Raw genomic sequence first — 115,343 nt, 5'->3', positions numbered from 1 at the left:
AGAATGCACAAAAATTTTTACTGTATGAAGGAGTGAAAATCCGAAAGCAGCAAAGCGGTGTCGGTGAGTTTGCCAAAATTCGATCGTATGTCGTAGGGGATGATCCACGCAATATCAACTGGAGACAAACAGCAAAGCTCAGGGAAGTGATGACGAATGAATATGAACCCGAGCATGGAAAGCATATGACGATCTTAATTGATTGCGGCAGAATGATGGGAGCAGAACTGAAAAAAGGGAACCGTTTAGAAAAATCATTAGAGGCTGCCATCACTGTTGCAGCAGCAGCTCTCCAAAAAGGGGATTATGTATCTGTACTTGCTTTTTCAAAGGATGTAAAAGTGTTCGTTCCCGCAGCAAAAGGGATGGCACACTTGCAAACCATTCTCCAAGCGATATACAACATCGAGGTGGATGCAGCGGAATCGAATTACGCTGCAGTATTGCATTATTTAGAAACGATGCAGAAGAAGCGCAGTTTTATCCTATTATTCAGTGATGTCCGTACATTCCTGCATGAAGAAAGTGCTTTAACCTATTTAAAAAGGATGAGACAGCGACATTTGTTTCTCATGATAGGGATTGAAGATATGACGATCCAGAAGAGAATACAGATGCAGCCAGAAAATGTACAAATGGCCATGATAAAAAGTATCGCTCAGCAGCAAATGCTCTTTAAGAAAAAGGAAAAGATCAAATGGGAAAAACAAGGCCTCCAAATGATAGAGGCCCGGGAAGAAAGATTAGCAACCGCAGCTGTATCTTCTTATATTGATATTATGAATCGAAATCTGCTGTAGGTCTATTTTTCAAAAGTAAAAGCTTTCCAATCATCACATAGAGGAACAGACCAATGACGGTTATAAAGGCAACGATATATTTAGCTTCTAGCGAAATGGCTGCTGGGGTAATAAAGCCTTCAATGATTCCAGCAATGACAAAGAGCGGGATTGTACCGAGTAGCAGCTGAACTGACCGTTTCGCTTGTTGCTTTAATTGGTACCCTCTTGAAAACTTACCAGGGACGAAGAGCTTATAGCCCATTAATAAACCTGCTCCGCCTGCAATAAAGATGGCTGTAAGCTCAATCATCCCATGAGGAACGATGTAAGCCCAAAAATCATACGATTTTCCATGATGCCAAAATAGAGCAGCAAGCGCACCTACAAGGATGCCATTATAAATTAGTAAATAAACGGTCAAAAGACCAAAGGTAACGCCACCTGCAAAAGCCAGTATGGCCACTTGAATGTTATTTGTCATTATGCTCGCAGACATAAATGAAGAATCGACCTCTCCATCACTTGATCCTAATGCACTAGGATCGACTCCTTGTGCTATCTCTGGCGGTAGGATGGCGTACATATGCAATGGATCATTAACAACAGAAATGAAGCTTCCTGCAGCACCGAGGGTAAATAAAATCATCGCAGCAAGGACAAACTTCCATTGCTCTACTAATAAACCTATAAATTTCGTACTAAAAAAGTAACGAATCTGCTTCAAGCTTGAAACTTGGTCTTTATATAATAGATTATGTGATTTCGAAACGAGGCCATTTAAGTATGGTGTGACTTCTTCGGCCGGGAAGTATGTTTGGCAGTATGACAAGTTCTGTGCTGCCTTTTGATAGAGCCGATGAAACTGATCGATATCTGCTCCAGCTATCCGATTTCTCCTTTTGTGGAGGTTGGTCACGAGCTGTTCAAGCTGTTTCCATTCCTCCCGGTGCTGTTTAACAAATTGTTTTACATTCATATTAACACCTTCTTTAGGTTTGACTTTTAAATAATGGGAATATGTTTCTTTTCTCCTTATTATAGTAATTTTGTAGAAAAATAGAAACCGCTTTAGCGAAATTCAACAACAGAAGAGAGGGAAACTAAATGAATCAAGAGAATGTGGGGATTAAAACACCTGAATTTGTCTCCCTTCAATTTCAGCTTGCAGGATTAGGCAGTCGAACGGCTGCATTTATTATCGACCAATTGCTCTTAATGGTTGTAAATATTCTAATCATCGTTGCTTTTTTCTTATTTATGTATGGAACAGCAGATATAATGCTTTTGGAGATGACTTCACTACCATTAGCGATTACCATTATCGTCATCTTTCTCATTAACTGGGGCTATTTCTTTGTCTTTGAATTTTTTTCAGGTGGAAAAACGATTGGAAAGAAAATGATTGGGATTCGGGTCATTCAAGATAACGGACATAGTTTAACATTGCTTTCAAGCTTTATCCGGAATCTGCTCCGAATAATTGACTCCTTGCCAGCTAATTATTTTCTTGGGCTGATTATGATCTTTTTCCATTCAAAACATAAGCGGATTGGCGATCTTGTCGCAGGGACAATCGTTGTCCACGAGCGAAAAGCAAAGAAGAAAAAGAAGCTGACTGCTATTGATCGCGAAATTGAAAAAAGAGGACTTGCAAAAGAAGATCTGCTTATTGAAGAATGGACCCTGAAAACATTAAGCTCGAAGGAATGGAATCTAGTTAAAACATATTGCAGCCGGTTTCCGCAATTGCCATTAGAAGAAAGAAATGAACTTACCCTACAAGTAGCTGAAATCCTCTTCAAAAAGAGTGGCATCCCACTAGAAGGAAAAAGCGGTCGTGAAATTGAAGATACATTACTAATCCTTTACATGATTTTGAAAGACGAATGGGAATTTGAGTTGTAGAGTGGGGATAAATAAGCTTAGCAGCTAATTACAAAGAAAAAAGGGTACAAAACCGTAATGGTTTTCGTGCCCTTTTTTTGACTTTGGACTAGTTTTTTAAGTTAAAGGGCATTTGTATCTGAACCTGTTGCTGCTTCAGACAGGTTTAGTAATTTCATAAACTTGGATGTCCGAATTTATGGTTACTTCGGACAGGTGAGGTGAAATCAAGCGCATTCGGGTCCGAACCTGATCTACCTTTGGACAAGTATAGTGAACTCATTGACTAGGATGTCCGAACTCGGGGCCACTTCGGACAGGTTTAGTGAAATCAAGTAAATTCGTGTCCGTACCTGACTCCAAATTATTTCATAGCTTATATAGTTTTTCTCCCCCTGCATAATAAAGGAGTAAAGTGTCTTGATTACTTGATTTCCTTCATTTCTTCAGAGATAGCTGCTGTCAAACTATAAGCATCCTTTGCATCTAGTCCCACTTCCCACATCATCATGCCCCCAAAACCATGATCAAGTGCGAGTTTCGTTTTCCTTTGAATCGTTTTTTCTCCATTATAATGATAGGTTGTCCCATTCAAGCTTACAGAATCTCTTCCTGCATTGTCAGGATTATTATTAATAAGAGCCTCATAGGAAACTTGTTTACTATTTGGATCCTCTGGCTGTGCATAAAAAGGAACTCCAAGGACAAGCTTTTCCTTCGATAGATTGTGTCTATCAAAAAGAGCAGTCCAATAGTTTACGATATTCTCTGTAAACGGATAGGGGGATAAATTAGCTGCATTATATCCGCCATCCCATTGGCCGTCATATGCCATAATGTTTACATGATCAACATACTGAAACATAGTGGGCTCATAAACGACAAATCCAAGCTCAGTTCCAGTTACACTATGAATCTTTGAGTGTACTGCAATGGAAAGTTCCTTTCCTTGAGGGTGAAGCTTTGAGCTTAATTCTTGGGTAAAAGCATTGAGGTCCTCTGCATCTTTCTTTGAACGCGGATGTTCAAAATCGATATCAATGCCATCTAAATTCTCAGTCGCTACCAGATTCATCAGTTCATTAACGAGCTTTGTCCGTGCATCAGGGCTCGCAATCGCAGATTTAAAATAATCATATGACTCACCGCCATTTATATGGAACCAGCCCCCGATGGCAAGTATTGCCTTTGTTTTGTTTTGATGGGCTTTTGTAACCATTGCGCGTAAATTGTTAAGAGCGGTATCTCCGTTAAATAAAAGCCTTCCATCTTTCGTCGGATGGGCAAATGAAAAGATCACATGTGTTAATTGACTGTAGTTCACTACAGACGGATCCCGAAAATCCTGAACATAGCCAATCAGCAATTTTGATGCTATCTGCTCTAGTTTTGGTGCTGCCTTTTGTTCTAATTCTTTCGAAGACGGAGGGTTTAGACTGATAGTTTTTGGTATTGATGAGCTGTTTTTCATAGAAAAAAAAGAGCCAGCTATAAATCCTCCTGAAAAAATTAGAATGATCGCAAGCAGCAGATATAATTTTTTCATCCATTCATCCCTCCAAATTCCTTCAACTTTAAAAGTGTAACAAAAAAGGGAAGAGGGAAGGGGTGGTAATTTTAAGCAAAAAAGCTAAATGAACGTGACCACGTTCATTTAGCTTTTTTTTAACTTGGAAGGGTTATTGATCTTGTATAAAACTGGGTTTGTAACAATAAAATCTTCTTCGACATCTTTTCCATTAGGCAATTTTTTCTTCACGATTTTCCCATCGAATTCAAGTTTTTCACCAGGTGCAAGTTCAAATTTCTTCAATGTTTTAGAGTGGGCACACCAGGCAAGTCCAATTTTAATTGGATTTTCCTGTTCGATCACAATATTTTCGAAAACGACGACTTCATCATTTTCTTCATTGAAATGATTCCAGCTTAAAGCAAACTGCTTAACCGTCGCTGTAAAATGGACCTTTTCTTCAGGCAATTCAATTTTAGTTTGTTTTTCTTTCTTTGTTGCCGTCTCTTTTTTTACAGCCTTTGGTTTGGCGGCATTAGGCTGCTCGCTTTTTTTCGACGGTGCTGGGGATGGTTCAGCAACGTCAGAGAATGACACCTTCCCAAAGCTTGATGCCTGCATTTCCTTTAGATAAGCTGGATGAATGCAGCTCAGGTTTCCATCTTGAAATTCAACTATGACCGTATTAAATTCTTCAGCTTGCCCATATGTCTCAAATCCTTTAATCTTAACAATGCGCTGATGATCTCTTTCCTTGTACCAGAATTCCTTCTTCACTTCTTTTGTAGTTGATAATCCCCATTCACGAACCTTTTCAATATAGTGGGATTCATCTGTAAAACGTTCAAACTCTCCCTTTGGCGGAAGATATGTAGTCCGGTTTGCATCTTCAATATGCGGTAATGTAATCGCCATCCTTACACATCCTTTCATGCTTATTGTACCATTTTAGATTTTAATAAAAGAAATATCCACCCCTTTAGGCTCGAATTGGGTACAAAACTTTTTAAATTTCATGTTAAAATTATATTTACTTTAAATAACCTTTTACCGCGAAAAAAAAGATGTTATACTTATAATTAACCAATGGTCAATAAAGGAGTTGAAAAGATGTCTCCTCGTAAAACCACTTCTCAAGAACTGACAAGAGAGATCATCTTACAGAAAGCACGAACTCAGTTTGTCAAACAAGGTTTTCAGCAAGTTTCCATGCGAAGCATTGCAAAACTGCTAGACTGCAGTCATGGTGCGATTTATTACCACTTTAAAAATAAAGCTGAACTGTTTTATGCAATTGTAGAAGATGACTTTTCTAAACTAAACAATTTATTGGAAGAATCCATTCAAGGTCCTGAAGATAACACAACAAAGCTCTATAACGTTTTTATTCGCTTTATTGAGTTTGGTTTAAACCACCAAAGCCAGTATGAAATCATGTTTATGGTAAGAAATACGGAGGTAGATAGTTTATCTCAAACAGCAGCCAACCTTAGTTATCAAAAGTTTGCCCAAACAGTCCAATCCTTGTCCACGAAAAAACATGAATTAATAGATATATGGTCTGCATTTATAGCACTTCATGGTTTTGTTTCTCATTACCGCGGATATGTTAAAAATTTTGACGAAGCGAAGCTGGCGGCTAAGTCACATGTTATTTTTATAATAAAAGGATTAAATGGATAGAACTACTCTAAATCATTTTCTGGTTTAGAGTTTGCATATATATTTTTTTGTATTATTTGACCAGTGGTTAATAATTAGGAAAGGAAGTTATTAATGGAGAAAGCATTAGTACTAGGTGCGTCAGGTGGAATAGGCTATGCATTAGTTCGTGAATTGAATAATCGTGGGGTGGATGTAGTTGCTTTTGCTAGAGGAAAGGAAAAATTACATGATCTTTATCAGCATGAATCAAGGGTAACTATTTTTTCAGGGGATGTATTAGTGGAAAAGGAGGTACTCGAGGCAGCAAATGGTGTGGATGTAATCTTTCATGCAGTGAGCTTTCCTTATCAAGATTGGGATAAGAAGCATCCATTGTGCATGGAAATTTTGGTTCGGGTTGCGAAGATACAGCAAGCAAAAATTGCTCTAGTGGATAATATTTATGCTTATGGGAGGCAATCCAAAGCAGAAGTAAATGAAGATGCAAAGAAAGAACCACATACTAAAAAGGGAAAAATCAGGCTTGCAATGGAACAAACATTGAAGAGAAATAACGTTCCTTATTTAATTGTCCATCTGCCAGATTTGTACGGACCTAACGCAGAAAGTACCCTCCTACATGAAACTCTCAAAAATGTGATTCAAAACAAAGCTGCAAATTTTGTTGGTGATCTCAAAGTAGCTCGAGAGTTCATTTATACGTTTGACGGTGCACAGGCGGTGGTGGAGCTAGCTTCTAGAAAGGATACTTACAATCAATGCTGGAATATCCCATCAGCACATCCGATAACGGGAGAAGAAATTATTGAGATTTTGCGTAAGGAACTAGGATATAAAAAGTCGATTAGAATCGTGTCAAAAAAAATGATTTTCTTCCTAGGAATGTTTCAGCCATTTATGAGGGAGATGGTAGAGATGATGTACTTAACAGAGGATCCCGTAATTTTAAGCGGTAAGAAGTATGAAGCAAAAATAGGGCACTTACCGCGGACAACGTATAGAGAAGGAATTATGAAAACAATAAATTGGATGAATAAGGAAGTATAATGGAAAATTTTAACATATGATGTTGAAGGAATTAATTTGTTTTATATATTAAAAAATAGGGTGAATTTCTAATACAAGGAATTTTACCCTTTTTAAATTCCCTCTGATACGGGTATTGCTTCTTTAGACCATGATGTACAACGGCGATTAATGATAAAGGGACAAAGAAAATACTTTCCTTATCCCTTTGAAGTAATTCAATAATCCAGTCAAACTTCTTTTCTAAAGCGGTTATTTTTAAGATACATAAGTTAAATATTGTGACAGATTCATTTCATTAGGAGTTAATTCGTAGGAGCTTCCATTCCAGCATCTGCCCATTCTTCCCGAGAAGGACCATACATCCCAGGAACTCTGAGCCCTGCTAGACGCATTAAAACGGTTAATTGACCTCTGTGATGAATTTGGTGTGAGTTCAGAACTGATAATGTAAGACTTTTTGGCCATTTTTCTCCATACATATCGTCCATTTCATTTAAAGATTGATCTGTCCATTGTTTTTTCATTGCTGCAATCATATTTTCACTTGCCATCAAGTAGCTGTCTGCTATTTCCTTAGCATTCGATGGAACTAATGCCTCATGCTCGGCACCAACAAAATCAAGTCCTGTCCGGGAAAGCATCTCATGAAGGGATGTTACAAGATGCCACGCAAGACTGCCTAGCGAACGATACTCAGGGGTAGCTCTCAATGATAAAGATTCATCTGTTAGATGCTCTAAAACCGTTTGCGTCAAATTCGCCTCATGAGTCCATTCATTCAAAAATTCTTCAATTGTATGATACAATGTTTATTCCTCCTTAAATTAAATACTATTCCATATTCTTCTTTTACATATTAAATCCTTCTTATTCACGAGATTTTTACATTTTTCACAAGAAAAAAGCATTTGTTATAATAGAATTGAAAGATTTCAAAGCAGAGAGGACACAAAATGAACAAAACGATTGGAATACTGGCACATGTAGATGCCGGAAAAACAACATTTTCCGAACAGTTGCTTTATCATACGAAGAGTATTAAACAAAGAGGAAGAGTCGATCATAAGGATGCCTTTCTTGATAGCCATGAAATCGAACGTCAGCGTGGGATCACCGTTTTTGCAGATCAAGCTATGTTCAGCTATCGGAATTCCAATTATTATCTAATCGATACACCTGGCCACGTCGACTTTTCTACTGAAATGGAGCGAGCCATTCAAGTGATGGATTACGCCATCATTATCATTAGTGCGGTGGAAGGAATTGAAGGGCACACAGAAACCGTTTGGGCGCTTTTAAGAAAATACCAAGTGCCTACATTTTTCTTTATCAACAAGACAGATCGCGTAGGAGCAGATGTTGAAGCCGTGCTTGAGGAGATTAGATTAAACTTAACAAAGGATATTTTTGAGATAACAGACTCCTTTAATGATGGTGAGATGGATGAGAAGTTCATTGAATTTGTGGCAGAGCGTAATGAGAATCTTTTAGAACTGTACATGGAAACCGGCTATCAAAAGGATATATGGCTAAAAACACTACAAAAAATGATATATCAAAACCAAGCTTTCGTTTGTTCAAGCGGATCAGCGCTTCAGGATATTGGCATTGAACAATTTCTAGCTGCGATTGATCAATTGACAGTTACTAATTATAGAACTGAGCAAGCCTTCTCAGGCCGTGTTTATAAAATTCGTCATGATGAGAACGGAGCAAGAATCTCTTTTATCAAAGCGTTAAGTGGCGGTTTAAAAGTAAGGGATGAGGTAAGATACTGGAATGGTCAGAATGAGATTTCAGAAAAAATTACTCAAATACGAGTATATGGCGGGAATAAATATAATAAAGTCGATCATGTTAAGGCTGGCGAACTTTTCGCTGTCACTGGGTTATCAATGACAACTGTTGGGAGGTGCATGGGTGAAAAGACAGAGACCGTTGATTTTGAAATGATGCCAGCCTTAAAATCAAAAGTCCTTTTTGAACCATCTGTAAATATAAAAGAAGCATTGCGTTTCTTCAAAATTTTAGATGCAGAAGACCCATCATTAAATGTCATTTGGGAAGAGAATCTGCAGCAAATACATATCCATGTCATGGGGACGATTCAGCTAGAGGTATTAGAGCAAGTAGTTTTGGAACGATTTCAGTTAAACATTTCATTTGAGGAACCGGAGATTCTATACAGAGAAACAATCGTTTCGACCGTTATCGGATACGGTCATTTTGAACCTTTAGGGCATTATGCTGAAGTTCATCTCAAATTAGAGCCCGGCGAAAGAAATAGCGGAATTACCTTCTGTAATGCTTGTCATGCGGACGATTTGACTATTGGAAATCAAAATTTAATTGAACAGCATTTATTTGAAAGGGAACACAATGGTCTTTTAACTGGATCTCCTCTCACTGATGTGAAAGTGACTTTGCTAACCGGGCTAGCCCATAATAAACATACATCTGGCGGTGATTTTCGCGAGGCAACATTTCGGGCATTACGGCATGGCCTAGAAAAAGCTTCAAACAATTTACTAGAACCTATATATGAGTTTAAGATCAAAGTAACTATCGATCAGATGGGCCGCGTATTAGCCGATATTCAAACTGCATTTGGCAAATTCAATCCGCCTATAACGGAAGGAAATAAAGCAATATTAACAGGAACAGTACCAGTAGCAACCTTTATGACATACAGTACTCAGCTTGCTTCTTTCACACAGGGAAAAGCAACGATAAATCTTGTATTTGCAGGTTATGATCGCTGTCATAATGAAAAAGAGATAATAGAAAGAATTGCTTACAATAAAAATGCCGATCCAGCATACACTTCTTCCTCCATTTTTTGTTCAAAGGGACAAGGTTATTCAGTCCCATGGGACGAAGCGGAAAAGGAAATGCATTGTTTGTAAAAGGTCAAAAAAGAGCTTCACCAATTGGTGGAGCTCGCTTATAAACCTAATTCTTTCAATTGATTTAATAATGTAGTAATCTCATTGATCGTTGTAAATATCTCTGTGGATTCAATTTTATCTAATAAAATTTCACCATCGGCCATCACTTGATTCATTTCCTCAATAATTATCTCATTCTTTTCAACAAGCTGTTGGTGGATATCTTCAGCAATGGATGGAGGATCAATAGCATTAAATTTTTCCATTTTTTCTATGAGAGTTTTTAATTGATTCTCTAGTTCCTCTTTCGCTTCTCCATTTGTAGCAGCATCTTGTATCATCTGCGGTGCAGTTTCAGCAAAATTACTTAATGTATTTATATGATCTGTCGCCTTATTGGCATAATCTAAGGAATCATTGACTTCTCCTAAGAACGAACAGCCACTTAACATTAAGGATACGAGTACAGCAATTAATAAATTAAGTTTTTTCATAATGATTCTCCTCGTAATTATTTTCGTTCTTCTACAATTACATTACGAAACTACACTAATAAAGTTTCATTCTTACGCTTACTTATAGGCAAACAATAGCAGATATTTTTGCTTCACCATGATTTGAATCACAATCATTCATTTAGATTAATGGTATTTTATTCATGAGAAACATTATCACTTGTATTTATTATGCCATGAAGCGAAGGAGAATCTTAATGAGTGAATTCATTAATAATCGTGAACTACAATCCACTAACCATACAGATCGTCTGGCTATCTTAAGACAAATATTTAAAGATCTTTACAATGGAAAAAATATTAAGGAAGTGAAAGCACACTTCGATGCCTTTATCGGTAAGGTGACTGTCGAAGAAATCTCTCAGCTTAAACATGAAGAAATGCTTGACAATGATCTGCCAGTAGAAGAAATTCAGCGGTTATATTCCTTGCATACAGAGATTTTTAGAGATTCAATTGAAGAGACTCCACGAACCAAGCATCCAGAAGATGAACCTGGTCATCCAGTTCATACATTTATTTTGGAAAACAAAGAAATTGATAAGCTGATAAAAACGAAGGTTCAAGCCCATTTTGAGCAATTTATTCAGGATGATTCTGAAGAAAATGTCTACCAATTACTAGAGGATTGCAATCTTTTACTTGATATTGATAAGCACTACAGCCGAAAAGAAAATCTAATATTCCCTTATTTAGAAAAGTACGGTATTTATGGGCCGACCAACAATATGTGGAGAATTGATGATTTTATCCGAGATTCCATTAAAGAGGCAAAGCAAAAATTAACAAATTATGATGGGGATAAGCAGGCTGTTGCAGGAGTCGTCAGCTTTATAATTCAAGAAGTCGTTAATATGATTTATCGGGAAGAAAATATCCTGTTCCCAATGGCCCTGCAAAACTTAACAGAGGATGAATGGGTAAAGATTGCCCGTGAAAGTGATGAAATTGGCTTTTGTTTAACTGGCCCTGCTGGAGAGTGGAAGCCTGAAAGAAATGAAATAAGTGAGAAATCCATTTCTGATGGATATATAAAAATGGAAACAGGTTTATTATCCTTAAAACAACTGGAGCTGCTTTTAAATCATCTGCCTGTTGATATTACATTCATTGATCAGGATGATGTCGTTCGCTACTTCTCACATGGAAAAGAACGAATCTTTGCAAGAACAAAAGCAGTCATTGGACGTACCGTACAAAACTGCCATCCGCCTAGAAGTGTTCATGTAGTAGAGGAGCTATTAGCAGACTTTAAAGCCGGCAGAAAGGAACATGAAGATTTCTATATAAAGTTCCGAGATAAATATGTATACATTCGCTACTTCGCTGTCAGGGATGAAAGCGGGGAATATGTGGGTACACTCGAATTCACTCAAAATATTGACCCGATTCAGGCAATCAACGGGGAAAAACGAATCTTATCTTAGTAAAATCACCTAGTACAGTTTTTGTACTAGGTGATTTTTTGCTGTTAAAAAATCACAAAAGAGCTAAATAGTTGTATACCTGTTATTTAGTTTGCAAAACCTATAGTAAGTATAATGAATATGGAGGTTGTAAGCAAAATGACTAGCATGATTTTCATAAAAGAAGCAGGTATGGCTATGTATTTTTTTACCATTTATTCACTTTTTGGATGGCTGTTGGAGAATTGTTATAACCTCATTACCAACCGCAAATTTTTCAAACCCAACTTTCTCATTGGTCCTTTTAAACCGATGTATGGCTTTGCACCTTTGTTATTGGTTTATTTCGTCACACCTGAAACAAATTGGATGATTGCCATTCTTCTATGCTTCCTAATCCCAACTATTGTTGAATATGCAAGTGGGATGCTGCTGCAAAAGATTTTTAATCGGCAATGGTGGGATTATTCAAACCTCCCACTTCAGCTGCACGGCCATATTTGTCTTCCTTTTTCAGTCTGCTGGGTTGTGTTGTCCTTATTCTGTTTAAAGATAATCCATCCTGTCGTTCTTACCTCCTACGAAGGTATTGGTCTGATATGGAATTTCCTTTGGCCAATCACGTTATTTTACTTTTTTGTAGAATTCGTTGCTGCCATTCGCAGGCATACTACGCTCGCTCATTCAATTAGTCACTAATACACGGGGACGGCTCTCTCGTTTTCTTGTAAACAAAAGAACCGTCCCATATTGTGCTCGCAGATAAAAACAAAAATCATGGAAATACTAAAGCAAATTGATATTAGGAGGAATTCAAATGGGGATAAAAGGGAATGTAATATCTGTTTTTTCCCTTGGCGGCTTAAATGAAATCGGAAAAAATATGTATGTCATTGAATATGGAAATGATATTATAATTATCGATTGTGGAAATAAGTTTCCTGATGAAAGTTTGTTAGGGATTGATTTAATTATCCCCGATTTTTCTTACATTATCGAAAATAAAGATCGAGTGCGTGGCTTAATTGTTACACATGGCCATGAAGATCATATTGGGGGAGTCCCTTTCTTCTTAAAAGAAGTAAATGTGCCAGTATATGCGACACGATTCACATTGGGACTAATTGAACTCAAATTAAGGGAACATCGTTTTTTACGAGAAAGTGAACTGATTGAAATTAATTCAGATTCGGTCGTCCAAATCGGTGAAATGAATATTAACTTTTTCAAAGTAAATCATAGTATTCCCGATTGTTTAGGGATTGTATTCAATACTCCTGAAGGAACGATTGTACATACTGGGGACTTCAAGTTTGATTGGACCCCTGCGAATAATGAGCGTCCAGAAATTCACAAAATGGCTGAATTCGGGAATAAAGGTTTACTCCTCCTTTTATCGGAAAGTACCAATGCTGAGCGAACTGGCTATACTCCTTCCGAACAAATGGTAGGTGAAAATTTAGATCAGATTTTTATTAGGGCGAGACGAAAGGTGATTGTATCTACTTTCGCTTCAAATGTTAGCCGTATTCAACAGGTTGTCAATGCTGCGGAGAAAACGGAGCGAAAAATAGCATTACTTGGTCGGTCGATGGTGAATGTAGTAGGTGTGGCGATGGAACGTGGCTACTTAACCATTCCTAATGGTATGTTAATTGAAGCTCGTGAAATTAATGGCTTGCCTCCAGAAATGGTGACTATTTTATGCACTGGGAGTCAAGGAGAGTCCATGGCAGCCCTTAGTCGTCTGTCCACTGGAAACTTTCGTGATGTAGAGATTTTATCCGAAGATACGGTTATCATTGCAGCAGGTCCAATCCCTGGGAACGAAAGGAATGTAAGTAGTATTGTCGACAACTTATATAAACTTGGAGCTCATGTTATTTATGGATCTGGAAGTAGTTCAGGAATACATGTTTCAGGTCATGGGTATCAAGAAGATTTAAGGCTCATGCTAACTCTTATGAAGCCGAAATACTTTATTCCTATTCATGGGGAATATCGAATGCTGCATCATCACCGGATGCTTGCAGAATCAGTAGGTGTAGAAAAAGGCCATACTTTTATCTTAAGAAATGGTGATGTTGTAGATATAGAAAATGCTATTGCCCGTAGTACGAGAAACATCCCGAGTGGGAACACATATGTTGACGGAGTGGATATAGGGAAAATGGAATTTGTATTACGGGACCGTAAACAAATTTCAGAGGAAGGAATGCTCATAATTATTATACCGATGAATAAACAGGAAGGAAAACTACTATCCGAACCTGAAATTATTTCTCGAGGATTTGTCGATCAGAATTTCTCTGAACTCCGAAAAGGAATGAAACAAATGACGATTGAAACAATCAATGAGCTACATGAAGCAAATAGATATTCATGGAATGTCATAAAAAAACAATTAAAAAGGTCTGTTGCACAATATGTAAAAGAAGGTACGAGAAAGGAGCCAATGATTGTTCCTATCTTGATGGATATTTAAATTTGAAAAACCAATAATTTTCCCGTAAATAGTTAAATACGATAAAATAAGGCACAACGAGCGGTAAAAACCTGCTTGCTGTGCCTTATTTCGCGAATAATAATCTGGAGGAATTCTAATGGACATTAAAAATATACTTGTGGCCGGAGAATATGAAGAACTTTTTCAAAAACAATTAACAAATGAAGAATCTCAACATTTCCGATTTATTCCTGTTGATGAAATCACATTAGAAGATTTATCGTGGGCAGAAGCATATATTGGGTCTAAACCGTGTCCTGGCTTCAATCCATCAAATTTGAAATGGGTTCATTCCTTTAATGCAGGTGTAAATAACTTTTTAGAGATTGATGGATGGAAGGAAAATACCCTACTTACTCGTACCTTTTGTTCTTTTGGTGAAAGAATTAGTGAGTATTGCCTAAGCTATGTGTTAAGAGACCTCCAATTTCATAAGTATTTTAAGGAAAAACAGAGTCAAAAGGAGTGGGCTCCAAAGACGCCAAAAATGGTGAAGGATCTAACAATTGTTATTTTTGGATCGGGAGAAATTGGACAAGAAGTTGCAAAGACATTTGATCAGTTTGGTGCAAAGGTTTACGGCGTATCTCAAAGTGGAAAGCAAAAAGATTTTTTTAAAGAAGTCACGAAAACTACTTCTTCGGGTCCATTGCTAACACTTGCAGATTGGATAATAAGCACACTGCCTTTGACAAAGGAAACAAATAAACTTTTTGATAACGAGTTATTTAGCAACTTTAATGGGGCTGCTTTTATCAATGTCGGCAGGGGTGCAACAGTTGATGAAAAAGCACTGATTGAAGGTTTGAATGCAGGTAAAATAAGGTACGCAGTATTAGACGTACTTACTACTGAACCCCTTCCAGATGACTCAACATTATGGTTAAGAGACGATATTATTATCACCCCACATATTTCAGCAGTTACGGATCTGAATGAAGCGATTTCATACTTTTTTGACACATTACGTAAAATTGAAAAAAACGAAAAATTGCTTAATCAAGTTGATTTTTCAAAGGGGTATTAATTTACTAGTTTGTGATATATTGTAAGCAGAAAGATAAAATATTCGAGTTTAATATTGGAGGTGCTTCAGTGAAAATAGTCATCGCACCTGATTCTTTTAAAGGAGCCATCTCCGCACGAGATATTTGTACATCTGTGAAAGCTGGTGTGCATCGTGTTTTCCCAAAGGCAGAAGTAATAGAAGTTCCTTTAGCTGACGGCGGAGAAGGGACAATGGAGAATCTCGTCTATTCTTCTGGAGGTTCCTTCATAGAATTTGAAGTTAAGGGACCAATAGGAACACCCGTATTGGCAACAATCGGTTTATTAGGGGATCAAGAAACTGCGGTTATTGAAATGGCTCAAGCTTCTGGTCTTACACTCTTATCGAGAGAGGAAAGAAATCCATTGCTGGCAACAAGTTATGGAACTGGTGAGCTAATCAAGCACGCACTCGATAGAAACTATCGCAAGTTTATTATTGGTCTCGGTGGAAGTGCAACAAATGATGGAGGCACCGGGTTGTTGAAAGCATTAGGGGTAAGATTTTACTCAAATGATGGGCTTGAACTAGCTGAAGGCGGAGCAGCTTTAATAAACTTGGCATTTATAGATGATTCAGGTATAGATTCGCGAATTAAAGAGTCATCCATTTTAATTGCAAGTGATGTAACGAATCCTTTATGTGGTCCGAATGGGGCTTCAACAATTTTTGGTCCGCAAAAGGGCGCTTCTGCAAGTGACGTAATGAAATTGGATCAAGCATTATTTCATTATAGTAAAATTGTTCAGAAGCAAAAAAATATGAATCTCTGCAAGATTGTTGGCGGAGGAGCAGCTGGAGGAACTGGTGCAGCCTTAACAGCCTTTTTCCGTTCTTCGATACGATCTGGAATAGAAGTTGTAATGGGGGCTATTCAATTTGAAGAGAAAATAAAAGGGGCAGACCTCATCATTACAGGTGAGGGAAAACTAGATAGCCAGACACTCTCTGGAAAAGTAATCACAGGGGTTAGTAAAATAGCAAAAAAGCATCATATTCCAGTAATTGCACTATGTGGCAGCTTACTTCTAGATGAATATCAAATGAACGAACTGGGCATTAGCAGTGCATTTTCAATTGTACCTGGTCCTTGTTCACTTGAAACTGCCATGGCGAATTCATCAAAGTGGACGATAGAACGAACGGAGCAAATTATGCGTTTTCTTAGCGCTCTCACATAAAAATTTCATGGAGGAAATCATGTTGAAGCCGAAAATATTTATAACTAGAAAAATACCTATCCCAATCATAAATCAACTAGAGAAAAGCTTCGATGTATCTATTTGGGAGCATGAAGATATACCAGTTCCACAGAAAGTATTAGAAGAAAAAATTGCTGAGATAGATGGATTATTTTGCTTATTAACTGAAACAATTAATAAAGAATTACTAATTAACGCCACAAAGCTAAAAGTAATAAGCAATATGGCAGTAGGATATAACAATATTGATATTGAAGCAGCCTCCAAGAAAGGGATTATCGTTACTAATACACCAGGTGTGTTAACAGAAACTACCGCTGACCTGACATTTGCTCTTTTAATGGCTACTGCAAGAAGGATTCCAGAAGCGTCATCCTATATGCGGGAGGGAAAATGGGAGACTTGGTCTCCAATGCAGCTTACTGGTCAAGATATATTTAATTCCACAATTGGGATTATTGGCTTAGGGAGAATTGGAGAAGCACTAGCAAGGAGAGCAAAGGGATTCAATATGAATATCCTTTATCATAATCGAAACAGAAAGCTTCAGGCTGAGAAGGAATTAGGATTACAGTATACAACATTAGAGGACTTATTAAAAAAATCTGATTTTGTTTGTATCATGACTCCTTATACACCCGAAACACATTACATGATTCAGAAGGAGCAGTTTCTATTAATGAAGGATACAGCCATTTTGATAAACACTGCACGCGGAGGAATTGTGAACGAAAACGACCTATATCAAGCGCTTGCTGATGGAGAAATTTGGGCTGCAGGTCTTGACGTTTTTGAAATGGAGCCTGTCTCATTAGATCACCCATTGCTTACATTACCAAACGTAGTGACACTTCCCCACATAGGAAGTGCCAGCATCGCTACGCGAATGAAAATGGCAGAAGTTGCTGCAGATAATCTTCTCCTTGTGTTAAATGGAGATATTCCAAAGAATGTTGTGAATAAGTAACAGCTGCTATTTATAAGAAGATTGTCTTCTATTCACTTTAATTGTTCTCTGCCATCCTGCCCAGCGGACCATTTTCATCAATGATATCCTGCAGATCATAGACGGAAATTGGGAACATTGGGAAGCCAAATACATAAGGCGTTATTTCATAAAGCTGAAAATAGATGACAAGTGCTTTATCTGCAATGTAAAAGTCTTGATTTGGCTTAATTTCAGTTAATGGATTAAGAAGCTCGATATCTCGTTGTTTAATTTGCTTTTCTATCAAATCAGTTAGCCTTTTTGCATAATTGCTGCCCGGCTTAAATAAATCCTTAAGTGTACAAAGCTTTCCTTCATTTAAATCAAATGTTAATGATTTAATAATCGTCATGCCATGTGCTGCATGATAATGGTACGTATAATTTGAAAGTGATAGGCTAAGAACTTCCCGCTGGTTATTTTTTATTTCATAAGAACCGATTATTTCAACGACGGATGATGGATCTCCACCAACTAATTCATTAACAAGTAGTTGGGTCTGATGAACAATCTTTTGGTTAATATTTTGTTCTAATTGTACATTCTTCATTTTAAACACTTGAGGGTAATAAATATTTTTATCTTTACCACCACTTATCTTTTCTGTTCTAATACTTACAGGGAACGAAATCGGCATACTACTCCATCCTTTAAACATTTTTAACTATCTTATTCCAAATGAATAAATGGGTGAATGTAGAAAAATCTAGTAAGCAGTGAAGGGAATAGAATGAGAATCATAGGAATTTCTATTCTCAATTCCTCTATTAATTTATTGACAAATACTTTTTAAGCAATTAAAATTCAATTAAAGTTACCTATGCTATGCAAATGTATAGAAGGTAAGATTTTTTTCATACTATTTGAAAGCGATTACCTATTAGTTAATATTAAACATTCAGAAATTAGCAAATACTAAGTTTTTCTTTATCTTTTATAGAAACTATTTTTTTATTTTGATGTGTAACCGGTTACATGTTAGAAAGAGGGTATGATGTGAGCACAATTAAAGATGTAGCAAACGAAGCAAATGTATCTGTTGCTACTGTTTCAAGAGTGTTAAATAATAATGGCTATGTAAATGAGGATACGCGAAAAAAAGTTTTAAAGGCCATAGAGAAATTGGACTATAAACCGAATGCGGTTGCTAGGAGCCTTTTTAAAAAACAATCTAAAACAATTGCTCTCATCGTACCTGATATTAAAAACCCGTTTTTTCCAGAAATCGCTAGAGCAATTGAAGATGTTTTAAATAACAATGATTATACATTAATCCTTTGCAATTCAGACGAACATGAGGATAAGGAAAAAAAATATTTTGATGTCATGAAGCAAAAATATGTAGACGGTGTCATTATTGTTACGAGTACACTTGCACCGAACTATATTGAGAAAAATAATATCCCAATCGTTTCGCTTGACCGTCCCATTCATCAAAGTATTCCATCTGTTTCGGTCAACAATTATGAAGGAGCAAAGGAAGCGGTACAATACCTAAAAGCGATTGGATGCAAAAAAATTGCCCATGTTCGAGGTCCAGTAAGTGTTATTAACGCTGACGAACGTTATAAAGGCTATTTAAGTGAAGTATGTAATGAGCCTTGGTTTAGTGAGGAATTTATTATAAATGGAAATTATAACGTACTAGAAACTGCAAAGGCGACGATGGTACTATTATCCAAGCACCGTGATATTGATGGAATCTTTTCAGGGAATGATTATATGGCTTTAGGTGTATTGAAAGCCGCAACACAAATGGGAATAAGAATTCCACAAGATCTTTCATTGATTGGTTTTGATGGCATTCAGCTTTGTGAACTAACAAGTCCAGAAATTACAACGATGGCACAGCCTATATATGAATTAGGGGAGTCAGCAGCTAAACTTTTACTAAATATGATTGAAGGAAAAGCTGTAAATCCTGCACAGCAAGAATTTAAAGTATCTTTAAAAATAGGTCAATCAACTAAGGTCTTGAGGTGAAAATGATGACAAAAAAGAAAATCACTGTCATCGGCAGTATTAATATGGATATTGTAACAAGTACAAATATCCTTCCAAAAATGGGTGAAACGGTTTTAGGAAAAGCGTTTCACACCATCCCCGGTGGCAAAGGGGCAAATCAGGCAGTTGCTGCTGCAAGATTAGGCGCAGATGTAAGCATAATCGGGTGTGTCGGAAGAGATACATTTGGCAAAGAGTTAAAACAGCATTTGAATAACCAAGGAATAGATGTGCAAAATGTGGAACCGGTTACAGAAACTTCAACCGGCACAGCTACTATAACCGTTTTTGATGGAGATAACAGTATCATCGTCGTTCCGGGAGCCAACTATCATGTCACACCTGTTTATATCGAAAGATTAGAAAAAATCATTGCAGAAAGTGATGTTGTTTTACTTCAGCTGGAAATACCAATAGAAACAGTTGAGAAAGCGGTCGAAATTGCCAGCAAGCATAATGCAACAATCATTTTAAATCCAGCACCGATTCAGCTTTTATCAAAAGAACTTCTATCTAAAATTGACTATATTACACCAAATGAGCATGAACAAGAAATGCTGCTGACTTCTTCTGATTGGACAGACGAAGAAAGAAAAGAAATTATTAAAAAGTGCATTGTTACAAAAGGTTCAAAAGGTGTTTCCATTTTGAAGCGGAATGAACTCCAAATTCCTAGTTTCAACGTGGATGTCGTGGACACAACAGGTGCAGGTGATACGTTTAATGGCGCACTTGCTTATTGCTTAAGCATCGGTTATGAGCTAGAAGAAGCCTGCCATTTCGCTAACGCTGCCGCTGCCTTATCCGTAACAAAATTTGGTGCTCAAGGCGGAATGCCTACCCTCCAGGAGGTAGAGGAATTCCTGCAGCTAAGAGGGGAAAAGAGAAAATGAAAAAATTAGGGATATTAAATAGTCATATATCTGAAGTGCTTTCGCGACTTGGCCATACCGATACGATCGTTATTGCAGATTGTGGACTTCCTATTCCAGATGAAACGATTCGAATCGATTTAGCATTAAAACAGGGAGACCCTAGTTTCATTGATACGCTAGAAACATTGCTTGAAGATATGGCAGTTGAAAAAGCAACACTTGCTGTTGAAATTAAGGAGCAAAACAAACAAATCGATGAGAAGGTTACCTCTATTCTTAAAGATGTATCAATAGATTATATTTCCCACGAAGAATTTAAAGCACAAACAAAAAAGGCAAAAGCAGTCATCCGAACGGGTGAAGTAACTCCATATGCAAACATTATTTTACATGCAGGAGTGATTTTCTAATATGAATAGCCAACCAATTATTCAAATGAAAGGCATTTCAAAAGCATTCTCCGGAAATATCGTTTTGGAAAAAGTAGACTTTGAAATTATGCCTGGGGAAGTACATGCCCTCATGGGAGAAAATGGGGCTGGTAAATCAACTTTAATGAAAATTTTAACAGGTATATATGAAAGGGATGCCGGAACTGTTTCTGTTCGTGGGAGTGAGGTACATTTCAAAAATGCGAAAGAAGCAGAAATGGCAGGAATAGCCGTTATTCATCAAGAGCTAAATATTATACCTTATTTAACAGTCACTGAAAATATGTTCTTAGGAAAAGAGCTGACATTCGGGAAATTCGGAATGACAAAAGATAAAGAAATGAAGCAAAAGACGAAAGAATACTTAAACCGTCTTGGGATCGATATAGATCCTGCCATTGAGGCTGGCAATTTATCAGTCGGTCAGCAGCAAATGATTGAGATTGCTCGAGCGGTTGCTGCAAATACAGAAGTATTAATTATGGACGAGCCTACTGCGGCATTAACGGATCGAGAAATTGAAGCCTTGTTTAAAGTGATCCATTCCCTTAAAGAACAAGGGGTTGGAATTGTATATATTTCTCATCGAATGGAGGAAATATTTCAAATTTGCGATCGAATATCTGTTTTACGGGATGGACAATTCATCGGAGTGAAAGCGATTCCAGAAACAAACTTTGATGAAATTGTCAAAATGATGGTTGGCAGGCAGCTAGGTGACCGCTTCCCGGAACGAGATACAACCATAGGTTCTGAAAGGTTAAAAGTAGCTAATTTCTCAAGTAAGGGATCCTTTGAAAATGTCCATTTTACTATTCATCAAGGAGAAATTCTGGGTGTAGCCGGTTTAATGGGTGCTGGCCGGACGGAAATTATGGAAGCTATTTTTGGCTATCGGAAGGTACAGGAAGGAAAGCTCTTTATTGATGGAAAAGAGACAAAAATCAAATCACCATATGATGCGATAAAAGCTGGAATCGGCTTTATTACGGAAGACCGTAAAAGTGAGGGGCTAGTACTCGATTTATCCGTACGAGAAAACTTCTCATTGACCAACCTTAACAAAATTTCAAAAAAGAATATCATTTCTACAAAAGAGGAAGCAAGCTTTGTAGATGAGATGATTCAAAAACTACATGTAAAAACATCAAGCAGTGAACAATTAGTAAAATCACTCAGTGGCGGAAATCAACAGAAGATCGTAATTGGGAAATGGCTGGGAATTAACCCAAAAATCTTAATATTAGATGAGCCAACCCGTGGTGTGGATGTAGGAGCAAAAAAAGAAATTTATCAAATCATGAATGAATTAACAAAACTAGGTGTTTCTATTATTATGGTTTCTTCTGAGCTTCCAGAAATCTTAGGAATGAGCGACCGAATACTTGTTATTCATGAAGGGAAAGTATCCGCAATATTAAATAAGTCCGAGGCTGACCAAGAAATGATCATGCAAGCCGCGACAGGGGGAAATAAAAAATGAAGTCCTCAGCATTATTTTCGAAACAGTTACAAAAATTAGGACCTTTATTAGGATTAGTCATCATCACCGTCATCCTGGCAATTGTAAGTCCAAGCTTTTTAACAATGGACAATATCTTTAATGTACTACGTCAAGTATCAATCAATGCTTTAATCGCATTCGGAATGACATTTGTTATTTTAACAGGAGGAATTGATCTCTCGGTCGGTTCAATACTTGCTCTTTCATCAGCTGTTACTGCTGGTTTGTTAGCTAGTGGAATGGACCCGATCTTAGCCATTCTTATTGGCCTACTAGCAGGTGCTGTAATGGGGGCAATAAATGGATTCATAATTACAAAAGGGAAAGTCGCTCCTTTCATTGCCACATTAGCAACAATGACAATTTTTCGCGGATTAACTCTCGTATATACAGAAGGACGTCCGATTACAGGCTTATCAGATAGTCAGGTCTTTGAATTAATGGGGCGTGGATACCTAGGCTGGATACCGGTTCCTGTTATTTGGATGCTCATTTCCTATTGTATCCTTTACTTTATTTTAAAGAAGACTACATTCGGACGTAAAGTTTACGCAATTGGCGGGAATGAAGAAGCATCTATTTTATCTGGAATTCGCGTTGACAAAGTGAAAATTTGGATTTATTCCATAACAGGAACATTATCTGCACTTGCAGGAATAATTTTAACATCTCGTTTGAATTCTGCTCAGCCTACTGCAGGTGCATCCTATGAATTAGATGCAATTGCTGCAGTTGTATTAGGCGGTACAAGCTTATCTGGCGGAAAAGGCTGGATTTTCGGAACATTGATTGGAGCACTCATTATAGGGGTTTTAAATAATGGATTAAATTTGATGAATGTAAGTTCCTTTTATCAACAAGTAGTTAAAGGAGGTGTCATTCTTCTAGCAGTCTTATTAGATAGAAAGAAAGCGGCATAGTTTAATGCTCTAGTAATTTGTCCGCAGGAACATCTTATTTAATTTAAAACATTTTAGGAGGTCAATTACGTGAAAAAAGCATTTAAAGGATTATTGTTTATTACATTAATGATGGTTTTATTAGCTGGCTGTTCAACAGAGGCTCCCGGATCATCAGATAAGAGCGAAAAAGAAACTAGTGGTAAAAAGGACGATAGTGTAAAAATTGGTCTTTCTGTTTCTACTTTGAACAATCCATTCTTCGTTTCGTTAAAACAAGGTGCAGAAGATGAAGCAAAAGCTCAAGGTGCGGAAATTGTGACAGTTGATGCACAAAACGATTCTGCTAAACAAGTAAGTGATATCGAAGATTTAATTCAGCAAGGTGTTGATGTATTACTCGTTAATCCAACAGATTCTGCTGCCGTAGCAGTTGCAATTGAGTCAGCAAACAGTGCAAATATTCCTGTAATCACGGTAGACCGTAGTGCTGAAGGCGGAGAATTAGTGGCACATATTGCTTCTGATAACGTTGCTGGCGGCCAAATGGCTGGAGAATTTATTTTAGAAAAGTTAGGAAATAAAGGGAAAGTCGTTGAATTAGAAGGGATTCCTGGATCATCCGCTGCTCGTGAACGTGGAGAGGGTTTCCATAAAGCGGTTGACGCTGTTGCAGATGTTGAAGTAGTTGCAAAACAAGCGGCAGATTTTGACCGTGCAAAAGGCTTATCTGTAATGGAAAACATTTTACAAGGAAATAAAGATATTCAAGCAGTCTTTGCTCATAACGATGAAATGGCTTTAGGTGCATTAGAAGCTCTTCAAGCAGCTGGCTTAACTGATGTGATTGTTGTTGGTTTTGATGCAACTGACGATGCAGTCAAAGCTGTTGAAAGTGGAAATATGGCAGCAACTGTTGCTCAAAAGCCTGTTATTATTGGTCAGCAAGGGGTAACAACAGCTTTAAAAGTTGCTGGCGGCGAAACAGTTGATGAATTTATTCCGGTTGAGTTAGAGTTAGTAAAATAAGTATAGAGTATAAAAAAACTGCCGTTCATTTGAACGGCAGTTTTTATGTTAATAATCTGTAATAATGATATCCCTATCTAAAATCGTTTCGACAACTTCACTTACTTGAAATGAAACTTGCGGGGAATCATAATTTTCAAATGCATATTCGCATTTTGCCTTATAGCCCATGTTTTCAGTATAGTGAGCCATATGCCGATTAATATCTTCCTCTTTATCCTGTCTTGCTTTATGCCTTTCAATAACCGTGTCTCTATCAGCATATATAAAAAATCGAATGACACGATCCCCATACATCTTTTTTAATTTTTCAGTTCCTTCAGGATTTAAAGTCAAATAAACGAGGGCATGTGATTCAAAAGCTTTTATAATATCTTCTTCACGTATACCATAATAGAATCCATCAATTTTTACACATTCTAGAAATTCATTATTCGCCTCCAATTTTTTAAAAGTTTCTTTTTCAACAAAATGATAGTCTTCACCATCTTGTTCATAATGACGAGGGGGTCTAGTTGTATAGGAAAGGATTGTTTCCATATCAAACATTGTCGCGACCATTTTGGCAATCGTTTTTCTGCCAGATCCATCTGGACCTGTGTAAATAAATAATTTTTCTTTTTCTTTAATTTCGTACATAGATTTACCTCCTTAAATAGTTGATTTGATAGTGACGGTAAATGACAAAGCAGCAGCTTAGTAAAGAAAAAACTTCTGAGGGGGATAACTACGTGATAGTAGAGGAAAATCATTTAAATCAACTTTTTAGAAAGTTGATTTAAACAGCCTAATTATATCAGTTTTTTCTAAAAATTGGGGTTAATTGAACGTTTTGTAAAAATATTTTAAAACTTGTAACTAATTAAAATAAAGGAATACAATAGTTATTGTCGAAATGTGTTCATATAAAATTGTAAATGTTAAGTTTATTCATCGATGATAGGAGAGATCTATATGTCAGTTAAGGAAGGATACATAAAAGTTACAGGAGGGAACGTGTGGTATCAGATTCACGATACGTATACAGATAAAACACCTGTTATTATTCTACACGGCGGCCCAGGTTCATCCCATTATTCGCTCCAAGGCTTAAATGTTCTTTCTGAGGATCGTCCCGTTATCTTTTATGATCAATTAGGCTGTGGAAAATCGGATCGACCAGCAGACCCCTCTTTATGGAAGATTGAGAGATTTGTAGAAGAATTAGTGAAAATTAGAACTGCTCTTTCTTTAGACAAAGTCCATATCCTAGGACATTCCTGGGGAACAACACTAGCAGCAGCTTATATTTTATCAAAACCAGAAGGTGTAGAAAGTGTTATTTTTTCAAGCCCATGTTTAAGTGCCCCACTTTGGGCAGAAGACCAGGCGAGAAACCGGCAACAATTACCAGTGGAGGTACAAGCAGTATTAAAAGCATGTGAAGATAATGGAACAACTGATTCAGAAGAATATAAGGCTGCCACCGCTGAATTCAATAAACGCTTTGTCTGCCGTCTTGACCCAATGCCTGCTTTCTTAAAACAAGGTGCACAATACAAAAATCCAGATGTCTATAATATTATGTGGGGGCCATCAGAATTTCATGTAACTGGAAATTTAAAAAACTTCGATTGCACTTCACAATTAAAGGATATGGGTATCCCAACATTATATACGTGTGGCCGATATGATGAAGCTACCCCAGAATCAACGAAATATTTCAGCAGCCTTACACCCGGAGCGAAATTCCATGTTTTTGAAAACAGTGCACACATGCCTTATTTAGAGGAAACGGATGAGTATATGATGGTAGTAAGGGAATTTTTAAGCAGTGTAGATCATAACAGTTAATATGCACGAATAAGTAGGTGAGATATTTGTTTTTCATGTCAAGGTGTAAAGGAATTTCGGCAGGGTATCTCTTCTTTCCGATCTTATTCTTTATAGACATACATATTTCCATCTTGCTTGGACTATTTCTAAATATTCCAATGATCATTGACGGATTGACCCAGAAGTTGAAGTTTAGAATGAGCAATAATGGATTACGATTCCTGACAGGGGTCATTTGCGGACTGGGGCAAAGTATTTTAATTGTCAGTATAAGTGATTACATTGTTTCTCTGATCCAATAAAATAAGACGACAGAAATTATATATATTTATACCCGGGAGTGGAAAATCAATTGAGCAGAGAAAAAATCGCACTAAACTATGCACTAATGATTGAAATGATAAGAAGAAGCGGAACAACAGATCTCAAAATGATTCATTTGCTAAAAAATGGTATTAGCAAGGATTTTACTCCTTACGGAGAAGGGATTCCTGACTGGCAAACGTTTATTGATTTTTATAGAACCCATTCCGAAAGATTAGAAAAAGCCATTTTAAATGGGTATAAAATTACTTTTCTCACAAAAAATGCACTAAAAAGACTATTAAAAATTAAATATGGTTTAGAAGAAAATATTGATTATCAGGTCTTTGAGGACTACTTAGATGGACTGGTCTTTACAAAAAGTCAGTTTGATGACTTACAAAATACTATTTCTATAAACTGGAAAGTAATAGATAAGAATTCTATTAACGAAAAACATCATATTAAAATCGAGTTACACTATAGGAAGTATTGAAAACGAGTATGTTATGATATAACTATACTTATAAATTCATATCTTTTGAAAAGAGGGAATTTTATGCACAAGGATTTTTTCATTACTAATCGCAATCATTTATATGAGGAATTAAAGGATCAATTTCTTCTAGTTTTATTTGCTGGGAAAGCGCCGCAAAAATCAGCAGATGAGGCATATAAGTTTGTTCCTAATCGTAATTTTTATTACAATACAGGGATCGACGAACCAAATATTATATTTATGGCTCGAAAAAAAGGAAGTAAAGTTGAGGAATTCCTTTTTATTGAAAAATCTGATCCCATTTTAGAAAAATGGGTAGGAAAGTCTATTTCCATCAGCGAGGCAATTGACACATCTGGAATCGACAACATTCTATATCTTGACCAATTCGAATCTACAGTGTCTCAAACGCTTATTTCAGAATCAGTTTTTCACGTTTATTTAGATCTAGAACGCAGAGAATTAGATTCTTCGACAACAAAGGCACAGCAATTTGCTAGTAAAATCCAAGCAAATTATCCATATGTTCAAATAAATAATGTTTATCCAGCTATTAGCGAACTTCGCGTTTACAAAACACCGGAAGAGATTGAAAAAATCAAAAAAGCGATTGAAATTACCCAAAATGGCATTAGAAATGTAATGAAGCATGCTAAGCCAGGTATGAAGGAATATCAGCTTGAAGCCCATTTTGACTTTATTTTAAATACTGAAGGTGTTAGAGAGCACGCGTTTCCAACAATTGTTGCGAGTGGAAAAAATGGCACTGTCCTTCATTATGAGAAAAATAATGCTCTTGTTGAAGACGATCGTCTCGTTCTTCTTGATTTAGGGGCACAATTTGAATACTATAATGCCGATATTAGCTACACCTTTCCAGTAAACGGGAAATTTACAGAAAAGCAAAAAGTGTATTACAATATCGTCTTAAAAGCTTTGAGAGAAACAACCGCTCTTATTAAACCAGGAGTGCCATTTGCAAACCTAAATGAAATGACAAAGAAAATACTTGCAGAAGAATGTATGAAAGTTGGATTAATTAAAGAGGAAAATGAGATTAGTGAATACTATTATCACGGTGTCAGCCATTTTCTTGGTTTAGATACACATGATGTAGGAAGTTATAAAGATTTAGTTTTACAGCCTGGAATGGTACTTACTGTGGAGCCAGGTCTTTATATTGCAGATGAAGAAATCGGCATTCGAATTGAAGATGATGTATTAGTAACAGAAGAAGGGCATGAAGTGCTTACGAAAGACATCATTCGTTCGATAGAAGATATAGAAGCGTTTATGCAAAAATAAGTTGCAAAGCCATTATTACTTAACGTAATAATGGCTTTTTTTATTAATTACTAGCATAAGATTTACTTGACATAAAGTTAAGGCTATTCATATAATAGTAATTGATAACAATTATCATTATCAATAAGTGGAAGGAAGTGATTTTTTGACTTCAATTATACAAACAGATTTTTCAAAAATGCCAGGTCATTGGGTACTCGCTAAAATGGGAAAACGTGTCCTGCGCCCTGGTGGGATTGAACTAACAAAAAAGATGCTCGATCACTTACATATAACAGAAGATGATGATGTAGCTGAATTTGCTCCTGGTCTGGGGATTACAGCAAAAAGCGTCCTAGAGAAGAAGCCTAAATCTTATATTGCTATTGAACAAAATGATGTTGCTGCTAAACAGGTTATTAAATACCTGCCTCCAAACAATGCTATTTGTATAATTGGTGATGCTCAAAATACAAAACTACCGAGTCAATCGGTTGATGTCTTATACGGAGAAGCAATGCTGACAATGCAATCACCGCAGCAAAAAGAAGAGATTATTGAAGAAGCTTATCGAATCTTACGTAAGGGTGGAAGGTATGGGATTCATGAGCTCTGTTTAAATCCAAATAACATCGATGAAGAATTGAAATCGACGATTCGTCGTGATTTAGCAAATGTCATTCGTGTAAATGCTAAACCGCTGACTGTATTTGAATGGAAATCTCTTTTTGAAAATAAAGGTTTTAATGTTGTAATCATTGAGATGCGGCCCATGCATTTATTAGAAAAGAAGAGGATGATTCAGGACGAAGGAGTAAAGGGATTTGCAACAATCGTAAAAAATATTGCGGTGAATCCTGATGCAAGAAAACGAATAGAAGATATGCATGGTACTTTTAAGAAATATGAAAAGTATTTAGGAGCGATTAGTATTGTCATGGAGAAACAATAATCAGCAGATATAAACAGGGAGAGTAAATTAGATATTTACTCTCCTTTTTCCATTTATTAATTAAATAAAGAATTACATTTATTTACATGGAGAAGCTAAATTTGAATACTTAAGAAAGGGGAATAAGACATTATGCAAACGTTGACACAAACAGAAGTGGAAAATTTGCGAAGAATCATTGGCGAACATGGAATGATCGCTAACAAATTAGAAGCTTATGCTCAAACAGCCATGGATCCTGAATTAAAAACGATGCTGCAAAGGGATGCTCAAGCAGCAAAAACAGCGCAGCAGCAGCTTTTGACATTCTTACAATAAGGAGGAACTCTTTGTGCTACAGGATAAAGATATTGTTAATGATTATTTAAATGGATTAAATGCAAGTTTAAAAAGCTATGCAGGTTACATTAGCGATACAAATAATGCCGAGTTAAGACAAACCTTAATTCAATTAAGAAATGCTGATGAGTCTCGGCAGCGGACTGTTTATAATTATGCTCTTCAAAAAGGAGATTATAAGCCTGCACAATCAGCCACACAAGAGGAAATTCAACAAGTACGAACAGAGTTAACATCTGGACAATAATAAAGTTTAAACAGCAAAAATCCACTTGTTTCCCATTATAAGCAAGTGAATTTTTGCTGTTTAGGGGCAGTAAAATTTCATTGATTTATTATTATGGTAAAATAACTCTATTCAAAAAACAACATTCATGCAATGTTTGATAAGGGGTAAAGTAATGACAAAAGTAGGGTTAGTAATGAGGAAAATTCAATTTACGGAAGCACAAGGTCCACGGATCTTCGCTGAACGTCTCAAAACGATTGGAGAAGAACTTGGCATTGAAATTGTTTTCATATCGCCGGAACGGCATGTGAGCGGATATGACTGGCTTCCAGGATATGAGCATGAAAAAGGAGATCTCGTTAACTATGACATTGTACTAGATCAAATAAATACGCAAAAAATTGAACATGTTATCTACACTGTTTCCGGTTTTACTTATTTAAAAATGTTTTTGAAAAATAGTGTGCTTTTTCCACATAGTTTTCCTGATCCGGCTTTGACAGGATATGAGATGATGAAGCCTTTCTATCAAATCGTAGATAAAGCAATTGTCCAAACCGAATTTTTAAAAAGGGAAATGGCACGTCATTTTGGTGTTCGCGATGTAACTGTTATTCCGATCGGATTCAATGAAACTCTTGCGAATAAATACTATGATCCTTCTCAAGTTGTAGAAAATCGGATCCTTTGGATTGGCAGAGATGAAGAAAACAGAAGACCTGATATAGTGATCGAGTATGCTCGGAGAAACTCAGATAAAGAAGTATATATGGTCTTCGGAGGTGAGCGGTATCGAGAAAGTATGAAAAAATATCAAATTCCTAGCAATGTTAAACTACAGTTTGCACTATCACAAGATGAAATCTTCACCTTGATGAATTCTGCAAAGGTGTATTGGAGCTGTTCTAAGTTTGACACTTTTGCAATGCCTTTAACAGAAGCTTTAGCAATGGGGAAAATTATCGTTAAACCAGAGCATCCATGCTATGATCATATCAGTGCAAAGCATTCCTTCTCCGGTAACGAAAAGAACTGGTTTGAACTTGTTAATATGGCTGCTTCCGTTCCAATTAAAGCATCAAAGGAGAATCGTAATTATGCATTTGATGCCTTTTCGAACACGGTGATGAGAGAAGGCTATCGTACATTCTTTAATGAGTGGATAAAGTAGGATTAAACTTTAAAAGCAATTAGCCGATTGGTAGACAATTCACCGATCGGCCATTTTTATCCAATAGCGCATTCATGATTAAATATTATTAAGGTTCAAACTTTTTGTGAGTAAACAAGAAAGTATGACAAAGAATAATCGTAATACTTAAAAAAATGGAGATGGATCCCATGTCAAACACGAATCAAATACCTCGCGAAGATGGAATAGATCATAGCTTGAGCCTTTTGAGAGAAGGATATATGTATATTTTAAATAGACGCCGGAGCTTTCAATCTGATATCTTTGAGACCCGCTTACTTGGAAATAAAGTAATTTGTATGGGTGGAAAGGAAGCAGCTGAGGTTTTTTATGACACTGAAAAGTTCAAAAGAAAAAATGCAGCACCTAATCGGGCGGTGCAAACATTGTTTGGAAAAAATGGTGTACAAAGTTTAGATGATAAGGAGCATAAACAGCGAAAGGAAATGTTTATGTCCGTTATGTCCCCTGACGAATTAAAAAAACTGATTAACATGACAAAAGAACAATGGCAGGTTGCAGTAAATAAATGGAGGGATATGGATGAAGTTATCCTTTATGATGAAGTACAGGAACTTTTGTGCAGAACCGCCTGCCAATGGGCAGGTGTGCCGCTTCCAGAAGAGAAAGTTAATGAGCTGTCAAAAGATTTAGGAGCAATGTTCGAGTCTGCTGCTAAAGTAGGTCCAAGTCATTGGAAAGGGAGAAACGCAAGAAATCAAGTAGAAAAGTGGGTTGGAGATCTCATTGATAAGGTTCGTGCCGGAAACGTACAGCCTCCGAAAAATTCTGTATTAGATCAATTTGTCTGGCACCGTAATCCTGATGGAAATCTACATGACACTAAGACTGTTGCTGTAGAGATCATCAACATTTTACGGCCGATTGTGGCGATCGCCATATATATCAACTTTCTAGCATTGGCCGTGTATCATCATCCAGAAGAAACTAAAAAGCTCAAAACTAATGATAAAAATTATCCTGAACTGTTTATACAAGAAGTCCACCGTTTCTATCCTTTTTTTCCTTTTGTAGCGGCTTTGGTAAAAAAGGATTTTACTTGGAAGGGCTATACATTTAAAAAAGACACATTGACATTGCTGGATATCTACGGTACAAATCATGACACAAATATTTGGGATAATCCTGATCGATTTAATCCCAAACGATTTGAAAACCGTGAAGAAAATCTATATGATTTTATCCCTCAGGGTGGTGGTGATTATTTTTTTGGCCATCGCTGCGCTGGGGAGTGGTTAACCCTTGAAGTATTAAAAGTAAGCCTTGACTTTTTAGTAAACCAAATAAATTATGAAATCCCTGACCAAGATTTAAGTTTTAGCATGGTTAGTATGCCAAGTATTCCTCATAGCAGAATAGTGATTAAAAATGTCAAGTAATCACCATTAGCGATTGATCAGTTATTCCATACATTATAAAACGGTGATTAAATCCAACCATTTAACTCACAACTATTTACGATTATAAAAGTTTGAACCGCCTTTACATTTGTGTATGGCGGTTTTTTTACTACACTCGGTTTCCTACATTAAAATAATGAAAGAAAGCCTATGTTATACTTAAATATCATATTTGAAGGTTTTTGATATACAATTACCGACTAATAGATAAAGAATAGGGAAAAATAAAAGCAAGCATTAAATCAAGCATGCTCACATTCATATAAGCTGGGATAGATGCATTGTACTCAATTTTTATTACAGATTTTATTAAATCAAAATTATGGAGGATTTTAATTATGTCAAAAGATTTTTATTCTGTTTTAAAAGAAAGACGTTCATATTATGGAATTAATAAAGATATCTCCGTATCTGAAGAGAGAATTAAGGAAATTATTGAATTTGCAGTAAAATATACTCCGTCTGCCTTTAACTCTCAAACGGCACGCCTAGTTGTATTAACTGGAGATGCACATAATAAATTATGGGATATTACAACAAAGACTTTAAAAGAAGTTGTTGGAAATGGGGATTTCACAGGGACACAGCAAAAAATGGACTCATTTAAAGCAGGGTATGGTACTGTCTTATTTTTTGAAGATGAAGCAATTGTCAAAGCCCTTCAAGAACAATTTGCTTTATATGCTGATAATTTTCCTATTTGGTCCGATCAGGCTTCTGGTATGCACCAATTAGTAGTGTGGGCTGGATTAGAGGCAGAAGGTCTAGGTGCCTCATTACAACACTATAATCCACTAATTGATAATGAAGTAAAAAGAGAATGGGGTATTCCTTCTAATTGGAAATTAATTGCTCAAATGCCTTTTGGAAATCCAACTGCACAACCTGGTGAAAAAGAATTTAAGCCACTTGAAGACCGTGTTAAATTCTTAAAATAAAGAGAATTTATCTTAACCTGATAATAAGCTTATTATCAGGTTTTTTTATTCACGTAATAAACCATGTAATGTGCTAAAACCATTATTCAGTTTTTGATAAAGAATAAATTGTTCATAAATTTGTCTTATCGAATGTATAAAGAAAGTATTTTTACGCATAAATAAAATCTTCCAGGGAATTTTAAATATATTAATAAGAGAAGAGGCGGATATCATAGATGGAGAAAAAACTATTAAATCTACTTTTCGGCTTGTGTATTTGTACAGTCCCTTTTTTGTTTAAAGGGGAAAAAATGCGAGAAAACTTAGTTGTTTTTTTCTCAAAAGGAGTTCTAGCTACACTAGTTGATGCTTATGTTGTTGGTACGAAAAGGGTTGCCTATCCAGTACGCCCCTTTCCACAAATATTTAAGACTAACCTCATTTATGATATATTATTTTTCCCTATTTTAAGTGTGATCTGGGTAAAAATTTCTTACAATGATAGGTTACCTATTATTCTTCTAAAAAGTTTAATATTTAGTGTACCCATGAGTATTGGACAGTGGTATTTTGAAAAAAACACTAAACTATTTAAGTGGAGTAATTGGTCTGCTTTCCATACATTTGGCAGTGTCTGTTTTACTTTATTTACAATTAGAGGATTTGTTGGATTAATTAAAAAAATTGATTTTTTAAAAAATAAACAACCTGCCACAGAATAGTGAAGGTTAATTATTATGAAAAAAGTACAAAAATTAGAAGCCATTTTATGGAGCATAGCTTTTCCAGGTTTTGGACAGCTCCTAAATAGACATTTATTAAAAGGATTTGTTTTTATCTTTTTAGAGTTTATCACAAATGTTAACAGTTTCTTTAACCAAGCCATTATGTACAGTTTTCTCGGAAAAATAACGGAGGCTGAATTTGTGGTTAATCATCAATGGCTCATGTTTTACCCTTGTCTGTATATGTATGCTATGTATGACGCGTACAAATTTGCAGATGGGGAAAATCCTCAATATTCGTATGTCCCATTTGCTTTTGGAGCCTATTTTGTCACAGTTGGTCTTATGTATTCCCAAAATAAATATTTTGGTATTTATTTTGGACCAATTTGGCTTCCAATGCTGTCTCTGATTCCAGGGTTGGCCGTTGGGTTCATTATTCGTTATTTTATAATTAAATATCATTCACGCCCAAAAAGAGGTTAAGCTAGCTTCCCCATATTGTTAAACAGAAAAATTAATTGTTCCTTCTTACAAATAGAGTAAGTGTCGAATTTAAATGGGATACTAAATCTACAATATATAGAGGGAGGAATTATCCAATTGGAATCTGAAAAAAAGCAAGTAAATATTGAATTGTCTTGCACAGAAATTGGTGGTCTTTGGGGTGTATATTTACAAGAAAGTATGAATTCATGTTTTCTTATATACTTTTTGCATCACCTTCAAGATGAGGAAATTATTCCATTAGCAAAAGAAGCACTACAAGTTTCTCAAGTACGATTAGAGGAGATAAAAAAAATTTTCCTTTCAGAAAATTTCCCATTGCCTGCTGCTTTTTCAGAAGGAGATGTGAATTTAGCAGCCCCTGCATTATTTAATGATGTGTTTACATTAAGTTATATTTATATGATGAATCGTTTAGGAATGATTAATTTTAGCTATACTGCATCAAACAATGTTCGGCTTGATGTGCTTGATTTTTTTACAGAGTGTATTCATACCTCTACAGAAATGTTTGGAAAAGCAGTCAAGATGATGTTGTCAAAAGGCATTTATGATCGACCGCCTAAAATGAACTACCCTAAAGAAATTGAATTTGTCCAGAAGGATTCCTTTCTATCAGGATTTATAGGTCCTAAACGTCCGTTGAATGCCATTGAATTATCCGAAATATTTTTTAATATTGAACGTAATTACTTTTCGATACTTATTATGCTCGCCTTTGCTCAGGTAGTAAAAGGCAAGAATCTAAAAAATCATATTATTAAGGGAAAAACAATTAGTGAAAAGCAAATTTCCTTCTTCAATAATTTACTAATGGAAGAAGAACTTCTTGGGACTGTGACCGTTGGCATGGAAGTAACTGACTCTACATTATCACCTTTTTCAGACAAACTTATCTTTTCTATGATAAATGTATTAAATTCCGTAGATATTAGCTTAATTTCACATGCAATGTCAGTAACGATGAGAACCGATCTTACTGCTCAATATAGTAAAATCATTGCAGAGGTTATGCTGTACGCAAAGGACACTTTCGATATAGTGGTGGAGAAGAAGTGGCTAGAACAGCCCCCTCTGGTGACAAATAGAAAAAAACTAATAAATAATAAAAAATAAGAAAGTAGTACGCAATACTTTTACTATTAAATATAAATAAAGGGAAGCCAGATTGTAAATAAGGTTTCCCTTTATTATTTTTATAAATATTGAAAATTCCCACAAAGAATTAGACCGATCACTAACAACCTCCCATATAAATGGAGACGCTTTTTTCCTACGAAATATTGATTTTGATTAATCAATCTTTAAATTTAATGTGTAATCTATTGGGAAACTTTGATACCATAATTTATATCATATAGAATAGGGGGATTTATGAAATTAGAAATAACATTTCAAAACAATGTGATAGAGTACATACTTAATAAAATTGCAGCGCTTGGTTTGTTAATATTTATTATGTGTATATATTTAATATCGAGAACTGGATTTGATCTAAATGAGTTTACGGAATATTTATCAAATATAAAGATTTGGGGATTAATTTGCGGATATGCACTTGTGATGACTATGCTAATCGATTTAGTTAAGCATAAATGGATAGATTTCACATTAAAGACGAGTATTCTTTTACATTGTTTAGCAGGTTTCATTGTATTTTTTCCATTTATGGGTATTCATTTGTTTTCGCTGATAGCTGGAAGTGTCGGTGCATTATGTGCGTTTATCTATTCCATTAGCTACTACTTTATTAAGAAAAAAAATCATTTCGTTTGGATTGTTCTTTTAGTCTTCCCACTTCTATTAAGTATAAGATTAGTCGATTTTACTATAAAAGAAGAATGGACCGAAGAAAAGACAAAATCATCATTTTCCGCAGAGTTTGAACGTTTCAATGGAAAGCACGAGATTCCATTGCCATTGGAAAAGGGGGACATAGTAACAATTTATATATCCTTTGACCAAATAAATGAGGGAGGGTATGGGTATCATATCTCAGATAATTATGGGGATTTAGTAGGAATAAAAGAGCTAGAAAAGACTTATAAAGAATATGGAGATATTGATACGAAACCCATCCAATTTGAAGCCAAAAAAACAAGTGTATATAAATTAATAGTCACAGGAGATAATTTGAAAGGAAAAATTGATGTTAAATGGAAAATAGATTAATTCAAAGTATGTCTAATTATCCCGTCCATCTTAACATAATATTTCAGTAATCTATATGGTGTTTATTTGAACTACCCGTGTACACTTAATAACTGAGATAGAAAATATACTAGCTTCAAAGGATTACAAACTCCTAATAAAAGATAATTCTTATGAAATTTAAGTATAAAAAAAAGAGAGAGGTTTTGTGAATATGCCTATAAAAAAATCACCAATTAAAAACCGAATCGGCGGTGTGTTTGTTCCAGTTCGTGACCTTGAAAAAGCAAGAGAATGGTACAGCAAAATACTAGGTGTGAAAGGTGGAGAAATATACTTTGGACATCTATACACCGCACCAATGGAAGGTACTGCTAGTTTAATTTTAGATACAATGCCAAAGTGGAGAAATGAAGATGGGCATGTTTCAACTTATCAAGTACCATCAATTCAGTTTTTAACAAATGATATTCATGCATCTTATCAATTTCTGAAAGAAAATAATGTAGAATTATTAACAGGAATTGAGGACGACTTTTATTTTGTGTTTAAAGACCTAGATGGTAATTTATTGATGATTTGTAAAGAAACATCTTAATTTAGCATATCAAATTATCATGATAAAGGGTTGTTGCAGCAACTCTTTTTTCATTGTACGAATATGGCAGGATAAAGGAGTAGTAAAAAAATTTGTTGGAGGACTTTTATGGACAGGATTAAGAAAATTATGAAAGTTCATTACAATACAGATATTACTAACATAAGATCACTTAAGGGCGGATGGGCATCACTTGCCTATCAAGTTTCTAACAACAACAATCAATTTTTCTTAAAAGTATATGAAAAAAGTCGATCATCTACTCGACAATTAACCAGAAGTATAAATAACTATGTTCCTATAATAGAATGGCTAACGCATAATAGTGAACTTAAAGAGAAAATCTCCGTCCCCTTATTAGCGGATGATGGGAGTTATAAGTGTGAAGATGATTATGGAATATACCTTCTTTATGATTATATAAATGGTGAAACAATAGGAAATCAAGAATTAAAAGATGTGCAAGTTTATCAGCTATCAGGGTTTATATCCACTCTTCACAGTTATGGTCAAGAAATCCCTATAGATACAAGTTCTATTAAGGAGAATTTTGAAGTACCCTTTTTACAATTTTTTAGTAACATACTCAAAAGAGAAAATAATCAAATACCAATTGAAATAAGAGAATCTGTAAGTTCCTGCATTCCCCAATTAAAAGATGTGATTAATAAAGTGGAGAAACTAGCAGCATATTTGAAAAATAGTGATTTACGAATGGCACTATGCCATACGGACTTGCATAATTGGAATTTGATGCAAACCTCAAAGCAGTTGATTTTAGTTGACTGGGAAGGATTGAAAATAGCCCCTGTCGAAGCTGATTTAATGTTTTTTGTTAATAAACCATATTTTAATACATTTTTGAGAAGGTATCAGGAAACACATAAGAATTTCAAGCTTAACCTTGATGCATTGCATTTTTATCAAGGAAGGCGTAAGTTAGAAGACTTAGGTGAGTTACTGGAGCAGCTTTTATTTGATTCGTTAAATGAACAGGGAAGAGTTGTTACCATAAATTATATTAAAGAAGAGCTAAGAACTCTAAATGAATGTTTTTATGAGGAGTAAAATTAATATCATTCAAGTATTTCGTACTTATACTTAAGAACCCTTGCGAACCGTCCAGCCATTACTTTTTATACTTTATAAAAATAAATTAGAAGCTGGGGGATAATATGGAATCTATGCTAATTATCATACGAGGAAACTCTAGAAGTGGAAAAACTACGACTGCAAAAAGTCTTCAAAATCTTCTGGGACAAGGAACTCTCTTAGTTTCCCAGGATACCGTTCGCCGTGAAATGTTGAAAGTTCACGATAGAGATGGGAACCTTTCAATTGATTTGATTCGTCAAATTACAGAATATGGAAAAGATAAATATAAATTTGTTATTGTGGAAGGAATTTTATATAGAAATCGATATGGTGAAATGCTGAATAACTTAATCCAGTTCTATAACCAAAAGACATATACTTTTTATTTTGATTTATCTTTTGAGGAAACAGTCCTACGTCACAACTTTAGTTCTAAAAAGACGGAATTCGGAGAAGACTCTTTACGTGCCTGGTGGAATCCAAAGGATTATCTTGGCGTGGATGGAGAGATGATATTGACTAATGATATGTCACAAAATGATGTCTTAAAACTGATATTAAATCAGCTGCAAAAGTAATAATACGATGTGATTTCTACCCAATTGAAAGCATACTTAATTTCTGCCGACTTATTCTTATTAAGTAAAGTTTTATGATAGATTGCACTAAAACTAAAGGGTAGCAGGAATTGAAGATCTAGTGAGGATTAGCAGCTCTCTTTTTTGATTTCATTAACGGTGCTAGATAGTGGAATAAGTACGAATTTTCATCAATATAATATGGAATTTTTTATACTAGAAAGCCCGATTTCCCTGTTACTACAATGAGAAATCGAGCTTTTACTTTCAAGATATAATATCGATTAGCTTTATTCCTTTCACTACTGACCTATAGCTAGTCCAATTCGAGGTCGGGTTGCTCTAAACCAATGTAAACAAAGGATGAAAATTAGAACAATGTCAATGGCATCTCCGCCATAATACATAAGCATGCCTCCAATTTCTGCCTCTTTTAAAAGAACCCCATTAGGAGGGTGAGCGTAAATATACTTTGATAGAATACCATGTCCAGCTATGGCAGCAGCTAATAGGATTGCACGATCTAAAAAAGGAAACCGATGGGGGATCGGATCGATATAGATCATTGACACTGTAAATAAATAACCGGCTAAAAATACGTGGAAATGCACTACTAGATGCAAAAGAACACTCTCATGCATAAGCGAGTATAGACTAGTAGTATACAATAACCAAAGACCTCCTATATTTAGGAAGGATGCAGCAATGGGATGGGTAAACATAATTAATGGCCAACTCCTTAGAACCTTTAAAAGCCGTCTTGCAAAGGGAACGCTTAGCGTCCGGAGTAAAAGGGTCATCGGTGCAGCCATGGCCATTAGCAAGGGAGCAAGCATTCCCAAAAGTAAATGACCAAACATGTGAGCAGTAAAGTCCACATGTGCACGATTAGCCAGGGGACCTGCAACTGCAATAGTAGCCAAGACAACACCAAAAGCCCAGCAAACCGTTCGGTATATCGGCCATGACTTGTAACGCCTATTAGTAGACCATACTGCAAGAAGGTAAAAAAGCAAAGCCAAAACAAATGGCAGTGCCAAGAGTAGCTGTGGAATGAATCCAAATGTATGATAAAAAATATTGATTCCATGAGGATAGCGGATATGACTATTCATGATCATGTGCAATAGCCTTTCCAGGTTGTTGTCCATTTCGTCTACTACCTACAAGACTAAAACCAATAATGATCATGAAAATAGCCAGTATGTTCCATATTAGATCGTAGACAATTACATTTTCTACATAACGAATCTGGTGAATCCGCATCAGTTTATGCTGGATTGTACCATCGTATAACTGAAATCCACCTGCACCGACCAAAACTCCTCCCCACCATCTTCTAAGCCACAATGCATTTCTCCTTCGCAGATCAGCAAAAATAAACAGGCCTCCAATAGTCGCAAACCAACTAAAAGCGTGAAATAGCCCATCCGAGATTAATCCAATATCGGTTGTGGACTTGTCATAAAAATGATGCCAACGCAATAGTTGATGAAAAATAGTCTCATCTATAAAAGCAGCTAGACCAATTCCAAACAGAAACCCCGACACTAGATTGCGACTTTTGTACTTTGAGCTATTCATATTATTTGAATTGTTTTTTGGATATCCATTTTTAGTATCCATCTACTTCTCCTTCGCACATTATCCTACATATACTTTCATTTTTTCCACATACTCATCTTAATAAACAGACTTGAGAAAAAGATCTCCATTAAAGAAGTTAAAGAAATCAACTAGGAATTATTAAGGGAAGTATTTGATGAAGAATTATTTGGTCAATTAGACGAAGTGTATGTAGATTGAGGTAAGACGCTAGCTAAGCAAATAGCTAACGTAAGAAATTGGATTGAAAAAGAAGATATCATATTGATTCAAATTAATGCTGATATAGAGAATAAAATAGCGTTGGATTTTTGGGAGAAAATAAGGTTCCAAAAAAATTTTTCAGCTTATCAAACCATTTATAATTCCGAATGATTTAAAATTTACCTAAGACCTTCGAACAAACGAAGGTCTTAATTTATTGACATTAATCATTATTAAGCTAATCAATCTGGATGAGATTGACTTCGGTGTTATATCAGTATATACAGATATAACGAATGGAGGAATGTTATGAGTGAATATTATTATCTCAAACTCTGCGGATGAACCAATTTATTTACAGTTAGTAAATCAATTAAAAGAGCAAATTATTAAGGGAGAACTGGTAGAATCCCAACCTCTCCCATCAATTAGGAATTTAGCTAAGGGACTAAAAATCAGTGTTATTACAACTAAACGAGCCTATGATGAACTAGAAAATGAAGGATTTATCGTTACAGTTGCCGGAAAGGGTTCATATGTTGCAGCAATTAACAAAGATATGTTTCGTGAGACCAAAGTAAAAATGATTGAAGAAAAAATGATAGAGGCAATCGATACAGCAAAACTGGTTGGCTTAACATTAGAAGAGCTTCAAGATATGGTCAAAATTATATATGAGGGGTGGTAAAAATGAATAATATGATGGAAATTACCAATTTATCGAAAAGCTTTAAAGACTTTTCTTTAAAAGGAGTTAATATCACTCTTGAAAAAGGGTACATAATGGGCTTCATCGGTCCTAATGGTTCTGGGAAGAGTACTACTATAAAACTAATTATGAATTTAATAAAGAAAGATAGTGGAGAAATAAAAATTTTTGGAATAGACAACGAATCAAATAATATCTCAATTAAAGAAAGAATTGGTTTTGTTTATAATGAAAATCATTTTTACGAAGAATTAACTGTAAAAGAAATGAAAGAAGTCATAAGTCCATTTTATTGTAGATGGGATGAAAGAATTTTCAATAAATACGCTAAAGACTTTGAACTGCCTATAAATAAAGAAATAAAGCATTTATCAAAAGGAATGAAGATGAAATTCTCTTTAGCCATTGCTCTTTCCCATCATGCCGAACTATTAATAATGGATGAGCCAACTTCAGGATTAGACCCGCTTATACGATCTGAACTATTAGAAATTCTGCAATCATTGTTACAGGATGAAAACAAATCCATTTTCTTTTCAACCCATATTACATCTGACTTAGACAAAATTGCCGATTTTATTACTTTAATTAATAATGGTGAAATCATTTTGAGCAAAACAAAGGATGAACTTTTAGAGGAACACTGTATCGTAAAAGGCAGTAAAAAACAATTGACTACCAATGATCCATTAAACTTTATTGGACTAAAACAAAACGATTTTGGATTTGAAGCATTATGCAAAGATAAAAAAGAAGTAATTAAACAATATGGTAATTCCGTAATAATTGAAAAACCGACGCTAGAAGATATTATGGTGTTTTACACGAGAAGGAGTGATCATCATGTATCATCTTATTAAAAAGGATATTTTGATGCAAAAGAGAGCTTTAAAATTGTCTGTTCTATTAATAATCTTTTTTACCATAACCCTTTCTAATATAGGTCCTGCTGGACTAACAGTAGGTGTCTTGGCTATAACCTATCAATTAGTGTTAGGAGCAAGTGCACTAGAAGATAAGAATAATAGCGATATCATTCTCATTAGTTTGCCTGTCAAGAGAGCTACCATAGTTTTATCTAAATACGTGTCTATTTATATTTATGCTGCATATGCAGCTATTGGATTTTATCTAATATATTTTATTGTTAATTTACTAAATCTTCCACTTGATATTCCATTTTAATTTTTCAGGATTAATTGGTGCAATTATTACTGTTACCTTGTTTTGTTCGATATCCTTTCCTTTAATTTTTAAGTACGGCTTTTTAAAATCTAAAATGGCAAACTTAATTATTTTCTTTGTTTTTGTTTTTGGTGGAACTGGATTGGTAAGTTATTTAAGTAAAAACAATAAACTGATGTTGAGCCAGGACATAGTCACATTCATCAGTAATAGCTCAGATATTGAACTTTTACTGATATTAGCAGTTCCACTCGTTCTCATTCTAATTTGCTCATATTATATTTCACTAGCTTTTTATAGGAAAAGAGAATTTTGAAGCAAAAAGAGAGGTGAGGAACTACAAAATATTCATTCGGTTAACGAACCTTCTCTATCGGAGGAAATGTTAAGGTATACTCTCGAAATGAAATATTAACTCAGCAAATGGCTAAGACTATTAGCAATGGGGGTTTGTAAATTCCAATGAGGATTAACACACTTTTTTCATTGTTCTAGTAGGTGATTCATGCAGCAAACGCCATTCACGCTAACCGAGGTTATAAGAAAAAGCATATATAGGTTCAGGCTTATTCTGCAGGGCATAAATACGAAATATTATACGCATTTCAAAAATAATTTGTTTTGAGGTAAAATTAATTAGGCTTGTTTGATTTTTATATTTAAAAAGGTTGATAATCTCCTGATTTCTTAGGTGTTTCAGAAAAACGATCTATTATTATTAGTAAAAAAATAAGGAGGAAAAGAACATGACTGAGGGAAATAAGGACGACAATAAAAAAGAGATGTCACTAGAACAACACGAAGAATTACTTAAAGTGTTGAAAGCTCGTTTTGAAAAAAATATGAACCGCCATAAAGGTCTTGAATGGGCTAAAATCCAAGCAAAGCTGGAAGATAATACAGAAAAACTGTGGTCGCTCAATGAAATGGAAAGAACTGGCGGAGAACCGGATGTTGTTGACCATGATGAAAAGAAAGACGAATACATTTTTTATGATTGTTCAGCGGAAAGTCCTTCAGGCCGCAGAAGTGTTTGTTTCGACCGTGAGGCCCTGGAGTCAAGAAAAAAACATAAACCAGAAAATAGCGCTATTGATATGGCAGCTGACATGGGCATTGAACTTTTAACCGAAGATCAATATCGAGCGCTGCAGAAACTTGGAAATTTCGATAATAAAACGTCGAGTTGGGTGCAAACGCCCACTGATATTAGAAAACTCGGCGGTGCCCTTTTTTGCGATTATCGTTTCGGGCACGTCTTCGTGTACCACAACGGAGCAGACTCTTACTATGCTGCCAGGGGCTTCCGTGGCTCGCTAAGGGTCTAAATCTTGCATAGAAAGCTAAATTTGAATTTAAGAATGGATCACTAAGGGAAAGACTATATTTTCTTTCTTTATAATTATAATAATAAAAAAATGGTATTTAATTAAACAAAAAACCGTCATTTTGATTAATCTTTTTTCAAAATAACGGTTTTTTAATTGAAATTGTATACGGAGAGAAGGGAGATTTTTATCTTTTTTTTTGACCAAAAAGTACCTACAAACGTGCTCATGGTGTCGTAAAAAGTTCTGATAGCAAGCGACTCTATGAGACAAATATGTTTGAAAACACGGTGACGATTATCGATACAGAACAAAATAAAGTAATTGATACAATTGAAATCGGGGAAGTACCTAATGATATCAGTATCTTGAAATAAGGAATTTTAGATATTGTACTAGGAGAAAAATCTAATTCTAATAGATTTATGGAAAATAATAAAGTGTTTCGAATTTGAGATATTTTTCTTGCAATGTCATCAATTGAGTGGTAAAGTGATTATGACGAAAGGGAGTGATAAACAATATGCAAAAAAATACTCGCGGGTCATTAATCTGGCTGCGGCTTACTCGATTCACACATCAAAGTAATTTATTATCAAATGACTTTTTAAAGCAATTTGATTTAACAACTGCACAATTTGATGTTTTAATGCAAATCTCAACATATGAACCATTAACACAAAGTGAGCTTGCTGAGAAAGTCACAGTGACACAAGGTGGTATTTCGCGTATGCTCGCTCGACTTGAAAAAGAAGGACTCATTGAACGCAAGCAAGAGTGGAAAACGAAAACGATCTCGTTAACGAATAAGGGACGCGAAAAACTAGAAAACGCCTTTGAGGATCAGCTTGAGTTTCAATCCTCATTCTTTGATGAGTGTTTATCGGAAGAGGAACAAAAAATGTTGTATTTGCTCATGTCACGTGTACAAAAAAATAGTGAAAAAAAGAAATTGCCGAACAGGTAATTTTTTTACTTTATCACTTGACTATTCAAATGATAATAGGAGGAAATACTTATGATTACAATTCCTGGACATCATCATATTTCAATGATTACAAAAAATGCAAAACAAAATAATTACTTTTATCGTGATGTACTTGGTTTACGGCGTGTGAAAGTAACGGTAAACCAAGATGATCCGTCGATGTATCACTTATTTTACGGAGATAAAACAGGAAGTGCCGGCACAGAGTTATCATTCTTTGAGATCCCACTCGCTGGACGCACATATCGAGGCACAAATGCTATCACCCAAATCGGTTTGCTTGTACCAACAGAAGCGAGCTTAATCTATTGGAAAGGCCGTTTTGAGGAATACGGCGTACAACACAGTGACATCACAACGTATGCCAATAAACCAGCCCTTCACTTTGAAGATTCTGAAGGCCTTCGTATGGTACTACTTGTGTCGAGCGGTGAGAAAGCCCGGCATTGGGAAACGTGGGAAAAATCAACCGTTCCAATAGAATATCAAATTCAAGGGATGGGCTCCGTGGAAATGACGGTGCGCCGACTCGATAAACTAGCGGATACACTTACTCAAGTTTTTGGCTATATAGAAGTATCACGTATGAAAAATGAAGCAATTTTCCAATCGATACAAGGCCAAGTATTTGGAGAAATCGTTGTGAAATCTTTAGACGGTCCTTCTGAAAAACCAGGACGTGGCAGTATTCATCATTTAGCCATTCGTGTTAAAGATGAGGTAGAGCTTGCTTACTGGGATAAACAAGTACGAGCACGAGGTTTCCAATCGTCGGGCATTGTGGATCGATTCTACTTTAAGAGCTTATACTTCCGCGAATCAAATGGTATTCTATTTGAAATTGCTACAGACGGACCGGGTTTTACAATCGACGGAGACATCGAAACACTGGGAGAAAAATTAGATTTACCACCGTTTTTAGAAGGTCGTCGTGCTGAAATTGAAGAAAAGCTACAACCAATTGAGGGGGATTAATTATGGAACAATATCGAATCAATCCATCAAAAGGCATGGAATTTGGACTGTACTCGTTGGGAGACCATATTCCCAACCCAATTACAGGTGAGCGTATTTCAGCCGGGCAACGAATTAATGAATTAATTGAGGCAAGCAAGCTTGCAGAACAAGCTGGTATTGATGTATTTGGTGTTGGTGAAAGTCATCAGACATACTTTACAACTCAAGCTCATACCGTAGTTCTTGGTGCCATAGCACAAGCAACAAGTAAAATTAAAATTACAAGTTCTGCAACGGTATTAAGCGTATCAGACCCTGTACGTGTGTATGAGGACTTCGCCACAATCGATTTAATTTCAGACGGCCGTGCTGAAATCGTTGCAGGTCGTGGTTCTCGTGTTGGCGCTTATCACTTACTTGGGATTGATTTACAGGATTATGAGGAAATTTTCGAGGAGAAATTAGAACTTCTTAAAAAAATAAACGAAGAAGATCATGTTACATGGCAAGGCGAATTCCGTGCTCCATTACAAAATGCACATATTCTGCCACAGCCAAAAAATGGCTCACTTCCCATTTGGCGTGCTGTCGGTGGGCCACCTGCGAGTGCCATTAAAGCCGGCCATATGGGAATTCCAATGATGCTGACTACATTAGGCGGACCAGCAATCAACTTTAAGCACTCCGTTGATGCATATCGTGAGGCAGCTGAACTGAGTGGCTTTGATTCAAAATCATTACCAATTGCAACAACAAGCTTGTTCTATGTAGCAAATACAACTAAAGAAGCATTGCAAGGCATGTATCCACATATCAATGGTGGATTCCAGGCGATTCGTGGTGGCGGCTACCCTAAACAGCAATTTGCCCAAGCACCTGATACACGTGACGCATTAATGGTGGGCAGTACACAACAAATAATCGAAAAAATCCTATATCAAAATGAACTTTACGGTATGCAGCGTTTTATGGCACAAATTGACTTCGGTGGCGTCCCTTTTGAAAAGATCATGAAAAACATCGAAATCATCGGGAACGATATCATTCCAGCTATCAAAAAATATACAGCCAAATAATGGGGAGAGAACAACATGAAAACCCTCGCACGCAGTTCCAATCGTAGGCACGAAAACAAATACAGTAATTGAAGATAGTGGGTTACAAAAGATAGAGTTTTTTTGTCATCGAAATCATCACAAACATTTTCATTCTAGCAATCAAAAAAACATTTAACCATTAGAATAGAGGCGAATAACATGAAAATTGTAGCATTAGCGGGATCTATAGTCGGTTCAAAGACAAAAACAGCCATGCTTAAAACAGTTGAAATGCTTAAACAAAAGTACCCTGAGCATGAAGTCATACTTTTAGATTTAGCAGAATATACAGTGGAATTTAGTGATGGACGTAATTACTTTGAATATGGAGGGGATACAAAATACGTTACAGAGACAATAATGGCAGCAGATGCCCTTATCATTGGGACACCAACATTCCAAGCATCCATTCCGGCAACACTCAAAAATATCTTTGACTTGCTACCGGTTAACGCATTCCGTGACAAAGTTGTAAGTAGTGTTGTGACAGCTGGTACAGCGAAGCACTATTTAATGGTGGAGCAACAATTAAAGCCAATCTTAGCGTATATGAAAGCTCATATCGTTCCAACGTATGTATTTATTGAAGAAAAGGACTTTTTACGTAAAAAAATTGTAAATGATGATATCCTTTTCCGGTTAGAACGCCTAGTCGAAGATACAGTATTAACAGTTGAAGCCTTTGAGTCCATCCGTGCGAAAAAAGACGAAGAATATGATTTTTAAGGAGAACGGCAATAGGGCATTAAAAACATAATTAACCTGTGTCATTCTGTCAATCTTCAAACCAGCTGAATTACATCTTAATAATGTGAATCTTATGCTAGACTAAGTGATTGCTTGGAGCGGCGCATTAAAAAGCATAAGGTAAAAGCAACTATATATAAGCAAATAGGAGGATAATAATTTATCCTCCTTCTTGTGCATTAGGCTGTAGAATCAAGCATGCAAGGCAATAGACGAATCATTATTGACAATGAAGGAAATAAAATCCAGATCACCAATTTATACATTTCCAAGCAAATATTATACTATCAACTTATGATTTACGAAATATTTGAGAAATTTTTTTACATATTATATAGTAGAAGTACTATTTTATTAAAGGGTGAACTTTTTGTTAATTGTAGAATTCTAATCTGAATCAACATAATAGCTTAATTTTGTCGAACAAACCACCCGTCCGGGGTGTTATTTGTTGTACAAAAAAAGCAAGATTAGAATTAGGTAGCTTCTTATAAACATTAGGCGCGACTAATTTTAGTCGCGCTTTTTCTATTCGTTGATTCAGACAATTTTAATTTTTCACATATTAAAATTGAGAGGACGAATCTACAATGCAAAAACAATTACAACAAATTACAGCTGATATGCAGCTTGAAGAACATTATCACACATTAGAAAAAGCTCTACTTGCTTTATATTTCCATAAAAATTGCACAACTAAATCTTTAGCTCATACGACAGACTTACCAATACCTATCGTTTCAGCAATGAAGAAAGAATTTGCTAAAAGAGGTTGGGGGAAACATAGCTTAACGAAAAAGGGCCAGCTTGCTGTCTCGCAATATTTTCAACTCTCAGGTGCTGATGCTAAACTCTACCTTCAATTAACGACCGATGATGCATTTCGTACAGAATGGATTACTCAAAATATAAGTGAATTAAGCACTATTTATGACGCTAGACCTACAGCTGACGTGGCAATTGATCAAGCAAAATGTACAGTTGAGACGGCCTTAAAACGTGCATTGCTTGCACTAGACTATACGATGCTATTCAATAAGCGTATTTTGTGTTTAGGCGACGATGATTTCATCAGTGTTGCATTAGCGTTTTTACTAAAGAAAATTGCTCCATTTTCTACAACTGAAATTGTTGTGTTAGATATTGATAGACGAATTTTATGTACGATTTACAAAATAGCTAAAGACTATGAATTACCGATTAAAACAGATTATTATAACGTTCAGGAGCCTTTGCCTAAAACATACGCCCATCAGTTTGATTGCGTATACACAGATACACCGTATACCTTAATTGGCGCACAGCTTTTTTTATCACGTGCGATTAACGCACTAAAGCCAGAAGCAATGCGACATGTGTTTTTTTCCTACGCTAAACGTAGCTATCAAAAGCAGTGGCAACTACAACAAAGCTTACATGCTATGGGCTTCGTAATTGAAAGTATTCAATACGACATAAACACCTATGAAGGTGCACAGATTTTAGGTGCTACTAGCCAATTATTCGTATTACAAACAACAGAGCAAATGAATTCCTATATTCCTAATCAGCGTAAATTTACGCGACCAATTTATACAGGAGAAATTGAGCGGAAATCCGTTGTTTATCAGTGTATCCATTGTCAGCACGCACTTACAGTCGGCGCTGGCTATCAGTACACCACGATTGCCCAACTTCAAGCAAGTGGTTGCCCGAATTGCAAAAATAAAAAGTTTTCACAAATTAAGAGAACAGTACAAAAGATACAATCCCAGCATGTATTAGGGCATCATATTTTATTAGAGTTGCATGATTGCAATGATGCATTACTCAATGACGTGCAAAAAATTAAAACGATTATGTGCCAAGCTGTCCATAAAGCAAAGGCAACAATTGTGGCCGAACATTTCCATCATTTTTTACCTTACGGGGTTAGCGGTGTAGTCATTATTCAAGAATCACATTTAACGATTCATACGTGGCCAGAATACCGTTATGCTGCAATAGATATTTTCACTTGTAACAGTAAATTAGCCCTACAAGAAGCTGTTCAATATATTACTGAGGAATTTAATGCAGGAAATGCCACACAACAATACCTGCATCGGGGTAAATAGAAGAATTGCAAGGGCTGTCCATAAGTCCTTAAAATGAAACAGGAAAAAAAAAACAAGTTGTTTTTCTTTTCCTGTTTTTGTATTTTCACTTGATTGAAACGAACGTTTCTGGGGTATTTCAGCAAATTTAGATTGTAACGATAATACAGAAAATTAATTTTTTGGACTTTTAATAGATGTTAAAGAAACATAAGTGTTTAACAAAGATAGTAAATTATGGTATTTTTGTTTTATAGATTCATACATTATTAAACTATCCAGGGAGAGTGGTATATGTGTTTGAGTATGAGCGTTCTTTGCCTTTAGATTTTAAAGAATTTTCAATTATTAGGAAGGATGGTTATACAGTCAGGGATGTATCCTATTTAAGCCCACTTGGTGGGAACGTACCTGCTTATTTAGTTGTTCCAAATAAAGAAGGACAGTCTTTTCCAGCAGTCGTTTTTTTGCACCCCGGTCAAGGGAATCGAGCGACTTTTTTATCAGAAGCTGAGGATTTGGCTTCGAAAGGTGTGATTTCTCTATTAATTGACGCACCTTCTATGCGAAAGGCTCCTCCCCAGGATTTGTCTCAAGAACAGGTACTAACCCTTATTGTAGAGGGGGTAGTTGACATTCAGGGATACATTCAGACTGTAGTAGACCTTCAAAGGGGTATTGACCTTCTTTCAAGTTTAGACAATGTTGACTCTGAACGACTTGTATATGTTGGGCATAGCCTGGGAGCCACTTGGGGTGGAGTGCTTGCTGGAGTTGATGAACGTATTAAATCATACGTTCTTATTGCTGGGTTCTCTAGTGTGTCCAAGTGGCATAAAACAAGTGAACACCCATTAGCAGTTTTGATTCGTAATAAGTTATCGAGAGAACAATTTAATAAATTTATTTCTGAATTGGAGCCATTGGATGCAGTTCATTACATTAAAAAAGCTGCACCTGCATCACTGTTCTTTCAATTTAGTAGTAATGACGAATTTATATCGAAAGACCAAGCGAATACATATTACACTGTTGCAAGTTCACCGAAGGAAGTTGCTTGGTATGAAACTGACCATCTTTTTACAGAGTGCGATACTGCTTATAGAGAGCGATTGCAATGGATTATGGGACAATTTGGGCTTGATTCTTATAATCATTTACAGCCTGAAAGGTAATAAGTTTATTTAATTAAACAAAATTGAACAAAAATCTCAACAAGTGGATGAAGTAAACTTCATCCTTTTTTCTTGAACTAACTAGTGCGTTAGTTCAACAAGGACTAATCTATTTCTTATTATACTTTTATAGTTCTGACCTTCAGCAAAATGGCGCTATCCTGTGGCAAGTTTTAAAAATAAACTATAGTCATTAATATCTTGTTAATTTATTTGGCGATTTTGTAAATATTTTCAATATAATTAATGGAGAGTGATTAGTATTAATCTTGGTAGCAATTTATTGAACGAAGTTTGAGCATAACAATAGAGCGATACAGTTCTTTGCGTGAACACGCAAAAATAATGCGTGGGAAAACTGAAAGTTGACGGCCAATACGGATTCTGTTGACAGCGAATTCCGCTATGATCAATGAGTGTACTAAGGGGATTAACACTCATTTTGAGATTGTATGGAGGGATGTTGTCATGTCCAAGGTCTACTATAAATTTGTTAATTTTTTCAACTTGTCCGATCCGAACTATGTCGGTTTTGTGCGTAAGTTTGAAGCCAAGACAAAGAAAGAAATCTCCTTCTACTTGTTTCTTGGCTTGTTACCCGGTCTGATTGCATATTTGTTCATCTATCCGCTTCGAGAGTTGATGATGGCATGGACCGGCTTATCAGCTCACTATGTGCAGTTATATGTTCTCGTCCTAATGAGCGCTGGCTGGCATATGCTTGTTCCTTTCCTGATGCTGCGTTATAAGGACGGACTCTCATTCAAGGAATCGTTCGTATACTTAGGTTTTGCCAGACTTGATTTGAAAGGGCTGCTGCTCATCTTTCCGATTTTGACAATTCTATTCACGTTTTTAGCGTTGCCTTATGTAAAATACGTCTATCCTCCGTTGTTTGAATGGTTGAATGGATTCCCAGCTTTCCATATGGGGGAATGGCATGTTTTTTATCAAGGGTATTACGACCCGAACTTTCCCTTGCTGTTGTTGCTAATTGGCCTAATTGGCAACTTTATTGGCGAGGAAATTTATTTTCGAGGCTATTTACTCCGTAAGGTTGGACGCCTCAAACTTGACTGGCTATGGATTGCGATTATTTTTCAGTTCTATCATATGTGGCAAGCACCAATCAACTGGGCGTACGTTCCGTTAGCTGTAATTATCCCGGAAGAAATCTTAGTCAAGTTGCGGAAAAATATTTATGGGGCTATCTTGCTGCATCTGTTCGTCAATTTTTTATGGGGAATGATTAATATGTATTTGGTTGGTGTGCGATAAGCCCTAGTTTGTTATGTACCTTAGCTTTTATGAGCGACTTATTGATTTTTTAGAGTATTACATTCGAAGAGAGGTGATGCAATTTGCCGGAAATTGCACACAAATATAATTTGGCAGTATACAGCTCAGCCTTGTTATTCCTGCTTGTTGCGGTCTATATTCATGCCATCACATTAAAAAACCCATATACTGGTTTAATGTTCCGCGAAGATGGGGGCACCTGGGTCGTTACATCCATCGATCCGGCCGGTAAAGCGAGAGAGAACGTCCATATCGGTGACAGACTTCTGTCAGTTGACGGCCAAAAACCAGAAGTGATGAAGCTCGGTGATCGTGCTTATTTGAAGCGATTGGGGGCACTTGAATTTGAGCGTGAGGGTTTGAGTCGCTTCGAATTGAGCATCGACGCAGGAATGCCAGATTTGTATAAGAGTTTGTTTGCAGCCTGCGCGGAACTGTCGCTACTCGTTATCGGACTGGCTGCTTATCGGAACAAGCCTGAGTCCTATATGGTGCGCCGCTTTTATGCATTAAACGTATTCATGGCGGCGACGCTGCTATCGGTCTATTCGACAGAGATGGTGCTAACTGGACTGATGTTGCCTGTCGTTGCAAGTTGGTTGCCTTACCTGCTGTTTGCCTTCTTCGTTGCCTTCGTGTTTCGTACGGTCCCAGGGTGGATTGGTTTAGTGATGGCTGCCTACAGGGTATTGGCTTCCTTATTCGCCGTATACGCTTTACTGGTTTTCTCGCTGGGGGACATCCCAGGGTGGACCCGAAGCGCTCTTAATGCAGCTCTGATTGGTACATTACTTGCCATATTAGTAATTGCTATCGTATATTGGCGCGGGATGGATCGAGCTGAAAAAAACCGGTTGCTGACATTTGTTACCGCGTTGACATTTGGCCTGATGCCCTACCTGTTTCTGTATGCACTCCCCGACCTGCTATGGGGGGAATACATAGCGTTGCCAGATATGACATTGGCCGGTCTCGTTATCCTTCCTGCTTCCATACTATGGCTGTGGACTAGACAAAAGCTGCTCGACATCCGCTTCTATCTTCCCAGTTTAGTTATTCATGGTTTGTATGTTGGGCTTGCGACAATCCTGATTGCGGCTCTTATCCGTTCTAGTGCATCTTTGCTAACACTTACATTGTGTGGCGCGTTCGTTGGCCTGACATGGCTGCATCGAATCGGCCTTGATAACTTCAAACGGCAGCGGGAGAAACGGGAAAATCGTCTGGAACGACAGCGCTTGGAGATGTCGATAAGGTTCGCCGAGCATCGAAATAGCCGTGATCTACTACGAATGCCAACAGAGCTTGTCCATAGTGTGACAGACATTGAGGGACTTTGCTTCGCTTGGAAGCGGGGAAGTGAACCAATTTTCTATGGAACAGGGCCATTTGTCGAGATGCGGGAGTTAACCCATTTCCGTCAATCCGACCTGAGTGTTTTTGCACAAGTGATGGATCTTGTGCAGCCAGACGGAATGGTCATTGGCTATTTGGGACTTGGTTCAAAAAAGAATAATACATCCTTTACACCAGAAGAGCTCGGCTTAATCGACAAAGTAAGGCTGGAAACCGTCCGTCTACTAATGGGTGCTGCCCTACTCGACGATTTACGAGAAGCGAAAAGTGGGTTACCAAAGGAAACCACGGAATTCAAAATGCTTGAGGCACAGCAGGCAGAGCGGGTTCGAATGTCATATTACTTGCATGATCATGTTTTGCAGAACCTAATCTTTCTTGCACGCGATTTAGAAGAATTACACGATACCGAACAAAGTGACAAGCAGTTGACTGCCGTCTGGTTGAAATGTTTGTATGATACGCAACGCGATATCCGAATGCTGTGTGATCATTTATACCCGCACATCATCGATCAGGCAGGGCTAGATGCAGCGCTGCTCTGGCTCGCACGCACAGTTAAGGAGAATGGAGGCCCTGCTATCAAATTGGAAAACAAACTGCCCGTTACGTTGCCTTCGTTATACAAGATGACGCTATTTCGCATTGTGCGTGAACTTGCTAATAATACGGTCAAGCATGCGAGGGCACAGAAGCTAGAGATTCGGTTATGGGAGATGGATGATGCGTTCTACGGACAAATTATCGATAACGGCATTGGATTCGATCCAGCAAATGTGAGCGGGATTCGGTCCGATTCTCAAGGATTCGGACTTGTCACGATCAGCAGTCAAATCGCCCAATTTGGAGGAGACATCGAAATTGATTCAGAAGCTGAACGTGGAACGATTGTGCGCATTAGGCTGCCGAAACAGGGAGGTGAAGCAAAATATGGAGCAACCAATCAAGGTGTTATTACTAGATGATCATCCGCTTGTCATGGAGGGATTGAAGAATCGGCTGGAGCGTGAGCAGGATATGCTGGTCGTAGGGACATTCAATGAACCGCACGTGTTGCTTAAACGTATCGGTGCTCTGAAGCCGGACGTCGCCATTATTGATATTTCAATGCCAGGTATGACGGGGTTCGACTTGGCAGTAGAAATAAAGAGGACTTACGATATGGCAATCAAGTTGATCGTGCTGTCAGGTTATGTCTACGATGAGTATGTGCATAAAGCGTATGAGATAGGAATTCACGCTTATTTATCTAAACAGGCGACCTATCCACAAATTATAAACGCCATCCGGCAGAGTATGCTTGGGCTGCGGATTGTACCGGAGAAAATGACTATATTACCGAGAGCTGACCAATTGACACCGACAGAGAAGAAAGTACTAAAGCGAGTCGCACTGGAGAAGACAAATAAGGAAATTGCTAGGGAGTTAGCGATGAGCCAGCGCACGGTAGAATATCATATGGCTGCTATTAACCGAAAACTTGATGTGAAGACGAGGGTTGGAGCAGTAGCAAAGGGTTATGAGATAGGATTGCTAGAACGCTTGTATGACTAAAACTGGCATAGAAGGGAGTCCGCCCTTAATTATAATGTCAATTTTGTGGCGTAGCGGGTTGATGGTGAATTGAAATTCAATTTTGGGTAATTTTAAAAAAAATGTTCAGTTCAGATATCTACTAATCTTTCATTTATCTTACAATACACACATCTAAAAGGAATTGAAGATTGAGAAATAGAATCCATTAAATGAAATGTGAAGGAGGATAGACTATGGTCAAAACGATAATGATAGTTGATGATGATCCTGATATTGTAGACTTGTTAAAACTTTACTTAAAAGCGGAAGGATATATTACATTAGAAGCGTTAGATGGCAAAACAGCTTTCGATGAGTTGAAAAATCACGCGATTGACCTTGCTATTATTGATATAATGATGCCAAACATCGATGGTTACCAATTGCTGCAAATGATCCGTCAAGAATATAAAATCCCTGTTATTTTACTATCAGCCAAAAGCCAAGACTTCGATAAAATAACAGGATTGAAATTAGGAGCAGATGATTATATTTCTAAACCATTTAGTCCTTTAGAAGTAATTGCTAGAATTCAAGCCCAGTTACGGAGGTTTTATGAATTTAATGACTCATTTTCTGCTCAACAGCCCTCTCACCTGAAGTTAGGGCATTTACTTTTGTCCCACAGCGAATGTGTATTATATATCAAAGACAAACCGATTCCACTCAGTGCTCGAGAATATGAACTGTTAAAACTCTTGATGAGTGAACCGGGACGGGTCTTTACAAAAAAACAAATTTTTGAACGTGCATGGGATGAGTATTATATCGCAGATGACAATGCAATAATGGTTCAAATCAGCAGAATTCGTGAAAAGATTGAAAAATGTCCTAGGAAACCGGTATATATAAAAACCATTCGCGGACTTGGTTATCGGTTTGCCAAGAAAGATGAGCTGATTCCATGAAATCAAAGAATCGCCTTCAGCGGATGTTAATTATTACATATAGTTATTTCTTTATTATAATTGCTCTTATTGCTGCCTTTTCATTGTTTTTATTAAATGAGCAGATTCTTAATTATTTTGCGGACATTACCCATGAAAACGATACAGTTCTATCTGAAACGGTTAACACTATGGATGGTCAGGATAATCAAAACCACGAACAGGACTTTTACAAAATGCTCTTGCAGACTCTTCTTCTCTTTCTCTCTTTATTGACGATTGCTGTATATATTTTTGGAAAATGGACGGCATCCAGGCTTACCACGCCACTTCGTTCAATTGCAGATGGCATCCAAGACATTGCTCGTGGTCAATACAATAAACGACTAAAATTTAAAGCAAGTTATGAACTTGCCCAAATCCAAGACGATTTTAACACCATGGCAGAAAAACTAGAACGAATGAAAAAGGAAAAGCAACACCTAGAGGAAAACAAGCAACGTATGCTTGTGGACCTCTCTCATGATCTAAAGACACCGATTACCACAATTAGAGGTTATATCGAAGCGATGGAATTAGGGCTAATTAATGAAGACGACCGACGGCAGCGAATTTTACGTTTAATCTCTGATAAAGCAGAGCTTCTATCAATACTTATTGACGACATTTTTGCTTTATCTAAACTGGATAGCCCTCAGTATCCTTTTAACTTTCAAATAGATGATATAGCCGAATTCACAAGAGAAATCGCTGCAGAATATTACGAAGTATTTGCAGAAAAAAAATTTATCTTTCAATTTGATATCCCTAAAGGCGAAATCAATTTTCCATTTAACTATACATGGTTATACAGAGCTATATCTAACATTCTCTCGAATGCATTAAAATATAATCCACCAGGTACAACCGTGCAATTGAAGCTTTCGACAACGGTAAAAGGCGTTAAAATTTATATTCAAGATGACGGGGTGGGCATTCCACTAGCTATTAAAGATAACATATTTGATGCTTTTGTTCGCGGGGATCAGTCGCGCAAGAGCGATGGTGGTACAGGGTTAGGACTTGCGATTGCCAAACAAGTTATCGAAAAACACGGTGGAAATATTACGCTGACATCGAATGGCGGGACAAATTTCATACTTTTCTTGCCAAAACATGCTCTAGCATCCAACTAATTTATTTTTCTAAATATACATGCATAAATGTAAGATTATTGAAAGACAGATGAAAGCAAGTAGAAAGAGTTATCCTGTAACCTACAATAGAGTGTTTTTTAAAAGATTGTAGGTAGGGGGATGAAAATTGGAAGTATTAAAAAAGAAACTCACATATTTTGTTAGAGAGTTATATGCAAAACGAAAGCGTATTGAGCCATTGTCATTTGGCTGGAAAGGTGCAGCCATTTCTATAGGTACTTTCGCATTTCTACTTATTTTGATTCAAGGAAAGTTTTTATTAGATCAGCGCAGTTTATTAGACTTCACTATTGGAATACTTATATTTATTTTATTCGTAGCACTCTTAAGTGGGGTTATCACTCTCTTATTATATGGAGTCAAAAAAATTCCTAGCCGTTATATATGGGTACTGTTTAGTTCACTTATATTTCTCTTGTTCTGCTTTTTCGGCCCTTTAAATTTAGCTATCCCATTTATTCTAATAGTAGCGGTTGCCGTTTCCTTATGGGGTGCACTACTATACAAATGGTTAAAGGGCAGTTATAGAAATGCAAAAAGAATTAAAAAAGTTAGCGTCCTCACTTGTTTATTTATGTTGACTATCGGCATAGGCGTATGGAGTTTTTGGCTGATTCACCCTGGGGAAGCGACCACTCCAGAAGTTGTATTAAAGAAGCTGAAAACATCGAATCGGTATGACAAGGCCTTGCTTAATAATCCAGCGAAACCAGGCAGCTATCCAGTTATGAAGCTCACTTACGGTAGTCCAAATACTTATCGGGAAGAATTTAACCAAAAAAACTCTCTATTAACTAAAACAGTAGATGCTAGCGATTATGTAGAAAAGTGGTCTTCTATTCGCACTAGAACACTTGGTTTTGGACCTGATACAATGCCGTTAAATGGGCATGTATGGTACCCAGAAGGAAAAGGAGATTTTCCTTTAGTAATGATTGTTCATGGAAACCATTTAATGACTGATTACTCTGATACAGGTTACGAATATTTAGGGAACCTTCTTGCGAGCAGAGGCTATATAGTCGTATCTATAGATGAGAATTTTCTAAACGCTTCACCTTACAATGATTTGTTTTTGGTCAGTCCACTAGTGAATGAGAGTCCAGCGAGAGGTTTATTATTACTGGAACATTTACAGACGTGGAAAGAATGGAATAGTACTAAAAATAATCTATTTTATCAAAAGGTGGATATGGAACAAATTGCATTGATCGGGCATTCCAGAGGTGGAGAAGCTATTGCGATTGCAGCTGCTTTTAACGAAATGCAACACCCGCCTAATAACGGAAATATTCAATTTGATTATAACTTCTCTATCCGCTCACTCATTTCTATTGCTGGAATAGATGGTCTATATTTACCTGCTGGAAAACCCATTCCGTTAAAAAACGTAAATTATTTGGCACTGCAAGGGGCGCATGATATGGATGTAAACAGCTTTGACAGCACTAATCAGCAAAACCGGATTTCCTACACTAATAAGGAAGATTATATGAATGCTTCCGTCTATATTTATGGAGCTAATCATGGACAATTTAATGAAGAATGGGGACGACGCGATGGAGCTGGAACAGCTAACCAACTCTTTAATCTAAAACAAATTATGCCGCGCGATCAGCAAGAAACCATCGCTAAAGTATTGATATCGGCTTTTCTAGATAGTACGTTGAAAGAAAAGAAACAATACAAAGAAGTATTTAAAGATTTAGGTTATGCTAAAGAGTGGCTTCCTGACACGCTGTATATCAATAATTATTACGATTCACAAACATCTTTAATTGCTGCGTATAACGAAGATATTGATCTAAACACAACCACTGTCCCAGGCGGCAAACTGTCAGGTGAAAATTTAAAGGAATGGAAAGAAGAAAAAGTCAAAATGAAATTAAAAGAGGCTGATTACAGTGCTGTGCATTTAGGTTGGGAATCAAATGACTCCCCTCCGGCATCTTACACAGTGACACTGCCTGATAAAGGGATTGAGTTACAGAAAAATGATTCTATAGTATTTTCTCTTGCAAATGATGGAAAGGCAGTGAAAAAAGAAAAGCTAATTGATTTTACAATCACTTTAGAAGATAGCGACGGTGAAAAAGCAAGTCTGCCTCTTCATCATATTTCCAAATTACCACCAGCAGTAAAGGGGAGATTGCTGAAAAGACCTTTTTCTAATATAGGCAATATTACAGAACCGGTATTTCAGCATTACGCTTTTTTATTAAATGATTTTAAGGACGTGAATCCTCAGTTTGATTCTTTGAAATTAGCAAAAATACATTTTCATTTTAATTTAACGAAGCAGGGGAAGGTTTTAATAAATAATATTGGTATTAGGAATGAAAAATGATGTGAATATGAATTGGGGGATTTAAATTTGATTAGTTTAAGATTGATTGACCAAAATAATTGGGAAGAGTGTATAAACCTGAAGTTAAAGCAGGAGCAGCAAGGTTTTATCGCTTCAAATTTATATTCAATTGCAGAAAGTAAATTTTCTCCACAGCTAGAGATTAAATCAATTTATTGTGAAGAGAAGCTAATAGGTTTCGCAATGTATGGGATAGATTCAGACGATCAAAACTACTGGATATATAGATTTATGATTGATGAGCGTTTTCAAGGACATGGATATGGAAAGAACGCAATGAAGCTAATTATAGAAGACATTGGGAGTAGAGATGATTGCACGGACGTCATATGGCTTGGCTACCAACCTGAAAATGAACAGAGTAGAAGACTATATGCAAGTGTAGGTTTTGAAGAAGTAGGAATGGCTCCATGGGGAGAAATGTTAGCAAAATATAGTTTTTAGTTTGAAAAGCAACTTATACCTAGAGGGCTTTTAAAATTGTTTAGTTTATGAGAAATCTAGCAATTTGTTTAAATAAAAGAAGAGGGTTACACTCAAAGAAATGGTTATCTGTGAATGTGCTTTTATATTTAGAGTTTAGAATTCATTATTGTGCTAGGTGCTAATAAAGTGTTCAAAACACCAGTTGCAGCAGTTTTAAGTCTTCAAAATTTATAACCAGATTCACATTTAAAAGTGTGTATCTGGTCTTTTTTTTTATGTAGCATTAAATTTTAAGGAATAAAGATAAAAGGATCCTTTTGATGTCGCTCGGGACGCCGACCGTCTACACTAATTAAAGCGCTGATATAGCCGTACTTATCGTAGGTACTTTTATGTCAACCGTTGACGAGTGACACAAAAGTACCTACTATTATATGAAATGACATAAAAGTACCTACAAACTTGCTAATAAAAGAAAGATATTAATTTAACAGGTTTATCTTTATTCAAAGTCTTAACCAAAACATATTAATTAATTCTTTCTTTGCGTATACTCCTGTTAGCAAATTATATTAAGAATTATTAGCATAAAAATACTTGAAATTTAAAGATACCTATAAAACTTCCTTATTCACACTTCTAAATTCATATTTACACATTTTCATTTTTATCGAATTATCTAAAAACAATACTTGCAAATTGCAAATTATTAATGTATATTTTTTATAAGCAAAAAGAAAATTTTGCACTAGTTAGGGGGATTGGATGACTATAATCAGGGATGCATTTATAAAGGATATCGGTTCTATACTTAACATTTATAACGAGGGTATTGAAGACAGAATCGCAACTTTAGAAACGGAAACAAAGGATTTATCATACATGCAAGAATGGTTTAACAACCATAAAGGTCGCTTCAAAGTACTTGTAGCTGAGCAAGAGGGGAATATTATCGGCTGGTCATCGCTAAACCAATATAATAATAGGTGTGCATTTGCAGGTGTAGCAGATTTGTCTGTATACGTTGCAAGAGAATACAGGGGAAAAGGCATTGGAAAATTACTACTTACAGCAATTGAGGAATGTGCTAAAGAAAATGATTTTCATAAAATAGTGCTCTTCACATTTCCATTTAACCAGTTGGGGCAAAGTTTGTATCATAAAAAAGGGTATCGTGAAGTTGGTATATTTGAAAACCAAGGAATACTTGATGGGAAATATGTAGATGTAATGGCCATGGAAAAGTTATTGGTTTGATTAATAGTTGCAATTTACAATTAGTTACTATAAAAAATAGAAGTGCTTACTAAAATAACAGCGATTAATACAATTTAGATAAAATTTATTAAAGGGTGGGTTTATTATGAGTGAAGTGCAAAACGATAAAATTCGTAATAATGTTCGTCAAAATTATAAAGAGATTGCATTAAGAGTAGTTAGTAATGATAATTGTTGTGCACCGAGTTGCTGCACACCAGAAGAAAATCAAAACATTTCTATTGAAGAAATTTCCAAAAAAATGGGCTACACGACAGAAGAATTAAAAAATATTCCAAACGGAGCTAACATGGGATTAGGTTGTGGAAACCCTCAAGCAATTGCAGAATTAAAAGAAGGGGAAACTGTTCTTGACCTTGGTAGTGGCGGAGGTTTTGACTGCTTCCTGGCCTCACCAAAAGTAGGGGATAAAGGTAGGGTAATTGGTGTCGATATGACTCCAGAAATGATTACCAAGTCTAGAAACAATGCTGAGAAAAGTCAATTTAATAATGTGGAATTTCGATTAGGAGAAATAGAAAACCTGCCAGTTGCTGACTCCTCCGTGGATGTGATTATTTCAAACTGTGTTATCAATTTATCACCAAACAAAAAAAGAGTATTTAATGAGGCATATCGTGTTTTAAAAGAAGGTGGTCGATTGGCAATTTCCGATGTTGTTATGACAACTGAGTTACCAGAAAAACTACAAGCTGATATCCAATTGTATTCAGGATGCATCTCAGGAGCATCTACGGTTGATAATCTTGCTGATCTAATCAATCAGGCTGGCTTTAAGAATATAGCTATTATTCCAAAAGATGAATCAAAAGAATTCATCAAAGAGTGGGCACCAGATCATAATGTGGAAGAGTATATTCTTTCTGCAATAATAACAGCAGTTAAGTAATTAAATTTAGATAATTAGTAAATAGCTTACCCTGACACGAGTGGAAATGGGGTAAACTTACCTGAATTTGCTCGTGTTTTTCTTTCCAATAGAATTTATTTATTACAACTCATTGATGTTTTAATACAAAGGAGGTAGAAAATAGTGGAAAATCTCCGTGAAATGTTTCAGATTATGACACGACGCTTTGGTTTATTAGATAAAAATTGTTGCAGCGTAGGTGGCTTTGATATTTCAATCATCCATAGCCATATTCTTTATGAAATTGATAATCAGCATAATCCGTCCATGCAGCAAGTTGCAGAAGCATTAGGAACTGATATTACTACGTTCAGTCGCCAAGTCCAATCATTAGTAAAAATGAATTTGGTAAAAAAGACTCCACTCCCGGAAGATAAAAGAGTCTATATCCTATCACTTACAACTGAAGGGAAATTTGTCGCGACAACGATTGATCAGCAAATGAATACTTACTTGAATGATGTTTTTTCTCACATGAATGAGTTTGAGAAAGAGACAGTAATTCGGTCCATTAAGTTATTAAATGAGGCTATGGTAAAAACAAACAATTGTTGTGCTATTCCATTGAGGTGAAAACCTCAAAATAAATACTTGTAATTTGCAAATAAATTTCAAGGAGGATCAAATGAATAAAATTTGGGATGTTATTGTAATTGGTGGAGGTCAGGCCGGTCTTGCTGCGGGATATCATTTACAAAAAAGTAAATTACCATTTTTGATTTTAGAATCAGAAGAAAGGGCTGCTGGCTCATGGCCAAAGTATTATGACAGTCTCAAATTGTTTTCGCCAGCACGATTTTCATCTTTACCGGGTATGAAAATTCCAGGGGAGCCTGAACGTTACCCGACAAAGTCAGAAGTTATTAGCTATCTTGAAGATTATCAAAAATATTTTAATTTACCCATAGTAAAGAATTCGAAGGTAATATCTGTAGTACAAGAAAACCATGTGTTTACGATACAAACAGCATCAGGTAGTAAGTATAAATCTAAAACAATCATAAATGCGACAGGATCATTCAATAATCCATTTACTCCTTCTATAAAGGGACAGGAGTTATTTATGGGAAGAACCATACATTCAGCAGATTACCTAACACCAGAAGCTTTTACTAATCAAAGGGTTGTAGTGGTGGGTAGTAGAAATTCTGCAGTACAAATTGCAATTGAATTGGCAGATGTAAGTAATACTACGTTAGCTGTACGTCACCCGGTCAAAATAGTTAGTCAAAAAATATTAGGTAGAGACTTGCATTTTTGGCTTAGAATTATTGGTTTTGATACTTTTCCATTTTGGAAGTTCGGCAAAACGGTACCTACTTCAGATTCAGTTATTGATTCAGGAAATTTTAAAGAACCATTAGATAATGGAAAACCGGATCAGAAGCAAATGTTTACTTCTTTTTTTTCAGAAGGAGTGATTTGGGCAGATGGAACAAAAGAACCGGTGGATACGGTCATATTTGCAACTGGATACCGAAGTAATTTTCCGTATTTATTGGAAGTGGAGGCTCTTGACGCAGAAGGAAACCCAATGCATGCAGGGGGTGTAAGTAGCTCTACTCCAGGACTTTATTATGTAGGAATAGAAGGTCAACGATCATTTGCTTCTGCAACATTAAGAGGAGTCGGTTCTGATGCACGTTATGTTGTTAGAAAACTGTTAGCCTATATAGAAACTCATAAATAAAATATAGCATAAAGAAAAGAGGAGAAGGAAAATGACAAATTCAAATAATCTATTAGTAAATGTAAACGGATTTTGTGCTCCACAAGAAAGATCCCTTAACACTAAGTCAGAAAATAATAATGAAAAAGAAAAACTACCAGTAGCTATTATTGGCGCCGGTCCTGTTGGTTTGGCTGCTGCAGCTCATTTAGTTAGTCGGGGGCAGACGTTTATCTTATTAGAAAGTGGCAGTCAAGTAGGTGCAAACATATTGACTTGGGGCCATATCCGATTATTTTCACCATGGCGTTATAACGTTGATAAAGTAGCAAAGAGTTTACTGGAACAGAATAATTGGACACATCCAGAATTAGAAAAATTGCCAACAGGGAAAGAAATCGTAGAACAATATTTAGAACCACTTTCAAATCTTAGCGAATTTCAGCCTTATATTCAATTAAATACTAAGGTTGTATCTATTGGTAAAAAAGATACAGATAAAATGAAAACACTTAATCGAGAAAATATCCCTTTTATTATTCATACAGAATCTAATGGAACATATAAAACGTTTGAGGCAAGAGCTGTAATTGATGCAACGGGAACTTGGGGGAATCCAAATCCAGCTACTTCAAGTGGGGTGTGGCTTAATGAGGAAAAATCACTCCATGAACAAGTATTTTACGGAATCCCCAATATATTAGAAAAAGAAAAGAAACGTTATGCTAATAAACGTGTTGCAGTTGTTGGAGGTGGACATTCAGCTATAAATGCGTTATTGGATTTAGCAAAACTTAAGGAGACGTATGATAAAACGGAAATTATATGGATAATGAGAAGGAAGCGTGTTGAAGATGCGTATGGTGGAGAAGAAAAGGATGCATTAGCTGCACGCGGTGAATTAGGAAGTCGTATCCATAGTTTAGTAGATGAACAGAAGATTAAGGTAGTTACTCCTTTTAGAATCCAAGAGGTAAGAAAAACTCAGGAAGGAATAATGATTAAAGGACATAAGGATAATGAGGAAAGCATTCTTAATGGGATTGAAGAGATAATTGTAAATGCAGGGAGCCGACCAGATTTAACTATTTTAGGAGAAGTTAGAATAGCAATTGACTCAGCTACGGAAAGTGTTGAAGCATTAGCTCCACTTATCGACCCGAATATCCACAGTTGTGGAACCGTTCGGCCACATGGAGAAAAGGAATTGCGCCAGCCCGAAAAAGATCTATATATAGTTGGAGCGAAAAGCTATGGACGTGCTCCAACATTTCTAATGGCGACAGGATACGAACAGGTAAGATCAATTGTAGCCTATCTTAGTGGGGATGTTGAATCTGCAGAAAAAGTGGAATTGGATTTACCTGAAACTGGTGTGTGTAGTGTAAACTTTAACGAGAAAAAATCTGGTTGTGATAATTCAACGTCATGTAATTAAATTGATATAGGGAAACTCATTGTTTCCCTATATCATATAAAATAAAGATTATCGAGTGATGGGGGAAAATAAAATGACCATTAATCATGCAGGAACTCTGGGGAAAGAATACTTTATTTCATATATAAAATTAATTATGAATGCTTGTGGATGTTCTGTGGATGAAGCGAAAGAGCAAACATTTAAGCGCTTGTTTAATAGTCAAGAAGAAAATATGGGACGAGAAACGTTCAAACAATTTTTGAATGCCTATAAGGAATTACAAGGATGACCATCATAAAAATCCCAATTTACCTATGAATTATAAAGAGAAATTGGGATTTTTTTACAAAAGCCCCAGTTACTTCAGCAGTATTTAATGACGGGGGCAAACAACATAACCGAAACTCCAACGAAACAGCTGACAGCGCCAACCCAATCATTTTATACAGGGAGCATTTTTATCATTGCTCACCCCCATATTACGATAGGACGATAAGTACTCCATCTTCATAAAAGCTACCAAGGGAAGGAGTGAAATGTAGTAATTGCACCTAGATTAAAAATTCTGTGTTGAATATGCAGGATTTATTCTTGTTCCACAATAGGTCCAGATTGTTGAACAAAGAAGGAGTTAAATAGTCATTCTTGGAATTTCGTTAAAGAGTAAGGGTGAAGAAGGATTTAGGTACTTTTCACAGAATACTTTAAAATAATTTCTAATATTGAAGAAAAGTGAAAAGTTATGAATATCGGACTAATTGATTTTGAAAACAATGGGCTGGATTTGTATGTTCGTGTAGTGAATTTAGAAAATGACAAGGATACCTTATTCGATTTAGGAAAGATACCGAAATTAATAATGTTGGAACATCGGATAATTTTGATTTTAATGCTTACTTAAATAGAGTGAGTGAAAGAGTTAATAAACTTCCTATTGGTCAATTAGTTATTGAAAAGGATAATATTCCAGTGGGACAAATGGGGCTTGGTATTACGGACCACGAAGGTATCGAAATTGGTTATATAGATTTACTCTATCTAATACCAGATTATCGTGGAAAAGGTCTTGGCAAGGTTTTGATAAGATATGCGGATAAATTTTTTAGGGCAATGAATATATCCGAATATCATTTGAGGGTATCTTCTAATAATAAAATAGCTATAAATTTATATAGCCTTTCAGGAATGGTCAAAATAAAAGAAGAATAAGTTGAAAATGAGAAGTATCCCGTATGGAGAATGAGAAAAGTATTGTAAATTTTTGATTTATTAAAAATTAAAATAAAACTTCTGAATATCGAGTCCATTTTGATTTTTTATCAAAATGGATTTTTTTATATTTACCATAAATAACAGGTTTTAAACAAACTTTATTTCAAAGCAACATTGTTTTTATAAAAAATAATTGCAGGAAATACATAAGTGTTTTATTATATAAGTAAATTGTTATATGTTTATTGAAAATTATTTATATTGGATAGTAACAGGATTCCATTATAATACTAAATTAAATGTACACATCTATATTTAATATAAGTAAATTATTATGTGTTTATAATAAGAATAGGAGGTGCTTTTAATGCAACAAACGCTTATCACTATTACAAATGCTTCGACAATCCTAAAACTTTTGGGCGATAAAACTCGGCTAACAATGGTGAAAATTTTAGACTCTCATGATTGTTGTGTTTGTGAATTTGTTGAAATGTTTAAAACAAGTCAGCCTGCAATTAGCCAACATTTAAGAAAGTTAAAAGACTTAGGAATCGTGAAAGAAATGAGAAGAGGACAATGGATTATCTATTCTTTAAATAAAGAAAGTGAGTATTATCCATTGGTGCAAAATATTCTTCAACACCTTCCTAATCAGGATTTTAAATTAAAAGAACTAGAAGAACAGGGTTTACGCATCTCTTGTGAGTGATAGGGGGGAACATATTGTCATCAATTATTTTAGCATCAGTGATTTTTTTAATCACACTTATTTTAGTGATTTGGCAACCTAAAGGATTATCCATTGGTTGGTCTGCTTGTGGGGGAGCGATCCTCGCTTTAATTATTGGAGTTGTTGATTTTAAAGATGTAATCGATGTGACATCTATTGTGTGGAATGCAACGTTAGCATTTATTGCTATCATCATTATTTCATTAATTCTTGATGAAATTGGATTCTTTGAGTGGGCAGCTCTTCATATGGCAAGGGCTGCTAGAGGAAATGGAGTAAGGATGTTTGTCTATGTTTCTGTACTTGGAGCATTAGTGGCAGCATTCTTTGCGAATGATGGAGCTGCACTGATATTGACTCCTATTGTTTTAGCGATGGTTCGAAATCTAAAGTTCAATGAAAAAATGGTTTTTCCATTTATTATCGCAAGTGGATTTATTGCGGATACAACCTCGCTTCCACTAGTAGTTAGTAACTTAGTAAATATTGTGTCTGCAGATTTCTTTGGGATAGGATTTGCGGAGTTTGCTTCAAGAATGATAATTCCTAATTTCTTTTCATTGGCAGCAAGTATTTTGGTTCTCTTTCTCTATTTCCGTAAAAGCATACCAAAGAATTACGATATGTCACAGTTGAAAAAACCTGTGGAAGCTATTCGGGACAAAAATATGTTTCGGTTATCTTGGATCGTGTTAGGGATTCTGCTAGTTGGTTATTTTGCTAGTGAATTTACAGGTATTCCAGTATCTATTATCGCTAGCATCGTAGCAATCTTTTTCCTTATCATGGCAAGAAGAAGTCAAGCAGTAAATACTCGCACTGTTATCAAAGGGGCACCTTGGGCGATCGTCTTTTTCTCAATTGGTATGTATGTTGTTGTTTATGGATTAAGAAACGTTGGTCTGACTAACATCTTAGCCGACCTAATTCAAGTAACTGCAGACCAAGGTTTATTTGTTGCAACAGTAGGAATGGGATTCATTGCAGCTATTCTTTCTTCAATTATGAACAATATGCCAACTGTTATGATTGATGCTCTGGCGATTGCTGATACAAGTACAACTGGGGTCATTCGCGAAGCTCTAATATATGCGAATGTTATTGGTTCAGATTTAGGACCTAAAATTACACCTATTGGCTCTCTAGCAACATTATTATGGCTTCATGTTTTATCCCAAAAAGGGGTTAAAATATCTTGGGGAACCTACTTCAAAACAGGTATTGTTCTAACCATTCCAACACTATTTATTACATTAGTTGGCCTATATATATGGTTGTTGATTATTCACTAAATAATAAAGGAGAAATACTTTATGTCTAAAAAAACAATCTACTTTTTATGTACTGGAAACTCTTGCAGAAGCCAAATGGCAGAAGGATGGTCAAAGAAGTACTTAGGTGAGGATTGGGATGTATACAGTGCAGGAATCGAAGCACACGGTTTAAATCCGAATGCAGTTAAAGCAATGAAAGAAGTTGATATTGATATTTCCAATCAAACATCCGACATAATTGATCCTAAAATATTAAATAACGCTGATTTAGTGGTTACATTATGTGGGGATGCAGCTGATAAGTGTCCGATTACACCACCTCAAGTAAAACGTGAACACTGGGGCTTTGATGACCCAGCAAAAGCAGAAGGCACAGAAGAGGAAAAATGGGTATTTTTCCAACGTGTCCGTGATGAAGTTGGCGAAAGAATCAAGAGGTTTGCTGAAACAGGAAAATAAACAAATAAATAACCAAGAGGTATCTCTTGGTTTTCTTTTAAAATAAATATAAGCATATGCTTATTTGATATTATAGGAGGATTTAATATGAAAAAAGTTGAAATTTTTGACCCAGCAATGTGTTGTTCTACAGGTGTTTGCGGTCCCAGTGTAGATCCGGAGTTAACGAGAGTGGCATCAGCCATTTATTCATTAAAGGAAAAAGGCTTTGATATTAAACGATACCAACTAACAAATGATCCTGGTAAATTTGCTGAAAACAGTGAAGTGAATAATGTTTTACATGAAAAAGGGCCTGATGCCTTACCAATTATCTTAGTGGACAATCAGGTTGCTAGAGTGGGGAGTTATCCTTCAAATGAAGAATTTGCAGAATGGTTTAATGTAACACCAGAGGAACTAAGAGAAAAACCAAAAGCTCGTGTTTCTATTGATATAAACTCACTGAAATAAGAAGGGAGGGGAAATCATGTTTCAAGCTTTCCATCCAAAGAATGTAGTTAATACGCCCTTTCTATTTTTAACTGGAAAAGGGGGAGTAGGAAAAACGTCAACGGCTTGTGCAACAGCTGTGGCACTAGCTGATAGTGGAAAAAAGGTGTTGCTGATTAGCACAGATCCAGCCTCTAATTTACAAGATGTTTTTGGTCTAGAGCTAACAAACTCACCAAAAGAAGTACCTGGAGTTGAAAATTTATTTGCGAGTAATTTAGATCCGGAAGCTGCAGCAAGAGCGTATCGTGAGAAAGTTGTCGGACCATATCGTGGAAAACTTCCTGAATCGGTTGTGGCTACAATGGAAGAACAATTATCAGGTGCTTGTACAGTTGAGATTGCAGCATTTGATGAATTTACAAATTTGCTTACAAATCCTGAAATAATTGAACAGTATGATCATATTATCTTTGATACGGCTCCAACAGGTCATACATTAAGACTTTTACAGCTTCCAACAGCTTGGAATGGGTTTCTAGAAGAAAGCACACATGGTGCTTCATGTTTAGGTCCATTATCTGGTTTAGCAGATAAAAAAAATCTTTATTCAAAATCAGTAGAAGTTTTGTCTGAACCTAGCATGACCACTTTACTACTAGTAACAAGGCCAGATGTTTCGTCCCTAGTTGAAGCTGACAGAGCATCAATGGAACTGAAAGAAATCGGTATAAAAAGTCAAATACTTATCGTCAATGGGCTTCTTCAGTCATATTTAAAAGAGGATGAAGTATCTTCTGCCTTTTATCATCGACAAAGAAATGCATTAAAACAGATTCCGGAAAATTTAAAGCAGAACGAAATTTATTCTTTGCCGTTTGTATCCTATTCCCTAACAGGGGTGGAAAATCTAAGATATTTATTCAAGCAATACTCTATTCCTTCAATGGAGTTGTCCTTTGAAAATGAAACTGATAACCTTCCACGGTTGAATGGAGTCATTAATGATGTCTCCTCTGATCATACAAGACTAATCTTTTCAATGGGAAAAGGGGGAGTAGGAAAAACAACTGTTGCTTCCGCGATTGCGATTGGTTTGGTTGAAACAGGGCATAAGGTACATTTAACTACAACGGATCCTGCTGCACACCTAAGTCACCAATTCCAAAGTGATGAACTGAATCAAAACTTAACGATCAGCAGCATTAATCCAAAAGTAGAAGTTGAAAAATATAAAGCTGATGTTTTAGCAAACGCAAGTAAAGACTTAGACGAAGAGGGGCTTGCATATTTAGAGGAAGATCTTAATTCTCCATGTACGGAGGAAATAGCAGTCTTCCGAGCATTTGCAGAAGTAGTAGCAAAAACTGAAAATGAAATTGTCGTTATTGACACAGCACCAACGGGACATACCTTACTGTTGTTAGATGCAGCTCAGTCTTACAGTAAAGAAATTGCTAGATCAACAGGAGATGTACCTGATAGTGTATTAAAATTGCTTCCTCGAATTCGCAATCCTAAAGAAACTGCAGTTGTGATAGTAACGCTTGCTGAAGCAACACCTGTGTTAGAAGCCTCACGATTGCAAGATGATCTCAGACGGGCAAATATTGAACCAAAATGGTGGGTAATTAACCAAAGTCTATATGCAACAAATACAATAGATCCTATTTTAAGAGGGAAAGCTATAGCAGAAATAGAGTGGATTCATGAAGTGAACGAAAAACTAGCTAAAAAATGCTCAATTATTCCTTGGCAACATGAAGAAAAGGTTGGGTACGAAAAGCTAAAGGACTATATCGACTAAGGGATATATGTATGATTTTATGTACATGGCAATCAGATATAATTGGAGGATGAAAAATGACAGTTAAGAATTATCATGAATTAATTAAAGATCGTATCTATATTGGGGGTGCAGATGATGTCGAAGGTATGATGGAAAATGAAAAAGTAGATATTATTTTTGACTTACGAGCAGAAGCACCTACAGATAAATTGAAATATAATCGTGTTCATAGCCCAATTGTTGATGATGAAACTCATCAAGATGAATCCGTTAAGGAATCTATTGATCGGGTAGTAAAAGCATATAATGAAGGTAAAAATGTGTATTTTCACTGTCAAGGTGGCAGTAACCGTACTGGAACCGTTGCGATAGGTACACTTTTAGCTTTAGGGAAGGCTAACAAGATTGAAGAAGCAGAAGAAAAAGCTAAAACAGTACGACCAAAAATTAATATAAAACCAGAGATGAAGGAAGCTTTGAAAAGAATATTTCAAAATGCATAGAAAAAATTTAGGAGGAGAAACAAATGAAAATTACAGACGGAGCTAAACAATTATTAGAAAATGTATTAAGTCAGAATGATGCAGAAGGGATTCGCCTTTACTCAGTAGCTGGTTGCTGTGGACCGCAATTTGCATTATCTTTAGATGCACCTTTAGAATCTGATACAGTAACTACTATTAACGGAATTAAAGTAGCGATAGATTCAAATGTAACTACAATCGAAGAATTAACTTTAGATAAAGAAGAGAACACAGAGGGTACAGGATTGGTTTTATTAGGTGTCAATAATTGTTGTTAAGTATGATTTCAAAGTGGTTAGTTCAATTTAGAACTAACCACTTTTTTATTCCATTAGAATTTTTTTCTTTTTGAATGTAATTCCTACTTTATTTCATAAAAATTGATTTTTCAGCAAAACTAGTGCTTAGTCGATAAAGGATTCGACAAGAAAAAATAGAACATTGTGGAGAAAATTCATGTAATCTGGCGACTTGACTTATCCCATTACTTTAATTATGAGAAAAAATTTTTAGGAGTTGCTGCCATTTGTACATGCCAGTGAAACAAAAATCCAACAGTCACTTTGGAAGTAACATCCTTAAAATATCTGTAGTAGGTACTTTTATGTCAACCGTCAAGAGGGGATGACGAACGACACAAGAATACTTAAACCAAAAAGCCTTAGAAATAAGGTTTTTTTCTATTTTATTAAGTAAATTCGTGTCATTTTAATTGACACAATTTTACTTAATATGTTGAAAAATGAAACAAAAATACTGAATATGCTGAGTGCCTTTTTTCTTAATGTTTCATGAAAATAAAGTTGTTTAAATCATAATAAAGTCGATTTAATAACAGTAAAGTTGTTTTTAAAAAAGCCCCGTCAATATATTCAACAAAACCAGCCAATAGTTGTCAACATTTTTCAATAAAAAAATGAAAAATTAGATGATATACTAAAGATGAGTATGCCAAATAACCTTCCTGATTTTCATTATTGGAAGGTTTTGTTTTATGTTGTTAAATATAGTTTTTAAGCTAACTCTTGGAAGATGGTTTTGTTCTTTAAAAGTGTATAAATCAAGTGTAAAAGCTTATTAACACAAGCAATTATCGCTACTCTATAGGGTTTACCTTCATCGCGTTTTTTATCGTAAAACTCTCTTAATTTTTTGTTTCGAGGAATAACGGTATCGCTCGTTTTTTGTTTACGGGCATCTCGAATTCCACAGTACACAGCCATATATAAAGCTTGCCTTAACCTTCTAGATCCTCTTTTCGTTATGCGATTGTTTGTCGCTGTGAACCTTCCAGAAGAGTAAACACTAGGATCTATTCCTGCAAAGGCAACTAACTTTTTAGGGTGATTAAACCGATCTATTTCTCCAACTTCGTAAATGATTGTTGCCGCAATCTTTTCTCCGATACCAGGGATAGACTGGATAATCTTATATTCTTCAATTTCTTTAGCGAGGGCATCTATTTCTGTTTCTAGTTTTGATAGATGCTCTTGATATTGAAGAACGATAGTAATTAACATCTTTAGGTTAAAAATATGGCTTTCATACAAATTGGTTTGAAAAGGATTTCGTAGTGCAACCTCAATAAGCTTTTGTGCTTTTTCTTTTGCCCACTTTTCTGAACGTCTGGTACATAACGATACAATCTTGTCAGTTAATACGGATTCAGTAGTATTTAGTACATGTTCAGAAGTAGGAAATAAGGAGAGAGTCTGTAAAGAGACTTTTGAATATAAATTACCAAAGACACCTCTATATTCAGGAAATACCTGATCTAACACTGTTAGAAGCTGTATCTTGGTTTGTGTAGAGATACTTGAAATTGTCTCTTGTTGCCTTGTAAGATTACGAAGGTTTAAGAGTTGAATACCTCTTTTCTTATACGGTTCAATTTCTTCTTTGTAGTATAGTTCACAAAGAAGATAGGCATCGACAGCGTCTGTTTTTACCTTTCTTAAACTTGTGCTCCTTGCTCGATGATAGATAAGGGGATTCACAATAATATAAACATATTGCTGTTCCTCTAAAAATTGAATAACAGGAGAGTGGTAATGTCCTGTTGATTCTAAGATAACCGAAGGTTGCTTACCATCAGCTACTCTTTCAATCTCTTTTAAGAAGCCCTAATAAATTCTCAAAGCCCTCGACTGTATGTTTTACACTAAAACTTTTACGAAAAGGTTGACCCTTATCCAAGAATGCTTGTACCCGACTTTCCCCTTTAGAAACATCAAGACCTACTACTGGATTCATCATCATCTCCTCCTTAGAAATTAAGATTAGTCGGTTGTCCCTAGATCTGCTTGTACTATCATAGGTTCGCTTGTTAAACGGGATCATTGTCCCAACCAGCCTGAAACATGCTTATACAAGTAGGGAATGAACAGTTTTGCTGACGGGATCAAGTCCCACGGGCGCTACGTTCTACTCCGACTACCGCTATAATAAAACTAAATAAAAAAAATTCAACCAGTAAAAACTGGTTAAACTTATATTACGATCGGGCGCTTTTCTGAAATAAGGAAAGTCATCTTTCTTTATGAAAAGGACCATTTAATTGAATAACACTTCTAAATTAAAATGGGGTTTTATGTTAATATTGGTGTGGGTTTGTGAAACGATGTACTTATGCTAACGAGTAATGCAGTAAGAAATGAAACTAAATTAGTTATGAAACGTTAATTTAGAAAAAAGAAATATGGTATATATTTCTATAAAGAGGGGGAGTTAAAATAGTACCGATTATTTTATCTATAATATTAATACTTGCACTTGTTTTTTCCATAACTCTTGTGGTTCAAAAAAGAAAGAAGGCAGGTATAACAGGGATAAAAAGTGCTTTAACTCCAATTTGTTTTTATCTTATTGGTATAACAAATCTTTTAGCCTATTGGTTTAATTTTATGGGGTTATTGAATTGGTCAATTACTGTTGTTTTGTTGATTTTAGGTGCTTATTTTACAAAATATATGCCTATATCTGAAAAATGATTGTTAGGCTAACGGGTGCAATAGTTGAAGATCAAAGCTGTCATGAGGGCAGCTTTTTCTTGTTGTATTAACGGGAGCAGGCTACATTAAAAAGCAGATAATAAACGAATTATGAAATTAATCTCCTAATCGAACTGTTTCGGTCTACGTCGAACCTCTTCTGTAAATATTTTTCTTCTCCTTGGACAAACTTATTTTGTTAGATTTAATCAAGGAGGATTCAGATATGGTAAATGATATTAAACAGGAGATGGAGCGTATTTGGGGTGAAACGTGTGGTTCATGGGAAAACTGTACTGAGGAAAACATTCAGTCTTTCTTAGCACATTGCCAAGAAAAGAGCATAGACCCACAATATTGTATGAGTTGGGTAGAGCAGCATAGCAACCAAATCCCTAATTGGTCAGCCGTTTCGAAGGTGTCTCTTGATTGGGTAAATGAACATACTTCAACTGGTTCGCCAATAAACGGACATGAACCTCAGTAACTAGGAGAGAAATACTCTCCTCTTTTTTTTTGCTTGAAGTTAATACCGTTTCTGCTTTGCAATATGGCTCTACCTCATAAATTTTTTATCTAAAGGAAAGTGTGTGCTGCTTCAACAACAATCATCACCTGTTGTTATTGTTCTAAAGGTGGCATTTCTCTACGAAGGAGATATGCCTTTTCTTATTGAAGTAAAGGGGGAGTATAGTTGAATAAGAAAAATGTTTAAAGAGCGATTATTTAGTAACATCACATTCCTGGGAGCTACTTCACGGTGAAGCCGTGATACTCTTTTGGGCTTAAAAGGTTAGAAACCGGCCTTTTTTCCTGTTTCCAATTTATGTAGTTAAGACTATTTTTAAGGGGCTTTTTTATATAAACACGGGTATTATTGACCTTCATGTATAACATGATAATCACGAATCATGCAAAAATCTAGTAAAACAAAGTATACTCAATATAGATAAATAAGATGAAATAGGGGTGATCTACATATTTAGGGGAAATGTAAAAAGAGTACTTATTTCATTATTAACAAATCCAATCTTCATAATTGGATACTGGATTTTTGGACATGAGTTAGCTTCAATATGCAAGTATGGAAGAATGAATAATAATCTATATATTTTATTATTAAGCATAGTCTTATTATTATCGATCATTTTGTTTACTACAATTAAAATGGTAAAAGAAAGTGAACATAAATTAAAAAATTTAACTAATTTGAAGTCATGGAAATATATTTCGATTATCATCTTTGTTGCAATTACATTATTATATGGAGTGAACATTTATAAAAGTGCAACAAATTACGGCGGTAAACTTGCATGGTATATAGAACGATTAAAAAATGAAAGGTCAGTTAAATTTGAACATAACAATATATATAATTATGGTTTAAAAGGTATTTTTGAAGATATAAATAAAGATCATACTTTGCCCCAAGAATTATATATGGTAAATAATTTTTCCCTTAAATTTAATTCAGATGGAACAATTACATCATTTGATACATTTGTATATGGGAAAAATGAAGATGGAAAAGAAGAGAGTTACCTAATAACTTTTGATAAAAATAAATCAAAAAATATTACTTTAATATTAAATGGTTATGCTGGGCCCACTTATAATGTCGATAAGTTGGTAGAGCCTTTAGTTAAAACAGTTAGTATTATTCCGATTAAACAAAAAGTTAGTAAGTGGAACGAAAATCAGTATGGGTTGGTTTATTATGGAAAAAGAAACTGGGGATATAATACAAATGAAATCATTAATATTGATAAGGACGGAAAAGAGTATAGTCCGGAAGTTGCAACTTCAGAGATAATTGGATATACGGTATCAATATTCATCCCTGGGAAGGAAAAAATGATTACCCCTGCAAGATATAACTTAATAGGTGATCCGAATTGGAGTAAGCCATCTACTACTCAAAATCAAGCAAATTCTAATGAGAAGAAAAATGAATTAAAGAATACTAAGGAACAATTTTATCTATCTAAAGAAGTCGGATTTAAACTAAATGTTACGGATAAAGCATTAGGAAGTACGTTTTATTCACTAAGCAAGACCATGGATGGGGAAAAAACATGGACTGTTATAAATAATGACCCATTTAGCGGGACAATCGGAAGTGCCTCAGGATTAGTTTTTTTGGATGACAAACTTGGATTTTTAGGAGCAGTCAATCCCTCAGGTAATGAAGGAGCATTATATCGTACGGATGACGGAGGTACTTCATTTAAGAAGGTAAATTTTACACCTCATAAAGTGAAATTAGATAATGGACAATCTATAAGCCCTTTTGATTCTCCAGGTATGCCTTATGAAGAAGATGGAGTTTTTAATCTGTTGATAGGACAAGGTTCAGATGGAGACTATAATGGTAATAGTAGTGCACTTTATCAATCAAAAGATAAAGGTCAAACATGGGAATATATAAAAGAGGTTAAAAATAGTTAGCTTGACAAACATTTATATCTTTAAAATTTTAATAATGCTATGTTAATACTCATCGTAAAAGACCTATAATTAACCTAAAAATGTTAGTCTAAGATCTCTCAGAAATCTGAGAGGTCTTTTTAATTATTTTTCCCTTTTACCTTCCGAATCGTAAAACACTGCAACCCGAATAAGCTTCCGGCCGGTAGGACACTCAAACCTTTCCGGCAAGAAGCTAAGACAGCTAGTCAATCGGCCAAGGGAAAGTATTAGGTTATGGCAAGATCAAGGGAACGATATAGCTCCTGCGGAGTCAGAAAATTAGCTTATTTAAAATTAATGGTCGCTGTGGCGACGTCCTTTCTATTTGACTAATGTGCAAAAGATTGTGAAGAATTTCACTTAAACTAACGGGTAGCGTTAGCTTAAGATTGGAGCTGTCTCTATGGCAGCGCTTTTTAAAAATTATATTATGTTTTACTGAGAGATAGAGGGAGGGGGAATTTTCAATGAGTAAAGCAATTATTTTTGATATGGATGGAACCTTATTTCAAACAAATTTAATTTTAGATCCTGCCCTAGAAGAAACATTTGATGTACTACGAAAAAAAGTTTATGGGATACAAAAACACCGATTGAGCAATATAGGGGAATTATGGGTGTCCCTCTACCAGTGGTATGGGAAACACTTTGCCCAAACCACTCACTAGAAATACGAGTAAAGAGCAATGAGATTTTTCATAAAAAGCTTATTGAACTAATTCAAGCACAAAAAGGTGCATTATATGCTGATGTGGAGAGAACATTAAATGAGTTAAGTAAAAAGTATCCTTTATTTATTTCCAGCAATGGACAGATAGAATATTTACAAGCAATTGTAGAAACTTATAATTTGGATAGATTTATTCAAAATACATATAGTATCCAACTGATTAAATCTGGGCATAAGTCTGATTTAGTACAAATGGTGAAAAGTAAAAATCAAATTGGAAAAGGTTACGTTGTCGGAGATCGTTCTTCAGATATAACTGCTGCTAAGGATAATGAACTTATTGCCGTTGGTGTGAACTTTGACTTTGCTCAAGAAGATGAATTAAAACAAGCTGATTTTGTAGTGAATAATTTCAAAGAAATCTTAGAGTTAGTTTAAACTTCAAAGGGCTGCCAATTGGCGGCCTTTTGAAAATACAATTCTTAGCATTATCATACATTCGCATTAAAGTGAAAAACTACCCTTAAAGAACTATCGGGGCAGGATAGTTCTAGAGTGCGTTTGTACTTTGTTCAACAATTTGGGTCAGATTCTTGAATAACACTAGGTGGTTGATTTGGATATTTATGAAAAAAATAGTTTATGAATGTTTTCACTTAGAATAACTGTTGTGTTTAACAAAACTTTTTCTTAAAAATATAAAATACCCTTCCTGTGGGGAAGAACAATATATTTCTTTTGCGATTTCGGTTTTATTTGGAGCAAGTAGGGGTTGTTCTAACCATTTATTTTTTTACCATCAAATCAAACCTTTATTTTAACCATCAGATTTTTTAGAATAGTTCCTTCTTTACGATGCCTTTCTTTTTCTCCTTTAGTGCTTCATTTCCCCACCGTTTTCTGGTTTGTTCTTCTGTCATTCGGTGAAAAATGATTTTAGCTGCTTTCGGGAAACGGGGCCTGTTATCGGTGTTCAACCAAAACCTGCAATCTCCGGGTCATACATATTGATTCAATTGCTGGAAATTCTTTAAAGATGCAAGGATTCTTCCTGAAGGACGGATTGGTAGCATTCATGAACATTTAGTAGACAAAACCAGCTTCGTCCTTATGCATTTTATTTTTTTTGTATGCTAAGGGAGTCATGTTCATGGAATTTCTAAATTCTTTAATAAAATAGCTTGTACTATTAAAACCAACTTGATAGGCAACTTCAGTAATAGTAGAATCACCTTGCTGCAGTAGATATAAGCTCTTTTGAATACGATAATCTATAACATAATTTAATGGTGTACATTTTAAAAAGCGCTTGAAATACCGACAGCATTCAGAACGGCTCAGCTGACCAGCCCTAGCAATATCTTCTAACATAATTTTTTCTGCATAATGCTGATGTATCCAACTTAACATTTCCTTCATTCTTTTACTCTTTAATACTTCTGTCTGAACATATTCTAGTTTAAAACCATTATCGATTAAGTTTTTCCAAATTAATGTTAGTTGCATGGTTATATCGATTTCATAGTATTGGGGCTTTTGCTCAATACTTTGATAGATTTCTAAAATTGCATCTAAAATATTTTTCCCCCAAATCTCATTTGCATCTACATATAGGTAAGGTAAATTAGTCGCTTGAATATAAGGCTTTACATATGTAGTATAAAGTTCTTGTGATATAACAAAATAAGGAGAGAGGTTTAAGCAAATATAGACACAACCCGACTGATCTTTTTCCTGTGCCATGTGCAGGCGTCCACTATTAATAAACAGTCCATCACCTTCTCGAACCACTATCCAATCTTCATTAATTTGAAAAATTGCTTCCCCTTTCACGATCAACACAAATTGAATTTCGTCATGCCAATGAAGTGGAATATAGCCATGTATATTTTGAGTAATGGTGGTTTGATAACATGCAATTGGCAATACAACTGTATGATGTTTAGTTAGCTCTTTTAAACTTTCATCAATCAGGAAGTTTTTTATTTGCATGGTGAGCACCTCAATATTTTTATATTTTTATATTCAATATTAGTATTTTCTGAACAATTAATAAACTATTATAACATTATAATTACATTTTTATAAATGTGATTTACTATAAATCAGCTGATTTACTTTATGTTTAACAAATTTTTCTTTACCTTTTAAAAAGGGGGAATGAACATGACAGTTACTAATTTAAAACTATCAATCAACTCTGAACGCCTACTTAACCGCATTCAAGAACTTGGCCGAATTGGTCTGGGTAATGACAACAAACGAACGAGATTAGCTGCTTCAGATGCAGATAAAGCTGGACGTGACCAATTAGTCACTTGGATGAAGGAAGCTGGATTGGAAGTCGAAATCGACAGAATCGGTAATATCTTTGGTATTTGGTATGGTACTGAAAATAGAAATGAAGCACCAATTTTACTGGGTTCACACATCGACACAGTCATTAACGCGGGTATGTATGACGGATGCTATGGAGTACTTTCTGGGCTTGAAGTAATAAACACTTTGCAGGAGAAAGCTTTTATTCCAACTCGTCCAATTGCAGTCGTAGCATTTACCAATGAGGAGGGAGTGCGCTATCAGCCCGACATGATGGGATCCCTTGTGTATGTTAGCGGGCTCTCAGTTGATGATGCGCTTAAATCAGTAGGTACGGATGGCACACTATTAGGCGAGGAACTCGAACGTATTGGATATGCTGGTACGAAGGAGCCTGGGTTTTTAAAGCCACACGCTTACATTGAGCTTCATATAGAACAAGGTCCAATTCTTGATAAAATGGGTATTCCAATTGGTGCTGTTGAGAATCTTCAAGGCATTTCTTGGCAGCGCATTACGATTGAAGGCGTTGCAAATCACGCTGGTACTACACCAACTGATATGCGACGTGATGCAGGACTTGAGGCGGCTCGAGTAATAACATATTTACGCGATCGTGCAGACGCTTCTAATGGGCAAACTGTTGCAACAGTTGGAACAATTAGTTTTAAGCCAAATGCTGTTAATGTCGTTCCATCTTCGGCAACATTTACTGTTGATTTGCGTGACCCAAGTGAGCAGAGATTGCAAGAGGAAGAGCAAGCACTTGCAAAATACCTTAAAGAACTAGCTGCATCCAAAGAAGTACAAATTAAATCAGAACAACTAGTACGTTTCAACCCAGTTTCTTTTGATGAAACAATCGTTAAACTGATAGAGCAAGTTGTTAGTAAACACGGACTCCAATCAAGACGAATGACATCTGGCGCGGGACATGATGCTCAAATGATGGCTCGTATATGCCCTACAGCTATGATTTTCGTTCCAAGTATAGATGGTATTAGTCATAATCCTAAGGAGTATACAAAAGATACCGATTTGGTAGATGGAACCAATGTATTACTTGACGTAGTTAGCACTCTTGCAGGTAATCAGTAATAATCTGTCGAGGTAAATAAAAAAAGCATGGCTTAAGAATTTGAGGTATCTTTCCTATTTAATTAGAATGGCACGGTTATATAAAGAAATGTAAGTGTTTGCAAGGATGATACTTATGAAAAGCATATCTTTTAGATAGACACATGAAGAAAACACAAGGAGGAATATATTAATGGTTAAAGAAGTAATTTCAACAAAAAATGCACCTGGAGCAATAGGACCATATTCTCAAGCAATTAAAAAGGATCAATCTATTTTTGTTTCAGGTCAACTTCCTGTAAATCCTCAAACTGGAGAAATACCAGAGGATATAAAAGAACAAACAAAACAATCTTTAAATAATGTAAAAGAAATTTTAGAGGCAGCTGGATCTTCTTTAGAAGATGTTGTAAAAGTAACAGTATTTTTAAAAGATTTATCCAATTTTTCTGAGGTAAATGAAGTATATGGAGAATTTTTTATAGAAAATTATCCTGCTAGATGTTGTGTCGAGGTATCTAGGTTACCTAAAGATGCGGGTGTAGAAATTGAGGTCATGGCAATTTTAGAATAGAACGCTTTATTTAGGAGGTGTAAAAATGAGAGATTTAACAGAAATTAAATATATTGTAAATGAAAATGCTAGAAAAACAGATACAGAGAAAGCATCTGTAGAATTTATTAATAGTGAAGTAGTTGAAAAGGTAAGAATTTTTCATAAAAGTTTTCCAGAATATAGAGTAACTCCACTTCACAGCTTAGATCAGTTGTCTAAACAATTAGGAGTTAGCAATATATGGGTGAAAGATGAATCTTATAGATTTGGACTTAATGCTTTTAAAGTATTAGGTGGTTCCTATGCCGTTGGTAAATATCTAGCAGAAAAATTAAACGTCGATATTTCAGAGCTTTCTTTTGAAAAACTAAGAAGTAAAGAAGTAAAAGAGAAACTTGGAGATATTACTTTTGTAACAGCAACTGATGGAAATCATGGAAGAGGAATTGCCTGGGCTGCAAACCATCTGGGACAAAAATCAGTAGTATTTATGCCAAAAGGGTCTTCGGAAATAAGATTAAACAATATTAGAAAAGAAGGAGCAGAAGCTTCTATAACTGATTTAAACTATGATGATGCTGTCAGATTAGCTAGTAAATATGCAGATGAATATAATGGAGTATTGATACAGGATAGTGCTTGGGAAGGTTATGAAAAAATTCCAACATGGATTATGCAGGGATATGTAACACTTGTTGATGAAGCATTTGACCAGATTAAGGCTAATGGAAAAGATATGCCTACTCATGTATTCCTTCAAGCAGGTGTTGGTTCTTTTGCAGGAACTGTACAAGGATATTTAGCCTCCAAATTTGGCAAAGATAGACCAACAACTGTTATCGTTGAGCCAAATGATGCAGCATGTATATATAAATCTGCTAAAGCAAATGATAGAAAGCCTCATGCAGTAACAGGTTTTATGCCAACTATAATGGCAGGACTTGCTTGTGGAGAGCCTAGCACTGTTGGTTGGAAAATTTTAAGAGAATATTCAGATATGTATATATCCTGTCCAGATTATGTAGCAGCAAGAGCAATGAGAATACTTGGTCATCCATTAAAAGGAGATCCTAAAGTTATATCTGGAGAATCTGGTGCAGTAGGTCTGGGTATTTTGAGCCTAATTTTAGATGAAAACGGTTTAAAAGAAATAGCTGAAATTTTAAATTTAAATAAAGACTCAAAAATACTTATTATCAGCACAGAAGGTGACACTGATCCAGATAATTATAGAAAAGTAGTATGGGATGGTGCATATCCATCTGTATAATAAATTTTTTAAGGAGAGGGCTGCTTCTGACATGTCTCGCCTTAGCATGTTGCACCCCTTTCCATGAAAAATTAATCAAAAGTAATTTATGAGGGATTGAGATTAATATGAGTAACGAAAATTTTGAAAAACAGCTTACTGAGTGGAGGCATTATCTTCATTCGCATCCTGAAAGCGCTTTTGAAGAAAAAAATACTTCTGAATTTCTTGCTAAAGTACTAAAAGATATGGGATTAGAGGTTCACAGAAATATTGGTGGTACTGGAATCGTTGCTAATCTTACAGTGGGCGATGGGGAAGGTATTATCGGTATTCGATCAGATATAGATGCTATTAACTTAACAGAGGTGGGGCAACATCCATACACCTCCCAGAATCCGGGCAAAATGCATGCGTGTGGTCATGATGGACATATGGCCACAGTATTGGGGGCAGCCAAGTTATTAACAGAGCGTAAAAATTTTAGCGGAACAGTTAGATTTATTTTTCAACCTGCAGAGGAACCTGGTAAAGGCGCTTCTGCGATGATAAAAGATGGACTTTTTGAACGTTTCCCAATGGATGAGATTTATGGAATGCACAATAGGCCAGGTATGCCTGCAGGTTCAATTTCAACTCGTGTGGGTGGAATTATGGGAAGTGAGGATAACTTTGTGATCCGTATTAAGGGGCAAGGCTCACATGCTTCAAGTCCTCATATGGGGAAAGATCCAATCGTTATTGCGTCTGAAATTGTCCTTGCTTTGCAGACCATTATATCCCGTAATATGGACCCAAGTGTTCCTGCTGTGATTTCATGTACTGAATTTATTACAGATGGGATTCACAATGCGATTCCTACGAATGTACTGATTAAAGGGGATACTAGAAGTTATACTCAAGAGGTATCAAAGTTGCTAGAAGAAAGGATGCAAACGATTAGTGAGGGAATTTGTAAAATAAATGGGGCAGAATGTCAATTTGAATATACCCATGAATTCGCACCAACGGTTAACTCGGAAAAGTGTGTTGATATTGCGGTAAGAGCAGCCCGAAATGTTGTTGGTGAAAATAATGTGGATGGAAATTGTCAACAGTGGATGGCTTCTGAAGATTTTGGTACGTTTTTACAGAATATTCCTGGGTGTTTTGTATTTATAGGAAATGGTGATGATTCTGAAGGAATAGGCAATGTTCCACTTCATAACTCACGCTATGACTATAATGATAAGATACTAACAATTGGAGCGGAATATTTTGCAGAGTTAATTAAAGAACGCCTGCCAAAATAAAATTTTAGATGCCAGGTATGTTTGGAACGGTATTTATTTAGGGTCTTAGAATAATTTTTCTGAGACTTTGCTTAACAATTTTGTGAAAGCGATTTCAGTAGGAGTGTGATATTAATTATTTCAAGGAAATCTCTATTTATTAGCCTACTCAAACACAGTATATTTAATTCAATAAAAGCTCGCGATTCTTTAATAAGAATCGCTTTTCTTAATGAACTAACGGGTGCATTCCTTTAAAAAAGGGATGCTGTTTTTCTTTTTGAAGTAACGAGGGAGGTTAGTTTAAGAGGGCATAATCAAACTTTTTATGGAAATTGTAAACTAGGAAGATGATCCATTTTGTTCTCAAAATGGATTATTTTTATTTACATTTTTTTAATTTTGAACTATAGTTAATAAATATTAACCGGTTAAAAAGGAGAATGCGTAGTGCAACAAAAATCCATATTCATTATTGAAAGTTATGAACAGTTAAAGGTTATTAGTGATCCCTTACGTACTAAAATGTTGATTTTTTTGGTCGAACAGCCCCATACAGGCCAAATGCTTGCTCAAGAGCTTAACTTATCTAGAGCAAAAATTCTTTATCATCTTCGTGAACTGGAGAAACACAAAATCATTCAGCTCGTAAGAAAAGAAGAACGAGGAGGAAATATATTAAAGTTTTATCAAGCTGTAGCAAGGGGGTTCATTCCGGCGGATCATTTATTAAATTATGTGGAATCAAAAGACGCTACTAGACAATCATACTTAGAAGTGATAGATCGTGCTAAAACAAGAGTGTTAACAGCTCCTGATAAATCCTTCGAACTAAATTCATCAAATGTAGAAGAGTGGCCAAAACTTTCTATTCAAAAAGAATTTAAAGTAAGTAAAGAAAAATTTTTGGAATTTACGAGTAAATATAGAGAGCTCTTAGAAAAACTTGAAGAAAAAGATACTGATATAGAGAAGCAAAATTACTATTTAATGACCACTGCTTTTCAAATCGAAGAGCCTCTTTTTAAAAACAAGTAATGATTTAGAGGGAGGAAATTCTATTGAGTAGAGATCAAGCGTTAATAGAAAAGAAGAATGACGTTGTTGCTTCAAGTTTGTTCAAAAATAGGGCATTTGTTTTTTTATGGCTATCGAGTACAACATCTTTTTTAGCGTTGTCTACTTATTTGTTTGCAGAGCAATGGTATATCATAACCATTCTAAATAAAGAAAGTGCTCTGGGGATTGTAATGATGGTGACTATGATTCCACGTGTAATCTTTATGAGTATTGGCGGGGTGTGGGCTGACCGTTATAAAAGGTCTCAAATCATGCTTGTTTCAAGCCTAGTAAGATGTATATTGATTGTGGTTATGATCTTTTTTCTTCAAATGAGTATTCTCGAATTATGGCCGCTTATTTGCTTCGCATTATTGTTTGGTGTTCTAGATGCATTCTTTTCTCCGGCTAACACATCCCTACTTCCATCCCTTGTTTCAAAGGATGTACTTACACGATCAAATTCATTTATACAGAGTTCAAATCAAATTGCTATGTTTTCTGGACCAATGATTGGTGGATGGGTGCTTACTGTTGGATCTTTTAGCCTTTTGTTTTCAATCATCGCTATCTTCTTGACTATGACTTTCATTTTCTCGTTTTTAATAAAAGAAGAAGATGTAAATACAATTACACAAAAAAAGGGTTCGACAAAAGAGAAATTAAAAGAAGGATTAACCTATGTTTGGAGGATGCCCTTTCTAAAAAATATGCTCTTTATTCTAGTTATAATAAACTTTTTCTTTTTTGGTCCTCTACTTATGGGCATACCTCTCATAGTCGATAAAGTGATTCATGGAGCGGCTTTAGATTTAAGCTTCTTACAGAGTTCTTACCAAGGAGGGATGCTCGTTGGGGCAATAATTGTCGGGATACTTAACTTAAGAAAGAAAAGGGGATTGATTATTCTAGTGATGATAACTTTCCTCGGAATTCTTCTTTCCCTACTTGGTCAAATCGGATTTCTTTGGCAAGGTATTGTCTTGCTTTTAATGATGGGTGTGCTTTCATCTATTATTAATGTTTCACTCATCTCAACTATTCAAGAGCAAAGTGATGAAGAAAAAATGGGAAGAGTGATGAGCCTTATTAATGCCTCGTCTAATGGACTTGTTCCACTCTCCTACGCTTTCGTTTCATTGGCTCTTGTATTGAACCTAACAATCTCAAACATTATGCTTTTATGTGGAATCTTAATCGTGGTCATTTCCTTAATATTTACTCTGAATTCAAAAGTAATAAAAGAAGTTAATTGATTTTTGAAGACATAAGTAAAGGAATATACTTGATAATAATGGGACCTATAAAGAAAAAATTTATAAGTTAAAACTTGTTATAAAAGATAATAACTCTTTCTTTAAATAGCGAGTTGGTAGCTTTTCTTATTCAACTAACGGGGGCGATTGTTCAACAAGAACAGTCGCTTTTTCACTAAAGGGGCAGGTTAGCACAATAATAAAATGGATTTTTGTGGTAAAGTAAAGAAAAAGATAAAAAGGGGGAGGAACGTGGAAAAAACTTTAATAAAAACAGCTATTTAAAGAACAGATAGTATATATCTGTTCTCAGACAACTAAGTCGTGACCTAAAGTCATTTGAAACATTGATTATTAAATGTAAAATTATTAATATTAAACAACTCAAATATGACCCATGATTTGTTCCCTTTTACTTTTTATAGACAATTAAGTATGACCTAGCTACGAAAACTACAAGGTTGCTCCTAATTTAATCAATCATAAGTTTGAAATTTAGAAATTTTTAAAGAGATATATAAAGAGTGGTGATTCTTCAAATATGAAGGATCACCTTTTTATTAAATTATCGCAGCAGCATAGTTGAGGAACATGTTTTACATTTGTTCAACAAACGGGCCATTTAATGGAGGAAGAATCCCAAGAAGAATCGAATAAATAAGGTAATGCTAGTGTGATTTTTGTAAAAGATTACAATTATACTATAGGGAAGAAGAGTTTAATAAGTGAACGAGGGGATTCTTTTGCCTGCCAATAAAATGTCATTTTTTTGTGTAGCATTCAATATAACGATAAGTATAATAAGCATTCTTGAACTATTTCGGTGGTGTTATTATTCATTTCGGCTGCCGTCGCTGGCGAGCGCCAACAGCATCGCCAAGTGGAGAGAGATTGTTTCGAAATATTGCGGTTTTATTCGAAGATGCATACCACCCGAGTTCTGCTAATGTATAATCTGAATTAGCAATGGAATTTTTACAAAATGAAGGGAGATGCATTTTCCACATGCTGAAGCATAATTCAATTCTTAATCTTGATACGGATGAACGCATGCACATTGGAACCTACCTGTTGGAGCAAATCAATGATTATATGACGCACATACGCGGGGTTCGTGTTTCACCTGAACTCAGTGTGGATGAGGTTGCAGAATATGTACGTAGAATATCTTTTGAGCATCCCGTCAGCGCACGCGAGGCGATTTATCATATCTTGGAGGGGTTAAGGCAATACCAGGTACATACGCCACACCCGCGATATTTCGGTCTGTATAATCCGCGGCCCAACTTCATGGGAATTATGGCGGATACGATTACTGCAGCATTCAATCCGCAGCTTGCAGCCTGGAGCCATGCGCCTGTAGCGGTCGAAATAGAGAACTATGTATTGAAAGAGATAGCTTCAAAATTCGGTTATTCAGCAGAGGCAGCAGATGGGACATTTACAACGGGGGGAGCGGAAGCAAATTTGACGGCCGTACTGACCGCACTAGTGCATTATTTCCCATCTTATGCCAAAGAAGGGCTGAGGTCACTCCCCACGCATCCTGTCATGTACGCTTCTGCTGAAAGCCACCATTCTCTGGTAAAGGCAGCGCGTTCCTGCGGACTAGGTACAGATTCCCTTCGTATTATTACGACGGACTCTGAAATGCATATAGATGTTCCTGCGCTTCATCATCAGATTCAAGTGGATCGCGCTGCTGGATACACTCCTTTTCTCATCATTGCGACGGGTGGAACGACCGGCGCCGGAGCGATTGATCCCATTAATGAAATCGCAAACTTGGCTGAACGTGAGCAACTGTGGCTGCATGTGGATGCTGCGTACGGTGGAGCCTCCGTGTTTGCACCAGAAATGCTTGATCTACTTCATGGTATTGACCGAGCTGACTCCATTACCTTCGATGCGCACAAGTGGATGTCTGTCCCGATGGGGGCGGGAATTTATATTACACGGCATAAGGACATCTTACATAGAACTTTCAGCATCACGGCAGATTATATGCCGAAAGAAGGGGTTGATCTGGATGTAATTGATCCGTTCACCCATTCGATTCAATGGTCGCGAAGGTTTATCGGTTTGAAAGTGTATTTATCACTTGTAACTGCTGGTTGGGAAGGCTATCGCAGCATGGTGCAGCACCAGACAGAGATGGGCAATCGGTTACGCAGGGAGCTTGCATGCTCTAACTGGAAGGTTGTCAATGATACCATATTGCCTGTTGTATGCTTTACTGATTTCAATATTCAATCAAAGATCCAATCGAATTTCGCATCATTTATATGTCAAGAGATATTACGTTCAGGGCAGGCATGGATTTCAGTATACGAAATAAACAAGGTTCCAGTACTGCGAGCTTGCATTACGAACTACGATTCAACTGAGGAAGATATTATGGTATTGATGGAGTTGTTAAATGGAGCAAGAGCAGAATATTTGAAGAGACATCCGAACGGTCTGAGCTGAATTTAGCCTTGGAAGACATTATAACATCAATGGGCTGTTCCAATAGTCATGTCACGACATAGAATAGTCCATTGTTTTTTTGAAACCTGTTCTATTCTTCAGCATTACCACAAAAAAATTTTTGTTTCTTCAAGAAAAGGGCTCCATTCTTGAAGAAGGTGTTCTTTTGTATCGGACCATTTTCTTCAATAACATTAACATTTGATAAAGAAATACCTTCATCAGAAATGAGAGATATACTATTTGCTATTTCATGATATGTCTGTTATTCTTAAGAAGAATTATTTTTGTTCTTTTTTCAGATTGAGAATAGATTTTGTTTTTCGTCTAAGGTATTTGAGCAAGGATAGTAACACAATGTGTGGAGATCCACACGAGGAGGCAACAATTATGGAACAAGGTAAAGTTAAGTGGTTTAATGCAGAAAAAGGTTTTGGATTCATCGAGCGTGAAGCAGGAGAAGACGTATTCGTACATTTCTCAGCAATCCAAAGCGAAGGTTTCAAATCTTTAGACGAAGGTCAAAGTGTAACGTTTGAAGTTGAACAAGGACAGCGTGGCCCACAAGCTACAAACGTTCAAAAAGCTTAAAAATAGCAGATAACAGACCCTAAATGAAGGGTCTGTTTTTTTATTTGCTTAAATTGCTTTTATCTGTATTTAGGGACAGTAGGATTGCCAATTTAAGATAATATACAGAACAAGAGACTTTATCAACAAAATGAAAGCCCTATTCAATAAATGAATAGGGCATGTGCAACAATCATGAAACACAATCAGTAATAGTACAAATGGTAGACTAAGTATAGCACACTGTAGCAGTAATCGCTAATTTAACATTTTTATGGATATTTTTCCTTCTACAATTAAGATTAAGATTAAGATCATGTTCTAGTTATTCCATTATAGGGCGCGATTGTTGAAGAAGGAATTAAATATTATAAGTTAGAAAAAAGGATTGTCTCCAAACAAGAGGAGACGTATCAGGTTGTCCTGTTTTTTTATTTCATTTTTCTAGTTTACATAATATATATTATAGGAAGTTGAATTTCGAATAACACTCTCTGTCTCAATTTCAAAGTATACTTAAGATAGTGAGACGAACTAAAAAAATTCATGAACTACATGTTTTTCATATGGAATTGTACGTTGAAACAAAGTTGTATACATATTGGAACCCAAGTTGTATACATAAGTAAATTTTTGATAAATAATCTATACAGGTCAATGTTTTCTGTCTGTTATTGTGAATCAAACCTGTATACATAAATTACATCGTGTGAACGAAATTTGTGTACATACCATATTTTGAAGCAAAGTTGTATACATTAATTCCTCTATTTTCTTCAGATTTGAATTTCCATAATTACCCAATATCACTAAATAAAACTCAGATTATTATAAAATTACCTTTCATTTCATATTCTATTTATCAAGTTATATAAGTAACACTGCATAAAATCCTTCTGCAGTGTTACTTATTGGTTTGTTGGAGAAGAAACTACTTTCGGGTTCTTACAAGTCGAAATATGCTTAGTAATAAAAACAAAATACTAAAAGTCCATAAGATACCTGCGATTGCTATATTAAATGAAGCCTTTTCTGAACCCATGCCCGTTGGATATTCAAACGTATTTATTGATATCAATAGGTTATATCCTGCAAATGTGAATAAGACTAAGTAAATTTTAAGGTAAACAAATGAAAGTATATCAAATTTACGATTCATCCAAAGAACAACAAAAAAAAATTAATTGTGTTGCCATTACAATTCCAAATCCCCAATTCAACATACCATAAATCTCTTCTTCTAAAAACAACGTTAGTCATTTCCCCCTTTTTTAATATATTTTTTATAAAATTATCCTACTTCGATTGTTTAAGTACATTTTTTCAGGAACATCATACTATCATTACCATAGTATTCAATTTTTCTTAAAACTCATAGTCGGAAAACTACTTTCTGGGGCTTCCCAAGTATCTTCCCCATTCTTTACTTTCGTTAAATAACTTCTTTTGCTCAACAAATGACATAAACTGCTTTAAGCTCATATACTTGTACAGTTTAATTTCAGGTTTTAAATCAGTTGTTTGATCCCCTTCTTTTTTATAGTAACCGTCTTCATTCTCCGTTAACGATCTTTGCAAAGTCATCAAGAGTAGTTGAATACTTGATATAGATCCGTGGTAAAAGATAGAATTCGTCTTTTATGCCCTTCTCAGAAAATAGTTCAGGAGTTGTCGTAAGTCCAAACATAAAGTATTTCTTCGTTTCTGCTACGACCTTGTTACTAAAATTTCCGTATGGATACGCAAGAGCATTAACTGGTTTGCCCGTTATTTTTTGAATTTTTTCTTTGGACCCTTTCAGTTCATATTCATAATTTTTTATTTTCGTCAAATCAGGATGTGTAGCAGTATGAGATTGAATTGAGATAATCCCCGAATCAGCCATCATTTTTAAATCCGATTTCGATAATCGGTTGGAGCGACCGATAAAGTCAGAAATAATAAAAATGGTACCAGTTGGTTTAAAACGTTCGTTTTTCAGTTTTTGAAAGATACCAAATGCATTCAAATTGTTTTTATACCCATCATCAAAGGTAATGAAAATGGGTTTGTTTACTTTATAAATGTCTTGCCATCGATCAAAAGTTAATAATGTGTAGCCATGGTCTCTTAGATAAATCATTTGTTTCTCGAAACTCTTTGGTGTTACATATAACTCCTTAGAACCCTGCCCTTTAAATTCGTCAATCGAATGATATATTAAAATAGGTATTTTACGTTGAGCAAAAGCTTGTGATGGAAGATATAATATAAGAAGACATAGGAAAAACATTGCAACCTTTTTCATAAAACACCTCGCTTTTTATCCTTTTTATTATTTTCCAATATATTGTTCCTCAAAAACATAGGACTATTATGATTTCTCCAATATTACATTCCATCTACCATTGATCAATTGTGACTTTGATAATCCCAAATAACATGCTAATTTTTATTGCAAGTTTTATATTGAAGAGCAAATTGGCGAGACTTGATGATAAACTTCCAATAAAATTCCAGAATCTTCAATATACGAATTTAGCTGAAATGGTACTGGGAAACTGGGAATTTGATAAGGAATCTATTGATTTATTTAATATTACAGAATTTCTTCAAATGCAATTTTAAAAAGAAATTTATGCCGCTCCAGAAAAATTATAGTTTAGGTATTTTAAAGGATGATTCAATCCAAAACAGTACAAGCGTGTTTTGATCAATCCTTTTTTCAAAACACGCTTGTTCTATTCGCTCTTTTATAAAAGTAGATTAAGTTACTATAGCAACCTTTATTCCAAGGATTCATTCATAATTGGGCATTCATCTTCTAGGTTCTAATAATTTTGCAATATTCTCATGACCCATTTCAATTGCATACATATATGCGGTCATATTTGAGTAGTCCATAAGATTTGGATCTGCCCCTAGCTGAAGCAAAACTTTAATTGTCTCTTCACTTTCCCCTTGTGCTGCATACATTAATGCGGTCATGCTGCTCTCTGAATCTTGGAAATTAACCTCTGCTCCCGCTGAATGAAGAGTTTTAATGATGTCTGCCCGTCCTTTTGTAGCAGCTGTCATCAGTGGTGTCATCATATAACCTGATTCATTATTTGGATTTGCACCGTTTTCAAGCAGGATTTTTACCATTTCACTATCCCCTGCTTTTATAGCCCAATCCATTGCTGTGTAACCGTTATAGTCCTCGAGATCAATGTCTTCATGAGCTTTGGCCAATTTCTCTGCCATTTCCTGATCTCTATTGATGACAGCTTGGATAATTGGGGGGGTGTCGGATACTACTTCTACAGATTCATCCTCAAACTCCTCAAAAGGAGTAAAGGGATTCATGGCACTCAGTCCATAATAAAGACCGCCAAAAAACATTCCGAATCCGATTAAAGCAATGAAACCATATACCCAATTATTGCTTTTCGGAAGAATAATGGGAGAATCCGTCTCCTTAAAATACGTCTGGAGAGCATGAATCCGTTTAGGAAGTGGTGGATGCGTCGAGATAAATTCGCTCAGCCAGATAAAGAATCCTTTTTCATGATTGATTTGCTTTATATACTCCGACTGGTTAGTCCGATAAAATAGTTTTTTTCCGATGGCTAGCATCATCAAGCTATTTTTTGATGATGGCAAATTGCCGCTATAGTAAGCCGCATATCGGTCACAAGTGTATTCACAGGCACGCAAGTAGGTCTCTGCTACACCAGGTATCCACATGGAAGGCAGGATAAACGCCATCTTTCCAATATGGTTTCGTTTAATATGTGCCAGCTCATGTGCCAGGATAAAATAAAGCTCATCCCCCAATTCATTTTCAATCAAATCAAATATCTCCGAATAAACGATGACCATATTCTTTCCAAAAAAGCGGGTTGCAAAAGCATTCAGCACCCCACCTGACTGCATAACATACACATCCGGAACCCTTTTGAGTTCCATTTTCCGGCATAGCTCTTCTACTTTAGAATAAATTTCTGGAAATTGGGCGATGGACAGCTTGACTGCATTCGTCCGAATTCGTCCGATTGCCATTCCATGCAGCAAAAAAGACAGCAAGAATAATACCAAAATAATAGGCAATCCGATAATAGACAAACAGAAAAAGATGTAAGAAATGACACTAATTAGACAAACAATCCAAAAATAAATTTTCTCTTTATGGTAAATCAAATCTTTAGGCAATATTTCTTGTGTATTCAAAGTTATCTGTTCTCCTTTTGTAAACTAAGGAAATTATATTTGGTTTGAAAAGGTTTGTCACTAATCCTCATTTTCCCATTTTTCAATAAAAGTCCCTCCTGAAAGTCAAAAATTCAGGAGGGATTTCATAAAAGTAAGTGAAGATGATCATTATGCCAAAGTAAATATTCTTTTAACGAGTGGTGTTGATAATATTCTTCAGGTTGGATGGTCATTTCTTGTCCTATTTTTACAACCTCATCGAAAATATCTGATTGATTATCCTCTGCCAATTTTTCAAAATCGGGAATACCATCTAAATGATCATTCCAATCTACTGCATAAACTTTATCAAGATTGCATTTTTTTGCTACTTGAAATCCAATTTGGCGGATTTCATTTGAAGATAAGCCCCTAGTGGTTGAATAAGGTACTAGCCTTCAACCATTTTTAAATATGGTATCTCTTCTCCATTAACAATTGCGATATATGCTGGTGTATCTGTTTTAAATATCTTTGTTCCAATGGGCAATTTATTCGCTGTTCCGCTTTCAAATTTGGATGCCTTATTTGCTTGCTTTGTTATTTCGCCTACCTGCTCGCCTAATTCATATTTCAATTCTTTTACCCATTCAACATCTTGTGCATTTGAAAACACATACCCATCAAGTAGAAAAATATCAGCATTGCCGTACTTTAGATATTCTTTTGGAGTTGGATTACTGATGGAACTACTTATGTAGTCATTATTACAACCAACCAAAAAAATCAATAAAATACTAAGTCGAAGCAAGTCTTTTGAAAAATTCACTCTGATACCCCCTTCATGAGTAACAGACGAAATAATTTTGAGGTAATTCCATTAAATGGACATAAATTTGAAATAGACGCAATCATTTTTAAATAATCGTGCCCTAGTTTAGTCATTGTAAAGCAAAGAAACAAAAACAATATGTTCTACTCCTCTTTCCCTTGCCTCTATTAAAAAGGCAACATATCTTCTTTTGGTGTAGCTAATTGTGGGGGACGCATTAGAAAAATTTTCGAGACACTCTCTAATGAATCTACATGCTTTTTGTAGTATTTAAGAATAACAATCAAAAAAAGATTAAATAAAATAATAAAGTTTTAAATTGAAATCTTTCTCTCGAATTATATTAAAAAATTATGAAACCCGCGGCTTAAGATAGCTCAGCCGCGGGTGTTTTTAAAATAAATTAAAAAATATGTTACTTATGTAAGTTTCCCCAGTAATATTGACTAATAGCAATACCTAGTACATCTGCAGTTCGATAAAGTTCTTCTAAATTATTCTCTATCCCACCTACTTCAATAATTACACTATTAGCTAATAAATCCTGATTATACACGCCATTCCCTTGTTTCTTATCTTTTATGATGACTCCTCTTGAAAGACCTGGATAATTTTTTTCAATTACTTCGTTAATACCTTTCGTAAATTTAATATTCTCCTTGTAATTGTCATGTGCACTTCCAATTACAAATGAAATCTTAGCAAATGAATTCCCGTTTATATTTACTGTAGATAAATTTCTTGGTAATGCATCGCGGTGAATATCAAACGTCATTTCTAAGTCGCGATTTATTCTCATTTCATTTAAAACAATCTCTCTAGACATTTGATAGGAACTACCAAAATTTAGATTTCGTTTATTCAGCATTTTTATTACATCCACATCATTAACCATATTCCATATACCATTACGTTTCAATGATTTTCCTAATCTTTTACCTATAAGTGATACATTTAACTTTGAGTGATAAGCTTTATTGGGAGTTGTTCCATCTTTAAAATAGGGCAAAAAAGATTCACGATTATGAGAAAAATATATAAAAGCAACCTTACGACCAAATGTACTATGATATTTTTCAGTATTAATCTTAGGCATTCTTAAAGAATTTTCATTAAATGCATCAATTTTTGTTTGATCTAGTGCAGCATCTTTTTGAAGCGCTGATTTGTCTGGTAATATTTCATTTGACTGTTTTTCATCTTCAATATTATTGTTTGGTATAGCTGCCTTATTTTTTGAAATTGATTTTGTATTATTACTGTCATTTGTATTTTCCATTTCCTTTTTTTCCTTGCTCTTATCCTCTATTACATGTTTTTCTTTGTTGACATCGAGCACCTTTCCATATTGAAAAATAATAAGCGCTAGTAAACAAAAAAATAGGATAATCGAAATTGCTAGTAATACTTTTATTGTCCTTATGTTAAAATTTCTCACTTTACTCCCTCAAGTACATTATTTTGACTCTTTTTTTATCGGATTAAATTAAACTTTATTAATGTAAAAACTATTTCCATTTATATTAACATGCAATCTTTATAATAGAGAGATATCACCATCAAAGGTATGATAATAAGATTAATTAAAACCCATAAAAAAATGGCCAAAAAATGACCATTTTTTTCATTTAATAAGAATATCAACCAATGGGCAATACTTATTAGAAATGGTTATCTTAATTTTCTAATGATTTTTAAACCCAAAGAATTGTGCTTATATTATTCAATCGGTGATAATTCACTTTCTGTTACCCATTTATGATTTTTCACTTCAATATCACTGGTAGTTGTTGTGAAATCAACCATATACACAGTAGTTTTTTCAGCAGTATCAATTACTGCTTTAGCACCATCCATCCCCTCCATATGAGAAGCATCAATAGTAAATTCGGATCCTGGATCTAATGGTTGGTCACCAGCATCTGGAATTTCCTCATGAATCACCCACTTATGATTCTTCACTCTTTCTCCGCCTGTAGTTGGGTCATAAGAAATGGCATATGCAGTAGTATCAAAGGCTCCTACAATGGTTGCTTCAGCTCCCTTCATACCTTCCATATGATCAGAATTGATTATCGCTTTACTTCCAACTTTATAAGTTGGATCTTCGGCAACTTTCAAACCTTCAGGTACTGCACCTGAGCTGGACATGTCCATATTGTTATGATCCATTCCTTCCATTTCCTCTGAACCTTCTTTATTTTCTTCACTGGCTGTAGAGTTCTTCTCTTCATTATTCTCTTTGCCATCATCCGTTCCATTAGAGCAGGCTCCTAACACTAAGAAAATGCTTGCTAATAGTGAAATTAACACTGGCTTTTTAATTTTTTTAATCAACATTTATATAACTCCTCCTTCAGTATTTAGTAGTAACATAACAAAAAAATGTGCAGAAGTTCTGCAGCAGTTTCAAAAAACTAATTAATATGGATCGCTTTATCTGTATTCCCTTTTATCAATAAAATATTCTTCTTTGTCCCCTTTCCCCCCTCTTTAGTTGAAATCTCTATTTCTTCTTACTACTAGGAAGAGAAGAAAACCCATTAAATTCCAAAGTGATTCTTACAAGAAGGTTGGATAATAGTCTACTCATTCTTTGTACATTTGATTGATGATGTATTCTGGTAAATTAAGATTTTCTAAAAAGGATCTCGTTACCTTTGTTCCGTTTGCTTCCTGATTTATAAAGTTTCCCCATCGGCCAATGACTTGCCTACGAATAGTACTAGGTGCTGTTATATCCGCTAATTGCAAAATGAAACACCCTTCTTTTTAGCAAAAATGATTGTAGTTAATATTCTTCCAATTAAAACGCCGTGAATATCAATTCCACCTCTCCTGATTGGGATAATTTCACTAGGGTTTTGGGAGAAATAGTTCCATTTAAACAGCACATAGTAAATTCTTGCGCTAATAATCGATTACGGATTTTCCCACAATAATAGATCTGCAATTAAGCTCTTTTTGGAACTACTTTAATATAGATTACAATACGTATACGGAAAATTTGTACAAAAATGATTAGTAGGTAGGCTTGTAAAACACTCTTAATGCGTTTCCTCTAAACACAAAGCCGTTACCCATTATTAGGTAACGGCAGTTAGAAATCTAATATTTTTATTCCTTAGTTCATGATACTAATCCCATTAGGCATTTCCCCGACTTCAATTGTATCAATCACTTTATTTTGTTTTGTATCGATAATCGTAACCGTATTTTCAAACATATTTGTCACATAGAGTCGCTTGTTATCAGAGCTTGTTACAACTCCATGAGCACCCTTGCCTGTTTCAATCGTAGCTGTTACTTTTTTTTCTACTAAGTCAACTACAGAGACTGAATTAGATGGAACTTCTTCTGTTCCTTGATTTGCAACATATGCAAATTTATTGTTTCCATCAATATAGACTTGTGCTGGACCATTTCCAACTTCTACTTTTTCAATCTGTTCAGTTTTTACATCTACGATTGCAAGCATATTTTCTGAATTCAAAGTAGCTACAAGCGTTTTACCATCAGATGTAATGCCTGTTGTAACTGGAGTTGAACCAACCTTAATTCTTTTCTCTTCTTTCAACAATTCTAAATTTACAACACTAATAGTATCTTCACTCATATTTGCAATATATGCCTTTTGACTATCTGCAGAAATTCTAAAACCATGTGGTCCTTTTCCCGTTTTAATCGTGTCTGTTACAGTAAAGCTTTTCATATCAATAACGGAGACATTATTATCTTCCGTATTTGTTACTAAAGCATACTTCCCATCCTCTGTGAAAACAAAGTGAGCTGGATGACTGCCTACTTCAACAGTATTTAACAGTTCATTTGTATCAGTGTCAAAAAACAGGGCTTTTCCCATTGAGCCTACCCCATGTGAATTATTGTTATGTGAACTATCTCCATTTGATTTTTCGTGAGAATCTCCATGTGAATCATTACCATCAGACTCACCATATGATTCTTCTCCATGTCCCTCACCACCTCCTAGGATAACTGTGGCACCTAGCATTTTTCCGTCTGGTGATACCTGAACATTATGGACTACTCCATCAACATCGATTGTATCTACAACCTTATTAGTAGCTGCCTCTATTTTGGAAATACTTCCTCCCTCATTTGCAGTAAAATAATATTGGATTGTTTCTAAGTCTGATTCACTTGTATCTTTGGTTTCCACTGAAGACTTATTTACTTCATTCTCTTTTGCTACTGGTTCAGAACTTTTATCCGACTCTGTACTACAACCTGCAAGTATTACCCCCAGAACCATTAGTAGTGTGATCAAACTCATTTTTACTTTTTTCACTATTATTCCTCCTTTTTTTATGACATTGTTATAATAATGACTGCAATTTCTTCAAAGTGTGATGCAGTTCACTCAGTTAAAAAAAGAATGTCAACATAGTAAAGTTCTGTGAAAATCCCTAGAAACTGCAAACTTTACTATTAAAATTAATTAATTTGCTAAATGATTTATCCAAAGATTTTTAAAGAACTAATTTACAATAGTCCTAATTTCAAATATTTTAAAACAAAAAAACTCGTCAATTACTGACGAGTTCAAGCTGATATTTTTCAGAAGATCAGCATTGTTATTTTTCCATTTTTAAGGAAACAAATAAAACAATATAAAATTAACTTAGACTCTCATACTCCAATTTTTTATTAACTTGTGGGTTATTCCAATTTAATTTGTTTGACCATTCCTTGTAAATGGCTACTAGTTGCTCTTGTGCTGAAGCCGCAACTTGAATCGAGTTTTGGTTATTTTCTTTAGAAATTAATAATAAGTCCAGTCAAGAGAACAGTCTACTTTTAAAACCCCCAGTAAGTAATAGTATCGAAAATTCCTAGAATAAGCATAAATCCTCCTGCAATTTTTTGAACTACTACACCAAGCTTTCGACCATTTCTTCTTATGAGTGACCCACCTAACTCTAGATACCATATAAGAATAATAGCAATGATTAATGGAAGTGAAGTCCCTATTGCAAAAATAATAGGTAAAATTGCACCGTAGCTTACTGCTGAAGCCATTGGCATAAGAGTAACAAAAAATAAAGTAAACATGGTTGGACAGAATCCTAACGTAAAGCTTACTCCCATTAAAAATGCACCTAAACTTCCCTTTTGTTGAAATTTCTCAGGTATACTACCAAAAGTGAATGTTTTATGAAATTTAATAAGACCAAGCATAAAGAATCCAATTAGGATAAACATCGGACCTACGATCCTTCTTATCCAGGGGAAATAAGTTATAAATGAAACTTTAATTTCACTTCCCAATAACCAGACTAAAAAACCTAGAACGGAAAATACTACTATTTTTCCTGAAATAAAGAAGAGGACTTTCTTCCAAGCTATAGTTTTTTGAACTGATTGATTTCCATATATCGTAATTGCTCCTAGATTCCCTGTAAACTGGCAAGGAGCTAAAGCACCGACAATACCTAGTATGAATGCTGATAAAATAGGAATACTTTTTGTACTTAAACCAATATTGACTAACGGTTGAGTAAATAGATTGCTAATTTGACTGAAAAATTCATACATCTTCTTTTCTCCTTATATAAGGAATTCATTCCCAATATCATTATAATTACAAAAATGTGTGCAGATTTAGTTGAGAAGATTTGGGGGAGATTTCATTTTAGTAGTTCGAAAACACGGAGATATTAAATGCTTCGAGTCATTTATTCAATTCATCAAACTATAATAAATAAAACTACAGAAAGTAGTTCTGCAGTTTATTATAACGAGTAGCAAATGAATGTCTTATTTTATGAACAGTAAGTGCTAGTTTCCAAATGCATTAAGTTTTATTTTTTCTTCTTCTTTTCAATAATCATTATATTATTTATATTTATTATGTAATATAACTTAATAATCTATCAAAAGAATTGATCTCAGCATATGGTTTTATTGCGGTATCATTTTATTCATATGAGGATTGAACCATATGCCCTTTATATTTGCATTTTGACAACCACCAATATCCTTTTCTATGTCATCTCCAACGAATAATGCGGCTTCCGGTTCCACATTAAGCTGATTTAATGCTAATTCAAATATGCGTTTGTCAGGTTTACTACATCCCACTTCTTCAGAAATAAATATGCTATCAAAACAACTATTTAAATGCGTGTTAATTATTTTAGCATTTTGTCTGTGAGTTGAGCCGTTTGTTATAATTGCAACTTTAACATGCATCTTTATAGCATTTACGATATTTATAATATTTTGGTTTATAGTAAAACAATGAGGAAAATGAGTATTCCAAAAATCTTGAATGTCATTTCGTGGCAAATTATATTTTGGTGGAAACTCATCAAAAAAAGATTCAAAAACTTTTGTTTAATCAGTATAGCCATAGCCTCTTCTATCATATTCCTTGAATTTTAGCAACATTTCATTTTTGGTTGAATTTTCAACACCCTCATAACACTTCTCTAAAATAATTAAAAACATTTTATCTACTGCCTTATCCCTATTAAGTAAGGTATCATCTAAATCAAATAGCATTGCTTTATAACCTTTCAAATAACTTCACAACCTTTCTCACATTATATTAATAATCTCTAATTGGCACTTCAAACTTTTAGTTTACAAAAAAATGTCGTATTCAACTATCGCACCTTTATCTGAGTAACTTATCTAAATTTTTAATGGGCAGAAACTGTTTTTATCTGCCATCAAAGACCTATATAATAACGAAGTTGTTGCCTACTAAATTAGTAGGCACAAAGATTACAAACTAGTCTTGGATACGATTAAAAAAGCCATAAAAAGATGAATTGTAAATGGAATCTTTCTTCATAGTGATCAAGGATATCAATACACGTTCAATAACTATTAACAGCTACTCTTAATATATAAAATGAAAGCTAGTATGTCTAGAAAGGGAAACTGTTGGGATTACGCTAATATGGAAAGTTTTTCAGCCTGATTCTTTAATATTTAGATTTATTGATCAGCTTACTCTCACTCATATATGTAAGTGAGGAAGTTTAATTTGCGCTTCATTACATTATTGGTAGAAAAATATCTCTTTAAAAAGAAGAATACCTCTAGAAAGAATTAGAGGTAAAACAATGCTATAACCCTTTCTTCATTACCGCAGAAAGTTATAATACTATTTAGTTGTCTATTTATTACCGTGCGAAGCGATGATTACCAATAGTTATTGTCACTTGACGGGAAAGGATCCATTTACTCGTTGAGGTTTTGGGATTATAAAAATATAATGAGCCTCTTCCCTGTCCTCTAAACGCTATGGCTTCTTCTACAGCCTTCCTGGAAGCGGCATCTGCTTGACGATTGATTTCTCCGTTTTGAACAGGTGTAAATGCATAATGCCCACTTACTTTTTGATAGATTACTTCCTTTACAGTGTTTGGGAAGAGTGAACTGTCGACTCTGTTTAAAATCACTGTAGCAACTGCCACTTTTCCTGCATAGGATTCACCCTTAGCTTCCGCAGTTACAAGACGTGCCATGAGTTCCTTATCTGCTTTTGAAATTGCAGTATTTGGGATAATTAGTTTTTCTCCAGACACCAGTAAATCACTAGATTTGTTATTTGCTTTCATTAAGCTGGCCACAGGAACCCCATAATTGTTCGCAATGGTCCAATAAGTTTCGCCTTTATGTACTTGGTGAATATTTGTTGCTGCATCTGATTGTGAGCTAAAACCAAATAGTGAAACGGCTAGAGCTGGTACAATCATTAGTTTCTTAAACTTATTCATCTTATTAGCCTCCTATTTTCCTCATAGAATGATATATTAGTAGGCTAACAGATGTAATAATGTTATTCATGCTCCAAAATATGGTATTTTATTAAATATCCCTGTGTTTCCCAAGAATACTAATAAGGTATTAGTTATGGTTAAATATGGAGAAGCTATTTTTCATACAAAGGTTTACTTTATATACAAAAATTGGTTTTAATGTAACAATAATTTCGAAAGTGTAACAACTTAATCTAGTGATTAATTTAATGAAACATCAGTCCAAAAAAATTGTTCATTTACTTTTCACTTTTTCATAACCGCTAAACCTGATTATCTTGAACTAATTTTTATTCATACTATCTGCATGTTTTACCTGCTACTAACTTGTTTCCGGCCTTAGCAGATTACACACAAACAAGCGCTCTGGTTTTTCCGAAGATCAATAGTTACCTGATTGCTAAACTTTTTACTATATCATCTTCTAGTCTGCTAGGTTCAGTTGTCGGTGAATATCGGTCAACTACGAGTCCGTTTGTATCTACCAAAAATTTTGTGAAATTCCATTTAATATTTTTCAATAAAATTCCACTCTTTTGTTCCTTTAAAAAAGTATATAATGGCTGTTCATTTTCTCCGTTCACATCAATTTTAGCAAATATAGGAAAAGTAACCCCGTAATTTCTTTGACAAAACTGTAGTGTTTCTTCTATATGATCAAACTCTTGTTTATTAAATTGATCACAAGGAAAACCTAAAATTTCAAGCCCCTGTTCTTTATATTTTTCGTATAGTTTTTGAAGTCCTTCAAACTGAGGAGTAAATCCACACTTGCTTGCTGTATTCACAATGAGCAGAGTTTTTCCTTCATAATCCCTCAAAGATTTTTCACTGCCGTCAGCCTTTTTCACATTAAAATCATATACTGTTTTCAATTAAACTCCTCCTAACAATTGACTAATTAGTATTTTTAATCCTCATGTTTATTATTAGATATTTTATAGGTAAGTATATCTGATAAAGGTATCCTATTTGATATCCTTTTAAGGATTTTTTACTATATTTATTTTTTTACTAAGTAATGTAATTCAACAAACGTTTCTGTTCCCATCTTTTTTTATCCTTTTATTTTCTTTTGCTCTTTCCTTATACACAACATCATTCTAGCCGCAGTATTCAAGGAAATGCAAATCACTAATTAAGAGGAAGGCTTTTTGTCAGTTTGGAGAAAAATAAATTAGCTGCTTCACACGATCAGCAATAAGCTTGGTTCTATACATTGATAAAATTTGTAATGTATCTTCCATTAAAAAAGAACATTTTAAACATTAAAACGATAGCCAGCCCCCCACACAGTTTCCAAATATTTTGGATGTGCAGCATCCCTTTCGATTTTTTCCCTGATCTTCCGAATATGAACAGTCACTGTTGAAACATCACCTGCTGAATCTTCACCCCAAACTCTTTCAAATAATTGTTCTTTACTTAAAACTTGATTAGGATGCATGACAAAGAATGATAATAAATCAAACTCCTTAGTTGTAAAAAATACATGCTCATTATTTATATGAACTTTTCGTGCCACTTTATCAATGGACATTCCATGAACATGAATGGTAGATGTGACATTTCCTCCTGCTAATCGTTCATAACGTGTTATATGGGCTTTTACCCTTGCCACAAGTTCACTTGGACTAAAAGGCTTTGTAATATAATCATCTGCTCCTAATCCAAGGCCTCGAATTTTATCAATATCCTCCTTTTTTGCTGATACAAAAAGGATAGGGATGTTTTTAACAGACCGTATTTTTTGACAAATTTCAAACCCGCTTATACCTGGAAGCATGATGTCTAAAATAATTAAATCGTAATTTTCCTGTAATGCACACTGTAGTCCGCTTTCACCAGAATGCTGTATATCCACACTAAAACTGTTCAATTCTAAATAGTCCTTTTGCAATTCTGCAATACTTACCTCATCCTCAACAAGCAGTATTCTTTTCACTTTTCATCACCTATTTCTATCACTTTATTTAATGTAAAGAAGATACTTGTCCCCTTAGCAAGCTCACTTGTAGCCCAAAATTCCCCTCCGTGCTCAATAATGATTTTTTTAACAATGGCTAAACCTAAGCCGCTTCCACCCGTTTGAGAGTTCCTCGACTGCTCTGCGCGGTAAAAGCGATTAAAAATATAAGGCAAGGCTTCTGGTTTAATCCCGCTCCCATTATCTATCACTTGAATAATTAAATCATTGGATCTTTCATGTAATGAAATACAAATATGTTTTTCATCTTTATTCATATTTTTAATACTATTATTTATTAAGTTCGATATCACTCGTTTTAACTTTTCTCTATCAGCTATAACATAGACTGGTTTTAATCCAGGGCTTATTTCTAAAAGGATACCCTGCTGAACTAGATCAAGCGATAGTTCTTCCACAAAATCCTTTAAGTATTGGGTTAGTTCTACCTTCTCAAATGAAAACTGCTCTTTTTGAAGATCTAATTTAGAAAATAAAAATAGTTCATCAATTAATAGATCTAAGTCTTTAGCTTTTGTATATACGGTATTCAAATATTTGTTCATTTTTTCCTGTGTGTTTGCTACTCCATCTTTAATCCCCTCAACATACCCAATTATAGATGTAATCGGAGTCTTTAGATCGTGAGATATATTAGACAATAATTCTTTTCTATTTTCTTCGTATTGTATCTGGAGATCTACAGATTCTTTTAATTTGATTCTCATTTCTTCAAAAGCTTGATTCAACTGTCCAATTTCATTCTTTGAAGAAGTAACAATTTGAAAGTTTAAATCTCCAGACTTTATCCGTTCGGCACCTTTTCTAAGAACAGATATGGGCTTAATAATGCTTCTTGAGACCAAATAATTCAATATTCCAATCATCATAATAAAAAGGAGGAGCAACGAACCTAATAAAATTGGAAATAATTCCTTTGACAACTCTGCATAGGAACTTACTTTTCTTAGTACAAAAATACTCCCTTTCTCATCATCGGAAAAACGAAAATCAAACTTTACATAGGTAAAAAAAAGGCTTCCTACTTTTATTGTATCTCTCGTATTGATATTGGTTTCTTCAAAAGGAGGGAGTTCATTTTGTAAATTGTTCCCGCGATAGGAAGGTGATATATACGTGATTTTAGCGTTCTTTCTAACAATAATGCTTATACCTATTTGATTAATTTGCTCAATTACCTCTTGATCCAGTAATTTCTCAGGGCTATGCTTTGCCAATAGTTTTAAATCGAGGAACGCATTTTCTTCTGCAGCAGTTAAAGGTTTTTGAACATACGTATTTTTGTAAAAATGCTCGATTGATTTTATATCCCCAGTTATCGAAAATATGATTAAAAAAGTAGCGGCCAACAATAATCCTATTGATATAATAATTACTCCAATATACGACAACAAAAACCTTGTTTTAATTGACATGATCAATCATCCTATAAATCGCCTTTCGTTTTGAGTATGTAATCACACTTTACAAACTGATTGCTCCATAATTTTACATATACATTTTTAATACTGCCATTCTGATTGAATTTAACATGCTTTGTATCCAAATGCCTACCGACACATATGTAAAATAGCCGGTTGAGAAAATGAATTAAAAAACAGCTGAGGGAATGGTCTTCACCATTCCCTTTTTAACTCAGACTAATCATATTTAATATGTCTTAATGTGTAAATTCTGGTTTTAGGTCACCGTTATAAGGTTCATGCTCTACAAATACAGTTATATCATTCCCATCTTGGTCTTTGCCAGTTCTTTTATAAGTAAATTTATTATTATTCATCTCTGTAATTTCGAGAGCTGCACCATACTTATTATTTCCAATTGAAACATGTGCCCTTATTTTATTTTCATGTACAACAGCAAAGTACCCATAATCCCCACGGCTTTCACCTGTTTCCGCATTAAAGAACTCATATTTATTCGTCTTATCATCAAATTTTGCTAGACTTATAAAATTTGAATTATATTCTGTTACATTATTGCCATCTTCATCTAAGACAAGTGTACCATGCCATAGAGTACTTCCTAAAACCTTATCACCAGCTACCTCTTTAACAATATCTCCTGTTGTATTGTCCAATATCTTATCAGGATCGGTAAAAGCTAGCTCCTTTTCTTTGTAAGGGACATGTTCAACGAATACTTCTACATCGTTGCCATTCGCATCTTTCCCCATTCTTTTATAAGTAAACACTTCATTATTTAGTTCTATCATGTCAACAACCGCTTGGTAGTTCTTTGATTCTGAAATTAGAATTCTCATTTCACCATCATTAGTAATAAAGAATGTCCCTTTATCCCCGCGGCTTTCACCTGTTTTAGCATCAAAAAACTCATAATGCCCTGTCGTTTCATCGTATTTTGCGAGTCCAATGAAATTAGCATTCTCAGTCGTTAAATTATTATTATCTTTGTCATATACTTTTGTTCCTTGCCAATCTGTACTGCCAAGAATCTGACTCATTTCCTGACCTTTAGTCATACGATCTTCTTGCAGCTGGTTTTCATTTTTTACATCTTGGTCTACATTCGCTTTCGTTTCCTCTGCATTTGCTGCTTTTCCAATTGAAGAATTTTCGATTGTGCCCTGATTAGATTGACAAGCAGTAAGCAGGGCTATAGAAGAAATACCTAAAACCATCGCTAATTTTAATCTTTTCATAATAAACCTTCCTCCGAGTATCTTCTCTTTTATTTTATTCATTGAATCTAGTAAAAATCATATTACCTTCACCTAGTAATTGCTGAGAGGTAATATTTTCAGGATATTTCCAACTAATAGGAAAATTACTTAATAGCTAGAAATTCTTCATCATTCATATGATTTGGAAGATTAGTAGTATAAAACCTCCTTGAAAATACTATTCTTAATGATCACCGCCTGGTTACTTGCTTCGCGTTCCCTCCACACTTATAGATTAGAATTACTAACATCTTGATTGTACAAATAACAACTTAACTGGCTATAAACTGCATCTTAAAAATATAGAAAAAAAGTATAAAATAAATTTAATATTTACCTATTTAAAATCCCGTACATTCCAGAAATATGGCTGTCTTTTATAGGGAAGGATTATTATCATTAATAGAAGATAAAGTGTCAATATCCAATACAAACCTAAATGTAAGCTCTAAAAACAGAAAGACTCCATTGAATGGAGTCTTTGCTTGTAGAAGTATTTATTATTAATTTTGAGTTTATTAAATCACTTACTGCTATTCTTATTTAGATTCAAGAGTACCTGAAACAATATTTCCTTTAAACATGGTAGCAACTCGGTTAGATCTTCTAGCGACCGCTTCAGCGGAACACGATGCTTCAACGAAAGCAAAACTTGCTTCATCTCCAGCTTTTGGCCAAACTTGATCTCCATTTTGATTTAGAGGTGTTTTTCCACCGGTAATAAAATAGAGTGTTTGTGCTAATGACCGTTCATCTGTCCATCCTGAAATTTCTGCTAAACGACCTGCTCGTTCTAGAATGTCTCCATTTCCAAATGGGGACCAAACATCCAAAATATTATCACACCCAACTGCAACTGTTACCCCTTTCCTATGTAATAAGCCCACAGGTGGAAACTTTCTCCCTAAAGGGACACTCGTAATAATTGTAATTCCTGCATCAGCCAATCGTTCTGCCATTTCTTCTGCTTGATATTGAGATATATCGCCAAGTCCAAATGCATGACTAATTGAAACTTTTCCTTGTAGACCAGCATCCTTTGTAAGCTGAGCCAACCTTTTCATAGTAAAGATCCCTAAATGGTCAGCATCATGTAAATGCAAATCTATTCCCGCTTCACCTTCCAAAGCCAGTGCGACCATTTCTTGAAGAGAGGCTTCAATATCTCCATCAACTGTAGCTGGATCTACACCTCCTATAAAGCTGACTCCTTGTTGAAGAGCTTCTCTAACTAATTCTTTGGCATTTGATCGTAATAAACCATGTTGCGGGAATGCAACAATTTCATATGATAACTTACCATTAAAAGTTTGAAGTGCTTTTTGAACCTCTTCTAAATTCTTTAATCCCACTTCAGGATAGATATCGACATGTGTCCTTACATGTGTAACTCCGGCTTTTAAATAAACATCGAGTAATTTTTCTGCCCGTTCCTGTGTAGTCGTTCCCAATGCAGGAAGAGTATCCTTCTCTATTTGAAGGCGTTCAAAAATACTTTTAACTGGTGTAACCGGACGCCATCTATCTCCTAGTAAAGTTTTATCTAAATGACAATGTTTTTCGATAAACGATGGAAGAACCAACAAGTGGTTTGCATCTATTTTCGGTAAATTGTCTGTAATGGCTTCGTTAGCAGCAATAATCTTCTCAATCTTCCCAGCCTTAATTAATAGATGGCAGGATTCAGTATTTGTTCCTGTTATAACTTCATTTTCTTTATGGTAGCTACTCTCTAACCGCGAATTTATTAACCAAAATTCAGAACTCATCTTAAACCAAACCTTTCTGTTATATATATATAATTATAGTGAACCGGAAACTACTTTCCCTTTAAAAAATACAGCAATTCTCCTTGCTCTTCTTGCTACAGCCTCAGCTGAACAACTCGCGTCAACAAAAACGAAGTCAGCATCGTCTCCAACTTTCGGCCAAACTCGTTCTCCTTCATCGTTTAAAGGGGTTACGCCTCCAGTAATAAACCTTAAGGTTTGCCCTAATGAACGTTCATCGCTGAAACCAAAACGTTCTGCTAACATACCTGCTTTTTCTAAACTATCTCCTTTTCCAAATGGGGACCAGTGATCGGTTATACTGTCATCACCTAATGAAATCTCTACTCCTTTTTCCTGTAAGAGAGGAATTGGAATCGTTCTTCTAATAGGAACAGAGGATGTAATTGATATCCCATTATGAGCCAGCAGTTGAGCAACTTCACCTGCTTCTTGTGGGGAGATGTTCGCTAAAGCTAACGCATGGCTTATCGTCACCCTTCCTTGCCATGCTGCTTCCTCTGTTAAAGATGCCAATCTCTTAAACGTAAAAATTCCGAGTTGACCTGGATCATGAATATGGAGATCAATGTTTGCATTTGCCTCAACCGCAAGTTCCATTACCGTTTGTAATGATTTCTCAATATTTTCGTCAATAGATGCTGGGTCAACACCACCTACTAAGGAAGCGCCATTACGCAATGCTTCTCGAATAAGTGAAACAGATTGACTTCGTAATAAGCCATGTTGCGGGAAAGCGACAATTTCGATGGAAACTTTACCTTTGTAAGCCTCTATGGCTCGTATAGTGGCTTCAAGATTTTTCAACCCGATATAAGGATCAATATTACAATGAGTACGAATATGGGTAGAACCGGCATGCAAGAGTAAATCTATTAATTTTTTTGCTCTTTCCTCTGCAACAGGTAATAAGCTCGGAAGTAGTTCCTTCTCTTCTTCTAATCTTGTCACAATTCCCTTCGTTGGAACAGTTGGTGCTTTCCACGGGCCGCCATAGTATGTTTTGTCAATATGGATATGCATATCTCTAAAGGATGGCAGCATTAAAAAATGATTTGCATTCCATCTAGGTAAATCGGTTTCTAACTCTTTATCTGCTGAAACAATTTCAATTACTCTTCCATCTTGAATTCTCACATGGAAACTTTCTGTTTTTGTTCCTGTAATAGTTTCATTTTCATAGTAATAACCAACTTCTAATCTAAGATTAGTTAACCAGTAATTATTATTTGTCACTTTCGTTTGCCCTCCTTTATTAGTTACTGCCACGCTTAAGCAGGATTGCTTCTATTTCTCGGAATCCTCGATTTTGAGCATGTTTTAGCGGTGTAATCCCATCTTTATCCGCTATAGAAACATTCGCTCCGTGGTCAACTAATAATTGAACTATTTCTTGATATTCCTTTTCCCCGTCTCCTAAAATAATCGCTTCCAATAATGCCGTCCAATGCAAATCATTGATATGATTAACATCTATATCCGAATTAGTGAGAAGTTCTTTCACAACCTCAACATGTCCACGTTCAGATGCTGGAATAAGGGCTGTGCCTCCAAATCGATTTGTAAGTGAAGTATCTGCCTCTGCTTCGATTGCTAATTTGACAACTTCGATTATCCCTTCAGCACCAGCGTACAACAGTACGTTATTCAGATTTTTATCACGAATATTAATGTCTGCTCCCTTTTCTATTAGAGTTCTTACCATTTCTGTCTGATTGTTATAGGTTGCTGCCATTACAGCTGTTCTTCCGCTGTTATCTGTCAAATTGATGTCACTCCTCTATCAAGTAACTTCAATACGTTCTCAATGTCTCCTTTCTCCGCTGATTCAATTAATTGTTTTTGATCCATCATCTTTACCCCCTGATCTGTTTGTAATCTATTTGAAGGACTTTGTAATGATTCCTCATTTGACTGACACGCAGTGAGCAGAAAAACATATAAAACCAAGAGAATTCGATCTTTCATCATTTCTTTTCCCTCCGATACTAATATGCTATCATTGGATTAACTATATGAAAAATATAAAGAAAATAAGTCTTACTAATATTTTTCATATAGTTAAAAGGAGGCTCTTTCAAATGGATATTAGACAGCTGCGATATTTTATAGCCATTGTTGAGGAAGGGAAGATCTCTGCAGCTGCAGAGAAACTTCATATGTCACAACCGCCATTGAGCCAGCAATTGAAAACGATGGAAGAGGAACTTGGGACGAAATTAGTAGAAAGAAGTGGAAAATATTTTAAAGTTACAAATGCAGGGAAAATCTTATATAAATATGCATTACAAATGACCCAATTGATGGAAGAGGCGAAAATTGAGGTAAAAGAAGTCGGAAATGGGGTAAGCGGTCCACTAACAATAGGTGTTAATACATTTTCTGTAGATAGGTTATCTGAGATTCTACAAGAAATTCAAAAACAATATCCTAAAGTTTCATATAAAATACTCCAAAATGAATCCTTTCATCTCTGTCAACTAGTTAGAAATAGAACGATAGAACTGGCATTCATTCGTTTGCCGCTTAATGTGGATGATTTTTCAATTCTTCACCTATATACTGAGCCGTTTTATTTTGTTACATCCAACAAGCGGAAAATAATTGATGAAGAAGTAACTCTTGATAAAATTAAAAAATGTCCACTTATTTTACCAAGCACGGAAGGTTTAGGTGTACATTATTTGATTTCCGAGGCATTTTCACGGCTTACCTTACAACCTCATATCATTGGCGAGTGTTCAGATATTACACTTTTGCTCGATCTAATTTCAGCCGATTTTGGCACATCCATTGTTCCAGAAACAGTTCTTAATCGGCATAGAGGATATCCTATACATGCATATAAAATAGAAAGTAATGCGTTTTCTTCCCCAATAGGTTTAATATGGTTAAAAAATCATAGTTTATCTAAAGCCGCACTCAATTTTGTTGATTTATTCAAATCTGACCAAAAGGAATGAGTAAAAAAACAGGCACATGTTGTGCCTGTTTTTTTATTCACTATTTTGCGTATTATTAAAGAAGATTTCTGCAGATTCTTTTTTCAAATTTGATACTTTCTTGCTCTTACCCATTTTCCCATCGGACTCATAGCTCAATTTAAATGATTTTTCCTTTTTCTTTTCCACTATATAATCACTCCCTTTACTATTATCTTGTTTCAGCTTAATAACCTTATACGATATTTCTTAAAAAGATCAAAAAACAAAAAAACACAGGTATCCATTCCTGTGCTTGAGCGGAGGAGTTACGTTCCTATAAGCTGCATGGCTTCATTTAGATATTGACGAGGGGTTTCATAATAGATAATTTTATTATATTCTTTATAATTTGATTGAAAATGAATATAAATCGGTGAATCTAATAGCCATGGATAGTTAGTGAAAAACGTTCGATCACCATATATCATTCCCGCTAGAGCCTGTCTTGCCTCCCGTTGAAAGATCAAGAAACGTATTTGAGCATATTTTTCATCAAATGATTCATCACTAATAAAAATCTTTCCACTAAGGACGTATTGACCCATTTGCGGTATCCATTCAGCAAGCACCTCATCACGGTATTCTACTTGTATGACGTTGAAATCATAATGATAGCCAATAGATAAACAAGATTCTCCTGTTGTTTTTGATTGTGACCACGTATACTTTCTACGATCAACTGGTCGAAATTCAGTAGCAGGAGGCAAGTATTGGACAGTGATTTTCGTTGGATCCCAATGACTCATTCTATGTGACCCCCTTTTACAGCTCCATTTTCAATAGTTTATGAAAACTACATACAAAATGTGATTAATGCCTATTTTTCTTTCTTTTTCCTTCCATAATTTTCGTGTCCTTTAAGATCCATTTCCCATTTTCATATATCCATGTAGATTGAACATTTGCAATCCAATCTGCATGGTAAGCGCCGCTTATAGCTTGAACTCCCATTAATCCATAATTTTCCCCTTCTACAATAACAGGTTTTAAAATAGAGTATCCATTCACCATTAGCTCTGTAGGTTCACTAAGCTTCCCATTTATAAAAAGACCGCTTTTTTCATAATCCATGCCCCTATTCCTTAAATCAAAGGTAACTGATTTTCCTGTCTCCTGAATTGTGATTGATGCTTTATAGCCATTATTAAATTGCCCATTAATTACTAGTGGATCAGGAACTGTTAAATCTGTGATCTTATAGTCCTTTAAGGTATACAAATAATGATTAGAAATTCCACCACTTCCACCTGTTTCTATACTCACATACATATCCTTCACGGCATCATGGTTCAAATCAACAAACTGAACCTGTGGATTATAACCGCCATCAATTTCTGCTTCGTATTCTTTCCCATTTGATGCAGAAATGTGCAGTTGAATTTCTTTTAAAAATTGCTGCCCTTCCTCATATGGAATCCCATTTATTTCAATTAAATCTTCTTTTCCATCCCCTGTTACATCGCTGTTATTCTCTGAAACAGTTATCCACTTATTTTTATTTTCACCTGCATAAACGCCCGTAATCGAAAGTGTCATAAAGAAAAGAGCTGCAAGCGCAAAAATCATTTCTTTTTTCATTCAAAATACCTCCCTTGCATTCTTATTATATTATGTCCACTTTTGGAAAAATAATGTAAGAATATAAGGGTTATTAAAGAAAAAAGCCCCCTGTATCTTATACATCAGGAGGCTTCCATTTGATATTACCCTTTATTTTTCAATGCTTCTTCCTTTGTTTCCCAGCATTCAATCCCATCTAATCCAGGAATGGAATCTGCATAGAAAACAGGATCTTTCCCTTCTTTACGCTGAGCCTTGTAATCCTTTAAAGCAGCGAAAGCTATTTTTCCTAGCATAACAATGGCAACTAGATTGATTAATGCCATAATCCCCATAAATAAATCGGCAAGATTCCAAACAATCGCTAAATCAACAACTGCACCGAAGATCACCATTCCGATAACGGCTAAACGATAGACGAATAAAGCCGTTGGGCTGTTTTTAATAAATTCAATATTTGTTTCCCCATAATAATAGTTACCAATTACTGATGTAAATGCGAATAAGAAGATTGCTACAGCAACAAAAATTGGTGCCCATGAACCAATATGGGAACTTAACGCAGCTTGAGTTAATTGAATCCCCGTTAAATCGGATGTTGAAAAGTCTCCATATAGTAGAATAATAAACGCTGTTGCTGAACAAATAAGAATTGTATCAACAAACACACCTAATGTTTGAATCAATCCCTGTTTGACTGGATGGCTAACAGCGGCAGTTGCAGCCGCATTCGGCGCACTACCCATTCCTGCTTCATTTGAGAACAGGCCTCGTTTAACCCCCATCATAATTGCAGCACCAATCGTTCCACCGAGTACCTCATCCAGTCCAAATGCCCCTTTAACAATCATAACGATCAGATTTGGAATTTCAGAGATATTCATGATGACCACTGCAATAGCAACGAATAAATAAATGACAGCCATAATTGGCACAACTACTTGCGAGACATTGGCAATACGCTTAACTCCACCAAAAATGATAATTGCTGTTAGTACAGCAAGAATAATTCCAATCGTTAAACGGCTAGTTCCAAAAGCTTCATTAAAAGCTAGAGAAATTGTATTTGATTGGACAGAGTTAAACACAAGACCAAAACAGAATGTAATAATAATAGCAAAAATAATCCCCATCCAGCGTTTATTTAGCCCTTTTTCCATATAATATGCAGGCCCGCCTCGGAAGCCGTCCTTATCCTTTACTTTGTAAATTTGAGCAAGCGTACTCTCGACAAAGCTCGATGCAGCACCTAAAAAGGCAATTAACCACATCCAGAATACAGCTCCAGGTCCACCAGCAGCAATAGCCGTTGCAACCCCAGCTATATTCCCAGTTCCTACTCGTGAGGCTGCACTAATACAGAAAGCCTGAAAAGAAGATATTCCTCTTTTCCCATCTGCGGAGACCATTGACTTGTCGCCCAATATACGAAACATTTCCCCAAAATAGCGCAATTGAACAAATTTACTTCTGAAACTAAAGTATAGACCTAATATAATTAATGCTGCAATTAAAATGTAGGTCCAAATGATGTCATTCAAAAATCCAATTATTGATTCTAATAATTCCATGCTTTTCCTCCCATGAGTTGTCGAATCTTGTTAGATGTCTTGCTATTTCAAAATAATATTACTTTTTTTAATCTATCAAAATTATAATTAATAGACAAGTTGATTTTTTTCCCTATAGGTTTTTTCTTCTTAGAAAAAAAGATAATCCCCCACCTTAGGGGGCTGTTGACAAACTAATAGGATTTACCAATACCTGTGTAGAATTTAATTATTCTATACAGGTTTTGTATTGGGGGAATTTTTATGATGGGTCGTAAAGATGAATATCAAAGTAAACTAGAGTTTATTGATTTAAATACATTTGTTCCTTCAAATCATATTCTTCGCCAAATTAATGAAAAGATAGACTTCTCTTTTGTATATAACAAAATGGAAAAATATTATTC

106 protein-coding genes and 8 pseudogenes (1 of these 114 only partly in view) are annotated in these 115,343 nt (G+C 35.4%); 81 read left to right on the top strand and 33 right to left on the bottom strand.

The window, feature by feature from the left end:
* On the top strand, window positions 1–800 hold the 3' portion of the coding sequence (locus tag AN957_RS13775; protein WP_056684691.1) for a DUF58 domain-containing protein. The gene continues 559 nt to the left of window position 1, outside the view; 800 of the gene's 1,359 nt are visible here — the last part of the coding sequence; its start codon lies beyond the left edge, outside the window; its stop codon occupies window positions 798–800.
* On the opposite strand, the gene AN957_RS13770 is transcribed toward AN957_RS13775, so the two are convergent.
* On the bottom strand, window positions 778–1,758 hold the full coding sequence (locus AN957_RS13770; protein WP_053476058.1) for a stage II sporulation protein M: 981 nt from the start codon (window positions 1,756–1,758) through the stop codon (window positions 778–780). The genes AN957_RS13775 and AN957_RS13770 overlap by 23 nt on opposite strands.
* Window positions 1,759–1,886: 128 nt before the next feature.
* On the opposite strand from AN957_RS13770, the gene AN957_RS13765 reads away from it, so the two are divergent.
* A complete protein-coding gene (locus tag AN957_RS13765; RefSeq protein ID WP_053476057.1) occupies window positions 1,887–2,687 on the top strand; it encodes an RDD family protein in 801 nt (266 codons plus the stop codon).
* 403 nt (window positions 2,688–3,090) lie between these two features.
* On the opposite strand, the gene AN957_RS13760 is transcribed toward AN957_RS13765, so the two are convergent.
* The gene (locus tag AN957_RS13760; protein ID WP_053476056.1) at window positions 3,091–4,212 is read right to left on the bottom strand and encodes a glycosyl hydrolase family 18 protein; all 1,122 of its coding nucleotides are present in this window, start codon (window positions 4,210–4,212) and stop codon (window positions 3,091–3,093) included.
* A 108-nt stretch (window positions 4,213–4,320) separates the two neighbouring features.
* On the bottom strand, window positions 4,321–5,091 hold the full coding sequence (locus AN957_RS13755; protein ID WP_053476055.1) for a hypothetical protein: 771 nt from the start codon (window positions 5,089–5,091) through the stop codon (window positions 4,321–4,323).
* A 195-nt stretch (window positions 5,092–5,286) separates the two neighbouring features.
* On the opposite strand from AN957_RS13755, the gene AN957_RS13750 reads away from it, so the two are divergent.
* Both AN957_RS13750 and AN957_RS13745 read left to right on the top strand, forming a co-directional pair.
* On the top strand, window positions 5,287–5,859 hold the full coding sequence (locus tag AN957_RS13750; protein WP_053476054.1) for a TetR/AcrR family transcriptional regulator: 573 nt from the start codon (window positions 5,287–5,289) through the stop codon (window positions 5,857–5,859).
* Window positions 5,860–5,952: 93 nt separating this feature from the next.
* Window positions 5,953–6,888, top strand: a complete 936-nt coding sequence (locus AN957_RS13745) for an SDR family NAD(P)-dependent oxidoreductase (protein ID WP_053476053.1) — start codon at window positions 5,953–5,955, stop codon at window positions 6,886–6,888.
* A gap of 284 nt (window positions 6,889–7,172) precedes the next feature.
* On the opposite strand, the gene AN957_RS13740 is transcribed toward AN957_RS13745, so the two are convergent.
* The gene (locus AN957_RS13740) at window positions 7,173–7,676 is read right to left on the bottom strand and encodes a DinB family protein (protein ID WP_053476052.1); all 504 of its coding nucleotides are present in this window, start codon (window positions 7,674–7,676) and stop codon (window positions 7,173–7,175) included.
* Between the two features lie 147 nt (window positions 7,677–7,823).
* On the opposite strand from AN957_RS13740, the gene AN957_RS13735 reads away from it, so the two are divergent.
* Window positions 7,824–9,776: a GTP-binding protein gene (locus tag AN957_RS13735; RefSeq protein ID WP_056684688.1), complete on the top strand. Its 1,953-nt coding sequence runs from the start codon at window positions 7,824–7,826 to the stop codon at window positions 9,774–9,776.
* 38 nt (window positions 9,777–9,814) lie between these two features.
* On the opposite strand, the gene AN957_RS13730 is transcribed toward AN957_RS13735, so the two are convergent.
* Window positions 9,815–10,252 (bottom strand): DUF6376 family protein, encoded by a 438-nt coding sequence (locus AN957_RS13730; protein WP_053476050.1) that lies wholly within the window; start codon window positions 10,250–10,252, stop codon window positions 9,815–9,817.
* A gap of 218 nt (window positions 10,253–10,470) precedes the next feature.
* Here AN957_RS13730 and AN957_RS13725 point away from each other — a divergent pair, with 218 nt between their 5' ends.
* From AN957_RS13725 to AN957_RS13700, 6 genes are all read left to right on the top strand, one after another.
* The gene (locus AN957_RS13725) at window positions 10,471–11,700 is read left to right on the top strand and encodes a DUF438 domain-containing protein (RefSeq protein WP_056684686.1); all 1,230 of its coding nucleotides are present in this window, start codon (window positions 10,471–10,473) and stop codon (window positions 11,698–11,700) included.
* 138 nt (window positions 11,701–11,838) lie between these two features.
* The gene (locus AN957_RS13720) at window positions 11,839–12,378 is read left to right on the top strand and encodes a putative ABC transporter permease (RefSeq protein WP_231690070.1); all 540 of its coding nucleotides are present in this window, start codon (window positions 11,839–11,841) and stop codon (window positions 12,376–12,378) included.
* A gap of 118 nt (window positions 12,379–12,496) precedes the next feature.
* Window positions 12,497–14,164 (top strand): ribonuclease J, encoded by a 1,668-nt coding sequence (locus AN957_RS13715; RefSeq protein ID WP_056684683.1) that lies wholly within the window; start codon window positions 12,497–12,499, stop codon window positions 14,162–14,164.
* A gap of 118 nt (window positions 14,165–14,282) precedes the next feature.
* Window positions 14,283–15,212, top strand: a complete 930-nt coding sequence (locus AN957_RS13710) for a D-2-hydroxyacid dehydrogenase (RefSeq protein WP_056684680.1) — start codon at window positions 14,283–14,285, stop codon at window positions 15,210–15,212.
* Between the two features lie 68 nt (window positions 15,213–15,280).
* Window positions 15,281–16,414 carry a glycerate kinase gene (locus tag AN957_RS13705; protein WP_056684676.1) on the top strand — a complete coding sequence of 378 codons (1,134 nt, stop codon included), beginning with the start codon at window positions 15,281–15,283 and terminating at the stop codon, window positions 16,412–16,414.
* Between the two features lie 22 nt (window positions 16,415–16,436).
* Entirely contained in the window at window positions 16,437–17,402 is a 966-nt protein-coding gene (locus AN957_RS13700) for a 2-hydroxyacid dehydrogenase (protein ID WP_056687183.1), read from the top strand.
* A 37-nt stretch (window positions 17,403–17,439) separates the two neighbouring features.
* Here the strand turns inward: AN957_RS13700 and AN957_RS13695 are convergent, their stop codons facing one another.
* Window positions 17,440–18,060 carry a DUF3298 and DUF4163 domain-containing protein gene (locus AN957_RS13695; protein WP_075209148.1) on the bottom strand — a complete coding sequence of 207 codons (621 nt, stop codon included), beginning with the start codon at window positions 18,058–18,060 and terminating at the stop codon, window positions 17,440–17,442.
* Between the two features lie 359 nt (window positions 18,061–18,419).
* Between AN957_RS13695 and AN957_RS13690 the strand changes: the two genes are divergently transcribed.
* The 6 genes from AN957_RS13690 (at window position 18,420) to rbsB (ending at window position 24,165) form a co-directional block, all read left to right on the top strand.
* Entirely contained in the window at window positions 18,420–19,406 is a 987-nt protein-coding gene (locus tag AN957_RS13690; RefSeq protein WP_056684672.1) for a LacI family DNA-binding transcriptional regulator, read from the top strand.
* Window positions 19,407–19,411: 5 nt separating this feature from the next.
* Window positions 19,412–20,320: a ribokinase gene (rbsK, locus tag AN957_RS13685; RefSeq protein ID WP_056687179.1), complete on the top strand. Its 909-nt coding sequence runs from the start codon at window positions 19,412–19,414 to the stop codon at window positions 20,318–20,320.
* Window positions 20,317–20,712 carry a D-ribose pyranase gene (gene rbsD, locus AN957_RS13680; protein ID WP_053476043.1) on the top strand — a complete coding sequence of 132 codons (396 nt, stop codon included), beginning with the start codon at window positions 20,317–20,319 and terminating at the stop codon, window positions 20,710–20,712. Before rbsK ends, rbsD begins: the two co-directional genes overlap by 4 nt.
* A gap of 1 nt (window position 20,713) precedes the next feature.
* Window positions 20,714–22,216 (top strand): sugar ABC transporter ATP-binding protein, encoded by a 1,503-nt coding sequence (locus tag AN957_RS13675; RefSeq protein ID WP_056684669.1) that lies wholly within the window; start codon window positions 20,714–20,716, stop codon window positions 22,214–22,216.
* Window positions 22,213–23,157: an ABC transporter permease gene (locus AN957_RS13670; RefSeq protein WP_053476041.1), complete on the top strand. Its 945-nt coding sequence runs from the start codon at window positions 22,213–22,215 to the stop codon at window positions 23,155–23,157. Before AN957_RS13675 ends, AN957_RS13670 begins: the two co-directional genes overlap by 4 nt.
* 69 nt (window positions 23,158–23,226) lie before the next feature.
* A complete protein-coding gene (gene rbsB / locus AN957_RS13665; RefSeq protein ID WP_380000687.1) occupies window positions 23,227–24,165 on the top strand; it encodes a ribose ABC transporter substrate-binding protein RbsB in 939 nt (312 codons plus the stop codon).
* Between the two features lie 48 nt (window positions 24,166–24,213).
* On the opposite strand, the gene AN957_RS13660 is transcribed toward rbsB, so the two are convergent.
* Window positions 24,214–24,804: a guanylate kinase gene (locus AN957_RS13660; protein ID WP_053476040.1), complete on the bottom strand. Its 591-nt coding sequence runs from the start codon at window positions 24,802–24,804 to the stop codon at window positions 24,214–24,216.
* Between the two features lie 315 nt (window positions 24,805–25,119).
* Between AN957_RS13660 and AN957_RS13655 the strand changes: the two genes are divergently transcribed.
* From AN957_RS13655 to AN957_RS13580, 17 genes are all read left to right on the top strand, one after another.
* Window positions 25,120–25,998 carry a proline iminopeptidase-family hydrolase gene (locus tag AN957_RS13655; RefSeq protein ID WP_056684666.1) on the top strand — a complete coding sequence of 293 codons (879 nt, stop codon included), beginning with the start codon at window positions 25,120–25,122 and terminating at the stop codon, window positions 25,996–25,998.
* A gap of 35 nt (window positions 25,999–26,033) precedes the next feature.
* Window positions 26,034–26,282 (top strand): DUF2085 domain-containing protein, encoded by a 249-nt coding sequence (locus AN957_RS26920; protein WP_142108837.1) that lies wholly within the window; start codon window positions 26,034–26,036, stop codon window positions 26,280–26,282.
* Between the two features lie 50 nt (window positions 26,283–26,332).
* Window positions 26,333–26,779, top strand: coding sequence for a hypothetical protein (locus AN957_RS13650; RefSeq protein ID WP_053476038.1), 447 nt, complete (start codon window positions 26,333–26,335; stop codon window positions 26,777–26,779).
* Between the two features lie 63 nt (window positions 26,780–26,842).
* Window positions 26,843–28,087: an aminopeptidase P family protein gene (locus tag AN957_RS13645; protein ID WP_053476037.1), complete on the top strand. Its 1,245-nt coding sequence runs from the start codon at window positions 26,843–26,845 to the stop codon at window positions 28,085–28,087.
* A gap of 145 nt (window positions 28,088–28,232) precedes the next feature.
* Entirely contained in the window at window positions 28,233–29,018 is a 786-nt protein-coding gene (locus AN957_RS13640; RefSeq protein WP_231690068.1) for a class I SAM-dependent methyltransferase, read from the top strand.
* A gap of 132 nt (window positions 29,019–29,150) precedes the next feature.
* Entirely contained in the window at window positions 29,151–29,336 is a 186-nt protein-coding gene (locus AN957_RS13635) for a hypothetical protein (protein WP_053476036.1), read from the top strand.
* Between the two features lie 13 nt (window positions 29,337–29,349).
* A complete protein-coding gene (locus AN957_RS13630; RefSeq protein ID WP_053476035.1) occupies window positions 29,350–29,604 on the top strand; it encodes a spore coat protein in 255 nt (84 codons plus the stop codon).
* Window positions 29,605–29,758: 154 nt separating this feature from the next.
* On the top strand, window positions 29,759–30,757 hold the full coding sequence (locus AN957_RS13625; protein ID WP_053476034.1) for a glycosyltransferase: 999 nt from the start codon (window positions 29,759–29,761) through the stop codon (window positions 30,755–30,757).
* Between the two features lie 170 nt (window positions 30,758–30,927).
* A complete protein-coding gene (gene cypC, locus AN957_RS13620) occupies window positions 30,928–32,178 on the top strand; it encodes a CYP152 family fatty-acid peroxygenase CypC (RefSeq protein ID WP_056684663.1) in 1,251 nt (416 codons plus the stop codon).
* A 359-nt stretch (window positions 32,179–32,537) separates the two neighbouring features.
* Entirely contained in the window at window positions 32,538–33,137 is a 600-nt protein-coding gene (locus AN957_RS13615; protein WP_053476032.1) for a nitroreductase family protein, read from the top strand.
* Window positions 33,138–33,355: 218 nt separating this feature from the next.
* On the top strand, window positions 33,356–33,841 hold the full coding sequence (locus AN957_RS13610) for a CBO0543 family protein (protein ID WP_053476031.1): 486 nt from the start codon (window positions 33,356–33,358) through the stop codon (window positions 33,839–33,841).
* Window positions 33,842–33,856: 15 nt separating this feature from the next.
* Window positions 33,857–34,330, top strand: coding sequence for a hypothetical protein (locus tag AN957_RS13605; RefSeq protein ID WP_053476030.1), 474 nt, complete (start codon window positions 33,857–33,859; stop codon window positions 34,328–34,330).
* 117 nt (window positions 34,331–34,447) lie between these two features.
* On the top strand, window positions 34,448–35,467 hold the full coding sequence (locus tag AN957_RS13600) for a DUF3231 family protein (RefSeq protein WP_056684660.1): 1,020 nt from the start codon (window positions 34,448–34,450) through the stop codon (window positions 35,465–35,467).
* A 258-nt stretch (window positions 35,468–35,725) separates the two neighbouring features.
* Window positions 35,726–36,523 (top strand): hypothetical protein, encoded by a 798-nt coding sequence (locus AN957_RS13595; protein WP_053476028.1) that lies wholly within the window; start codon window positions 35,726–35,728, stop codon window positions 36,521–36,523.
* Between the two features lie 193 nt (window positions 36,524–36,716).
* On the top strand, window positions 36,717–37,100 hold the full coding sequence (locus AN957_RS13590; RefSeq protein WP_053476027.1) for a VOC family protein: 384 nt from the start codon (window positions 36,717–36,719) through the stop codon (window positions 37,098–37,100).
* A gap of 108 nt (window positions 37,101–37,208) precedes the next feature.
* Window positions 37,209–38,168, top strand: a complete 960-nt coding sequence (locus AN957_RS13585; protein ID WP_056684656.1) for an aminoglycoside phosphotransferase family protein — start codon at window positions 37,209–37,211, stop codon at window positions 38,166–38,168.
* A 107-nt stretch (window positions 38,169–38,275) separates the two neighbouring features.
* Window positions 38,276–38,773, top strand: coding sequence for a kinase (locus AN957_RS13580; protein ID WP_056684653.1), 498 nt, complete (start codon window positions 38,276–38,278; stop codon window positions 38,771–38,773).
* A 302-nt stretch (window positions 38,774–39,075) separates the two neighbouring features.
* Here the strand turns inward: AN957_RS13580 and AN957_RS13575 are convergent, their stop codons facing one another.
* Entirely contained in the window at window positions 39,076–39,924 is an 849-nt protein-coding gene (locus AN957_RS13575) for a cytochrome c oxidase assembly protein (RefSeq protein ID WP_231690067.1), read from the bottom strand.
* Window positions 39,881–40,399 carry a DUF2243 domain-containing protein gene (locus tag AN957_RS13570; RefSeq protein WP_053476024.1) on the bottom strand — a complete coding sequence of 173 codons (519 nt, stop codon included), beginning with the start codon at window positions 40,397–40,399 and terminating at the stop codon, window positions 39,881–39,883. Before AN957_RS13570 ends, AN957_RS13575 begins: the two co-directional genes overlap by 44 nt.
* 496 nt (window positions 40,400–40,895) lie before the next feature.
* Between AN957_RS13570 and AN957_RS13565 the strand changes: the two genes are divergently transcribed.
* From AN957_RS13565 to AN957_RS13415, 34 genes and pseudogenes are all read left to right on the top strand, one after another.
* A complete protein-coding gene (locus AN957_RS13565; RefSeq protein ID WP_053476023.1) occupies window positions 40,896–41,270 on the top strand; it encodes a GntR family transcriptional regulator in 375 nt (124 codons plus the stop codon).
* 11 nt (window positions 41,271–41,281) lie between these two features.
* Window positions 41,282–42,151 (top strand): ABC transporter ATP-binding protein, encoded by an 870-nt coding sequence (locus AN957_RS13560; protein WP_218970986.1) that lies wholly within the window; start codon window positions 41,282–41,284, stop codon window positions 42,149–42,151.
* Window positions 42,135–42,476: an ABC-2 transporter permease gene (locus AN957_RS28860; protein WP_252239030.1), complete on the top strand. Its 342-nt coding sequence runs from the start codon at window positions 42,135–42,137 to the stop codon at window positions 42,474–42,476. Before AN957_RS13560 ends, AN957_RS28860 begins: the two co-directional genes overlap by 17 nt.
* Complete coding sequence (locus AN957_RS28855) at window positions 42,460–42,792, top strand: ABC-2 transporter permease (RefSeq protein ID WP_321172055.1); 333 nt, start codon at window positions 42,460–42,462, stop codon at window positions 42,790–42,792. Before AN957_RS28860 ends, AN957_RS28855 begins: the two co-directional genes overlap by 17 nt.
* Window positions 42,793–43,222: 430 nt before the next feature.
* The gene (locus AN957_RS13550) at window positions 43,223–43,804 is read left to right on the top strand and encodes a DUF4256 domain-containing protein (protein ID WP_053476021.1); all 582 of its coding nucleotides are present in this window, start codon (window positions 43,223–43,225) and stop codon (window positions 43,802–43,804) included.
* Between the two features lie 266 nt (window positions 43,805–44,070).
* Window positions 44,071–44,181 (top strand): annotated as a pseudogene (locus tag AN957_RS28850) (hypothetical protein); the annotation flags it as partial.
* 146 nt (window positions 44,182–44,327) lie between these two features.
* Complete coding sequence (locus AN957_RS13545; RefSeq protein WP_053476020.1) at window positions 44,328–44,771, top strand: MarR family winged helix-turn-helix transcriptional regulator; 444 nt, start codon at window positions 44,328–44,330, stop codon at window positions 44,769–44,771.
* A gap of 51 nt (window positions 44,772–44,822) precedes the next feature.
* Window positions 44,823–45,767 (top strand): ring-cleaving dioxygenase, encoded by a 945-nt coding sequence (locus tag AN957_RS13540; protein ID WP_056684648.1) that lies wholly within the window; start codon window positions 44,823–44,825, stop codon window positions 45,765–45,767.
* Between the two features lie 2 nt (window positions 45,768–45,769).
* Entirely contained in the window at window positions 45,770–46,825 is a 1,056-nt protein-coding gene (locus tag AN957_RS13535) for an LLM class flavin-dependent oxidoreductase (RefSeq protein WP_056684645.1), read from the top strand.
* Window positions 46,826–47,005: 180 nt separating this feature from the next.
* A complete protein-coding gene (locus tag AN957_RS13530) occupies window positions 47,006–47,572 on the top strand; it encodes an NADPH-dependent FMN reductase (protein WP_056684642.1) in 567 nt (188 codons plus the stop codon).
* A gap of 611 nt (window positions 47,573–48,183) precedes the next feature.
* Window positions 48,184–49,689, top strand: coding sequence for an adenosylmethionine decarboxylase (gene speD / locus AN957_RS13525; RefSeq protein WP_056684640.1), 1,506 nt, complete (start codon window positions 48,184–48,186; stop codon window positions 49,687–49,689).
* A 275-nt stretch (window positions 49,690–49,964) separates the two neighbouring features.
* Window positions 49,965–50,843, top strand: a complete 879-nt coding sequence (locus AN957_RS13520; protein WP_056684637.1) for an alpha/beta hydrolase — start codon at window positions 49,965–49,967, stop codon at window positions 50,841–50,843.
* Window positions 50,844–51,311: 468 nt separating this feature from the next.
* A complete protein-coding gene (locus AN957_RS13515; protein ID WP_056684635.1) occupies window positions 51,312–52,121 on the top strand; it encodes a CPBP family intramembrane glutamic endopeptidase in 810 nt (269 codons plus the stop codon).
* Between the two features lie 83 nt (window positions 52,122–52,204).
* Window positions 52,205–54,463, top strand: a complete 2,259-nt coding sequence (locus tag AN957_RS13510) for an ATP-binding protein (protein ID WP_056684632.1) — start codon at window positions 52,205–52,207, stop codon at window positions 54,461–54,463.
* Entirely contained in the window at window positions 54,378–55,052 is a 675-nt protein-coding gene (locus AN957_RS13505) for a response regulator transcription factor (protein ID WP_245637787.1), read from the top strand. The genes AN957_RS13510 and AN957_RS13505 overlap by 86 nt, the downstream gene beginning before the upstream one ends.
* 215 nt (window positions 55,053–55,267) lie before the next feature.
* On the top strand, window positions 55,268–55,981 hold the full coding sequence (locus tag AN957_RS13500) for a response regulator transcription factor (RefSeq protein ID WP_053476011.1): 714 nt from the start codon (window positions 55,268–55,270) through the stop codon (window positions 55,979–55,981).
* Window positions 55,978–57,135, top strand: a complete 1,158-nt coding sequence (locus tag AN957_RS13495) for a sensor histidine kinase (protein ID WP_053476010.1) — start codon at window positions 55,978–55,980, stop codon at window positions 57,133–57,135. The genes AN957_RS13500 and AN957_RS13495 overlap by 4 nt, the downstream gene beginning before the upstream one ends.
* A gap of 127 nt (window positions 57,136–57,262) precedes the next feature.
* Complete coding sequence (locus AN957_RS13490) at window positions 57,263–59,503, top strand: poly(ethylene terephthalate) hydrolase family protein (protein ID WP_053476009.1); 2,241 nt, start codon at window positions 57,263–57,265, stop codon at window positions 59,501–59,503.
* A gap of 27 nt (window positions 59,504–59,530) precedes the next feature.
* Entirely contained in the window at window positions 59,531–59,968 is a 438-nt protein-coding gene (locus tag AN957_RS13485) for a GNAT family N-acetyltransferase (RefSeq protein WP_056684629.1), read from the top strand.
* Window positions 59,969–60,715: 747 nt separating this feature from the next.
* Complete coding sequence (locus AN957_RS13480; RefSeq protein WP_053476007.1) at window positions 60,716–61,207, top strand: arsinothricin resistance N-acetyltransferase ArsN1 family A; 492 nt, start codon at window positions 60,716–60,718, stop codon at window positions 61,205–61,207.
* Window positions 61,208–61,313: 106 nt separating this feature from the next.
* Window positions 61,314–62,117, top strand: a complete 804-nt coding sequence (locus AN957_RS13475; RefSeq protein WP_056684626.1) for an arsenite methyltransferase — start codon at window positions 61,314–61,316, stop codon at window positions 62,115–62,117.
* 144 nt (window positions 62,118–62,261) lie between these two features.
* Window positions 62,262–62,711: a MarR family winged helix-turn-helix transcriptional regulator gene (locus tag AN957_RS13470; RefSeq protein ID WP_056684623.1), complete on the top strand. Its 450-nt coding sequence runs from the start codon at window positions 62,262–62,264 to the stop codon at window positions 62,709–62,711.
* A gap of 52 nt (window positions 62,712–62,763) precedes the next feature.
* A complete protein-coding gene (locus tag AN957_RS13465) occupies window positions 62,764–63,828 on the top strand; it encodes a flavin-containing monooxygenase (RefSeq protein WP_056684620.1) in 1,065 nt (354 codons plus the stop codon).
* Between the two features lie 31 nt (window positions 63,829–63,859).
* Complete coding sequence (locus AN957_RS13460; RefSeq protein WP_056684618.1) at window positions 63,860–65,245, top strand: NAD(P)-binding domain-containing protein; 1,386 nt, start codon at window positions 63,860–63,862, stop codon at window positions 65,243–65,245.
* Between the two features lie 73 nt (window positions 65,246–65,318).
* Window positions 65,319–65,516: a hypothetical protein gene (locus AN957_RS13455; RefSeq protein ID WP_053476002.1), complete on the top strand. Its 198-nt coding sequence runs from the start codon at window positions 65,319–65,321 to the stop codon at window positions 65,514–65,516.
* Window positions 65,517–65,969: 453 nt separating this feature from the next.
* On the top strand, window positions 65,970–66,128 hold the full coding sequence (locus AN957_RS27755; RefSeq protein ID WP_156341145.1) for a hypothetical protein: 159 nt from the start codon (window positions 65,970–65,972) through the stop codon (window positions 66,126–66,128).
* A gap of 5 nt (window positions 66,129–66,133) precedes the next feature.
* The gene (locus tag AN957_RS13450) at window positions 66,134–66,436 is read left to right on the top strand and encodes a GNAT family N-acetyltransferase (RefSeq protein ID WP_075209146.1); all 303 of its coding nucleotides are present in this window, start codon (window positions 66,134–66,136) and stop codon (window positions 66,434–66,436) included.
* Window positions 66,437–66,806: 370 nt separating this feature from the next.
* Window positions 66,807–67,151: an ArsR/SmtB family transcription factor gene (locus AN957_RS13445; RefSeq protein ID WP_056684613.1), complete on the top strand. Its 345-nt coding sequence runs from the start codon at window positions 66,807–66,809 to the stop codon at window positions 67,149–67,151.
* A gap of 14 nt (window positions 67,152–67,165) precedes the next feature.
* A complete protein-coding gene (locus tag AN957_RS13440; protein ID WP_053475999.1) occupies window positions 67,166–68,464 on the top strand; it encodes an arsenical efflux pump membrane protein ArsB in 1,299 nt (432 codons plus the stop codon).
* Between the two features lie 21 nt (window positions 68,465–68,485).
* A complete protein-coding gene (gene arsC, locus AN957_RS13435; protein WP_056684610.1) occupies window positions 68,486–68,905 on the top strand; it encodes an arsenate reductase (thioredoxin) in 420 nt (139 codons plus the stop codon).
* An 87-nt stretch (window positions 68,906–68,992) separates the two neighbouring features.
* Window positions 68,993–69,358: an arsenite efflux transporter metallochaperone ArsD gene (gene arsD / locus AN957_RS13430; protein WP_056684607.1), complete on the top strand. Its 366-nt coding sequence runs from the start codon at window positions 68,993–68,995 to the stop codon at window positions 69,356–69,358.
* A 16-nt stretch (window positions 69,359–69,374) separates the two neighbouring features.
* Complete coding sequence (arsA, locus tag AN957_RS13425; RefSeq protein WP_053475996.1) at window positions 69,375–71,144, top strand: arsenical pump-driving ATPase; 1,770 nt, start codon at window positions 69,375–69,377, stop codon at window positions 71,142–71,144.
* Between the two features lie 56 nt (window positions 71,145–71,200).
* Window positions 71,201–71,629, top strand: coding sequence for a protein-tyrosine phosphatase family protein (locus AN957_RS13420; RefSeq protein ID WP_053475995.1), 429 nt, complete (start codon window positions 71,201–71,203; stop codon window positions 71,627–71,629).
* Window positions 71,630–71,652: 23 nt separating this feature from the next.
* Window positions 71,653–71,928: an adhesin gene (locus AN957_RS13415; RefSeq protein WP_053475994.1), complete on the top strand. Its 276-nt coding sequence runs from the start codon at window positions 71,653–71,655 to the stop codon at window positions 71,926–71,928.
* A 735-nt stretch (window positions 71,929–72,663) separates the two neighbouring features.
* Here the strand turns inward: AN957_RS13415 and AN957_RS13410 are convergent.
* Window positions 72,664–73,903: pseudogene (locus AN957_RS13410) on the bottom strand (IS110 family RNA-guided transposase).
* Between the two features lie 479 nt (window positions 73,904–74,382).
* Between AN957_RS13410 and AN957_RS28565 the strand changes: the two are divergent.
* The 4 genes and pseudogenes from AN957_RS28565 (at window position 74,383) to AN957_RS13395 (ending at window position 78,217) form a co-directional block, all read left to right on the top strand.
* Window positions 74,383–74,640 (top strand): hypothetical protein, encoded by a 258-nt coding sequence (locus AN957_RS28565; RefSeq protein WP_075209145.1) that lies wholly within the window; start codon window positions 74,383–74,385, stop codon window positions 74,638–74,640.
* Between the two features lie 226 nt (window positions 74,641–74,866).
* Entirely contained in the window at window positions 74,867–75,127 is a 261-nt protein-coding gene (locus AN957_RS13405) for a hypothetical protein (RefSeq protein ID WP_053478146.1), read from the top strand.
* A gap of 482 nt (window positions 75,128–75,609) precedes the next feature.
* Entirely contained in the window at window positions 75,610–77,088 is a 1,479-nt protein-coding gene (locus AN957_RS13400) for a WD40/YVTN/BNR-like repeat-containing protein (protein WP_056684605.1), read from the top strand.
* Between the two features lie 488 nt (window positions 77,089–77,576).
* Window positions 77,577–78,217, top strand: a pseudogene (locus AN957_RS13395) (HAD hydrolase-like protein).
* A 645-nt stretch (window positions 78,218–78,862) separates the two neighbouring features.
* Here AN957_RS13395 and AN957_RS13390 read toward each other — a convergent pair.
* On the bottom strand, window positions 78,863–79,771 hold the full coding sequence (locus AN957_RS13390) for an AraC family transcriptional regulator (RefSeq protein WP_053475991.1): 909 nt from the start codon (window positions 79,769–79,771) through the stop codon (window positions 78,863–78,865).
* A gap of 174 nt (window positions 79,772–79,945) precedes the next feature.
* Here AN957_RS13390 and AN957_RS13385 point away from each other — a divergent pair, with 174 nt between their 5' ends.
* From AN957_RS13385 to AN957_RS13350, 8 genes are all read left to right on the top strand, one after another.
* Window positions 79,946–81,196, top strand: a complete 1,251-nt coding sequence (locus AN957_RS13385) for a Zn-dependent hydrolase (protein WP_053475990.1) — start codon at window positions 79,946–79,948, stop codon at window positions 81,194–81,196.
* A gap of 172 nt (window positions 81,197–81,368) precedes the next feature.
* Complete coding sequence (locus AN957_RS13380; protein ID WP_056684602.1) at window positions 81,369–81,749, top strand: RidA family protein; 381 nt, start codon at window positions 81,369–81,371, stop codon at window positions 81,747–81,749.
* 25 nt (window positions 81,750–81,774) lie between these two features.
* Entirely contained in the window at window positions 81,775–83,001 is a 1,227-nt protein-coding gene (gene dpaL / locus AN957_RS13375) for a diaminopropionate ammonia-lyase (protein ID WP_053475988.1), read from the top strand.
* A 107-nt stretch (window positions 83,002–83,108) separates the two neighbouring features.
* Window positions 83,109–84,272, top strand: coding sequence for a M20 aminoacylase family protein (locus tag AN957_RS13370; RefSeq protein WP_053475987.1), 1,164 nt, complete (start codon window positions 83,109–83,111; stop codon window positions 84,270–84,272).
* Between the two features lie 429 nt (window positions 84,273–84,701).
* The gene (locus AN957_RS13365) at window positions 84,702–85,289 is read left to right on the top strand and encodes a winged helix-turn-helix domain-containing protein (RefSeq protein WP_053475986.1); all 588 of its coding nucleotides are present in this window, start codon (window positions 84,702–84,704) and stop codon (window positions 85,287–85,289) included.
* Window positions 85,290–85,312: 23 nt separating this feature from the next.
* The gene (locus AN957_RS13360; RefSeq protein WP_056684599.1) at window positions 85,313–86,566 is read left to right on the top strand and encodes an MFS transporter; all 1,254 of its coding nucleotides are present in this window, start codon (window positions 85,313–85,315) and stop codon (window positions 86,564–86,566) included.
* Between the two features lie 1,005 nt (window positions 86,567–87,571).
* A complete protein-coding gene (locus AN957_RS13355) occupies window positions 87,572–89,035 on the top strand; it encodes a pyridoxal phosphate-dependent decarboxylase family protein (RefSeq protein ID WP_056684597.1) in 1,464 nt (487 codons plus the stop codon).
* A gap of 390 nt (window positions 89,036–89,425) precedes the next feature.
* Entirely contained in the window at window positions 89,426–89,626 is a 201-nt protein-coding gene (locus AN957_RS13350) for a cold-shock protein (RefSeq protein ID WP_053474558.1), read from the top strand.
* Between the two features lie 1,531 nt (window positions 89,627–91,157).
* Here AN957_RS13350 and AN957_RS13345 read toward each other — a convergent pair.
* The 18 genes and pseudogenes from AN957_RS13345 to AN957_RS13270 form a co-directional block, all read right to left on the bottom strand.
* Complete coding sequence (locus AN957_RS13345; protein WP_053475982.1) at window positions 91,158–91,892, bottom strand: polysaccharide deacetylase family protein; 735 nt, start codon at window positions 91,890–91,892, stop codon at window positions 91,158–91,160.
* Between the two features lie 509 nt (window positions 91,893–92,401).
* On the bottom strand, window positions 92,402–93,796 hold the full coding sequence (locus tag AN957_RS13340) for a M48 family metallopeptidase (protein ID WP_056684594.1): 1,395 nt from the start codon (window positions 93,794–93,796) through the stop codon (window positions 92,402–92,404).
* 125 nt (window positions 93,797–93,921) lie between these two features.
* A pseudogene (locus AN957_RS29185) lies at window positions 93,922–94,173 on the bottom strand (DUF5694 domain-containing protein); the annotation flags it as partial.
* 35 nt (window positions 94,174–94,208) lie between these two features.
* The gene (locus AN957_RS13335; RefSeq protein WP_056684591.1) at window positions 94,209–94,586 is read right to left on the bottom strand and encodes a hypothetical protein; all 378 of its coding nucleotides are present in this window, start codon (window positions 94,584–94,586) and stop codon (window positions 94,209–94,211) included.
* A gap of 418 nt (window positions 94,587–95,004) precedes the next feature.
* Window positions 95,005–96,027: a stage II sporulation protein P gene (gene spoIIP / locus AN957_RS13330; RefSeq protein WP_053475978.1), complete on the bottom strand. Its 1,023-nt coding sequence runs from the start codon at window positions 96,025–96,027 to the stop codon at window positions 95,005–95,007.
* A 281-nt stretch (window positions 96,028–96,308) separates the two neighbouring features.
* Window positions 96,309–96,929: a YdhK family protein gene (locus AN957_RS13325; protein WP_053475977.1), complete on the bottom strand. Its 621-nt coding sequence runs from the start codon at window positions 96,927–96,929 to the stop codon at window positions 96,309–96,311.
* 225 nt (window positions 96,930–97,154) lie between these two features.
* Window positions 97,155–97,552: pseudogene (locus AN957_RS27390) on the bottom strand (prolipoprotein diacylglyceryl transferase family protein); the annotation flags it as partial.
* Between the two features lie 161 nt (window positions 97,553–97,713).
* Window positions 97,714–98,898, bottom strand: coding sequence for a YncE family protein (locus AN957_RS13320; protein ID WP_056684588.1), 1,185 nt, complete (start codon window positions 98,896–98,898; stop codon window positions 97,714–97,716).
* A 509-nt stretch (window positions 98,899–99,407) separates the two neighbouring features.
* The gene (locus tag AN957_RS13315; RefSeq protein WP_053475975.1) at window positions 99,408–100,145 is read right to left on the bottom strand and encodes an urease accessory protein UreH domain-containing protein; all 738 of its coding nucleotides are present in this window, start codon (window positions 100,143–100,145) and stop codon (window positions 99,408–99,410) included.
* 313 nt (window positions 100,146–100,458) lie between these two features.
* Window positions 100,459–101,114, bottom strand: a pseudogene (locus AN957_RS13310) (HAD family hydrolase).
* A 629-nt stretch (window positions 101,115–101,743) separates the two neighbouring features.
* Entirely contained in the window at window positions 101,744–102,340 is a 597-nt protein-coding gene (locus AN957_RS13305) for a cell wall hydrolase (protein ID WP_053475974.1), read from the bottom strand.
* A 431-nt stretch (window positions 102,341–102,771) separates the two neighbouring features.
* Window positions 102,772–103,257, bottom strand: coding sequence for a glutathione peroxidase (locus AN957_RS13300; RefSeq protein WP_056684585.1), 486 nt, complete (start codon window positions 103,255–103,257; stop codon window positions 102,772–102,774).
* Window positions 103,258–103,643: 386 nt separating this feature from the next.
* On the bottom strand, window positions 103,644–104,327 hold the full coding sequence (locus tag AN957_RS13295) for a response regulator transcription factor (RefSeq protein ID WP_053475972.1): 684 nt from the start codon (window positions 104,325–104,327) through the stop codon (window positions 103,644–103,646).
* Entirely contained in the window at window positions 104,324–105,784 is a 1,461-nt protein-coding gene (locus AN957_RS13290; RefSeq protein ID WP_056684581.1) for a sensor histidine kinase, read from the bottom strand. The genes AN957_RS13295 and AN957_RS13290 overlap by 4 nt, the downstream gene beginning before the upstream one ends.
* A gap of 245 nt (window positions 105,785–106,029) precedes the next feature.
* A pseudogene (locus AN957_RS13285) lies at window positions 106,030–106,854 on the bottom strand (DUF4822 domain-containing protein); the annotation flags it as partial.
* A 737-nt stretch (window positions 106,855–107,591) separates the two neighbouring features.
* Window positions 107,592–108,821, bottom strand: coding sequence for an amidohydrolase (locus AN957_RS13280; protein ID WP_056684578.1), 1,230 nt, complete (start codon window positions 108,819–108,821; stop codon window positions 107,592–107,594).
* 33 nt (window positions 108,822–108,854) lie between these two features.
* The gene (locus AN957_RS13275; RefSeq protein ID WP_056684574.1) at window positions 108,855–110,078 is read right to left on the bottom strand and encodes an amidohydrolase family protein; all 1,224 of its coding nucleotides are present in this window, start codon (window positions 110,076–110,078) and stop codon (window positions 108,855–108,857) included.
* A 19-nt stretch (window positions 110,079–110,097) separates the two neighbouring features.
* Window positions 110,098–110,693: pseudogene (locus AN957_RS13270) on the bottom strand (ankyrin repeat domain-containing protein).
* 230 nt (window positions 110,694–110,923) lie between these two features.
* Between AN957_RS13270 and AN957_RS13265 the strand changes: the two are divergent.
* Entirely contained in the window at window positions 110,924–111,805 is an 882-nt protein-coding gene (locus AN957_RS13265) for a LysR family transcriptional regulator (RefSeq protein ID WP_056684571.1), read from the top strand.
* A 33-nt stretch (window positions 111,806–111,838) separates the two neighbouring features.
* Here AN957_RS13265 and AN957_RS28845 read toward each other — a convergent pair whose 3' ends face one another.
* The 4 genes from AN957_RS28845 to AN957_RS13250 form a co-directional block, all read right to left on the bottom strand.
* Window positions 111,839–111,973, bottom strand: a complete 135-nt coding sequence (locus tag AN957_RS28845) for a hypothetical protein (RefSeq protein WP_256376273.1) — start codon at window positions 111,971–111,973, stop codon at window positions 111,839–111,841.
* Between the two features lie 119 nt (window positions 111,974–112,092).
* The gene (locus AN957_RS13260; protein WP_056684568.1) at window positions 112,093–112,572 is read right to left on the bottom strand and encodes a staygreen family protein; all 480 of its coding nucleotides are present in this window, start codon (window positions 112,570–112,572) and stop codon (window positions 112,093–112,095) included.
* Between the two features lie 64 nt (window positions 112,573–112,636).
* Window positions 112,637–113,404: a hypothetical protein gene (locus AN957_RS13255; RefSeq protein ID WP_056684565.1), complete on the bottom strand. Its 768-nt coding sequence runs from the start codon at window positions 113,402–113,404 to the stop codon at window positions 112,637–112,639.
* 125 nt (window positions 113,405–113,529) lie between these two features.
* Window positions 113,530–114,957 carry an alanine/glycine:cation symporter family protein gene (locus tag AN957_RS13250; protein WP_056684562.1) on the bottom strand — a complete coding sequence of 476 codons (1,428 nt, stop codon included), beginning with the start codon at window positions 114,955–114,957 and terminating at the stop codon, window positions 113,530–113,532.
* Window positions 114,958–115,343: the final 386 nt, after the last annotated feature.

The sequence above is a fragment of the Cytobacillus solani genome (assembly GCF_001420595.1).
GTDB classification, from domain to species: Bacteria; Bacillota; Bacilli; order Bacillales; family Cytobacillaceae; genus Cytobacillus; species Cytobacillus solani.
This window is presented reverse-complemented; position numbering and strand designations above follow the sequence as displayed.

Coding starts and splice junctions, on each gene's coding strand:
- AN957_RS13770 (WP_053476058.1), bottom strand. CDS start 1,758: ATGAATGTAAAACAATTTGTTAAACAGCACCGGGAGGAATGGAAACAG.
- AN957_RS13765 (WP_053476057.1), top strand. CDS start 1,887: ATGAATCAAGAGAATGTGGGGATTAAAACACCTGAATTTGTCTCCCTT.
- AN957_RS13760 (WP_053476056.1), bottom strand. CDS start 4,212: ATGAAAAAATTATATCTGCTGCTTGCGATCATTCTAATTTTTTCAGGA.
- AN957_RS13755 (WP_053476055.1), bottom strand. CDS start 5,091: ATGGCGATTACATTACCGCATATTGAAGATGCAAACCGGACTACATAT.
- AN957_RS13750 (WP_053476054.1), top strand. CDS start 5,287: ATGTCTCCTCGTAAAACCACTTCTCAAGAACTGACAAGAGAGATCATC.
- AN957_RS13745 (WP_053476053.1), top strand. CDS start 5,953: ATGGAGAAAGCATTAGTACTAGGTGCGTCAGGTGGAATAGGCTATGCA.
- AN957_RS13735 (WP_056684688.1), top strand. CDS start 7,824: ATGAACAAAACGATTGGAATACTGGCACATGTAGATGCCGGAAAAACA.
- AN957_RS13730 (WP_053476050.1), bottom strand. CDS start 10,252: ATGAAAAAACTTAATTTATTAATTGCTGTACTCGTATCCTTAATGTTA.
- AN957_RS13725 (WP_056684686.1), top strand. CDS start 10,471: ATGAGTGAATTCATTAATAATCGTGAACTACAATCCACTAACCATACA.
- AN957_RS13720 (WP_231690070.1), top strand. CDS start 11,839: ATGACTAGCATGATTTTCATAAAAGAAGCAGGTATGGCTATGTATTTT.
- AN957_RS13715 (WP_056684683.1), top strand. CDS start 12,497: ATGGGGATAAAAGGGAATGTAATATCTGTTTTTTCCCTTGGCGGCTTA.
- AN957_RS13710 (WP_056684680.1), top strand. CDS start 14,283: ATGGACATTAAAAATATACTTGTGGCCGGAGAATATGAAGAACTTTTT.
- AN957_RS13695 (WP_075209148.1), bottom strand. CDS start 18,060: ATGCCGATTTCGTTCCCTGTAAGTATTAGAACAGAAAAGATAAGTGGT.
- rbsK (WP_056687179.1), top strand. CDS start 19,412: ATGACAAAAAAGAAAATCACTGTCATCGGCAGTATTAATATGGATATT.
- rbsD (WP_053476043.1), top strand. CDS start 20,317: ATGAAAAAATTAGGGATATTAAATAGTCATATATCTGAAGTGCTTTCG.
- AN957_RS13675 (WP_056684669.1), top strand. CDS start 20,714: ATGAATAGCCAACCAATTATTCAAATGAAAGGCATTTCAAAAGCATTC.
- AN957_RS13670 (WP_053476041.1), top strand. CDS start 22,213: ATGAAGTCCTCAGCATTATTTTCGAAACAGTTACAAAAATTAGGACCT.
- AN957_RS13660 (WP_053476040.1), bottom strand. CDS start 24,804: ATGTACGAAATTAAAGAAAAAGAAAAATTATTTATTTACACAGGTCCA.
- AN957_RS13655 (WP_056684666.1), top strand. CDS start 25,120: ATGTCAGTTAAGGAAGGATACATAAAAGTTACAGGAGGGAACGTGTGG.
- AN957_RS26920 (WP_142108837.1), top strand. CDS start 26,034: ATGTCAAGGTGTAAAGGAATTTCGGCAGGGTATCTCTTCTTTCCGATC.
- AN957_RS13645 (WP_053476037.1), top strand. CDS start 26,843: ATGCACAAGGATTTTTTCATTACTAATCGCAATCATTTATATGAGGAA.
- AN957_RS13635 (WP_053476036.1), top strand. CDS start 29,151: ATGCAAACGTTGACACAAACAGAAGTGGAAAATTTGCGAAGAATCATT.
- AN957_RS13625 (WP_053476034.1), top strand. CDS start 29,759: ATGACAAAAGTAGGGTTAGTAATGAGGAAAATTCAATTTACGGAAGCA.
- cypC (WP_056684663.1), top strand. CDS start 30,928: ATGTCAAACACGAATCAAATACCTCGCGAAGATGGAATAGATCATAGC.
- AN957_RS13615 (WP_053476032.1), top strand. CDS start 32,538: ATGTCAAAAGATTTTTATTCTGTTTTAAAAGAAAGACGTTCATATTAT.
- AN957_RS13610 (WP_053476031.1), top strand. CDS start 33,356: ATGGAGAAAAAACTATTAAATCTACTTTTCGGCTTGTGTATTTGTACA.
- AN957_RS13605 (WP_053476030.1), top strand. CDS start 33,857: ATGAAAAAAGTACAAAAATTAGAAGCCATTTTATGGAGCATAGCTTTT.
- AN957_RS13595 (WP_053476028.1), top strand. CDS start 35,726: ATGAAATTAGAAATAACATTTCAAAACAATGTGATAGAGTACATACTT.
- AN957_RS13590 (WP_053476027.1), top strand. CDS start 36,717: ATGCCTATAAAAAAATCACCAATTAAAAACCGAATCGGCGGTGTGTTT.
- AN957_RS13585 (WP_056684656.1), top strand. CDS start 37,209: ATGGACAGGATTAAGAAAATTATGAAAGTTCATTACAATACAGATATT.
- AN957_RS13580 (WP_056684653.1), top strand. CDS start 38,276: ATGGAATCTATGCTAATTATCATACGAGGAAACTCTAGAAGTGGAAAA.
- AN957_RS13575 (WP_231690067.1), bottom strand. CDS start 39,924: ATGGACAACAACCTGGAAAGGCTATTGCACATGATCATGAATAGTCAT.
- AN957_RS13570 (WP_053476024.1), bottom strand. CDS start 40,399: ATGGATACTAAAAATGGATATCCAAAAAACAATTCAAATAATATGAAT.
- AN957_RS13560 (WP_218970986.1), top strand. CDS start 41,282: ATGATGGAAATTACCAATTTATCGAAAAGCTTTAAAGACTTTTCTTTA.
- AN957_RS28860 (WP_252239030.1), top strand. CDS start 42,135: ATGTATCATCTTATTAAAAAGGATATTTTGATGCAAAAGAGAGCTTTA.
- AN957_RS13550 (WP_053476021.1), top strand. CDS start 43,223: ATGACTGAGGGAAATAAGGACGACAATAAAAAAGAGATGTCACTAGAA.
- AN957_RS13545 (WP_053476020.1), top strand. CDS start 44,328: ATGCAAAAAAATACTCGCGGGTCATTAATCTGGCTGCGGCTTACTCGA.
- AN957_RS13540 (WP_056684648.1), top strand. CDS start 44,823: ATGATTACAATTCCTGGACATCATCATATTTCAATGATTACAAAAAAT.
- AN957_RS13535 (WP_056684645.1), top strand. CDS start 45,770: ATGGAACAATATCGAATCAATCCATCAAAAGGCATGGAATTTGGACTG.
- AN957_RS13530 (WP_056684642.1), top strand. CDS start 47,006: ATGAAAATTGTAGCATTAGCGGGATCTATAGTCGGTTCAAAGACAAAA.
- speD (WP_056684640.1), top strand. CDS start 48,184: ATGCAAAAACAATTACAACAAATTACAGCTGATATGCAGCTTGAAGAA.
- AN957_RS13515 (WP_056684635.1), top strand. CDS start 51,312: ATGTCCAAGGTCTACTATAAATTTGTTAATTTTTTCAACTTGTCCGAT.
- AN957_RS13500 (WP_053476011.1), top strand. CDS start 55,268: ATGGTCAAAACGATAATGATAGTTGATGATGATCCTGATATTGTAGAC.
- AN957_RS13495 (WP_053476010.1), top strand. CDS start 55,978: ATGAAATCAAAGAATCGCCTTCAGCGGATGTTAATTATTACATATAGT.
- AN957_RS13480 (WP_053476007.1), top strand. CDS start 60,716: ATGACTATAATCAGGGATGCATTTATAAAGGATATCGGTTCTATACTT.
- AN957_RS13475 (WP_056684626.1), top strand. CDS start 61,314: ATGAGTGAAGTGCAAAACGATAAAATTCGTAATAATGTTCGTCAAAAT.
- AN957_RS13465 (WP_056684620.1), top strand. CDS start 62,764: ATGAATAAAATTTGGGATGTTATTGTAATTGGTGGAGGTCAGGCCGGT.
- AN957_RS13460 (WP_056684618.1), top strand. CDS start 63,860: ATGACAAATTCAAATAATCTATTAGTAAATGTAAACGGATTTTGTGCT.
- AN957_RS13455 (WP_053476002.1), top strand. CDS start 65,319: ATGACCATTAATCATGCAGGAACTCTGGGGAAAGAATACTTTATTTCA.
- AN957_RS27755 (WP_156341145.1), top strand. CDS start 65,970: ATGAATATCGGACTAATTGATTTTGAAAACAATGGGCTGGATTTGTAT.
- AN957_RS13445 (WP_056684613.1), top strand. CDS start 66,807: ATGCAACAAACGCTTATCACTATTACAAATGCTTCGACAATCCTAAAA.
- arsC (WP_056684610.1), top strand. CDS start 68,486: ATGTCTAAAAAAACAATCTACTTTTTATGTACTGGAAACTCTTGCAGA.
- arsD (WP_056684607.1), top strand. CDS start 68,993: ATGAAAAAAGTTGAAATTTTTGACCCAGCAATGTGTTGTTCTACAGGT.
- arsA (WP_053475996.1), top strand. CDS start 69,375: ATGTTTCAAGCTTTCCATCCAAAGAATGTAGTTAATACGCCCTTTCTA.
- AN957_RS13420 (WP_053475995.1), top strand. CDS start 71,201: ATGACAGTTAAGAATTATCATGAATTAATTAAAGATCGTATCTATATT.
- AN957_RS13415 (WP_053475994.1), top strand. CDS start 71,653: ATGAAAATTACAGACGGAGCTAAACAATTATTAGAAAATGTATTAAGT.
- AN957_RS13405 (WP_053478146.1), top strand. CDS start 74,867: ATGGTAAATGATATTAAACAGGAGATGGAGCGTATTTGGGGTGAAACG.
- AN957_RS13390 (WP_053475991.1), bottom strand. CDS start 79,771: ATGCAAATAAAAAACTTCCTGATTGATGAAAGTTTAAAAGAGCTAACT.
- AN957_RS13385 (WP_053475990.1), top strand. CDS start 79,946: ATGACAGTTACTAATTTAAAACTATCAATCAACTCTGAACGCCTACTT.
- AN957_RS13380 (WP_056684602.1), top strand. CDS start 81,369: ATGGTTAAAGAAGTAATTTCAACAAAAAATGCACCTGGAGCAATAGGA.
- dpaL (WP_053475988.1), top strand. CDS start 81,775: ATGAGAGATTTAACAGAAATTAAATATATTGTAAATGAAAATGCTAGA.
- AN957_RS13370 (WP_053475987.1), top strand. CDS start 83,109: ATGAGTAACGAAAATTTTGAAAAACAGCTTACTGAGTGGAGGCATTAT.
- AN957_RS13355 (WP_056684597.1), top strand. CDS start 87,572: ATGCTGAAGCATAATTCAATTCTTAATCTTGATACGGATGAACGCATG.
- AN957_RS13350 (WP_053474558.1), top strand. CDS start 89,426: ATGGAACAAGGTAAAGTTAAGTGGTTTAATGCAGAAAAAGGTTTTGGA.
- AN957_RS13345 (WP_053475982.1), bottom strand. CDS start 91,892: ATGAAAAAGGTTGCAATGTTTTTCCTATGTCTTCTTATATTATATCTT.
- AN957_RS13325 (WP_053475977.1), bottom strand. CDS start 96,929: ATGTTGATTAAAAAAATTAAAAAGCCAGTGTTAATTTCACTATTAGCA.
- AN957_RS13315 (WP_053475975.1), bottom strand. CDS start 100,145: ATGTATGAATTTTTCAGTCAAATTAGCAATCTATTTACTCAACCGTTA.
- AN957_RS13305 (WP_053475974.1), bottom strand. CDS start 102,340: ATGAATAAGTTTAAGAAACTAATGATTGTACCAGCTCTAGCCGTTTCA.
- AN957_RS13290 (WP_056684581.1), bottom strand. CDS start 105,784: ATGTCAATTAAAACAAGGTTTTTGTTGTCGTATATTGGAGTAATTATT.
- AN957_RS13280 (WP_056684578.1), bottom strand. CDS start 108,821: ATGAGTTCTGAATTTTGGTTAATAAATTCGCGGTTAGAGAGTAGCTAC.
- AN957_RS13265 (WP_056684571.1), top strand. CDS start 110,924: ATGGATATTAGACAGCTGCGATATTTTATAGCCATTGTTGAGGAAGGG.
- AN957_RS13260 (WP_056684568.1), bottom strand. CDS start 112,572: ATGAGTCATTGGGATCCAACGAAAATCACTGTCCAATACTTGCCTCCT.
- AN957_RS13255 (WP_056684565.1), bottom strand. CDS start 113,404: ATGAAAAAAGAAATGATTTTTGCGCTTGCAGCTCTTTTCTTTATGACA.
- AN957_RS13250 (WP_056684562.1), bottom strand. CDS start 114,957: ATGGAATTATTAGAATCAATAATTGGATTTTTGAATGACATCATTTGG.